This is a genomic window from Mesorhizobium sp. B1-1-8 (genome assembly GCF_006442795.2).
Lineage (GTDB): Bacteria > Pseudomonadota > Alphaproteobacteria > Rhizobiales > Rhizobiaceae > Mesorhizobium.
Genome location: NZ_CP083956.1, coordinates 3841203 through 3952317 on the forward strand (window position 1 = coordinate 3841203; position 111115 = coordinate 3952317).

Below are 111115 nucleotides of genomic sequence, written 5' to 3' on the forward strand. Positions count from 1 at the left end.
GCAGAACATCGGAAAGAACTTGACCGCGATGGTGCCCTTGCGGATCAGCGCGCGGATCTCGTCGTTCGACGGCATCTTGCCTTCGAGGTAATTCTCGAGCGCGGTCTCGTCCATCTCGACGGCGGCCTCGATCATCTTCTCGCGGTATTCGTCGGCGCGGGCCTTGAGGTCGGCCGGGATCTCGACGACGTCCCAGGCGGCGCCCAGCGTCTCGTCGCGCCAGACCAGCGCGTTCATCTCGACGAGGTCGACGACACCCTTGAACTCGGTCTCGGCGCCGATCGGCAGCTGCATGACGACGGCCTGCGCGCCGAGGCGCGAGCCGATCATCTCGACCGAGCGGTAAAAGTCGGCGCCGATCTTGTCCATCTTGTTGCAGAAGATCATGCGCGGCACGTGGTATTTGTCGGCCTGGCGCCACACGGTCTCGGTCTGCGGCTCGACGCCGGCATTGGCATCGAGCAGCGCGATGGCGCCGTCGAGCACGCGCAGCGAACGCTCGACCTCGATGGTGAAGTCGACGTGTCCGGGGGTGTCGATGATGTTGAAGCGGCGCATCTTGCCGTCACGGCCCTTCCAGAAGGTCGTGGTCGCGGCCGACGTGATGGTGATGCCGCGCTCCTGCTCCTGCTCCATCCAGTCCATGGTCGCGGCGCCATCGTGCACTTCGCCGATCTTGTGCGACTTGCCCGTGTAATAGAGGACGCGCTCGGTGGTCGTCGTCTTGCCGGCGTCGATGTGCGCCATGATACCGAAATTGCGGTAGTCTTCGATTTTGTATTCGCGGGCCATGGGAAGGTGCCTCTCAGTCTCGTTCGCGCTTTACCAGCGGTAGTGCGCGAAGGCGCGGTTGGCTTCTGCCATCTTGTGGGTGTCTTCACGCTTCTTGACGGCCGTGCCGCGGTTGTTGGCCGCGTCCATCAGCTCGCCCGAGAGGCGGTCGACCATGGTGGTCTCGTTGCGGTTGCGGGCGGCGGCGATCAGCCAGCGGATGGCCAGCGCCTGGCGGCGCTCGGGGCGCACGTCGACCGGAACCTGGTAGGTGGCGCCGCCGACGCGGCGCGAGCGCACTTCCACATGCGGCGCGACATTGTCGAGCGCCTGATGGAAGACGGTGACCGGCTCCTGCTTGGTCTTGGCCTGGACCTGGTCCAGCGCGCCGTAGACGATCGTCTCGGCAACCGACTTCTTGCCGTCATACATGACGGCGTTCATGAACTTGGTGACGATCAGGTCGCCGAACTTGGGGTCCGGGTTGATCTCACGCTTTTCTGCACTGTGACGACGGGACATGGGAAACCCTTACTTCGGACGCTTGGCGCCGTATTTCGAACGACGCTGCTTGCGGTTCTTCACACCCTGCGTGTCGAGCACGCCGCGGATGATGTGATAGCGGACACCGGGCAGATCCTTGACGCGGCCGCCGCGGATCATGACCACCGAGTGTTCCTGAAGGTTATGGCCTTCGCCGGGGATATAGCCGATGACTTCGAAACCATTGGTCAGGCGGATCTTGGCCACCTTGCGCAGCGCCGAGTTCGGCTTCTTCGGCGTCGTGGTGTAGACGCGCGTGCAGACGCCCCGCTTCTGCGGGTTCTGCTGCATGGCCGGGACCTTGTTGCGCTTCACCGGCGCCAGGCGCGGCTTGCGGATCAGCTGGTTGACGGTAGGCATTAAATCCTCTTGTCTCTCAATTCCGTGTCTGCCCTGTCAGGGCCGCTCAAAGCGTCATTTCCATACGCAAATTCGGGCAACACACCGCGCCTCGCGGTCCTGCCCGAACAAATTGCAGAGGAAGCGGAAGCCGCTTCATGCGCGCCGGAAATGTCTTTTCGCTCGTAAAACGAACCCTGTTTGAGGCAAACTCCAAAGCGTGTCGCTTCGGACAGGAGAGCCTCACATCGGTTCTGACTGGGCGGCTTCTACTCGCAAGCCTCTAGGCCGTCAACCCCGGAACGCCAAATATTACGCCCGTTCCGAGGCTTGGCAGCCATGCGAAAAGCGCATGTAATTTTCTTGCGTCTTTTTTCAAGAGCGAAGAAGAAAGTGACCGGCTTTCGGCTGTCATGCGCGCGTCCTTCATGCCAAAAGGCAGCATGAACCGGAGAAATCCGCCCGCACGCCCTAATCTGAGCAGAAAAGGGAATCAGCCCGTGAACGACAATGAAGAACGCCCGGTCACCATCATCACCGGCCGGGTGTGGAAGAGGAAGGGCGGCAAGGCGGAAGGCGTGCATGTGATGCTGGTTGCACCCGATGATGATTCCGCCGTGCGCCGCGCCCTCGAATCGCTTGCCGCCGAAGGCTTTGCCGAAGCCGAGCTCGACCAGATCGGCGACATGGACGGCGTCCCTGACGAGGAGCCGCATCTGTCGGCCTATCAGGGCGCGCTCGAAGGCGAGGTCTCGATCGTCACCTTCGACGAACCGGCCTGACCGCTGCGGGCGACGCGCCGTCCTGCTTCGCCCGCATAGAAACGTCCCTCTTTCATTCCGGAGCTTCCATGACCAGCAACCCCATCAGGCTCGGCATCGTCGGCGTGGGCAAGATCGTGCGCGACCAGCATCTGCCGGCTGTCGCGAAGGACGGCAACTACCAGCTTGCCGCCGCCGCCAGCCGTCACGGCAAGGTCGACGGCATTGCGAACTATCCGACCATCGAGGCAATGCTGGGCGCCGAGCCAGGCCTGGAAGCGGTCTCGCTGTGCATGCCGCCGCAATTCCGCTACGATGCCGCCCGCGTCGCACTCGAAGCCAAGAAGCATGTTTTCCTGGAGAAGCCTCCGGGCGCCACCGTCAGCGAGGTCGAGGACCTGAAAACGATTGCGGCGAGAAACGGCGTTTCGCTCTTCGCCAGCTGGCATTCGCGCTATGCCCCGGCGGTCGAGGCCACGCGCGCCTTCCTGGCATCGGCCAAAATCACCTCGGCCGCGATCAACTGGAAAGAGGACGTGCGCCGCTGGCATCCGAACCAGGAATGGATCTGGGCGCCCGGCGGCTTCGGCGTGTTCGATCCCGGCATCAATGCGCTGTCGATCGCCACCCACATCCTGCCGCCGATGTTCATCATCTCGGCCGTGCTCGATTTTCCGGAGAACCGGGCGGCACCTGTCGCGGCTCAAATTGCCTTCCGCACCTCGAACGGGCTGCCGGTGACGATGGAACTCGACTGGCTGCAGACCGGTCCGCAAAGCTGGGACATCCTGGCCGAGACCGACAAGGGCCGGATGGAGCTTTCGGGCGGCGGCGCCAAGCTCGCCGTCGACGGCAAGGTCGTCCATGAAGAGCCGGAAGCGGAATATCCGATGCTTTACAAGCGCTTCGCCGAGATCGTGCGGGCCGGCGTCTCCGACGTCGACCTGGCACCTCTCCAGCACGTCGCCGATGCCTTCATGCTCGGCAAGCGCAATGTGGTGGAAGCCTTCTTCGATTAACGGGTCCGGCGAAAGCCTCAGTCGACGATCGCAATGGCAAAGCCGTCGTAGCCCTTGGCGCCGACGGTCTGGATGGCTGTGCCGTTGAGCCGCTTGTCTCTGCCAATGAAGGAAAACGCCGCACGCGCGCCTTCGACATTGGCGTCGCTGCCGTCTTCATTGAGGACGGCACCGTCGCGGATGACGTTGTCGCAGACGATGACCGTTCCCGGCCGTGACAGCCGCATCGCCCAGGACAGATAGTTCGGGTTGTTGGGCTTGTCGGCGTCGATGAAAATCAGGTCGAACGGACCGGCATTTTCGCTCTCCAGCGCCGCGAGCGACTGAAGCGCGGGGCCGAGACGCAGATCGATTTTGCCCGAGACCCCTGCCCGCTCGAAATTCGAGCGCGCGACTTTCGCATGATGCGGCTCGAGCTCCAGGGTGACGATCTTGCCGTCGGCGGGCAATCCCCGCGCCATCCAGATGGTCGAATAGCCGCCGAGCGTGCCGATCTCGAGCACCTTCTTCGCACCGCTGATGCGCACCAGCAGCGACAGCAGCTTGCCTTGCGCGGCGGAGACGTCGATTGCCGGCAGGCCCTGGTCGCGGTTGGCCACAAGCGCCGCGTCGAGCACGGGATCTGCAGCGAAGAGCGAGGAAACGATGTAGTCGTCGACAGCTGTCCAGGTCTTCTTGCTCATGCTTCTTCCTCGCGCGCGTTTCGCTGAAACAGCGAAACGCTCTGCCTCTTTGTCTTGACGCAATTCCGGACGGAAAACCGCTTCACACTTTTCCTGGAATTGCTCAGTGGGACCTAATGCGAAAAGGGGCCGCGCAGGCCCCTTTCCTTCTTTCCTTCCCGTCCCGCGCTTACTGCGCGGCGTTGACCATGTCGGTCAGCATCGGCTCGGCGACCTCGGCACCGGAGGCCTTGCGGCGCTCGTCGATGATCAGCTCGTCGCGCGAGGTGGCGATGCGCCGGATCTGGCTCATCGTGCCGCCGGTGCCGGCCGGGATCAGCCGGCCGACGATGACGTTTTCCTTCAGGCCCTGCAGCATGTCGGTCTTGCCGGCAACCGCGGCTTCCGTCAGTACCCTAGTCGTCTCCTGGAAGGAGGCGGCCGAGATGAAGGACGGCGTTTGCAGCGAAGCCTTGGTGATGCCGAGCAGCACCGGCTGGCCTTCGGCCGGCTTCTTGCCGTCCTCGATCAGGCGGTCGTTGACCTCTTCCAGCTCGATCACGTCGACGTGGTCGCCCGGAATGTAGGTCGAGTCGCCCTGCGTGGTGATCTCGACCTTCTGCAGCATCTGGCGAACGATCACCTCGATGTGCTTGTCGTTGATCGACACGCCCTGCAGGCGGTAGACCTCCTGGATCTCGTTGACGAGGTAGGACGCAAGCGCCTCCACGCCCTTGATCGCCAGGATGTCATGCGGCGCCGGGTTGCCGTCGAGGATGTAGTCGCCCTTCTCGATGACGTCGCCGTCCTGGAGATGGAACGGCTTGCCCTTCGGGATCAGGTACTCGACCGGCTCCAGCGTCGAGTCATGCGGCTCGATGATGATGCGGCGCTTGTTCTTGTAGTCGCGGCCGAAGCGGATCGTGCCATCGATCTCGGCGATGATGGCGTGGTCCTTCGGACGGCGAGCCTCGAACAGTTCGGCAACACGCGGCAGACCGCCGGTGATGTCCTTGGTCTTGGCGCTTTCCATCGGGATACGCGCCAGCACGTCGCCCGGACGGACATGCGCACCCGGCTCGACCGAGAGGATGGCCTCGACCGAGAGCAGGAAGCGCGCATCGCCGCCCTTCGACAGCTTGCCCACCTTGCCCTTGACATCCTGCACGACGATCGCCGGCTTCAGGTCGCTGCCGCGCGGCGTCGAACGCCAGTCGATGACCTCACGCTTGGTGATGCCGGTCGACTCGTCGGCCGTTTCCTGAACGGAAATGCCGTCGACCAGGTCCTCGAACGCCACCTTACCCTCGATTTCGGTGAGGATCGGGCGGGTGTAAGGATCCCACTCGGCGATGCGCTGGCCGCGCTTCACCTTGTCGCCATCGTCCACGAAGATGCGCGAGCCATAGGCGACGCGGTGCGTGGCGCGTTCCTTGCCGGCCTCATCGAGGATCAGCACCGCCATGTTGCGGCCCATGACCATCTGCTGGCCGTCGGAGTTGCGCACCACGTTGCGGTTGCGGATCTCGACCTTGCCCTCATAGGAGGCTTCGAGGAACGAGGAATCCACCACCTGCGCCGTGCCGCCCATGTGGAAGGTACGCATGGTGAGCTGGGTGCCCGGCTCGCCGATCGACTGCGCCGCGATAACGCCGACGGCCTCGCCCTGATTGACGGGCGTGCCGCGGGCCAGATCGCGTCCGTAGCAGACCGCGCAGACACCGGTCCTGACCTCGCAGGTCAGCGCCGAGCGGATGCGCACCGACTGCACGCCGGCCTTCTCGATCTGCTCCACGTCGCGCTCGTCCATCAGCGTGCCGGCCTTGATCAGCAGCTCGCCGGTCACCGGATGGTTGATGTCGTCGAGCGAGGTGCGGCCCAGCACGCGCTGACCGACCGAGGCGACGACCTGACCGGCATCGACGATCGGCTGCATGGTGAGGCCCTTGTCGGTGCCGCAATCCAGCGAATTGACGATGCAGTCCTGCGCCACGTCGACAAGGCGGCGGGTGAGGTAGCCCGAGTTCGCCGTCTTCAAGGCGGTGTCGGCCAGACCCTTGCGGGCGCCGTGGGTCGAGTTGAAGTACTCGAGCACAGTGAGGCCTTCCTTGAAGTTCGAGATGATCGGCGTCTCGATGATCTCGCCCGAAGGCTTGGCCATCAGGCCGCGCATGCCGGCGAGCTGGCGCATCTGGGTGGGCGAACCGCGCGCACCCGAATGCGACATCATGTAGATCGAGTTCATCGGCTTCTGACGGCCGTTGTCCTCGAATTCCACCGCCTTGATGCGGGCCATCATCTCGTCGGCGACCTTTTCCGAGCACTTGGCCCAGGCGTCGACGACCTTGTTGTACTTCTCGCCCTGGGTGATCAGGCCGTCATTGTACTGCTGCTCGTATTCCTTGGCCAAAGCCTCGGTGTCGGAGACCAGCTTGGACTTGGTGTCCGGGATCAGCATGTCGTCCTTGCCGAACGAAATGCCGGCGCGGCAGGCATGCGCGAAGCCAAGCGCCATGATGCGATCGCAGAAGATGACCGTCTCCTTCTGACCGCAATGGCGGTAGACGGTGTCGATCATCTTGGAGATGTTCTTCTTGGTCATCTCCTGGTTGGCGGTCTCATACGGCACGTTGACGTTCTTCGGCAGCAGCTCGCCGATGATCATGCGGCCAGGCGTAGTGTCGTAGATCTTCGACACCATCTTGCCTTCGGCATCGACGGTGCGGAAACGGCCCTTGATCTTGGCGTGCAGCGTGACGGCCTTGGTCTCCAGCGCGTGCTGGAGCTCGCCCATGTCGGCAAACACCATGCCCTCGCCCGGCTCGTTCTGGTTGACGATCGAGAGATAGTAGAGACCGAGAACCATATCCTGCGACGGCACGATGATCGGCGCGCCGGAAGCCGGGTGCAGGATGTTGTTGGTCGACATCATCAGCACGCGGGCTTCGAGCTGCGCTTCGAGCGACAGCGGCACGTGGACCGCCATCTGGTCGCCGTCGAAGTCTGCATTGAAGGCCGTGCAGACCAGCGGATGCAGCTGGATCGCCTTGCCTTCGATCAGGATCGGCTCGAACGCCTGGATGCCCAAACGGTGCAGCGTCGGCGCGCGGTTCAAGAGCACCGGATGCTCGCGGATGACCTCGTCGAGGATATCCCAGACCTCCGGACGCTCCTTCTCGACCAGCTTCTTGGCCTGCTTGACGGTCGAGGAGAACCCCTTGGCGTCGAGGCGGGCGTAGATGAACGGCTTGAAGAGTTCCAGCGCCATCTTCTTCGGCAGGCCGCACTGGTGCAGCTTGAGCTCCGGGCCGGTCACGATGACCGAGCGGCCGGAATAGTCGACGCGCTTGCCGAGCAGGTTCTGGCGGAACCGGCCCTGCTTGCCCTTCAGCATATCGGACAGCGACTTCAGCGGACGCTTGTTGGCGCCGGTGATGACACGGCCGCGGCGGCCGTTGTCGAACAGAGCGTCGACGGCCTCCTGCAGCATGCGCTTTTCATTGCGCACGATGATGCCCGGCGCCCGCAGCTCGATCAGCCGCTTCAGACGGTTGTTGCGGTTGATGACGCGGCGATAGAGGTCGTTGAGATCGGACGTGGCGAAGCGTCCACCATCAAGGGGAACCAGCGGGCGCAGGTCCGGCGGGATCACTGGGACCACCTTCATGATCATCCATTCCGGACGGTTGCCGGACTCCATGAAGTTCTCGACGACCTTGAGCCGCTTCAACAGCTTCTTCTGCTTGAGCTCGGAGGTGGTCGAAGCCAGCTCCGAACGCAGGTCGCCGGCGATCTTCTCCAGGTCCATGCCGGCCAGAAGGTCATGAATGGCCTCGGCGCCGATCATGGCGGTGAAGGAGTCCTCGCCATACTCATCGACGGCGATCATGTACTCTTCCTCGCTGAGCAGCTGGTGCTCCTTCAGCGCGGTGAGGCCGGGCTCGGTCACGATGTAGTTCTCGAAGTAAAGCACCCGCTCGATGTCCTTCAAGGTCATGTCGAGCAGCGTGCCGATGCGCGAGGGCAGCGACTTCAGGAACCAGATATGGGCGACGGGCGCGGCGAGCTCGATATGGCCCATGCGCTCGCGCCGGACGCGCGACAGCGTGACTTCGACACCGCATTTCTCGCAGATGACGCCCTTGTACTTCATGCGCTTGTACTTGCCGCACAGGCACTCATAGTCCTTGATCGGACCAAAAATGCGCGCGCAGAACAGACCGTCACGCTCCGGCTTGAAGGTGCGGTAGTTGATGGTCTCCGGCTTCTTGATCTCGCCGAACGACCAGGACAGAATCTTCTCAGGGCTGGCAAGCGAGATCCGGATGGAATCGAACACCTGCGCAGGCGCCTGCGGGTTGAAGAGATTCATGACCTCTTGGTTCATGCCGTTCTCCTTTTCGGGGTCCTCGAAAACCCCTTGCATCGAACGCGGGCCGAATGCCCGCAGACTGGCCTGACGGCCGAAAACTGCTGCATCCGGTCGCGAAAGCCTTCTTCCGCGACCGGATGTCTTGATTACTCGGCCGCGCCCCTATTCAGCAGCATCTGGCAGCCGGACAGGGGTTTCGTCGAGCTTGGTGTTCTCCAATTCGACATTGAGGCCGAGAGACCGCATTTCCTTGACGAGAACGTTGAAGCTCTCGGGGATGCCGGCCTCGAAGGTGTCGTCGCCTCTGACGATCGCTTCGTAGACCTTGGTGCGGCCGGCGACGTCGTCCGACTTCACCGTCAGCATCTCCTGCAGCGTGTAGGCGGCGCCGTAGGCTTCCAGCGCCCAGACCTCCATCTCGCCGAAGCGCTGGCCACCGAACTGCGCCTTGCCGCCCAGCGGCTGCTGGGTGACGAGCGAGTACGGACCGATCGAACGCGCGTGGATCTTGTCGTCCACCAGGTGATGGAGCTTCAGCATATATATGTAGCCCATCGTCACTTTGCGATCGAACGGCTCGCCGGTGCGGCCGTCATAGAGCTGCGACTGACCGCTGGTGTGCAAGCCGGCCTGCTGCAGCATGGTGTTGATGTCGGCCTCGTGCGCGCCGTCGAACACCGGGGTCGCGATCGAGACGCCGCGGCGCATCTGCTCGCTGAGGCGAACGATGCTCTCGTCGTCATACTCGCGGACCGGCTCGTTGCGGTCGTTGGCCGGCATGAAGCTTTCCAGCGTCTTGCGCAGCGGCTTGATGTCGCCGCCCGCTTTGTACGCGTCGATCAACTCGCCGACCTTCCTGCCCATCCCGGCGCAGGCCCAGCCCAGATGCGTTTCCAGGATCTGGCCGACATTCATGCGGCTCGGCACACCCAGCGGGTTGAGCACGATATCGGCATGCGTGCCGTCCTCGAGGAAAGGCATGTCCTCGACCGGAACGATGCGCGACACGACACCCTTGTTGCCGTGCCGGCCGGCCATCTTGTCGCCCGGCTGCATCTTGCGCTTCACCGCCACGAAGACCTTGACCATCTTCATGACGCCCGGAGGCATCTCGTCGCCGCGCTGCACCTTCTCGACCTTGTCCATGAAGCGCTGCTCGAGCGCCTTCTTGGAATCGTCGTACTGGCCGCGCAGGGCTTCCAGCTCGCTCTGGAGCTTTTCGTTCTCCACCGCGAACTGCCACCACTGCGAGCGCGGATACTCGTCGAGCGTGTCCTTCGACAGCTTCGAGCCCTTCTTGAAGCCCTTCGGTCCGGCGATCGCCTCCTTGCCGACGAGCACGTCGGAAAGGCGGGCGTAGACGTTGCGGTCGAGGATCGCCTGCTCGTCGTCACGGTCCTTGGCCAAGCGCTCGATTTCCTCGCGCTCGATCGCCATGGCGCGCTCGTCCTTCTCGACGCCGTGGCGGTTGAAGACGCGCACTTCGACGACCGTGCCGAAGGTGCCCGGAGGCATTCGCATGGAGGTGTCGCGGACGTCGGAGGCCTTCTCGCCGAAGATGGCGCGGAGCAACTTCTCCTCCGGCGTCATCGGGCTTTCGCCCTTCGGCGTGATCTTGCCGACCAGGATGTCGCCTGGCTGCACTTCCGCACCGATATAGACGATGCCGGCCTCGTCGAGGTTCTTCAGCGCTTCTTCCGAGACGTTGGGAATGTCGCGCGTGATTTCCTCCGGTCCGAGCTTGGTGTCACGGGCCATGACCTCGAACTCCTCGATGTGGATCGAGGTGAAGACGTCGTCGGCCACGATGCGCTCGGAGAGCAGGATCGAGTCCTCGTAGTTGTAGCCGTTCCACGGCATGAACGCGACCAGCACGTTGCGGCCGAGCGCCAGATCGCCGAGCTCGGTCGACGGACCGTCGGCGATAATGTCGCCCTTGTTCAGCCGGTCGCCCACGCGCACCAGCGGACGCTGGTTGATGCAGGTGTTCTGGTTCGAACGCTGGAACTTCATCAGCCGGTAGATGTCGACGCCGGACTTGCCCGGATCGAGATCCTCGGTGGCGCGGATGACGATACGGGTGGCGTCCACCTGGTCGACCACGCCGCCGCGGCGGGCGCCGATGGCGGCGCCTGAGTCACGGGCGACGATCGGCTCCATGCCGGTGCCGACGAACGGCGCCTCGGCGCGCACCAGCGGCACGGCCTGACGCTGCATGTTCGAGCCCATCAGCGCGCGGTTGGCGTCGTCGTTCTCGAGGAACGGGATCAACGCTGCCGCCACCGACACCATCTGCTTGGGCGAGACGTCCATCAGGTCGACGTTCTCACGCGGCGCCATCATCACCTCGCCGGCATTGCGGCAGATGACGAATTCGTCGACGAAGCCGCCATTCTTGTCGAGCTCGGCATTGGCCTGCGCGACATGGTGCTTGGCCTCTTCCATCGCCGACAGATAGACGACCTCGTTGGTCAGCTTGCCGTTGACGATCTTGCGGTACGGGCTCTCGATGAAGCCGTATTTGTTGACGCGCGCGAACGTGGCGAGCGAGTTGATCAGGCCGATATTCGGGCCTTCCGGCGTCTCGATCGGGCAGATGCGGCCGTAATGCGTCGGGTGCACGTCGCGCACCTCGAAACCAGCGCGCTCGCGGGTCAGACCGCCCGGTCCAAGCGCCGACAGGCGGCGCTTGTGGGTGATCTCCGACAGCGGGTTGGTCTGGTCCATGAACTGCGACAGCTGCGAGGAACCGAAGAACTCGCGCACGGCGGCGGCCGCCGGCTTGGCGTTGATCAGGTCCTGCGGCATGACCGTGTCGATCTCGATCGAGGACATGCGTTCCTTGATCGCGCGCTCCATGCGCAGCAGGCCGACGCGGTACTGGTTCTCCATCAGCTCGCCGACCGAGCGCACGCGGCGGTTGCCGAGATTGTCGATGTCGTCGATCTCGCCCTTGCCGTCGCGGAGTTCAACCAGCGTCTTGACCACGGCCAGGATGTCCTCCTTGCGCAGCACGCGCACGGTGTCCTCGGCCTTGAGCTCGAGGCGCATGTTCATCTTGACGCGGCCGACGGCCGACAGATCATAGCGCTCGCTGTCGAAGAACAGCGAGTTGAACATGGCTTCGGCGGTCTCGAGCGTCGGCGGCTCACCCGGACGCATGACGCGGTAGATGTCGAACAGCGCGTCCTGGCGGCTCTCGTTCTTGTCGACGGCGAGCGTGTTGCGGATGTAGGCGCCGACATTGACGTGGTCGATGTCGAGGATCTGGATCTCGTCCTCGCCGGTGCCGAGCAGCACCTTCAAGGTCTTGTCGTCGATCTCGTCGCCGGCCTCGAGGAAGATCTCGCCGGTGGCGTAGTTGACGATGTCCTCGGCCAGATAATTGCCGAGCAGATCCTCGTCGGTCGCCTTGATGGCCTTCAGACCCTTTTCGCCGAGCTGGCGGGCCTGGCGGGCGGTGATCTTCTTGCCGGCCTCGACAACGACCTCGCCGGTGTCGGCATCGACGAGGTCGCCGACGGCCTTCAGGCCGCGGAAACGCTCGACGTTGAACGGAATGCGCCAGTGGTCGCCGGCGCGCTTGTAGGTGATCTTGTTGTAGAAGGTCGACAGGATCTCCTCGCCGTCCATGCCGAGCGCCATCAACAGCGACGTCACCGGAATCTTGCGGCGGCGGTCGATGCGGGCGTGCACGACGTCCTTGGAATCGAACTCGATGTCGAGCCACGAGCCGCGATAGGGGATGACGCGCGCGGCGAACAAAAGCTTGCCCGACGAGTGCGACTTGCCCTTGTCATGGTCGAAGAAGACGCCCGGCGACCGGTGCATCTGCGAGACGATGACGCGCTCGGTGCCGTTGACGATGAAGGTGCCGTTCGACGTCATGAGCGGCATGTCGCCCATGTAGACGTCCTGCTCCTTGATGTCCTTGATCGACTTGGCGCCGGTATCCTCGTCGATATCGAACACGATCAGGCGCAGCGTCACCTTGAGCGGCGCGGCATAGGTCAGGTCGCGCTGACGGCATTCGTCAACGTCGAATTTCGGTCCTTCGAACTCGTACTTCACGAATTCCAGCATCGAGGAGCCGGAAAAATCGGAGATCGGGAAGACCGACTTGAAAACGGCCTGCAGTCCTTCGTCGGGACGGCCGCCCTTGGGCTCGTCCACCATCAGGAACTGGTCATAGGATGCCTTTTGAACCTCGATCAGGTTCGGCATCTCCGCAACTTCCGGGATCTTTCCGAAGAACTTGCGTACGCGTCTGCGGCCATTGAAGGTCTGGGTATGGGCCATCGTCGCTCCTTAGCTCTAAACTCGGGACGAACCTCGCCGCGGTTCGTCTTGCACACAAATGGGCGCCTCGGCGGCTGCCCTTGTCGGTTTTTCCAACCGGCCTTTCCAATTGCTTGGCGGCGGCCGGTTAAAACGGGAGAAAACCCGTTTCCTGAAGGCCGCTGGCGGCCCTCAGGAAAGAGGTTTTCAAACATCTCGCGTGACGCAGCCTCCCCGGGTCGCCCAAGGGAGTGGCGGACGGCGCGAGGCCGCCCGCCGCTTCTTACGTTTACTTCAGGTCGACCTTGGCGCCGGCTGCTTCCAGCTGGGCCTTGAACTTGTCGGCGTCGGCCTTGGAAACGCCTTCCTTGACCGGCTTCGGAGCCGCTTCGACCAGATCCTTGGCTTCCTTGAGGCCAAGACCGGTGATGGCGCGGACTTCCTTGATGACGTTGATCTTCTGAGCGCCAGCCTCGGTGAGGACGACGTCGAATTCCGTCTTTTCCTCGACCGGAGCAGCGGCAGCGGCAGCGCCACCGCCAGCAGCGGCAACCGCCACCGGAGCAGCAGCCGAAACGCCCCACTTTTCTTCCAGAAGCTTCGACAGCTCGGCCGCCTCGAGGACGGTCAGCTTCGAAAGGTCGTCTACGATCTTTGCGAGATCAGCCATTGTTGTATTCCTTCATAAGGTTCGAACGTGTGTTTGTGATAGCGAGGAACGGCCTCATGCCGCCTCGTCCTTCCGGGCGTAAGCGCCGATGACACGCGCGACCGAAGCCGCGGGCGCATTGACGATCTGGGCGATCCGGGTTGCCGGCGTGGCGATCATGCCAACCAGCCTGGCGCGCAGCTCGTCGAGCGACGGCATCGTGGCGAGTGCCTTGACACCGTCGGCGTTGAGCGAGGTCGAGCCCATTGCGCCGCCGAGAATGATCAGCTTGTCATTCCCCTTGGCGAATTCGGACGCGATCTTCGGCGCCGCAATCGGATCCTCCGAATAAGCGACCAGCGTCTGTCCCTTGAACAGATCGATGATCGATGCGGAGTCCGTGCCCTGAAGAGCGATTTTGGCGAGACGGTTCTTCGCGACTTTGACGGTGCCACCGGCAGCGCGCATTTTCGACCGAAGGTCGTTCATTTGCGCGACGGTGATACCGGCGTAGTGGGCCACGACCACTGAACCCGCGTTCGAGAACGCATCGTTCAGGCCCGTGACGAGTTCGCGTTTTTCCGCTCTGTCCACTGCCTATCTCCAGTTGACCCCTGCCCCATTCACGGAACAGGCGTCGGGTTGCCTTTTGCCGGCCGGGCCATCCAATACGGATCTCCCGAACGACGCTCGAGGATCCTGCCCCCTTTCGCCACACCGACGGCCAAGCCGGCGATGCGCTGACAAAAGGCAAACACGGTTCGAACCTTTCATTGGAGCACTTGCTCCTTTGTCGGGTCTTCACCCGTCTCATGCAGGCCCACATGAATTAAGGCCCCCCTCTTGAACCAAGAATCGGGCCGCCTGCAATCTCGGACAGGATGTCCGGAAGCCTTCCGGCCTCCGGGTTACCGGGCCGCCGACGGATCGGCGGCCCGGAATTCATTTCACGACGCGGCGAGCGTCGCGATATCAAGCTTTAGGCCGGGGCCCATCGTCGAGGTGACCGACACCTTCTTGACGTAGTTGCCCTTGGCGCCGGCGGGCTTGGCCCTGTTCACCGCATCGGTGAAGGCCCGCACATTTTCTTCCAGCGCCTTGACGTCGAACGAGACCTTGCCGACGCCGGCCTGGACGATGCCGGCCTTCTCGACGCGGAACTCGACGGCGCCGCCCTTCGAAGCCTTGACGGCGGCCGCGACATCGGTGGTCACGGTGCCGACCTTCGGGTTCGGCATCATGCCGCGCGGGCCGAGCACCTTACCGAGACGACCGACCAGCGGCATCATGTCCGGCGTGGCGATGCAGCGGTCGAAGTCGATCGTGCCCTTCTGGACGATCTCGACCAGATCCTCGGCGCCGACGATGTCGGCGCCGGCGGCCCTGGCTTCATCGGCCTTGTCGCCGCGTGCGAACACGGCAACGCGCACCGAGCGGCCGGTACCGTTCGGCAGATTGACGACGCCGCGGACCATCTGGTCGGCGTGGCGCGGGTCGACGCCGAGATTCATCGCGATCTCGACCGTCTCGTCGAACTTCACCGAAGACCGCTCCTTGAGCAGCTTCAGGGCTTCACCAAGGGCATAGGCTTTGTTCGGGTCGATGCCCTCGCGGGTCTTTACCACGCGCTTTGCAATCTTTGCCATGATCTTAGCCCACCACTTCCAGGCCCATCGAGCGGGCGGAACCCTCGACCATGCGCATGGCCGCTTCGACATCGTTTGCGTTCAGGTCCTTCATCTTCTGCTCGGCGATCGCGCGCACCTTGTCGCGACTGATCGTGCCGGCCTTGACCTTGCCCGGCTCCTTGGAGCCCGACTTCAGGTTGGCGGCCTTCTTCAGGAAATAGCTCACCGGCGGCGTCTTCATGACGAAGGTGAACGACTTGTCCTGGTAGTAGGTGATGACGACCGGGATCGGCGACCCCTTCTCCATTTCCTGGGTCTGCGCGTTGAACGCCTTGCAGAACTCCATGATGTTAATGCCGCGCTGACCAAGCGCCGGGCCGATCGGGGGCGACGGCGTAGCCGAGCCCGCGGCAACCTGGAGCTTAAGCTGGCCTGCAACTTTCTTAGCCATCTCTATTCCTGCCTTTTCTCATGCCGGCCCCAAAGGGAATACCGGCGGTTGCAGTCTGGTGGTGCGGTTCCGGCGGCCGGCTAAGCCGCTTTCGCCTCCCACCCGTTCATGGCCGCACGACTTTTCGCGCCGCCTTCCCTGCCGCCGAACCGGAACAGGGATTTCGGATCAGCCCTTTTCGACCTGTCCGAATTCCAGATCGACGGGCACCGCGCGCCCGAAGATCGAAACTTCCACCTTGAGGCGGGCCCGCTCCTCGTCCACTTCCTGGACGAAGCCGTTGAAGGATGCGAACGGACCGTCCGAAACGCGGATCGCCTCGCCGATCTCGAAGGTGACCGAGGGCTTCGGCCGCTCGACGCCTTCCTGGACCTGGTTCAGGATGCGCTGCGCCTCCGCCTCGGTGATCGGCACCGGCTTGGAGTCGCCCAGGAACCCCGTGACCTTCGGCGTGTTCTTGACCAGCGAGAACACGGCATCCGTCAGATTGGCCTTCAACAGCACATAGCCCGGGAAGAACTTGCGCTCGGCATCGACCTTGCGGCCGCGGCGGATCTCGACGACCTTCTCGGTCGGCACGACGATCTGCTCGATATCGGCGGACAGGCCCTTCTGCTTGGCCTTGTTCTCGATGTCCTCGGCGACCTTCTTCTCGAAGTTCGAATAGGCGTGGACGATGTACCACCGCGCAGTCATTTCAAGCCGTCTCCGTAATCGCCGAACTTAGCGGCCGAGGTCCAAAATCCACTCGATCGCATAGCCCATGGCTATGTCGGCAGTGAAGAAGAAGATCATCGCGATAACCGCGAATACCAGGACCATCACCGTCGAGATCATAGTTTCGCGCCGCGATGGCCATGTCACCTTGGCCGTCTCCGCGCGGACCTGCTGGAGAAAGGTGAAAGGATTTGTGGTTTTCGAAGCCATTTGCCGCTCTGTCTTCAAGACCCGTTGGCCGGGTCTCCTGGATGATCCCGCTGGCCGGGACGTGCCGCCTGGGTTTGCTGCCGGCGCCGAATCGGCGCTAATCATTTCGCCCATGCAAATCAGACGCGTAAAGCCGGCTTCCCAGCTCCACGCGTCGCGTGTCTGTTCAGACTACATAAAACCGATTCTTGATCCACGCAAGTGGCAAGTGTCCGCTTTATGGCCAAGCGCCGCATCGGAACCATCCAGTCGTTCCGTCCCGGCTATGAGGGCCTTATGCCCCATGTCGGCTCATATGGCAAGCCACCCCGCGGATTTCAATGCCGGCACCGCAGTCAAGAAAATCGCCATTTTTGAGAAATGGCACGGGCAGCAGGGCTCGAACCTACGACCTGCGGTTTTGGAGACCGCCGCTCTACCAACTGAGCTATGCCCGTGCATGCGCGTTTCGGCGCAAGGCGCTTCCTAAAAGCTTCCGGGCGCTCTGTAAAGAGCGGTCTGAAGCCGTTTCATAGCCTTTTGCCGGAATTCCTCATTGTAACGCCAGGCGTCTGCGGCCCGCCCGAAACGGCTTACGGCTTCACTTGCCGGCGGGCGGCTTGTACGGGCCTCCCGGCAAGCCCCAGCCCCAGGCCGGCATCGGTTCGGTCTCAGGATCGCAGGTCTCGCCAAGCGTGGAATTCATCTTCGCCAGCCGCGATCCCCATTCGACATAGCCCATGAAGGCGGAGCGGAACTCGGGGTCGTCCGGCAGGCCGACCTCGTCGGCCGCGTCGGCGAGAAGATTGATCCAGCGCCGGCGCTGCTCCTCGGTCAGGTGCTTGCCGAGATGATGCATCACCATCTCGCGGTGGCCGCCAAATTTTTCGCTGTAAGTCTTCGGCCCGCCAAAGACCTCGCCGATGAAGGCCGCGACATGGGCCGGGTGGTCCGGCGACATATGCCTGAACACCGGGCCGACGACCGGATCCAGGGCCACCTTGTCGTAGAAGGTCTGCGTCAGCCGGTTGAGCCGCTCGATGCCGCCGACCCATTCGAACAAAGTCGGGATATGCTCGCTCATCGCCGATCCTCGCCTCTCGATGGTCGCCAAGATAAAGGCAAGCCCCTGCCCGGCTCAACCTGCCCCCATGGCCAGTGCGGACACGGGACTCTGATCTAAGTATCCGAAACCGCTGCACACTTTCGGCAGACATGCTTTATAGCTTGGCTGGCGCTTCGGCCTGGGCGTTGGCGGCCGGCAGAACCCGGCAATTGTCCGGCCTCGGTGTCGACTTGCAGATGGTAGCGCCGGTCAGCGCATCCACCGATTGCGGCCCCGTCGTCAGACCGAACTTCAGCAATTCGTTCTGACTGAGTTCCCTGTGCTTCGCATACTGCGCCGACTGCATCGCCACGAGCAGTCCCGAGCTGATCGCCATTTCGTCGAGATACGCTCTGACCTTTTCTTCCATACCCATGGCGTGCACGAGGAAATGCGAATTGGCACCGACGAAGCGCCTGGCGCCGCCGGCGATCATAACCGCGCAGGCCGCATCGCACTCGGCGCCGGCATCGACGGTAAGGCCGGCATGAAGCCCGTCCTTTGCAGCGCACCCCGCGGTGTCGGGATCGCAGTCGAGAAAGTCCGTTCGGCCGACCGCGACATCCAGCTTACGCTCACGGATCAGGCGGCCCGCGGCGAGCGCGCCGAGCACGTCGCCTCCCGGCGAGCTGATCACCACCGGCAGCTTGCGCTCACCGATGCCGTCGAGCAACTGACGCAGACTGTCGGGCGTGCCACCGGTAATTGTGCCCTCGGCCGAAATCCATTCCGGACAGTCGGGATTGCAAAGCGGGTTGCTGCCGCGAACGAGCACGAAGCGCATCTCCGGCTCACCCTTCGGCCATGCCGGCACCGCCGAGGCCTCGGGAAGAACAGGCTTGGCCTCGGCTATCGGCACCCCGGCCGGCCTGGCATTCTTTTCTGCCGGAATTTCACGGCAATTCACCGGCACGGGATTCAGCCGGCAAATTTTCCCCTCGGCCATGAGATCGAGGGAATCGAGGCTGGTGACCAGCTTTGTCTCCAGCATATCGTCGGGCTCGATCTGCCGGATATCGCTGGCGGGCGTTGCCTTCATCATTTCCAGCACGCCCTGCTCGATGCCCATCTCCCTGAGATAGGCCGAGAGCCGCTTCTCGACCGCCTTGCTCATCTCATAGGTCTTGTAGCTGCCGGCATCCTTGCGGCTGACGATCCTGGTGCTGACGACCTTCTTCTTGCCGTTCACAATTCTGTAGAGAGTCCGGTAGAGCAGTCTTTCGCGCCGATAGGTGGTGGTTATCTGGTGGACGCCGAGAAAGGCCCACTCGCCGACGACGCGATGGACGCCGCCGGCGAACATCAATGGGCAAGCCGAATTGCACATGGCGCCGCTGTCATAGGCGACGCCCAAATACGGCGCGGTCTTGCTGTCATTGTTCCGGCAGTTCTTCATCTCCGGCGAGCAGCCTGAAAACTCGGTTATGCCGACGGCGATATCGAGCTTGGCCTTGCGGATCATGCGGCCGAGCTGAAGTGCGGCGTCGACATTGCCGCCCGGAGAATTGACGACGATCGGCAATTGCCGGCCGCCGAGTGTCTTCAGCATGCGCTTGAGCAGCGCCGGCGTACCCGCCTCGATCGTGCCTTCCGCCGATATCCATTCCGGGCAGTTGGGCTCGCAGCCCGGCGCGCTGCTGCGCACCATAACGAAGCGCATCGTCGGGCCGTAGTCCGGCGCAGTTTCCCTGGCCATGGCAGCGAAGGCCGCCAGTCCCATGGCAAGGGTCAGCGCCAGGCGAACCAACCCGCGCCACCACCGAATGCTGTCTGAACGGCGTTCCGGAACCACTCTGCCAAACCCCACGGTGCAACCCATACTAATTGCCGCAATGGTGCTTGCAACAGCTTTGAAACCGACCGCGCAATACTTTTCCCGCCGGGCGCCAGAAACAAAAAAGGGCGGCCCGAAGACCGCCCTTTCTTTTCGAACCGGCTGCAGCCGGATCAATTATTCCTTGATGGTGACGACGATGCCGGCACCGACGGTGCGGCCGCCTTCACGGATGGCGAAGCGCAGCTTCTCTTCCATGGCGATCGGCACGATCAATTCGACATCGACGGTGATGTTGTCGCCGGGCATCACCATCTCGGTGCCGGCCGGCAGCGTCACGATGCCGGTCACGTCCGTGGTGCGGAAGTAGAACTGCGGACGGTAGTTGGTGAAGAACGGCGTGTGACGGCCGCCCTCGTCCTTGGTCAGGATGTAGGCTTCGGCCACGAACTTCTTGTGCGGCTTGACCGTGCCCGGCTTGGCCAGAACCTGGCCGCGCTCGACGCCCTCGCGGTCGATCGATGCGCGCAAGAGCGCGCCGATGTTGTCGCCGGCCTGGCCCTGGTCGAGCAGCTTGCGGAACATTTCCACGCCCGTGCAGGTCGTCTTGGCCGTCGGACGGATGCCGACGATCTCCAGCTCCTCGCCGACCTTGACCACGCCGCGCTCGACGCGGCCGGTCACCACCGTGCCGCGGCCCGAAATCGAGAACACGTCCTCGATCGGCATCAGGAACGGCTTGTCCAGCGGACGAACCGGCGTCGGGATATAGGCGTCGACCTGCGCCATCAGCTCGCGGATGGCGTCCTCGCCGATGGTCTTGTTGGAATCTTCCAGCGCAGCCAGCGCCGAGCCCTTGACGATCGGAATGTCGTCGCCGGGGAACTCGTTCTTGGTCAGAAGCTCGCGAACCTCGAGCTCGACCAGCTCGAGCAGCTCGGCATCGTCGACCTGGTCGACCTTGTTCAGGAACACCACGATCGACGGCACGCCGACCTGGCGGGCCAACAGGATGTGCTCGCGCGTCTGCGGCATCGGGCCGTCGGCGGCCGACACCACCAGGATGGCGCCGTCCATCTGCGCGGCACCGGTGATCATGTTCTTGACATAGTCGGCATGGCCGGGGCAGTCGACATGGGCATAGTGGCGGTTGGTCGTCTCATACTCGACGTGCGCCGTCGAAATGGTGATGCCGCGCGCCTTCTCTTCGGGCGCCGCGTCGATCTGGTCATAGCGCTTGTATTCGCCAAAATACTTCGTGATCGCCGCCGTCAGCGACGTCTTGCCATGATCGACATGCCCGATCGTGCCAATGTTCACATGCGGCTTGGTGCGCTCGAATTTACCTTTTGCCATAGTCTCTTTCCTTGGGCGGCCTTGACCTTCAGTTCAGTCGAATGCGGGGCGATTAGCGACAACGGCTGGAAAACACAAGTGCCTTGTGGCTGAGCGTTCTCTCAGTCGACCCGAACCAATGATCCGATTTCAGGAGATATGGACCGGATATAGGATTTGTCGACATGGATTCAAATGGGCGCGGCCCGCACACGGCGGCGGCCTGCAGTCGACTCATCAACAGCTTCGTGGGGATGTGAACTCCATGGCCATGGCTGGCCCATTGCCGCCGGAACACGGCTCTGATTTGTTCGGCAAATGCAGTTCATTCCGGCAAATATCCGTGGCCCGCTGTTCATGATCGTCTCGACGGGCTCCTATCTCGTCAACGACACCATGATGAAGCTCGCGACCAGCGGGCTGCCGCCCTACGAGGTGCTGTTCCTGCGCGGCGCGGCCGCGACGCTGTGGGGCATGCCGCTGCTGTTCATGCTGGGCTATGGCAGGCAGATCCCGCTGCTGTTGGAACGCAAGGTGCTGCGCCGCAATCTGCTCGAGCTGGCGGCGATCCTCTGCTACGTCGTGGCTTTAGCCAACATGCAGATCGCCGATTCGACCGCGCTAGGGCAAATCACGCCGCTGCTCATGCTGGTCGGTTCCTCGATCCTGTTCGGCGAGCGCATCGGGGCGGCCCGCATGGCGCTGATCGGCCTCGGCTTCATCGGCGCGGTCATGGTGGCACAGCCGACGATGCAGGGCATCTCGGTCTATGCCCTGCTGGCGCTCGGCAATGCGGCGCTTGCTGCGGGGCGCGATCTCGCCGGGCGCAAGGTCGGCGCCGACGTGCCGGGAATGATCGTCGCCATCTCCGCCGTCCTGGTGGTGCTGGTCGGCGCCGGCATCGCGCATCTCATCTCCGAACACTGGGTGATGCCGGGAGGCTACCACCTTTTGCTGCTCGCCGGCGCCGGCCTGTTCCTGATCTTCGGCCACTTCTTCATCTTCATGGCCTACCGCGTCGGCCCGACGAGCGCGGTAGCGCCGTTCTATTACTGCTTCACCGTCTGGGCGGTCATTTCCGGCCTGCTGGTGTTCGGGCAATTCCCCAATGCGCTTGCCGTCTGCGGCATCCTGCTGGTGGTCGGCAGCGGCCTCGCCGTCGTCTCGCTCGATGAAAGAAGGCGCCGGCTGACCGTGGTGGCCTGAGGCCATCAGCTTAGCAGCTGAGGCCTAATACCCTACCCGCTTTTCCAGCGGGCGTCTGGCCAGGAAATGCATGATGTTGCGAAACGTCCGTGGATAGAGGACGCGACCGTCACGGCGTGCGGTCGGATCGCCGTAGATGTGCAGCGAGGACGTTTCGGCGGGGTCGCCGTCGGGAATGCCACCCCATTTCGCCGGGACGTAATAGTCGATCAGGAAACCATAGTCGTAGCGGCAGAAGCGCATCGCTTTCGCCAGCGCGGCCGGCGACAGATCCGACGGGCTGACCTTCGATCTGGCGGCCTGCAGCCGGGGCACGGTGACTTTCCGGCCGCTGACGGAGGACAGGAATGCCTCAACCCCGTCCAGCTCTTCGAACTTGAAGACGTGCTCGAACAGGAAGAGGCTGGAACCGACAAAACAGCGCGGTGACGAGACGTGGAACTGAATGTCGCCTGAGCATGCGCAGTATTTTTCGATGTTGAGGATAAAGGTATCGAGATCCGGATTGGTCGGCAAACCGAAGCTCTTGAGCATTTCGGTGTTTGGAAATCGTGTCGTCAGCACGTCTGTGTCCAATATCCGGCTCGAATAAGCCGAGAGAAGCCGCTCCAGCGGGTCGCGAACGATCGTGAACTTGCCGCCGCGTCCGTCGTAGACAGGTGCGAATGGGTCGACCCAGTTCGTGGCCAGATGGCTGTGGACCTCATTTTCCGGATTGGCGAGAGGAGGTTGCCTGCCGCTTAGCGCCATCAGCACGTATTTGACGCTGCTGCTGCCGCTTTTCGGGATCGGGTAATAGGTGATTGGGACGCCTTGCGCCTGGATTGCCATTGCCGATCCGACCTTCGTGCCGGCCCAACGCCATTACGTCCGGCGGTCGCGCGGGCGACCGGCCCAGAGCTTGATATTCCGCAGCCGAAGAGCTGCGAGTTTAGTCTGATGCCTCTACAGCGTCCGCTTGCCGCTGATCTGGTGATAGGCCCAGAGCACGACGACCGACCCGATGACGGCGACGATCAGGCTCCAGATGTTGAGGCCGGTCACGCCCGCTGCGCCGAAAGCGCTGAAGATCAGTCCGCCGACGATGGCGCCGACGATGCCGAGCACGATATCCATGATCATGCCCTGGCCGGTCTTGTTGACGATCTTGCTGCCGATGAAGCCGGCGATCACGCCGAGAATGATCCAGCTGATGATACCCATTTTTTCCTCTCCATTCCCCTGCCGCTCCAATCATTTTCACATGATTGTCAAAAGCTCAAGACAGCTTGAATTTCCGCCCGATTGCGCCATTGTGGCGCGCGGGGACGGACTTGGTTGACATGGAGATCCACAATGGGACTGTTTGACAACGCCGTTCCTGGCGGCAACATCACCAAACCGCTGATGATCGCGCTCGGCGCGCTGCTGGTCGGCAAGATGCTGAGCGGCAGGGGCGATGACCAGCCGGCCGAAGCGCAGGCACCGGTTCCGACCCCGGCGGGAACCGAAACTTCCGCCGATGGCGGCCTGCTCGGCGGACTGGGCGGCCTGCTCAACAAGCTCAGAGACGCCGGCCACGGCAATGTCGCCGATTCCTGGGTCGGCACCGGCCAGAACCAGCCGATCAACGCCAACGACCTTGGCTCGGCAATCGGCCCGCAGGTCATCCGTGAGATCGCGCAGCGGACGGGCATGGACGAACAGGAACTGCTGAAGCAGCTCTCCACGGCGCTGCCCGGCATCGTCGACAAGCTGACGCCGAACGGCCAAATCCCACAGCACCACCAGGTCGCCTCGGCTTTCAACAGCTAAGCGTTAGCAGCGCGGTCAGACTTCGACAGATTTGCTGCGCGCAATATCGCGCAGCAAATCTGCGTGAACAGCTTGTATGGATGGAAATCTGGAGCGGGTAGCGGGAATCGAACCCGCATATTCAGCTTGGAAGGCTGCTGCTCTACCACTGAGCTATACCCGCGCCTTTCAGTTGCGTATCGGATTCACCCGAAAACTGCCAGGCACTTTTCATTCCGAAGCTTTGCGTTTCAGGGCTTCCGGGCCGGCAGTGGTGGAGAGGGTTGGATTCGAACCAACGTAGGCTAAGCCAACGGATTTACAGTCCGTCCCCTTTAACCACTCGGGCACCTCTCCAGTCTGCCGCCGGAGCCATGCAACGAGGCATTTCTGCCGATCCGGACCCGAGTTTGTCATCTCCGAAATCAGCGAAGCGCCTTATGGCGGCAAGGCCGGTGGGTGTCAACCGGCGCAGCCAGGGTTTTTCGGCGATGTGCGGCATTCGTCGCCACGGCCCATATCCTTAGCCGAGCGACACCGCTATAGAAGCCGGCCATGAGCGACAAGAAAAGCGACAAGCCGGGCACACCCAAAGACACCCATTACGCCAAGCTGCGGCGTGCGCATCGCGACCAGAAGGCCGGCGGCGCGCCGGCATTCCGGCCGCGCCAGCCGGTGCCGGCAGGCGATGCCGCCGCCGACGGGCTGGTGCGGCTTTACGGCCTGCATACGGTGCGGGCGGCACTCGACAATCCGCGCCGTAAGATCAGAAAAATGCTGGTGACCCGCAACGCCGCGGAACGGCTTTCGATCGGCGATCTTGCCGCCTTGCCTTTCAAGGCGGAACTGGTCGAGCCGAAGGACATCGATAAGGTCACGGGATCGGACGCCGTGCATCAGGGCGTGCTGATCGAGGCCGAGCCGCTGAAGCCCAAGCGCCTCGACGCGCTTGGCGACACCAGCCTGGTGCTGGTGCTCGACCAGGTCACCGATCCCCACAATGTCGGCGCCATCCTGCGCTCGGCGGTCGCCTTCGGCGCCGGCGCGCTGATCACCACCGCTCGCCACAGCCCGCAGGAATCCGGCGTGCTGGCGAAATCGGCTTCCGGCGCGCTGGAGCATATCGACCAGATCGAGGTGAAGAATCTTGCCGACGCGCTCAGCCAGCTGCATGAGGCCGGCTTCCAGACCATCGGGCTCGACTCGGACGGGCCGGCGGAACTGGAGAAGAGTTTTGCCGGCGACAAGATCGCGCTGGTGCTCGGGGCCGAAGGCAAGGGCCTGCGCCAGAAGACGCGCGAGACGGTGACGACGCTGGCACGGCTCGACATGCCCGGCGCGATCCGCTCGCTCAACGTGTCGAACGCGGCGGCGGTGAGCCTTTATGCGGCGAGGAAATTCCTAGTGAGTAGTGAGTAGTGAGTAGTGAGTAGTGAGTAGTGAGTAGACTCGAGCACGAATTCCCTACTAACTACTCACTAATTTCTACTCGCTTCTAGCCCACTTCGTGGGCTGCCATCCGCTCCAGCGCCCTGACCAGCGCCGAGTGATCCTCCTTGGCGCCGCCATTGGCTGCGCAGGAATTGAACAGCTGTTGCGTGGTCGAGGTGTTGGGCAGTGCGACACCAAGCGACTTCGCTCCCTCCAGCGCCAGGTTGAGGTCCTTCTGGTGCAGTTCGATGCGGAAGCCCGGCGTGAAGGTGCGCTTGACCATGCGCTCGCCATGCACTTCGAGGATGCGCGAGGCTGCGAGCCCGCCCATCAGGGCCTGGCGCACCTTGGCCGGATCGGCCCCGGCTTTGGAAGCAAAGACAAGCGCCTCGGCGACGGCCTCGATGGTCAGCGCGACGACGATCTGGTTGGCGACCTTGGTGGTCTGGCCGACGCCGTTCGGGCCAACCAGCGTGATGTTCTTGCCCATCTTCTCGAACACCGGCCTGGCGCGCTCGAATGGCTTGTCCTCGCCGCCGACCATGATGGTCAGCGACGCCGCCTTGGCACCGACCTCGCCGCCCGACACCGGCGCATCGAGATAGTCGCAGCCGAGCTCGTTGATTTTTTTGGCGAAATCCCTGGTGGCGATCGGCGAGATCGAGCTCATGTCGATGACGAGCTTGCCCTTCGACAAGCCTGAGGCGACGCCGTTGTCGCCGAAGAGAACGTCGGCCACTTGCGGCGTATCGGGAACCATCAGGATGACGATGTCGGCGGCTTTCGCCACGGCGCTGTGGCCGGAAACGGTTTTCAGCCCCTTGCCGACGAGCTCGGCCGGCGGCTTCGAGCGGTGGTCGCTGGCGATGACCGTATAGCCGGCGTCGAGCAGATGCCCCGTCATCGGCGCGCCCATGATGCCGAGGCCGATGAAGCCGATGGTTTCCATTTAAATCTCCATCTTGTTGTTAAGCCGCGATCCTTCGCGCCCCCCTCTGGCCTGCCGGCCATCTCCCCCACAAGTGGGGAGATCAGCAGCTTCAGCGCGTCGCTTGCTCCTGCAAACGCTGCAGATTGGCGAAAGCAGGGGCGACGTCCGATCTCCCCCCTTGTGGGGGAGATGGCCGGCAGGCCAGAGGGGGGCGCGAAGGATCGCGAGTTCTGCAATATTCCTGCTGCTAAGCCGCTGCACTTCCCTTACCAGCCAACTCCCTGAACCACCCCAGCCCTGCCTCCGTACCCGCCTTCGGCTTGTATTCGGCGCCGATCCAGCCGGAATAACCGATCCGGTCGATATGCTCGTAGAGGAAGGGATAGTTGATCTCGCCCGTCCCCGGCTCGTGACGGCCGGGATTGTCCGCAAGCTGGATATGCGCGATGCGGCCGAGGTTAGTCTCGATGGTGCGGGCGAGATCCCCCTCCATGATCTGCATGTGGTAGATATCGTATTGCAGGAACAGGTTCTTCGAGCCGATGCGGTCGATCAGCGCCAGCGCCTGGTCCGTGTAATTGAGGAAGAAGCCCGGAATGTCGCGAGTGTTGATCGGCTCGATCAACAGTTTTATGCCGGCCTGCTCCAGCTTCTCGGCGGCGAAGGCGAGGTTCTCGGCAAAGACGTTTTCCAGGACGGCGCGATCGGCGCCCTGCGGCGCGATGCCGGCCAAGCAATTGACCTGCTCGCAGCCCAGCGCATGGGCGTAAGTGATCGCCTTGGCGATGCCTTGCCGGAATTCCGGCACGCGATCGGGCAGTATGGCAATGCCGCGCTCGCCCTTGCCCCAGTCGCCGGCCGGCAGGTTGAACAGCACCTGGCTGAGTCCGTTCTTTTTGAGCCGCGCGGCCACGACATCCGGCGCATGGTCGTAAGGGCCGATATATTCGACGCCCTTGAAGCCGGCGCGGCCCGCCGCATCGAAGCGGTCGAGAAACTCGTGCTCGCCGAAGAGCATCGAAAGATTGGCTGAAAAGCGCGGCATTCTTTTTCTCCTAATCGAGCATCACAATCGCTGTCGGCGCGTCCTCATGGCTTTCGGCAAGCTCCTCGAATTCGGTGACCTTGTCGATTTCCGTGCCCATGGAAATGTTGGTGACGCGCTCCAGGATGAATTCGAGCACCACCGGAACCTGGTACTCCTTCATCAGGCGCTCAGCCTCCTTGAAGGCACCTGCGAACTCTTCGGGCTTGCGCACGCGGACCGCCTTGCAGCCCATCGCCTCGGCGACCGCGACGTGGTCGACGCCGTAGCCGGCCTCGGGATCGTTCGCCCGATTGACGTTTTCGAAGGCGAGGCTGACTTCGTAATCCATCGAAAAACCGCGCTGCGCCTGGCGGATCAGGCCGAGATAAGCGTTGTTCACGACGACATGGATGTAGGGCAGCCTGTATTGCGCGCCGACCGCCAGCTCCTCGATCATGAACTGGAAATCGTAGTCGCCGGAAAGCGCGACGATGCTGCGCTCGGGGTCGGCGGCGCGCACGCCAAGCGCTGCCGGCAGCGTCCAGCCAAGCGGGCCGGCCTGGCCGCAATTGATCCAGTTGCGCGGCTTGTAGACATGCAGGAACTGTGCGCCGGCGATCTGCGACAGGCCGATCGTGGTGACATAGGTGGTGTCGCGGCCGAACGCCCTGTTCATCTCCTCATAGACGCGCTGCGGCTTCAGCGGCACCTGCTCGAAATGCGTCTTGCGCTTCATGGTCTTCTTGCGGCTCTGGCATTCCTTCGCCCAGCCCGACCAGTCACGCAGCCTGCCGGCCGTGCGCCATTCGGTGGCGACGTCGAGCAGCATCTTCAGCGCTGCGCCCGCATCCGAGACGACGCCGAGGTCCGGCGCGAAGACGCGGCCGATCTGGGTGGGCTCGATATCGACATGGATGAATTTCTTGCCCCTGGTGTAGACGTCGACCGAACCGGTGTGACGGTTGGCCCAGCGGTTGCCGATGCCGAAGACGAAATCGGCCGCCAGCATCGTCGCATTGCCGTAGCGATGCGAGGTCTGCAGCCCGCACATGCCGGCCATCAGCCGGTGGTCGTCGGGGATCGCGCCCCAGCCCATCAGCGTCGGGATAACAGGCACGCCGGTGATCTCGGCGAACTCGATCAGCAGATCGGAGGCATCGGAATTGATGATGCCGCCGCCGGCGACGATCAGCGGTTTTTCCGCTTCGTTCAGCATCGCCAGCGCCTTCTCGGCCTGGGCGCGCGTCATCGCCGGCTTGAAGGGAAGAAGCGGCTCATAGGCGTCGATATCGAACTCGATCTCGGCCAGCTGCACGTCGACCGGCAGGTCGACCAGCACCGGACCGGGCCGCGACGAGCGCATCAGATGAAACGCCTTCTGCAGCGCCATCGGCACCAGGTAAGGCTCCATGACGGTGACCGCCCATTTGGCGACGGGCGCTGCGATCGCGGCGATGTCGACGGCCTGGAAGTCCTCCTTGTTGAGCCGCGCCCGCGGCGCCTGGCCGGTGATGCAGAGGATCGGAATGGAATCGGCCGCCGCCGAATAGAGACCGGTGACCATGTCGGTGCCGGCCGGGCCGGAGGTGCCGATGCAGAGCCCGATATTGCCTGCCCTGGCCCGCGTGTAACCTTCGGCCATATGCGAGGCGCCCTCGACATGGCGGGCCAGCACATGGCGGATGGTTCCCCTCGCCTTCAGCGCCGAATAAAGCGGGTTGATCGCCGCGCCCGGCACGCCGAAGGCGCACGAAATGCCTTCCTTTTCGAGAACGAGAACCGCAGCATCGACAGCACGCATCCTGGCCATGTCCAGCCTCCACTTCATTGGTTGGCTTGGACAATGCCAGCACTCCAGCCATTTTTCAATTTTTTCAGAATATTTTTCCATTTCCAAGAAACGCGTTTTGTGAATTGATTTTAAATAGCTTTTCGTTTTTCAGAAATCTACCTGGCAAAATCGATGGAAAACTTTTTCATTGCGCGTCGGGCGAAATCCGCCAGAATGCGGCCATGGAAACCAGCGAAAAACGCCAGCGCGGCCGGCCGCGCTCCTTCAACGGCCCATCGGAAACTGCTTCGGTGCAGTCGCTCGACCGGGCGCTGCGCATCCTGGCGATCGTCGCCGAGGCCAGCGGCCTGTCGCTGAGCGAAGTAGCGGAGCGCAGCGGCCTTGCCGCATCCACCGCCTACCGCATGCTGACGACGCTGGAAAACCACGGCATGGTCGAATTCGATACGACCGACCAGTTGTGGTCGATCGGCGTGGAGACCTATCGCATGGGTTCCGCCTTCCTGCGCCGCCGCAAGCTGGTCGACCGCGCCCGCATCGTCATGCAGGAACTGATGGAAAAGACCGGCGAGACGGCCAATCTGGGTGTCGCCGAGGACGACTGCATCGTCTTCGTCAACCAGGTCGAGACGCATCAGGCGATCCGCGCCTTCTTCCGGCCGGGCACGCGCAGCTCCTTCCACGCTTCCGGCATCGGCAAGGCGGTGCTGGCCCATCTCGAACCGGAACGGGTCGCGGCGATCCTGCGCAAGGCGGGCCTGCAGCGCTACACCGACAAGACGCTCTCCGACATCTCGGCGCTCGCCCATGACCTGGCGACGATCAAGCATCGCGGCTGGTCGGTCGACGACGAGGAGCGGCATCCCGGCATGCGCTGCGTGGCCGCCGCCATCTTCAATGAGTTCGGCGAGCCTATCGGCGGCGTTTCGGTGTCGGGACCGACGGTTCGCGTCACGCCGGAGCGCCTGGCCGAGATCGGACCGCTGGTGCGCGACGCGGCGGCGGAAGTGACCAAGATGATCGGCGGCGCGAAAGCCTACTAATTAAGACGCGCCTGGCAATGCGCTCTTTGCCGATATGTCGAAGAAATCGAGCAGGATGGCCAGACCGACGCCACAGGCCGCCAAGATGAGGCCGGCGATGAATATCCGACAGGCGCGGTCATGAATGCTTCGCTTCAGGGATTTGACGTCGAGCAGAATGGCAAGCGCCCGCATCTGCAGCGCGATACCGACCAGGATCGGCAGGACGGCAATCAGATGATAGGTCTGCCATGGGATCGGGTTGGCAGCCCAATGGGTGATGAATCCTAGCGAGAACGCCAGCAGGATGCCGACGATGGTGATGGTGCCGTTGCGGAAAACCGGTTCGACCCGTTCTTCCTTAGGATCCTGATTGTCCAAGCGACCCTCCCCTCGATTGCCGTCGAGGTCAGATTAAACGCTCCGAAAATCCCTGTATACCGCTGGTCGCCTTGCGAGGACCGGCTACCGAAGCAGCGTTTGAGTTCACCGTGCAGACAGCAAAAAAGGAGCCCTCGCGAGCCCCTCTTTTTGCTGGCACGACCTGCTCTCAGAGGCGGCAATAGTGAGGATAGCCGTCGTAGCCGATATAGGTGTCCGAGCTCGGTTCATAGCTGGGGTACCGGGCGAGGCAGCGGCGGACGTGCCAGGAACCGCCGTACTCATCCACGTAGACCGGCTCTGGCTGCGGTTGGGAGAGCAGGCTGCCGAGAACGAAGCCGCCGACGCCGGCAGCGATGCCGATACCGATTTCGCGGTTGTGGTGATGGCTGTGGGCGGCCGAAGGCTGGACGGTGCCGGCCAGGGTGCTGGCGGCGACGGTGGTGGCGATGAGGCCGGAAACGAGTGTGCGCTTGAACATGACGATCTCCTTGGTTGGTTGACCGAGGCGATCCATCCGCCTCTTGATCGTCTGTCGTCGCGGCGAGGAAAAAGGTTCGAGGATTTTTTTAGTGAATTAGCGAGTAGTGAGTGGTGAGTGGTGAAATCCGGGACTGAAGCCCTACTCGCTACCGACTATTCACTACTCACTCTCTTCACCCCATCCCCGTGATATGGCGCAGCCAGAACGCAAGCGCGATGAAGCCGATGATGGTGGCGACGCCGGTCCAGTCGATATTGGCCTTCTTCAGATCGCTGACGAGCTTCACCAGCAGAAGCCAACTCACCACAACAATCGGCAGGATGATGACGAATCTGATCATGCGACACCCGTTCGATGCGATTGCACCTGGACAGAATGTAGGAAGCCGATTGACGGTTTTCAGCATGCCGGTCCCGGCACGGGTCCATTAGCAACGGAGTTTTGTCTTTACTGACGCACCAAATATGCTACCGGAGCGCCGTGCCCTTGTAGCTCAGCTGGTAGAGCAGCGGTTTTGTAAACCGAAGGTCGCGGGTTCGATCCCTGCCGGGGGCACCACCCTTCGCTCTTTGAGCTTCGGGTGGCAGGCCACCCGGAGCTTGTTGGACGAGGGAGCGTCCTCCGAAGCCTTGGCGAAGGACGACACCAGAATTGAACCGACATGCGAAGAGTTGAACCCGGCTGATGCCGCTAAGGGGAAGTCGCGATCTGCGCGGCGGCTACAGCTTCGCCGAAGGTGTTTTTCACCCTGATCGACTTGTGGATGTAGGCGACCCAAATCCCGGTCAGAACAAACGACACAATGGGTGCGACCAGCGCATCTCCCGCAACAACTTGGCTGATTGGAGCACCTAGAATCGTAGAGGTCCAAACAGCGTCGAGTACGAATACAAGGGGGATCGCGATCCATTGGTACAGGAACAGCTGCTTGAACCGGGGGCTCCGCCTCAGCATTGCAACAAGAACAACCACCTGCAGCGCTGTAAACGCCAATAACAATCCTATTTCACCGTAGACTGCCAATGGGCCGTTCGGCAGCGGCATGAGCTGCTTGTAACCGTCGCTCGACGAGACCAGGTCTGCCAACGTACGGAACAGCGACAAGGTCTGACCGATTGCCAGCAACAACAACCAGCCACCAAATCCCACGAGCTCCCCTGGGTTCTGTGACGGCCTGGCAGCTGATCGAACGGCAAAGAAAGCAGGCACGCCAATCAGCAGCAGCAGAATTGCCCAATGCCAGACAGGAAACTGCATCAACCCTTCCCCCTTTATGCGCTCTTAGGTTGTATCTGATTTCCAGTTTCGACTCAAGGGGGAAACGGCAGGTGCTGTCACCTGCCGCGGAGCGGTTTAGAGTCAGGCGTGAATTGGCCTCAAAGCGCCCTTTGCGGGCAAGGCATTGCGGTGGCATCGCCGCAGCGGGAGGCGGCCGGCTGGGGGCGCTGGCTCATCTCCTCCGAATGGCGCACCAGTTCGGCGAACATGAGGGCGAAACTGCCCATCATCACAACGACTATGATCAGACGCGTTACCGGCAATAGACAGGTCTCTCGACTGGCCAGCCCCCGCCAACCCATCCACTGCGGGCTAACATGACCGATGCGGCTTTACGAGTGTTTAAGCTCCGCCTTAACCATTCCCGCCATCACATTCATTGCGCGCCTGTCACGAAGCGCGAGCGGCTGGCAAACTGCTGCCGCGCCTCGCCACCCTTTGCAGAGGCGGGCGGCGCATGCTACGCCGTCGCGGGCGCGGCCCATGCCAGGCGGCCGCGATTGCCGTCCGGGATCCATGAGCAAAACCGCCAGCCGTTTCGCCTTCGTCTCTTCCGACACCGACGACGCCCGCGCGGCGCTGGAAAGCCTGTCGTCGCGCTATGGGCAGACGCCGATCGCCGACGCCGAGATCGTCATCGCGCTCGGCGGCGACGGCTTTCTGCTGCAGACCCTGCGCGACACGATGAGCACGGGAAAGCGTGTCTACGGCATGAACCGCGGCACCATCGGTTTCCTGATGAATGAATATCGCGCAGGCGGCCTCGAGGAGCGCATTTCGAGGGCCGTGTCCGAGACGATCCGCCCACTGGAAATGCAGGCGGTGACCTACGAAGGCGAAACGGTTTGCGCGCTGGCGATCAATGAAGTGGCGCTTTGGCGCCAGTCCTACCAGACGGCGAAAATCCGCATTACCGTCGACGAGCAGGTGCGGCTGGAGGAGTTGAACTGCGACGGCGTCATGATCGCGACGCCTGCCGGCTCCACCGCCTACAATCTGTCGGCGCACGGGCCGATCCTGCCGCTCGACGCACCGCTTCTGGCGCTGACCCCGGTCAGCCCATTCCGGCCGCGCCGCTGGCGCGGCGCGCTGCTTTCCAACAAGGCGACCGTGCGCTTCGACATACTGGAAGCGGAAAAGCGCCCGGTCAACGCGGCCGCCGACCACACCGAGGTCAAGGCGGTGGCTTCTGTCATCGTGCGGGAATCGCCGACCGCGACAGCGACGCTGCTGTTCGACCCCAACCATTCGTGGAACGAACGCATTCTCGCAGAACAATTCCGCTATTGAGCCGGCGCAAAGACACCGGTTCGATTAAACAACCCGGTTAAGGTTACGTCTTCACAATCGTCGCATTTCCGGCCGTTTCTGTTGACAAATCGCGGACTTGCCCCTAACTGCAGGACTGATCTTGCAGGCGCGCGGCGCTTGCCGCGCCGGATGCCGTCGCGCTTTCCCAAACCAGCCAAAGACATCAAACACTTGTCCTCAGACACCACGACCGCTCACGAAGCGTTGACATTCACGGACCTCGGCCTGTCGCCAAAGGTCCTCTCCGCAGTCACCGACGCCGGCTACACCAAGCCGACCCCGATCCAGGCCGGCGCCATTCCGCACGCGCTGCTCGGCAAGGACGTGCTGGGCATCGCCCAGACCGGAACCGGCAAGACCGCCTCCTTCGTTCTGCCGATGCTGACGCGATTGGAAAAGGGGCGAGCCCGGGCGCGCATGCCGCGCACGCTGATCCTCGAGCCGACGCGCGAGCTCGCCGCGCAGGTCGAGGAGAACTTCATCAAATACGGCAAGAACCACAAGCTCAACATCGCGCTCCTGATCGGCGGCGTTTCGTTCGAGGAACAGGACAAGAAGCTGGAGCGCGGCGCCGACGTGCTGATCGCGACGCCAGGCCGCCTGCTCGACCACCGCGAGCGGGGCAAGCTGCTCCTCAACGGCGTCGAGATCCTCGTCATAGACGAAGCCGACCGCATGCTCGACATGGGTTTCATCCCCGACATCGAGCGCATCTGCGAGATGATCCCGTTCACCAGACAGACGCTGTTCTTCTCGGCGACCATGCCGCCGGAGATCACCAAGCTCACCGAAAAATTCCTGCACGCGCCGGTGCGGGTCGAGGTTTCGAAGGCGGCGTCGGCGGCCACCAACATCATCCAGAGGCTGGTGAAGTCCGGTTCCAAGCCTTGGGACAAGCGCGAAACGCTGCGCAACCTGATCAAGGCCGAGGATGCGGAGCTGAAGAACGCCATCATCTTCTGCAACCGCAAGATCGAGGTGTCGGAACTGTTCCGCTCGCTGCTGAAATATGATTTCGACGCCGGCGCGCTGCATGGCGACATGGACCAGCGGGCGCGCATGCAGATGCTAGCCAATTTCCGCGATGGCAAGCTGCGTTATCTGGTGGCATCCGATGTCGCGGCGCGCGGCCTCGACATCCCCGATGTCAGCCACGTCTTCAACTATGACGTGCCGATCCATGCCGAGGATTACGTTCACCGCATCGGCCGCACCGGCCGCGCCGGGCGTTCCGGTAAATCCTTCACCATCGCGACCCGTTCGGACACCAAATACATCGATGCGATCGAAAGGCTGATCGGCACCAAGATCGAGTGGCATGACGGCGACCTGTCGACGGTGACCGAAAGCGCCGGCGAGGAAGCGCCGCGCCGTGGCCGCGGCGCCCCGCGCCGCGCCGGCCGCAAGGACGAGGACCGCAAGGTCAAGAAGGACCGTCGCGCCAAGCCTGTCGAGGACGAGGCAGCCGAGCACGACGAGCAGCCGATCGCCGAGATTGCCGACATTGCCGAGCGCCGCGCGCGCAAGGATGCGATCCGCTCCGAAAACGATCGCAAGGGTTCCGCCGACCGCAACGAGCAGCGTGGCGAGGCGCGTGCGCCGCGCGACCAGAATCGCCCGGCCCGCCACCGCCGTGAGGAAGATGACGGCACCGTCGGCTTCGGCGACGACGTGCCGGCCTTCATGCGGATAGTCGCCAAGGTCTGAGCTGTTTCGCGGGCAAGCCGACTTACCGGCTTGCCCTCTCGATAAGCCAGCTTTCCGTTACATCGGCCCCGGCATCATCTTGGTCGGTTTCTCCAGCATGGGAAACTCGGCCTTGCTGCATTTCACGTTCGAGTTCGTCGGGCTGAACATGCCGTTGGGGTTGTCTTTGAACAGCCATGCATGAAGGTCATAGTGGACGAACTCCCTCGGAATGAGCGGATAGTGCCCCTCCATGGGCCCCATGAATTTCTGGCCAAAGAGCACGGGAACTTCCTTGGTGTCCGGCGTCAGCGGCACCAGCCATTCCGCGGCTACCAGCTTCAAGCCTTTCTTGGTCGGCTCATAGATCAAGACGTTGGGTTTCATCGGGTCGAGCTTCTGGCCGACGCTGGGCACGTTGACGAAATGGATGCCCATGGCGCCCTTCGGATAGTTCATCGTGCCCGGTAATTTTTCACCGCTGTAGTAGACGCAGCCGACGGTCGACAGATAGAGGTCGCGGACGGCGGCGGTGTAGTCCTCGTATTTGGCGAGCGACTTTTTCAAGGCATCGATGTCGGCCTTGTTGGCGTCCTCGGCCTGGGCCGCGGCGGCGCTTAACCAAGCGCCAATGAGACCTGCCAAAACGAAGACGCCGCAGCGCCCAAGGCGAGCTGTTCCTGTCATGCATTCCTCCCAGATTTTATGATCTGGCCGTGCAAGACCGAGGCGAGATGCTGATTGCGCGGCCGTTTATTGCGCCCCATCCCCTCTGGAACAGCATCGATGCTAGTCCTTTCCGCGGTTGCGGAAAAGCAGTTCGTTAGGACGAGCTAATTCTTCCGGCTGGCGGCATGGAGTTGAGAAACGCCGGCATCCGCTCAATCGGGATAGGGGGAAGCCTCGCGGCTCCTCCCCTCCCACACCACCCTGCGTACGGGTCCGTACAGGGCGGTTCGATTGGTTATGCGGTCTTGGCGGGTTCGATGGAAGCGAGGCCGATGCTTGCGAGGAAAGCATTTGGCAGGGCAATGGCGAGCGCGGGACTGTTGCTGATGCGCCAGGGACCGTGCGCACTGCCGGCGGTTTGTGCCGCCAGCTCGCGCCCGACACCCCGGCGCCGCAGCTCCGCGAAGCGGGTGCGCCCGCGCGTCCACTGTTTCCATGCGATGGATCGCAGCCTTCGCCTGATCCACCGGTCGAGGTCGCGCAGCACCGACGGGGTTTCGCAAAAGCCGAAGTAGCCGCGCCATCCTTTCAGATAGGTCGACAGCTCCTTGGCTATCAGCACGAGGCTTGCGCCCCGCGTCCGCATCGTCAGCACCCGCACGCGCTCCTTGAACCGGGCGACCGCCTCAGGCGCGATCCGACGCCTTGGCGTCTTCTCGTCCGTGAAGCTGAAGCCGAGGAACTTGCGCCGGTGCGACGGGGCGACCGCGCTCTTGTGCGTGTTGACCTTCAGCTTCAGACGCCTGTCGAGGAAGCGTTCGACGCTGGCCATCACCCGTTCACCCGCCCGCACACTGCGCACATAGATGTTGCAGTCGTCGGCGTAGCGCACGAAGCAATGCTTGCGTCGCTCCAGTTCCTTGTCGAGTTCGTCCAGCATCAGATTCGACAGCAGCGGCGAGAGCGGGCCGCCTTGCGGCGTTCCCTCATCGATTGGGCCGACCAGCCCGCCTTCGAGCACTCCCGAGGTCAGAAAGCCCCGGATCAGACGAAGGAGGCGCGGATCGGATACCCGCTTGGCCACCAGCCCCATCAGGATGTCGTGGTTGACCCGGTCGAAGAACTTCTCCAGGTCGATGTCCACCACGATGCGGTGGCCCGACGCGATGAACGCTTGCGCCGCGGCAACCGCCTGATGTGCCGAGCGTGCGGGTCGGAACCCGTAGCTCGACGCGCTGAACCCGTCATCCCATGCGTCCTGCAGCTCCTGCATCACCGCCTGCTGGATAAAGCGGTCGAGCACTGTCGGGATGCCGAGCGGACGGGTGCCGCCGGACGCCTTCGGGATTTCGACGCGCCGCACCGGTTGCGGCTTGTAGGAGCCTTCGAGCAATTGGGCACGAAGTTCGGGCCAGTGGTCTTTCAGATGCAGCGCCAGCCTCGACACTCATGCCGTCGATCCCCGGCGCTCCCTTGTTGCGCCGGACCTGCGCCAGCGCCTTCCTCAGATTGTCGCGCTCGACAATCGCTTCCATGCACGGTCCGGCCATCGCCGCCGGGCTTTCGGAGGCGGCGTTCGCCGCACGGGCTTCGGTCCCTGCCCCAGAGCGGTCGCGGGCTTCACCCGCTCCCATCTCGGAGAAGGCCAGCTCAAGCTGGGTTTTCCGCCGCATGGCCAATGCGAGAACTCCGTCCTACTCGTCCTTCCAACCGTTCGAGCCTTCGCCTCCGGGCAAGCCCGGCGGCTACTATGCCCTCTGCTGACTTCTGCGCCGCGATCGGCACGCCTCACGGCGGGCTCAGTCCGGAATTCCGGACACGGCGCAGATCTCCCGAGGTAAGATCGACCGCCTTCCCCGCACACCCGCCGGATTTACCACCCCGGTCCTTGATGACCATGGACTTCGCGGTCACGTGCCCGCTCGTCCGGCCGGGTAGGCCTCATATCCGGTTCTTGTCCATCGGGTCGCGGGTTTGCTCCACGCTTCCTTCAGACCCCGCCTCACGACGACGCCCTTGCGCTTCGCTAACCCTTCGCCGTCATCAGGCTGGGTAGAGGACTCACACCTCCGAGCTGTCGATCATGCTCGGCACACACGAAAACGGCCCCTTGCCGGGGCCGTTTCGCATTCGGTGGCTGACAGATCAGGTGAGCGGCGAGAGCTGGATCTCGACGCGGCGGTTCTGCTCGCGGCCAGCGGCGGTCGCATTGGATGCGATCGGGCGCGTCTTGCCGAAGCCGGTAACGGCGAAGCGGCGGGAATCGACGCCCTGACCGGAGAGGTAATTGGCGACTGCCAGAGCGCGGCGCTGCGACAGGTCGAAATTGTGCTCGTCGCCGCCGGTCGAGTCGGTGTGGCCGAAGACGTCGACCGTGGTCTGGCGGAACTTCTTCAGCACCAGCGCCACCGAGTTCAGCACCGGATAAAAGCCCGGCTTCACCGCATCCTGGTCGACATTGAAGGTGATGTCGGACGGCATGTTGAGGATGATCTGATCGCCGCTGCGGGTGACGCTGACGCCGGTGCCTTGCAACTGGCGGCGCAGTTCGGCCTCGTTCTGGTCCATGGTCGCGCCGATGGCGCCGCCGGCAAGCGCGCCGATGCCGGCGCCGATCAGCGCGTTGCGGCGGTCGTTGCCGCCGGCGAGCAGGCCGAGGCTGGCGCCTGCCAGGGCGCCCAACCCGGCGCCGGCCGCCGTGTTGGAGATCTTCTGGTCACCGGTATACGGATCGGTGGTGGTGCAGGCGCTCACGAGCACAGCCGTCGCCATGACGACGAGCACGGTTTTCTTCATAAGATTGTCCCTCTCCAAATCACGGCCCTTGCGACCGCGCCAAATCAGCCCTTCCGCATGCCTTGTAGCATGAAATGCGGCGAAAAACGGAACGGCGAAGCCGCCCGCAAAACTTCAGCCGGCTGCCCTTCGCCCCGGCTATCGTGCCGCCGCCTTTCTACCAGAGATTCTTGCCGTCGATGACCACCACCTCGACCTTGTCGAGGTCGAAATCGTCGAACAGCCGCGAGTTCACGCTGACCCTCGGATTGTCGAAGTCCGGTTGGCCGCTCGACCAGTCCGGCGTTTCGGTAAAGGTGCCGCAGCCGCAAATGGCGCAGAACCCGTGTTTGACGGTTTTGGAGCCCCAGCGGTAGAAGGAAACGTTTTCAGCCGGGCTGGTCAGCTTGAATTGCGAAGGAACGTGATAGGCCCATAGCGACCCGCGCTTGGAGCAGAAAGAACACGTGCACTGCGTGACCGTCCGCGGCGCTTCCGAAACCTCGAATGTGGTCGCCTTGCAGTGGCAGCTTCCCTTGATGGTCATGACGTCACCTCTCTCCGTTGTCCGCCGCCCTGGCTGGCGACGGCAGCATAAAGAAGCGGTCCTGACAACCCGTCTGTCAGCAGGCTTGGCAGCCACGCGCTGCCGTGATCAAGGCCTCACACGCCTTGGAGCATCGGCCTGGCCGCGTCAGCTCAAAGGTCTAGTAAGAGGGCGGCGGCACGAACAGGCAGATGGTCTTGCCGGCATCAAGCCCGGCCTGATGCGCGCACCAGTGGTACTCGCCATCGGGTGAATTCTTGACCCGCTTGTCGCTATACGCAACCACCTCGCCCGTGCCTTTTATGACGTAGCCTTCGGGCCGCTCGCCGACCGATGATTGCGGGACTTCCTTGCAATCGTAGTTGGCGCAGCAGGCGAAGGGATAACTCCACCCCTGCGGCTTAGCCGCCGTGGGTAGTGCATCGTGGGCGAAGGCGGGCATGGACAGCAGCGCCCCGGCCGCGAGCAGAGAGAACAGGAGTCGGCCGGCCGGTCGAACGGCTTGAGCCGACCTTAGGGTGGCAGCAGACATCGAAACATTCCTTTCGAGCATCAAGCGGTTTCGCTTGCCCGTTCCCGGAACGTGTCTTCCCAGTGGCCGGATCGTCAGTCGCAGACAAGCCGCGTCCGGCCATAAATGCTTGTTCCCACAACCCGAAGGCTGGGCTGATTCCTTGGCCGGCGCAAGAAGCGATCGTTTGATCGGAATCGCATCCACGCGCCGGCGACTGCGGCAAAAAATCGTGCGCCGGCTTGGTTAACCCACGGATCAAGGCAGGCCGGCGACCGGGGCGCTTAACAACGAAGTTCCGGTCGCAGAGGTTCCGGCCTGTCAGCCGGTGGCATGCTCAACAAATTGTGGCAGATCGTCGGCGATCGTGAACCATGGCGCCTTGGATCCGACAAAAATGTGCGCACTCGGGCGGATGCTCGGGTCGTCTGTCAGCGACCCCATGGCGATATGGACGTAAGCGCCCTGGCGCACCACCGAATAAAGCAGTGAACCGCACTGCCCGCAATGCGCATCATGGCCGCTTGCATCGCCGAAGATCAGCAACTTGCCATCGCCGGCAGTCAGGCGGAACTTGTCGCGCTCGATGCCGGCGAAAGGCTTGAAGGCCGAACCTGTCGTGCGCCGGCAGTTCGAGCAATGGCAGTTCGCGGCATAGGCGAATTCGTCCGCCACCTCGTAGCGAGCGGCGCCGCAAAAACATTTTCCGGAAAGCGTGCGCGTCATCACTCCTCCTCCCGCCACGGCGCTCAGGATATGTCGCGATTCAGGTCAGGCCGGCCTCACCCGAATATCGGGATATCCTAGTCGAGGTCCGCCACCATCTCGCCTGCACCACCTTCAATGCGGTGCGATAGTGAGGCTTCCATGAACTCGTCGAGATCGCCGTCGAGCACGCTCGACGGGCTGGTGCTTTCGACGCCGGTGCGCAGATCCTTCACCAGTTGGTAGGGCTGCAGCACGTAGGAGCGGATCTGGTGCCCCCAGCCGATATCACTCTTCGAGGCCTCGGTGGCATTCGCCACCGCCTCACGCTTCTTCAGCTCTTCCTCGTAAAGGCGCGAGCGCAGCATTTCCCAGGCCTTGGCGCGGTTCTTGTGCTGCGAACGTTCCGCCTGGCAGGCGACCGCGATGCCGGTCGCGAGATGGGTGATGCGGACCGCCGAATCGGTGGTGTTGACATGCTGGCCGCCCGAACCGGAAGAGCGGTAGGTATCGATGCGGACGTCGGATTCCGAAACGTCGATATCGATCGTGTCGTCGATGACCGGATAGACCCAGACGCTGGCAAAGGAAGTGTGGCGGCGCGCATTGCTGTCGTAAGGCGAGATGCGCACCAGGCGGTGGACGCCGGATTCGGTCTTCAGCCAGCCATAGGCGTTGTGGCCCTTGATCAGCAAGGTGGCCGACTTGATGCCGGCCTCCTCGCCGTCGTGGACCTCCAGCACCTCGACCTTGAAGCGTCGGCGCTCGGCCCAGCGCGTATACATGCGCAACAGCATCGAGGCCCAGTCCTGGCTCTCGGTGCCGCCGGCGCCGGCATGGATTTCGAGATAAGTGTCATTGGCGTCGGCCTCGCCCGACAGCAGCGTCTCGACTTGGCGGGCCTTGGCTTCACCCTGCATGGAGCGAAGTGCTGCTTCGGCTTCAGCGACGACGCCTTCGTCGCCCTCTTCCTCGCCAAGCTCGATCAGGCCGATATTATCTTCCAGCGCCTGGGTCAGGCCCTTCACCGCGGCGATGCCTTCCTCGAGGCCCTGGCGTTCCCGCATCAGCTTCTGCGCTTCCAGAGGATCGTTCCACAGACTGGAATCCTCGGCGCGGACGTTCAGGTATTCAAGCCGCTTGATGGCCTGATCCCAGTCAAAGATGCCTCCTCAGCAGGGTTATCGCCTGCCTGATCTCGTCGACAATGTTGAGCGTTTCCGCGCGCATGGCTTCTGGTTCTGTCCTGTTGTTCTTGGTTATTGTTCGGGATAGGCGCGATACATAGGCACGGCACCGCCGCCTGTAAAGCGAAATGGCCGGCTCCATCCAGCCGGCGCATTCGATATCGGGAGATGTCAGTAGAGGCCGCCGCCGCCGTCCTGAATGGCCTGATTGGCCTGCGGGGACAGCCCGCCGCCGGAGCCGTTGGAGCCGTCCGCGCCCATGCCGATCACCCAGTAGCTATCGGCCGGGCCGGTGCCGGGCTTGAAGGCCTCGATGATGGTGTTGGGATCGCCTTCGGCCGCGCGCATGCCGGTCTTGCGGTTGATGGGGATCAGCTTCATGCCGTCGGGAACCTGGAAGTCGACATTGGGCGTGCCGTCCAGCGCCACGCGCGCGAAATCCTTGAAGATCGGCGCCGCCAGGCCGCCGCCCGTGGCGCCATGGCCAAGGCCGCGCGGAGTGTCGTAGCCCATGTAGAGGCCGACGACGAGGTTCGGGGTGAAGCCGATGAACCAGGCATCCTTCTCGTCATTGGTCGTGCCGGTCTTGCCGGCGATGTGGCGGCCGAGCTCGCCGATGGTGGCGCCGGTGCCGCGCTGCACGACGCCTTCCATCATCGAGGTGATCTGATAGGCGGTCATAGGGTCGAGCACCTGCTCGGAATTGTCGACCAGCTCCGGCTCCGGCTGGTTCTTCCATTCGCTGGCGTTGCAGCCTTCGCAACCGCGCTCGTCCTGCTTGAACACGGTCTTGCCGTAACGATCCTGGATGCGGTCGATCAGCGACGGTTTGATCGACTTGCCGCCGTTGGCCATGATCGAATAGGCCGACACCATGCGCATGACCGTCGTCTCGCCGGAGCCCAGCGCCATCGGCAGATAGGGCGCCAGGTGGTCGTAGACGCCGAAGCGTTCGGCATATTCCACGACCAGCTTCATGCCCATGTCGTTGGCGAGCCGCACCGTCATCAGGTTGCGCGATTTTTCGATGCCGGAGCGCAAGGTCGCCGGGCCGGCGACGGTTCCGTCATAGTTCTTCGGCGTCCATGTCGTGTTGCCGCTCTGGATGGTGATGGGGCCGTCCATGATCACCGACGCCGGCGTGTAACCGTTGTCGAGCGCCGCCGAATAGACGATCGGCTTGAACGAGGAGCCGGGCTGGCGCATCGCCTGCGTCGCGCGGTTGAACTCCGACTGCGCGTAGGAGAAGCCGCCGACCATGGCCAGCACGCGGCCGGTATGCGGGTCCATGGCGACCAGGCCGCCTTCGACCTCCGGCACCTGGCGCAGGCTGTAGGCATTGTCGGAGCCGTCGTTCTTCTGCACGAAGACGACGTCGCCGGGCTCCAGCACATCAGCCGGCGACTTTGCCTTGACGGTCTTGCCATTGACCACATGGCGCATGGCAAAGCCCATGTCGTCCTTGCTGACGGTGCCTTCGACGCGTTCCTTGACAATGTCGCCGGAAGCCTGCCGCGCCGGCTGGATACCGATGGTCAGACCATTGGCGGAACTGTCGAGCACGACGGCGAGCGTCCATTCCGGCACGTCCTCCAGCCCCTTGACGTTGCCGAGCGGCACGCCCCAGTCGCCGGAAACGTCGATATGGGTCACCGGCCCGCGATAGCCGCGCAGCGTGTCGTATTTCAGCAAGCCGTTCTGCATCGCCCTGCGGGCAATAAGCTGGATCTTCGGGTCGAGCGTGGTGCGCACCGACAGGCCGCCTTCCAGGAGCGCGCTCTCGCCGTAGCGGGCGATGATCTGGCGACGCACCTCCTCGGTGAAATATTCGCCTGCGAACAGATAGGAGCCGGTGCGGCGCGGCGTCACGCCGAGCGGTTCAGCCTTCGCCTTGGCGCCCTCTTCTGGGGTTACGTAACCGTTCTCGACCATCTGGCCGATGACCCAGTTGCGCCGCTCGATCGCGCGATCGGCGTGCTTGAAGGGATTGTAGTTGGCCGGACCTTTCGGCAGCGATGCCAGATAGGCAGCCTCGGCCACGGTCAATTCGTTCACCGATTTGTCGAAATAAGTAAGTGCGGCGCCGGCAACGCCATAGGCGTTGAAGCCAAAGAAAATCTCGTTGAGATAGAGTTCGAGGATACGATCCTTGGAGTAGGCCTGCTCAATGCGGAACGACAGGATGGCTTCCTTGACCTTGCGTTCCATGGAACGCTCGTTGCTCAGAAGGAAGTTCTTGGCGACCTGCTGGGTGATCGTCGAACCGCCCTGCGTCGGTCCGCCCGAGACATAGGCAATCACGGCCCGGCCGAGGCCCGTTATGTCCACGCCAGGATGGTTGTAGAAATTCTTGTCCTCGGCCGACATGAAGGCTGCCTTGACGCGGTCCGGAATCGCCTGGATCGGCAAGTAAAGACGCCGCTCGCGCGCATATTCGGCCATCAGGGAGCCGTCCGAAGCGTGGATGCGCGTCGTCACCGGCGGTTCGTATTTGGCCAGCACCTCGTAGTCGGGCAGGTCCTTCGCCAGATGGCCGACATAGATCGCCACGCCCGCAGCGACCAGCAGCGCCAGCATCGTGCCGATGCCGAAGAAATAGCCGATGAGACGAATCATGCCCGCTCCAGTCCGAGGTTCGGGATTTTCCTAAACGAAGCCGACTGTCGTGCAAGCTTCCCCGGGGCGGTCCCAATCCGCATCGGAAAACCCATGTCGCGACCATGTGGACAAAATGCGGCAGCGCGATGTTTCAGGAACTCGACGGCAGAATAATAGCGCCGGGTGTTGTCGTCGTGCAACGCCGCTTGTGGTTGTGAGGCCGCTTGCGGTTGTGCGCAGGAGCGGCGCGGTCAGCCGCCTGCCCGGGCCGCAGTCTTTGCCGTGGCAAACAGGGCAACGGCATTGGTTATGCTCTGCGCCGCCTTGCCGCGCCAGTCGGCGTTGAGCAGCTGCGCCTCGTCCTTGGCATTCGAAAGATAGCCGAGCTCGACCAGCACCGAGGGGACATCGGGCGCCTTGAGCACCTTGAAGCCGGCCGAGCGCTGCGGATTGTTGATCAGGCCGACGCTCGTCGACAACTGGCCGACCAGCGTGTGGGCAAAGCTCATCGAGAAGCTGTGCGTCTCGCGGCGGATCAGGTCGATGAGGATGTCGGTGACCTCCTTGTTGTCGTCCTTGATCACCATGCCGGCGAACTGGTCGGACAGGTTTTCGCGATCGGCCAACGCCTGGGCTTCGGGGTCCGACGCCTTGTCGGAGAGCGTATAGACGGTCGCGCCGCGAAGGCCTCTGACATTGATGGTGTCGGCGTGGATCGAGATCAGCAGGTCGGCCTCGTGCTGGCGGGCGATACGCACGCGATCATCGAGCCGCAGGTACTCGTCGCTGTCGCGCGTCATGAACACATCGTATTTGCCGACCGCGGCGAGCCTGTCGCGCAATTCGGCGGCGAAGGCGAGCGTGACGTTCTTTTCGACCGTGCCGGCGGCGCTCTCGGCGCCGCCGTCGACGCCGCCATGACCAGGGTCGATGACGACCGTGAAGCGATGGCCGGGGTTGGAGATCGGCCCGGTGCCGACCCGGCCGCCCTTGTCGGTGGAGACGGTCGAGCCGGTCGTCAGCGCCTGGTTGGCAAGCGCCTGGTCGAATTCGCGCTCGGACGCCGCCGACATGTCGATGGCGATGCGGTAGCCGCTGCCGTCGTCATTCTTGAGCACGTCGAGCTTGTCGATGGCGAAGGGGCCCTTGCCGGTAAGGATCAGCCGCGAGCCGTCGCCCTGGTCGCCGTAGCGCACGGCCTGGACAAGGCCGCGCGGCTTCACGTCCTTGGCGCTGATGGCGAATCGCGTGCGCGGCAGGTCGACGACCAGGCGATTTGGGCTGCGCAGCAGGAACCACTTGATGTCGGGCTCGCGGTCGAAGCTCATCACGATGCGCATCCTGGTGGCGTCGCCCGCCATCTTGTAGCCGGTCGCGCCAAGCAGGGAATCGGCGCGTGAGACGGCCGTCAAGCCAAGCAGCATCGCCAGCAGGAAAAGAGCCCACGCCATAGGCCGCATAGCCCCGGCGGCGCCACGCCCCTTGTCTGCGGTGCCTGCCAGTCCCATCTTTCTTCAGTCGCTCCCCGGTTTGGCGCCGCGCGCCGGGTCTTTTCGTAGGAAATGCCTGTCAGGCCGCCAACTCGATTAACGATTGGTATCCAGAGAAGGTTAACCAAGCCTTTTCATATGGTGAATTGGAACGCTGCCTCCCCTTGCGGAAGCGCTTTTTGCCGGCATCCGAAATCGGGGTTGCCTTCCACCCCGCCAAATCATAAAAGCGACATTGGATCACTGCAATCCTGGAACCGCCTATCTCTGCAGTTTCCTGCTAAAGGTCAGATAAGGCGGCTCCTTTCGCATGCTGCGAAAAGGCTCAGGTGATCGCGACGAATTTCGCAGGCGTGCTCCCGTGGCGGGGGAATCGCTTGCGTGAGGAAAACGGCCGGGTCGACCCGTGCCGGCTCCACGTGAGCAAACAAGCTGGTCCGGCTCAAGTCCGGGCTTTGGTTCAAAAGGTTCTGCTGGGTGCCGATGGCTTCAAGCGCAATCATGGAAAGGTCCGCATCGAACCGCGCCATCGTGGCTGCGGGCGGCACCGCCATTGCGCTGAAGCGGCGGCCGGCGGACATTCAATTATCCGGCATCCACACAAATGGCACGCAGCGGCGGGTTTTGCCCCGCCAGCTGTGGCTTACGGCTGCCGGGGGGAAACGAAATAATGCCCAACAAAATGCTGATAGACGCCTCCCACCCGGAGGAAACACGCGTCGTTGTCGTTCGCGGTAACCGCATCGAAGAATTCGACTTTGAATCCCAGGACAAGAAGCAGCTCAAAGGAAACATCTACCTCGCCCGCGTAACCCGCGTCGAACCTTCCCTCCAGGCAGCCTTTGTCGAATATGGCGGCAACCGTCACGGTTTTCTCGCCTTCAGTGAAATTCACCCCGACTATTACCAGATCCCGGTCGCCGACCGTCAGGCTCTGCTGCGCGCCGAAGCGCAGGAGGCCGAGGACGAAGACGCCGAAGAGAGCGACGGCGACGAGCAGCAGGCCCGCGACCGCGGCCGTCGCAGCCGCCGGCGCGGCGGCAAGAGCCGCGACCGCGGCGAGCATAAGCGCGACGCTGAAGCCGCCGGCTCTGAAGAAAGCGGTGAAGGCGCAGAGGAAACAGTCGCCGCAACCGGCGAAACCGGCCTTGAAGCCGGCGAAGCGGGCGGCGATGCAGACAATGCCACAACTGAGACCGCCGAGGTAAATACTGAGGTCGCCGAAGCGGCGCCCGAGGCGGCTAACGACCACGAGAGCGCTGCCGCCAGCAATGACAGTCCCGAGAGCGGCAATGACGAGCCTTCCGAAGGCGGCCCGACCTCGATCGCCGCAAGCATCGAAGCCGATGTGATTTCCGAAGCGGTGCCGCAGGCCGAGACGACCGGCGAAGCCATCTCCAGCGACAATGACCGCGGCATGCTGGAAGAGGTGCAGTCCTCGCATCCGGACGAGCACGAGATCGAATCGGTGGGCGCCGAGGACGCGCTGGAAGAGGTGCGCAACCGCCGCAAGCCGGTGCGCCGCCAGTACAAGATCCAGGAAGTCATCAAGCGCCGCCAGATCCTTTTGGTGCAGGTCGTCAAGGAAGAGCGCGGCAACAAGGGTGCCGCACTCACCACCTATCTCTCGCTCGCCGGCCGCTATTCGGTCTTGATGCCCAATACCGCGCGTGGCGGCGGCATCTCGCGCAAGATCACCAACGCACAGGACCGCAAGCGGCTGAAGGAAGTCGTCGCCGATCTTGAAGTGCCGCAAGGCATGGGCGTCATCCTGCGCACCGCCGGCGAAAGCCGCACCAAGGCGGAGATCAAGCGTGACTACGAATATCTGATGCGGCTTTGGGAGAACGTCCGCAATCTGACGCTGCAATCCTCGGCCCCTGCCCTGGTCTATGAGGAAGGCAGCCTGATCAAGCGCTCGGTGCGCGACCTCTACAACAAGGATATCGACGAGATCCTGGTCTCCGGCGAGGACGGCTATCGCGAGGCCAAGGACTTCATGCGCATGCTGATGCCGAGCCACGCCAAGGTGGTTCAGCCCTTCCGCGACACCACGCCGATCTTCGTGCGCAACGGCATCGAGGCACAACTCGACCGCATGCTGCAGCCGCAGGTGACGCTGAAGAGCGGCGGCTACATCATCATCAACCAGACCGAAGCGCTGGTTTCGATCGACGTCAACTCCGGCCGCTCCACCAAGGAGCATTCGATCGAGGACACCGCGCTCCACACCAACCTGGAAGCCGCCGAGGAAGTCGCCCGGCAATTGAGGCTGCGCGACCTTGCCGGCCTGATCGTCATCGACTTCATCGACATGGAGGAGAACCGCAACAACCGCTCCGTCGAGAAGCGGCTGAAGGATCACCTCAAGAACGACCGCGCGCGCATCCAGGTCGGCCGCATCTCGCATTTCGGCCTGATGGAGATGTCGCGCCAGCGTATCCGCGCCAGCGTGCTGGAATCGACCATGAAGCCCTGCCCGCATTGCGGCGGCACCGGTCATGTGCGTTCCGACTCCTCGGTGGCGCTGATGGTGGTGCGGGCGATCGAGGAATTCCTGCTCAAGGATTCGCGCAGCCACATCACCGTGTGCACGCCGGCGGCGACTGCGCTTTATGTGCTCAACCACAAGCGCTCCACGTTGGTGGAGCTTGAGGCCCGCTTCGGCCTGACCATCACGATCGAGGCGGACGACACGGTCGGCGCGCAGCATTACGCGATCTTCCGCGGTGCGCTGGCCGAAAAGCCGGAAGGCTTTGTCGAGATGCGGAGCCTGCCGGCCTATGTCGAGCCGGAAGAGCCCGAGGACGAGACCGTAGTCGAGGAAGAGGACGAGGTGTCGGTCGAGGCCGAGCAGCCGCGGCATCCGCAGCAGCAGGGGCAGCCGCAGCAAAGGTCGGAGGACGGCGAAGGCCGCCGGCGCCGCAAGCGCCGCAGGCGGCGCGGCGGCAAGGATCGCGACCGCGACCATGAAGCCCACGCCGACGCCATTTCGGCACCCGCCGCGGCGGAAGCGACCGCGCCGGCGGGCGAAGCAAGCGCCGAGGTCAAGGCTGGCGCGCCTGCCGGCGCCGAAGCAGAAGACGGTCAGGGCAAGAAGCGCCGGCGCGGCAAGCGCGGCGGCAAGCGCAATCGCCATGAGGGTGAAGGTTCGGTCGAAGCCGTTGCCGGAGAGACCGCCGACGGCTTTGAAGACGAGGCCGCGGAGGGCGGACCTGCTGAAAGCCAGCCGGCCCCGGTGATCGCGGAGGAGCAGGCCGCCCCGGCGGCCGCCAATGACGATGCTCCCGAGGCAGACAAGCCGAAGAAGCGCCGCGCATCAAGAGCGAAGAAGGCAGTCGCGGAAACGGTCGCCGAGACTGCGGGCGAAGCGGTGTCGGAACCCGTAGCGGAGCCCACTGCAACAGTTGCGGTGCCGGAGCCCGAAGCTGCGGCCGCCGCCGCCGAGCCGGAACAACCCATCCATCCGACGCGGCGCAAGCCTACCCCGATCGACGCGCCCGTCGTTCCGGTGGTCTCGTCGAATGTCTCCGACGAAGCCAAGGCCGAGGAGAAGCCGAAGCGCGCCGGCTGGTGGCAGCGGAAGGGCTTTTTCTAGACTTTTCAGATTATTAGGCTTTATTAGCAATCCCGCGCCTTCCGGAAGGACGGCGCGGGATTCTCGTTTTGCCGCTAAAGCGTGTCGCGTGAAAAACGATTCACGCGACCTGCTTTGGTCTTTAATTTGAGCATGTCTTTATCCCGAAACCGCTGCACACTTTCGGGAGACATGCTTTAAGGCGCGAAGATCGACCAGTTCATCATCCTGGCGAGCTTCTCCAGCGCGATCGAGCCGAGCTTGGAGTTGCCGTTCTCGTTGAGGCCGGGCGACCATACGGCCAGCGAGGCCACGCCGGGCACGACGCCCAATATGCCGCCGCCGACGCCACTTTTGCCGGGAATGCCGACGCGGAAAGCGAAATCGCCGGAACCGTCATAGTGGCCGCAGGTCAGCATCAACGCGCCGATGCGGCGCGCCCGTTCGGCCGAGACGACCGAATGTCCGGTCGCCGGGTTCCTGCCGCCATTGGCGAGAAAGCGGCCGGCCATTGCCAGCTGCCGACAGCTCATGGCGATGGCGCAGTGATGGAAATAGACACCTAGCGCCAGCTCCGGCTCGTGATGGAGATTGCCGAAGGATTTCATGTAGTTGGCCAAAGCGAAATTGCGGTAGCCGGTGGCCCGCTCGGAGGCCGCGACCTCACGGTCGACGATGATCGTATCGTCGTCTGCGAGGAACTGGATGAAACGCAGGATTTCGCCGATCGCCTCGCGCGGCTGATGGCCGGCAAGCAGGATGTCGGAAACGATGATGGCGCCGGCATTGATGAACGGATTGCGTGGAATGCCGTTCTCGTGCTCCAGCTGGACGATCGAGTTGAACGGATTGCCCGACGGCTCGCGGCCGACACGCTTCCACAGCGCGTCGCCGACATGCCCAAGCGCCAGCGTCAGCGTGAACACTTTCGAGACGCTCTGGATCGAAAACGGCTGGTCGGCATCGCCGGCGACGATGACGCGGCCATCTTTGGTGACGGCGGCGATGCCGAACTTCTTCGGATCGACCTTGCTGAGCTGCGGGATGTAGGTGGCGACATCGCCGCGATCGGTCCGCTCCGCCATTTCGGCGGCGACCTCGGCAAGCGCCTGTTCGAGTTCCGGCATGGCGTCTATTTCAGCCAGCGTTCGATGCGCGCGATCGCCTCGACCATGTCGTCATGGCTGCCGGCATAGGAAAAGCGCATGGTGCGATGGCCCTGCAGCGGATCGAAATCGCGGCCGGGCGTTGCCGCCACATGCGCTTCGGCAAGCATTTTTCGCGCGAAGGCCATGCTGTCATTGGTGTGGCGTGTGACATCGCAGAAGGCATAGAAGGCGCCGTCCATCGGCGACGCCAGCGGAAAGCCTAGGTCAGGCAGGCGCTTCATCAGCAGGTCACGGTTCCAGGCATAGCGCGCCTTCACGGCCTCCAGCTCCTGTGTGGCCTTGAACGCCTCGATCGCGGCGAGCTGCGACAGTTCCGGCGGCGAGATGTAGAGGCTCTGGGCAATGCGCTCGACCGGCCGCACCAGCTCTTCCGGCAGCACCATCCAGCCGATGCGCCAGCCGGTCATGCAGTAGTATTTCGAGAAGGAATTGATCACCGTCACGCCAGTGCCATGTGCCAGCGCCGTGACGTCCGGCGCGGCATAGGCCAGCCGGTGATATATTTCGTCCGAGATCGCCGCGATGCCTAACTCCTCCGCTGTTTTGACCAGCGCCGAAAGCTCGTCGGCGGGGATGACAGCGCCGGTCGGGTTGGCGGGGCTGGCGAACAGCACCCCCTTCAGCGGCTTTTCGCGATGCGCATCTTTGAGGTGTTCGGCATGCAGATAAGCATCGCCGCCGAGCTCGATCTCGACGATCTCGATGCCGAGCGCGGCCATGATGTTGCGGTAGGCCGGATAGCCGGGCGCGGCGATGGCGACACGGTCGCCCGGGTCGAACATGGCGAGAAATGCCAGATTGAAGGCGGCGGACGAGCCGGTGGTGACGGCGATGCGGGCCGGCGCGACATCGATCCCGTAATGCTCGCCATAATGCTCGGCGATCGCCTTGCGCAGCTCGGTCAGGCCGAGCGCGTCGGTATAGCCGATGCGTCCATGCTTCAGGGCGGCGGCGGCAGCTTGCCTGACCCCGGCCGGCGCCGGGTCGGACGGCTGGCCGACCGCCATCGACACCACGGGAACGCCGGTGGCCTTCAGCCGGTTGGCTTCGGCCAATATGTCCATGGCGTGGAACGGCTCGACCTCGCCGCGGCGTGAAAGCGAAACGACCATTTGAACTCTCGTCATGCCTGCCTTTTGCCTGCGCCGCACAAATGCCCGATTGATGTGGGGATCACAAGCGCGCACGAAGTTATTGATGCCGACTTTCCATCCTTCGCCGGCTCGTCTACCAGTGGACTGTCATGTTGAGCCGACCCGACCGATGATCGTCAGATCGACCCCAGTGCGAACCGGCCGCGGATTCGCCACGCTGCTACTTGCCGCCGCTATGGCGGTCACAAGTTCGGTCAGCGCCTTCGCGCAAGGCGTGCCGGTGGTGCGCGACGCCGAGATCGAGGCACTGGTGCGCGACTATGCCCGCCCTATCTTCAAGGCGGCGGGGCTCGCCAATGACGGCATCGATATCGTGTTGGTCAACGATCAGAGTTTCAATGCCTTCGTCGCCGGTCGCCGCATGTTCATCAACACCGGCGCCCTGGTGCAGGCGGAAACGCCTAATGAGATCATCGGCGTCATGGCCCATGAGGCTGGCCATATCGCCGGCGGCCACCAGCAGAAGCTGCGCGATCAGCTCGAGCGCGCCAAGACAATGGCCATCATCGCCACGCTGCTTGGCGCCGGCGCAATGGTTGCCGGCGCCACCACCAAAAGCAGCGGCCTTGCCGGCGCCGGCATGGGCGTCGCCGCCGGCGGCGGCGAGATGGCGCAGCGCAGCATCCTCGCTTACCAGCGCACTGAGGAGATCACCGCCGACCGCTCGGCGATCACTTATCTCAACGCCACCGGCCAGTCCGGCATGGGCATGCTAAAGACCTTTGCCCGCTTCCAGAGTGCCTTGTCGCTGTCGGGCACCCAGCTCGACCCATACCGGATCAGCCACCCGATGCCGCAGGAGCGCATCGCCAACCTCGAAGTGCTGGTCAAGCAGAGCCCTTACGTCAACGCGGTCGACCCGCCGGCGCTGCAGCAGCGGCACGACATGATGCGCATCAAGATCGCCGCCTATACCCAGGGCCAGGCGGCGGTGGCGCGACTGATGCGCAAGAACCCGGGCAGCCTTGCCTCGCGCTATGGCGACGCGCAGGTGACCTATCTATACGGCAATCCGGCTGCCGCGCTGGTCAAGACCGCGGCGCTGATCAAGGAGCAGCCGAAAAACCCTTATTTCCAGGAACTGCGCGGCGATATCCTGATGAAGGCCAACAAGCCGAAGGATGCGGCGGAGGCCTATGCCAAGGCGGTCAGCCTCGACCCGGCACGGTCGGGACTGCTGCCGGTCTCGCTCGGCCAGGCGCTGATGGCGATGGGCACGCCGGATTCGCTGAAGAAGGCGGTGGTCCAGCTCAATAACGGAATCGGGCGCGACAAGGAAAATGCCGATGCCTATCGCTATCTGGCGCAGGCCTATGGCGAACTGGGCGACATCCCGGCCGCCGACCTCGCCACGGCTGAAGAACATTATTATTCAGGCGACTACAAGAACGCGAAAATCTTCGCCATGCGGGCTCAACAGAAGTTGAAGCGCGGCGAACCTGACTGGCTTCGCGCGCAGGATATCATAAACTACACGCCATCGAACAAGCTCAAATGAACCTCCCGGCCGCACGCGGCGACTAGAGCGGACCGGGACAGGCAGAAGGATCGGATCTATGAACAAGGCAATCCTGCTCGGCAGCGCGGGCGTGGCGGTGGCGCTCGGCATGCTGGCTTTCGGCTTCGTGGCGGGAAGTCCACAGGCGGCGAAGGCCGATACGGCGCAAGTCGTCCAGGTCGCCTCGGCGGACACCAAGATCGACCGCAAGGAAGTCGAAGGCATCATCCGCGACTATCTGCTGAAGAACCCCGAGGTTCTGCTCGAGGTCCAGGATGCGCTCGAGGCCAAGCAGAAGGAAGAGCAGCGGCTCGCCAATCTCGGCGTCATCAAGAAAGCCAAGGACGAGATTTTCAATTCCACCTTCGATGGCGTCGTCGGCAATCCGAACGGCAAGGTAACCATCGTCGAGTTCTACGACTACAATTGCGGCTTCTGCAAACGCGCCATCGAAGACATGAAGGCGCTGACCAAGGCCGATCCGGACCTGCGCTTCGTGCTCAAGGAATTCCCGATCCTCAGCCCGGAATCCCAAAAGGCCAGCATCGTCTCGATGGCGTTCCATCTGATGATGCCGCAGAAGTATGGCGAATTCCACACCGCGCTGCTCGGCGGCCAGGGCCGCGCCAACGAAGCGACCGCCATGAAGGTCGCGCTGTCGCTTGGCGCCGACGAGGCGAAGCTGCGCGAGAAGATGAAGGACCCCAGCATCAACGAGGCCCTTTCCCGGACCTACGACCTTGCCACCAAGCTGTCGATCACCGGCACGCCGTCTTATGTGGTCGGCAACGAGGTTATCTTCGGCGCGCTCGGACAGCAGGTTCTCGCCGAAAAGATCGAGCAGGCCAAGGCCGCCGCGCTCTAAGCGCAGGCAGGTAGCGCCAACAGGCGGTTTTCCGCCTGTTGTGGACAGCAAAAGAACGCACTTGCGCTCTTTTCGCAGGCGACTATGCCCATTATAGAGGCCCAGTGCGCTGGCTTGGGGCCGGCGCCAGACAAGGTCGGCATTCTTGAAAACGGTTTTCGTCCTCAACGGTCCCAATCTCAATGCGCTCGGCAAGCGCGAGCCGGGGATTTATGGCGGCAAGACGCTGGCCGCGATCGCCGAGGATTGCAAGGCGGCGGGCGCCGCGCTCGGACTGGAGATCGATTTCCGCCAGTCCAATCATGAGGGCGACCTCGTCGACTGGATCCAGGAAGCCGGCGACAAGGCCGCAGGCATCGTCATCAATCCCGGCGCCTACAGCCACACCTCGATTGCCATTCACGACGCCATCCGCGCCATCGCGCCGCTGCCCGTCCTAGAAGTCCATCTTTCCAACATCCACGCGCGGGAGCCTTTCCGCCACGTCTCCATGGTTGCGCCGGTCGCTGTCGGCATGATCTGCGGGTTCGGGCCGCTTGGCTACACGCTCGCGCTGCAGGCACTGGCGGCACGACTGTGACCGGCTCCCAAACAGAAGGCTCGAAAATGGCGATAAAGAAGAACGGTGTTGACCAGCAGTTGATCCGCGATCTGGCGGGCATACTGAACGACACCAATCTCACCGAGATCGAGGTCGAGCTCGGCGACCTGAAGGTTAGGGTGTCGCGCCAGTCGCAGGCCATCCATGCGGTTGCCGCGCCGCTGCCTGCAATCTCAGCGGCGGCAGCGCCGGCCCAGCCGGCCGGAGCGGTAACCGCGCCTGCGGATCCGGCCAAGAACGCAGTCCCCTCGCCGATGGTCGGCACCGCCTATCTGGCGCCTTCGCCCGACGCCAAGGCTTTCATCGAGGTCGGGCAGAAGGTCAAGGAAGGCCAGACGCTGCTCATCATCGAAGCGATGAAGACGATGAACCAGATCCCCTCGCCGCGCGCCGGCACGGTGACGGCGATCCTGATCGAGGACGCCCAGCCGGTCGAATACGGCATGCCGCTCGTGGTCATCGAGTAGAGCAGCGGGCAGATGTTCCAAAAGATCCTCATCGCCAATCGCGGCGAAATCGCCCTCAGGGTGCTGCGCGCCTGTAAGGAGCTCGGCATCCAGACAGTGGTGGTGCATTCGACGGCGGATGCCGACGCCATGCATGTGCGGCTGGCCGACGAGAGCGTCTGCATCGGCCCGCCGCCGTCGCGCGACAGTTACCTCAACATCCACCAGATCGTCGCCGCCTGCGAGATCACCGGCGCCGACGCGGTGCATCCGGGCTATGGCTTCCTGTCGGAAAACGCGAAATTCGCCGACATCCTCGCCGCCCACAACATCACCTTTATCGGCCCGTCGGGCGACCACATCCGTGTCATGGGCGACAAGATCGAGGCCAAGCGCACGGCAAAGCGCCTCGGCATCCCGGTCGTGCCGGGTTCCGACGGGGCGATCAACGACGACAGGGAAGCGAAGCGCGTCGCCGCCGAAATCGGCTACCCCGTGATCATCAAGGCTTCCGCCGGCGGCGGCGGCCGCGGCATGAAGGTGGCGCGCACCGAAGCCGACCTCGAAGTGGCGCTGCAGACGGCCAAGTCGGAAGCGGGCGCTGCATTCGGCGACGACGCCGTCTATATCGAGAAATACCTGGAAAAGCCGCGCCATATCGAGGTGCAGGTGTTCGGCGACGGCGCCGGTCGCGGCGTGCATTTCGGCGAGCGCGACTGTTCGCTGCAGCGCCGCCACCAGAAGGTCTGGGAAGAAGCCAATTCTCCCGCACTCAATGCGGAGGAGCGGGCGCGCATCGGCGGCATCTGCGCCAGCGCCATTGCCGATCTCGGCTACTCCGGCGCCGGCACGATCGAATTCCTCTATGAGAACGGCGAGTTCTACTTCATCGAGATGAACACCCGCCTGCAGGTCGAGCATCCGGTGACCGAGGCGATCACCGGCATCGACCTCGTGCACGAGCAGATCCGCGTCGCCTCGGGCGGCGGGCTTTCGGTCAGGCAGGAAGACATCAAGTTCACCGGCCACGCCATCGAGTGCCGCATCAACGCCGAGGACCCGCGCACCTTCACGCCGTCGCCCGGCACGATCACGCATTTCCATACGCCGGGCGGCCTCGGCATCCGCGTCGATTCCGGCGTCTATTCCGGCTACAAGATCCCGCCTTACTATGACAGTCTGATCGGCAAGCTGATCGTGCATGGTCGCAACCGTGTCGAATGCATGATGCGGCTGCGTCGCGCGCTTGACGAGTTCGTCGTCGACGGCATCAAGACGACGCTGCCGCTGTTTCGCGACCTCGTCGGCAATCCGGACATCGCCAATGGCGACTACGACATCCACTGGCTGGAAAAATATCTGGCCGAGGAGGATCACGCCTGAACTTGCAGCTATAATGCCGCGATGACACGCCCCTATGCGCCCGGCTATCGCATCCCGACCGACCTGCTGCTGAAAGCCTACGCGTCGGGCGTCTTCCCGATGGCCGAGAGCGCGACCGATCCGGAAGTGTTCTGGGTGCGGCCGGAAACGCGCGGGATTATCCCGCTCGGCGGATTTCACACGCCGCGCAGCCTCAAGAAGACGATCCGCAAACACCCGTTCGACATCCGCTTCGATTTCGACTTCGAAGCGACGATCGACGGCTGCGCCGAAAAGCGCGAGGAGCGCCGCTCGACCTGGATCAACGCGCCGATCCGCGAAGCCTATGTCGAGCTCTACCGGCTCGGCCACTGCCATTCGGTGGAGGCGTGGCGCGAAGAGCGGCTGGTCGGTGGTCTTTACGGGGTTTCGCTCGGCCGTGTGTTCTTCGGCGAAAGCATGTTCGCGCGCGAAACCGATGCCTCGAAAACCTGTCTCTATTATCTGGTCGAGCGGTTGAAGGCGCGCGGCTTCGCGCTGCTTGACACGCAGTTCACCACCGAGCACCTGAAGCGCTTCGGAGCCGTCGACGTGCCGCGTGGCCAATACGAGAAGATGCTGGCCGCAGCGCTGAAGGGCGAGGCCAGTTTTTATCCCTGACGGATCAGGTCTCAGCCGCCAGCCGACGTTTCGATCGGCGTCTGCGCATGAAACATCATCTTCCAGCCGTTGACGCGGTGGACGTAGCCGGTGCTGACCAGAGCGGCGTAGGGCTCGCCGTTTTCGCGGGTCGCGTGGGCCTCGTAGGTCAGCATGACGATGTCGCTGCCCGGCTCGACCATGCCTTTCAGCCTGATGTCGAGATCGCGCCAGCGATTGGGCTTGCTGGCGGTCTGGGCCAATTCGGCATTGGTCATAGCCTGCGCCATCTGTGGAAAGGCGACGAGGCATTCCGTATCGGCATTGGCCTCGTAGAAGGCGGAGTCTCCAGTCCAGAAGCCTTTCTCGAGATCGAGAAGCTCCTCCTTGTTGGCGGTAATCGGCTTGGTTTTGGCCATGGCGGAATCCTCCTTGGCTCTGGCTGCCTACCAAACGGGTAGCGCGAAGCAGGGGTTCCTAAAGCAAGTCTCCCGAAGTGTGCAGCGGTTCGGACAAGACATGCTTAAAATCAAAGAACTAAACCATGTCGCGTGAATCCTTTTTCACGCGACATGGTTTAGTTCAGTTTGCGGTGGTGTCCGCGTCATCGGGCGCGGCGGCGTTCGGCTCGGGCGCAGCCTCGGCCGGCTGGGGCGTCGTAGCTCTGGGCTTGGCGGTGTTCGACTTGCCCGTATCGGCCTTGGCGGCGGTCGGCGGCGGCACGTCCGACTTCTGCTTGCAGCCCTTCAGCCAGACGTCATAGACGGCGTGCTCGACGGCGTTGAGGCCGGGGCTTTCGGCAAACATCCAGCCGGTGAAGATGCGGCGTATCTTGCGGTCGAGCGTGATCTCGTCGACCTCGACGAAGGAATCGGTCTTAGGCCGCTCGGTTTCGGGGCGCGAATAACAGACGCGTGGCGTCACCTGCAGAGCGCCGAACTGCACCGTCTCGTCGATATAGACATCGAAGGTGATGATACGGCCGGTGATCTTGTCGATGCCGGCGAATTCAGCCACCGGATTGGTGATGCGATCCGAAACCGCCGGCGCCGCCGGCGCTTGCGCGGCGGCGAATGCCGCGCCGCACGCGCCCAGGATAGAACCCGCCGCGATCAGTCCTGTCGAAAGTCGGCCGAAGAGCCTCATATGAAGATACCGGTGGTTGCGCCCGGGTGATTCTCAGTCGCCCAAGGCTAATCAGCGCTGCGATGTCAGCAAGCAGCTAAACGTCAATTGTGGCGACAAAGGACCGAACGGCCGTCCTGACGGCAGTTTAGGAACCGGGCGTCCAGGCGTCGTAGTCGCCGGTCACCTGCGGGCGGTGCTGGTTGGTCAGGATCGAGCCCTGCGGGCGATAAGCACCCGGCGTTCCGGTCATATTCGCCAAATGCGGCTTCTGCCATTCACGCGGCTTGTAGCTCTCGCTGGAGGGAGCGGTATCTACGCGGTGATGGATCCAGCCATGCCAGCCCGGCGGAATCTTCGAGGCTTCGGAATAGTCGCGGTAGATGACCCAGCGGCGCGTGCGGCCTTCCGAATCGACGCCGCCCTCGTAATAGACGTTGCCGGCCTCGTCCTCGCCGACCTTCTTGCCGAAACGCCAGGTGTGGAAGCGCGTGCCCAGCGTCTGGCTGTTCCACCAGGTGAAAAACTGCAGCAGGAAAGTTTTCATCCAAATCCTCGCGGGCGCTACGCTCCCTGCTTATGGCTTCAGGCCACCGCGAAGGCAAGGGTTTTGCCGCGCCGCGGCGTAAATGCCGCGTGCATTAAATCGATACACGCATAAGGGTGCCGCCAGCCTGACTTGCCAAGCTCGGCTTCGCTTTCTAAAGCTCGCTCACCCGACAACGGGAGTCCGGCCTTTGCCGGTCGAGGAGGTGACGATTGACGCCGTCCGCCGATAACCGGATCAGCGCTGAAGACATTCGCCGCCGCAAGGGCGGGATGCCGATCGTTTGCCTCACCGCCTATACCTACCCGATAGCCCGCATGCTCGATCCGCATGTCGACCTTCTGCTGGTCGGCGACAGCGTCGCCATGGTGCTGCATGGCCACGAGACCACCCTCGGCGCCTCGCTGGACATGATGATCGCGCATGGACAAGCGGTCACGCGCGGCTCGGCCAGGGCCTGTGTGGTGATCGACATGCCGGCGGGCAGCTATGAGACCTCCGCCGAACAAGCTGTGGCCGCGGCGCGGCGGATCGTCGGCGAAACCGGCTGCCAGGCGGTTAAACTCGAAGGCGGCGTCGACATGGCCGCACAGGTGGCTGCGATTGTCGCCGAGGGCATTCCGGTCATGGGCCATATCGGCCTGCAGCCGCAATCGGTGGAGAAGGACGGCGGCTACAAGATCAAGGGCCGGACCAAGGAAAACATCGCGGCGCTGTTTCGGGACGCCGAGGCGGTCGAGAAGGCCGGCGCCTTTTCGGTCGTCATCGAGGGCACGGTCGAGGCGATCGCGTCGGAGCTTACCCGCCATGTCGCCATCCCGACCATCGGCATCGGCGCCAGCGGCGATTGCGACGGTCAGATCCTGGTCATCGACGACATGATCGGCATGACCGTCGACAGGGTGCCGAAATTCGTCAAGCAATACGCTGACTTGCGCGGCGTCATCGCGGATGCAGCCGCCCGTTACGCCGCCGAGGTGCGCAGCCGCGCATTTCCCGGCCCTGACCATGTCTTTCCGGCAACACGCAAGGACAAGGCATGACCGAACCGATCGTCGTCGACAGCGTCGCGGCGCTTCGCGCTCAGGTCCGGGATTGGCGGCAAGCTGGGTTCAGGATCGGCATGGTGCCGACCATGGGCGCCCTGCATGATGGCCACATCTCCCTGGTCAGGGCCGCGCTCGAACGGGCCGAGCGCTGCATCGTCTCGATCTTCGTCAATCCGAAGCAGTTCGCGCCGACCGAGGATCTGGACAAATATCCGCGCCAGCTGGCCAGCGATCTCGACCGGCTGAGGGAAGCCGGCGCGCATCTCGCTTACACGCCGGGTGTGGGACAAATGTACTCCGCCGGCTTCGCCACCAAAATCTCGGTCGGTGGCCCCGCCTCCGGCCTCGAAACGGATTTTCGGCCGAGCTTCTTCGACGGCGTCGCCACGGTGGTGGCCAAGCTTTTCCTGCAGGCAGTACCTGACTGTGCGGTGTTCGGCGAGAAGGACTATCAGCAACTCTGCGTCGTCCGGCAGCTGTGCCGCGATCTCGACCTGCCTGTCGAGATCGTCGGCGCGCCGACAGTCCGCGACCCGCACGGTCTCGCCATGTCATCGCGCAACGCCTATCTCGGCGAGGCCGAGCTGGCCATTGCGCGCAAGCTCAACGTCATCTTGCGCCGGACCGCGTCGGCGATGGCGACCGGCGCGGATGAAGCCGGCGCCACCGGTGAGGCCGCACGAGCGCTCGTCTCAGCGGGCTTTGAAAAGGTCGACTACGTCGCTGCGCGGGAGAGCGTGAACCTCGGTCCCTGGCGGCGCGACCGCGACGGCCGCCTGCTCGCGGCCGCATGGCTCGGCACGACCAGGCTGATCGACAATGTGGAGATATCCTCTACCTGACGCTTACGCTCCGGCCTATTCCTCCGACGGCATGTGCAGATACATCGACTGGATGCCGACACGGCCCGGACCGGTGAAACGGTTGACGACGAAGTTCATGTTGGCGCCGAAGAAACCGCTGGAGAGGCGGTCGACCCTGGTCTCCATCCTGACCGACGCATCCTTGAACAGCCAACCGCCCGGCTCGATGTCGATAGTCTCGCCGGCGGCAAGCACTTTCTCGAAGACGTTGCCGTAGCCATGCAGCCAAACGATGCCGTCGCCGGTTTCGCCGCGGAAGCGGTCGATGAAGAAGCCGCTCTGGCCGAACAGCATCGTCGCCAGGCCGCGCACCCGCTCGAAAGTGTAGTCGACGCTGGCGGTCGCGGCCAGGAACTGGTGCTCGCGCACCTGGATCTCCTCGCCGCGTCGCAGGTGGATCGGCACGATATGGCCGGGCCCGTCGCGGCTGAAGGCAATGATGCCCGGCCCCGATGCTTCGGTGACGAAGATCTGCATGCCGGCGATCATCCGCTTCAGCGCACCCTTCAGCGATTTCAGGCCGATGGTGATCGTGGTGTTCTTCCAGAGCAGGATGTGGTGCTCGAAATAGACCGGCATCCCGGTCACGTCGACCGACAGCACCGGCACCAGTTCGCCGGCGACGTGATAGGTCACGCCACCAAAAGTCTCATCCGACACCTCGGTCGGCATCAGTTCCGGCAAGCTCGGCATGGCAATCCCCCCAAACGAGCGGCGCACCCTGCCCCATTGCGGGTGCGGACGCTGGTGGGAGCAGCCTTGATCGCGCGGCTGGACGCGATCAAGTCAAAACCGCGCGATAACGCAGTCGTTACGCGCCGGCTTGTGCGTCGGCCCTATTGATCGGCGATGCCGAGCTTGGCCTTGACGAGGTCGTTGACGGCTTGCGGGTTGGCCTTGCCGCCGGTCGCCTTCATCACCTGGCCGACGAACCAGCCGGCCATGGTCGGCTTGGCGCGCGCCTGCTCGACCTTGTCCGGATTGGCGGCGATAACCTCGTCGACGGCCTTCTCGATGGCGCCGGTGTCGGTGACCTGCTTCAGGCCGCGGCTTTCGACCAGCTGGCGCGGATCGCCGCCTTCGTTCCAGACGATCTCGAACAGGTCCTTGGCGATCTTGCCGGAGATGGTGCCCTCCTTGATCAGGTCGATGACGGCGCCGAGTTGATCGGGCGAAACCGGAGCACTTTCAATGTCCTTGCCGGCCTTGTTGAGGTGCCCGAGCAAATCGTTGATGACCCAATTGGCGGCAAGCTTGCCGTCGCGGCCCGCCGCCACTTTCTCGAAATAATCGGCGATCGGCTTTTCCGACACCAGCACCGAGGCGTCGTAGGTCGAAAGACCGAGCGAAGCGATCAGCCGCGCCTTCTTGTCGTCGGGCAGCTCCGGCAGATCCTGTGCCAAGGCCTCGACGTAAGCCTGGTCGAATTCCAGCGGCAGCAGGTCGGGGTCGGGGAAATAACGGTAATCGTGCGCCTCTTCCTTGGAGCGCATCGAGCGCGTCTCGCCCTTGTTGGGGTCGAACAGGCGTGTCTCCTGGGTGATGGTGCCGCCGTCCTCCAGGATGGCGATCTGGCGGCGCGCCTCGTAATCGATGGCCTGGCCGATGAAGCGGATTGAGTTCATGTTCTTGATCTCGCAGCGCGTGCCGAATTCGCCGCCGGGACGGCGCACCGAGACGTTGACGTCGGCGCGCAGCGACCCTTCGTCCATGTTGCCGTCGCAGGTGCCGAGATAGCGCATGATGGAGCGCAACTTGGTCACATAAGCCTTGGCCTCGTCGCCGGAGCGCAGATCGGGCTTGGAGACGATCTCCATCAGCGCCACGCCTGAGCGATTGAGGTCGACATAGGACATGGTCGCATGCTGGTCGTGCATCGACTTGCCGGCATCCTGCTCCAGATGCAGGCGCTCGATACCGACCTCGATGTCCTCGAACTCGCCCTGCCGGTCGGGACCGACCGAGACGATCACCTTGCCCTCGCCGATGATCGGCTGCTTGAACTGCGAGATCTGGTAGCCCTGCGGCAGATCGGGATAAAAATAGTTCTTCCGGTCGAAGACCGACTTGTGGTTGATCGCGGCCTTCAGCCCGAGCCCGGTGCGGATCGCCTGCCTGACGCATTCCTCGTTGATGACTGGCAGCATGCCGGGCATCGCCGCATCGACCAGGCTGACATTGGCGTTGGGCGCGGCGCCGAAAGACGTCGAGGCGCCGGAGAACAGCTTCGCCTCCGATATCACCTGCGCATGTACTTCGAGCCCTATGATGACCTCCCAGTCGCCGGTGGCGCCGGGGATCAGGCGTTTTGCGTCGGGCGTGCGGGTATCGATGATGCTCATGACGGCCTACAGGTTCGCGAAACGTGAATTTCACGTCGAAAGTGAAAGTCACTCGCTAGTGCAAACCGTCCTGCGAGACAAGCGCAAAGCCGCGCGCCGGCCCCACTCCTGCCGCCTCAGGCGGTGGCGATATAGGCCCTGATCTCCTCGGCCTCGCGCTCGACATCCTCGATGCGGCGCTTGACCACGTCGCCGATCGAGACGATGCCGTCGAGCAGCCCGTCCTTTTCCACCGGCAGATGGCGGAAGCGGCCCTTGGTCATGATCTCCATCACCTCGTTGACGGTGTGGTTCTCGTTGCAGATCTTGACCTTCGGCGTCATCGCCGAACGCACCGCGATATCGAGCGCGGCCGCACCTTCCCTGGCGAGCACCCGGACAATGTCGCGCTCCGAAAGGATGCCGACGATCTTGCGGTCGCCATTGGTGATGACAAGCGCGCCGATCCTGTGCTCGGCCAGCATTCGGATGGCTTCGCTCAGCTTTTCATTGGGCCCGAGCGTGAACACGTCATGGCCCTTACTTTCGAGAATTGCCTTAACTGTCATGGCGTCCTCCTCCTCAGCCTTGCTTGCCGGCTCAGCCCTGACCGGCTTTCCAGCCCCAGCGCCCTTCGGAAGACGCTGGGTGCCTAGCCAACATCGTGCGCCGCGATTGGTTGCATTTCAAGTGTAGCCGAAGGCTAGAGTGGTTCATCGTCTCACGGAGACGACGGCCCACCCTACCGGTTAGTTTTGACGCAATTCCGGACGGAAAACCGCTGCGCACCTTTCCTGGAATTGCTTTAGGCGGCCGGCAGCGGACTGTCGAAAAAGCGCAGGCCGAAAAAGCCGGCGATCAAGCCGCCGATATGGGCCTCCCAGGCGATCTGGCCATTGATCCCCGGCGCGAAGCCGATGAGGCCGGTGGCGAGATTGGCCACCATCACAAAGCCAAGAAAGACCATGACGCCGCGCGAGCGCAGCACAACCGCGATCGGCAAGAGGTCGCCGGCGAAAGCCGCCTTGCCTGGCGAACGATCGATGCGAAATCCATAGCGCGCCGCCGCGCCCATCATGCCCGAGATCGCGCCCGAGGCGCCGACCAGCGGCATCTCGCCGAATGGGTGCAGCACCCAAAACAGCATGACGGCCGCCAACCCGGTCGCAGCGAAAAACAGCGCGAAGCCGAGCGCGCCGAGACGATTGGCGAGCGGCGAGCCGAAGGCGGCAAGCCAGACCATGTTGATGGCAATGTGGGCAAAGCCGCCATGCATGAATGCGTAGGTGAAAGGACGCGTGAACAGGAACCAGTCGAAGCCGTATTGCCCGGTGTAGAGCACCGGAATGAAGGCTCCATCGTAGAGCAGCGTCGTCTGTTGCGTTTCGTTCAGCACATATTGCTGCAGCAAATAGACGATCACGCAAATGCCGATCATCGCCAGCACCACGGGCGGCAGGTTGAACACCGGTTCGCGACGCGGCTCCGGCGCCTCTTCATCTGGCTGCGGTTCGGGTTCGGACTGACTTACAGGTTCACTCATGCGCCCTTGGTTCGCTGGAAATTCGAATTCGGCGAGCATGTAGATCACGGCCCAATCGAATCACAACGGCGAATCGCTGCAGTCCCGAATCGGCAGGAGGCGAATCAAAAGGGGGCGAATCAAAAAGAAAGCCGTCCAGGGTTTCCCCTGAACGGCTGGTCGAGCCCCACGCTCCCCATAAAACTCTTGACCGAAATGCTGCCGATCGTCGCGAAAACGACCGTTTTGGAGTGGCTTTGGTGTGCCACGAGCCTCACCGACACGCAACGTAAACCACTTGTTAACCTTAACGGCCCCGACCCGTGAACAAACGTTAACGATGCTGGCACGCATCCTGCTCCGCACCGCATGAAGGTCATCGGAGGGCGCCCTGTCTGTTCGCCGATGGGACAGAAAAAAGACAGATTGCGCGGAGCGGAATGCAAATGAATCAGAACGGATCGATCACGCTGTTCCAATATTGGAACCGGCTGCGTGATGGCCGCCCTGCTCCGAAACGTTCGGACGTGGAGCCGGCGGACATCAAAACACTTCTGGCCGACACGTTCATCCTGGAGCGTGACACGCGCGGCGAAGCGGTGTTCCGGCTCGCCGGCACCAGGCTCTGCGCCTATTACGGCCGTGAGCTCAAAGGGTTCTCCTTTTCCTCGCTCTGGCGCGAGAAGGACCAGCGGCTGATGTCGCGGCTCGTTCATGGCGTTTTCGAGCAGAAATCGCTGCTGCTCCTGACCTTTGAAGGATTCAGCCGCAATGGCCGCTCCAACAAGTTCGAACTGCTCGCGCTGCCGCTCGACGGCGGCGTCGAGAACCCGCGCTGTCTCGGCATCGTCAGCGCCGCCGAGAGGCCTTTCTGGCTCGGCGCGGACCCGCTCGCCGACGCGCTGATCGATTCGATCCGGGTCATCGACCCCGACCAGGAGCCGGCGTCTTTGAAAAATCGGCCCGCGATCGACGTGCCTTCGCTCGTTCCGACGGAATTCGGTCCTCCCGAGACCATCGCGGCGCTCGGCCGCGTGCGCCGCATTCGCCATCTCGTCGTCTTCGATGGCGGGCGCGAAAAATAAGCCGATCACAAAGGCTTAAACTCGATTTTTGAGCCTTCGCCAGGGCTGCGGCCGCAGCCGCTCGCGGCCGGCTTTTCCCCTTTGTTAACCTGCTTTGCTGTAGTTTTCCGTTGAAGTTCCTCGCATCGTCGCGTGGAATGCCAACGGGGTGTAGGCAGTCATGAGGTCAGCGGCGGTAGAACATGCGCCGTCCCGTGCCGAGCGGCGCAATTTTCAGCGCGTCCGGGTGAAGATCTACGGGCGCTTCATGCTGGAGGACCGTACCGAGCATCCGTGCCAGGTGATCGACATGTCGCCGGGCAATGTTGCCCTGCGCACCGACCGCGTCGGCATGCCGGGCGAAAAAGTCATTGCCTATATCGATCATATCGGTCGTGTCGAAGGCATCGTGACGCGCACCTCGCCGGACGGTTTCGCCATGACCGTGATTGCGTCGGACCGCAAGAAGGACAAGCTCGCCGCGCAGCTGACCTGGCTTGCCAACAAGCATGAGCTGGATCTGCCGGAAGACCGCCGCCATGAGCGCGTGGCGCCGCGCAATCCGATGAGCGTCCTGCATCTCACCGACGGACGCCAGTATCAGTGCCGCATCATCGACCTGTCGCTCTCTGGCGCCGCGGTCGAGATCGACGTGAAGCCGGCGATCGGCATCCAGGTGATGCTGGGAACGATGCGCGGCCAGGTGGTGCGTCATTTCGAGGACGGCGTCGCCATCGAGTTCGCCGTCATCCAGCGGCCGGAAACGCTGGATTCGGAATTCAACGCGCCGCGATCATGACGCGGCATTTCCGGCGCGAACCGAACCGGCCACCAGCGGCCGGTTTTTTGTTGCCTGGTGGAGCTTCGCATCCAGACACCAGGATGCCCGACACCCCGCGGTGCGGACGTTAATAAGTCTTAACAAACACAAATCGAAATAATTCGATTTTTACGTTTATTCTATTGGCGTTTTACTCAATATCTACTTCGGGTTTTTGCGTCAAATAAATCCCATCGTGGCACAGTCTTCTCAAACGGGGAGACTAACCACAATGAAATTGACGAGGGGCAAGCTGTTGCTCATGGCAATGGCGATGCAGCTTTCCGCCTGGGGCACGGCAAGCGCGGGGCCGGTATTCATGCACACCGGCGGACGCACCACCCAGCCGGTCGGCCATTATGAGTTCTGCCAGCGTATTCCAGTCGAATGCAACGAACGCACGCCGAAGGGCGCGCCGGTCGATCTGACCCGCAAGCTGTGGGCGTCGATCGTCAGCATCAACAATTCGGTCAACACCCGCGTCAAACCGCGCACCGACATGGAAATCTATGGTGTCGAGGAATACTGGGCCTATCCCGACAAGGGCGTTGGCGACTGCGAGGACTACGCGCTGGAGAAGCGCCGCGAGCTGATGGCTGCGGGCGTACCCGCCGGCGACCTTTTGATGACGGTGGTGCGCCAGCCGAACGGCGATGGTCACGCGGTGCTGACGGTGCGCACCAGCCTCGGCGAATTCATCCTCGACAATCTCGAAACGAAGGTGCTGGCCTGGAACGACACGGTCTACACCTACCTCAAGCGTCAATCGACCGAGAATTCGGGCGTCTGGGTTTCGATCAACGACGGCCGCGAAGACGCCGTCGCCAGCGTCCACTAGGACGCCAATGCGTGTCGCCCAAAAATGCGCAGCGGTTTTGGGATAACGACATGCATAGAGCGGTCAAGCACGTCGCATTGAAGCGGCGTGCCTAGAGAGAAAGCCCGGTCGAGTCCCCACCCTCCCCGTCCCCAACGACCGGGTTTTAGGAGCCGGCCCCGTCCCCGGGCCGGCTCCGCCTTTTCACCAGGCTGCTGACCCACCACGGCCCTTTATGCGAATGCCCGATGGGAGCAATATGGCGCGATATCCGCTTTTCGGATCGGCGCCATGCTGTTGGAAATCCCTGAAGACCGCTGCGAGCGGCACAGGCTGTTCAAGGCGATCGACGACGCCTTCAAGGCCGGTGACTTCGAGGCGCTGGGCGCGGCTCTGGGCGGCTCGGCGCGCTGGTTCGACGAGAAGATGCCGTTCGAGCTCGGCCTTGGGCATCCGCTGGAATATGCCGTCTACTGGAGCCCTGCAGCCTTCATCGTCGCCTTGCTCGATGCCGGCTCGAACCCGAATTACGAAGATCACGCCGGTTTTCCGTCGCTCATCGCGGCGCTGTCCACCGAACGGCCCGACCGGCTGGAAATTATCCGGCTCCTGCTCGAGCATGGCGCGGACCCGAACATGCGAGGCGTGAACGACTGGACGCCTCTGCACTATTCCGTATCCCTGCGCGACGCCGAGGCGATCCGCCTTCTATTGGCATCAGGTGCGGATCCATCGCTCAAGACCCGCATCGACGACTACGAGACGGCACTGGAGGGTGCGGACGAGGCTGGCTTCGAAGCCGGTGCCTCGCTTCTGCGCGATGCCGTATCCAGGCGCGGCTCAAATTGACGGCAGGCGCGAACCCATGGACGTGAACCTGGCCGCCGACCTCAAGCCTTCTTCAGCCCGGCCTTGAAGCGCTTGCCGTTGGCGACGTAGTGCGCGGCCGAGGCGCGCAGTCTCTCGATCGCCGCCTCGTCCAGCGCCCGGATGACCTTGGCCGGCGAGCCGACGATCAGCGAATTGTCCGGAAAGGTCTTGTTCTCCGTCACCAAAGCGCCGGCGCCGACCAGCGAATTGCTGCCGATCCTGGCGCCGTTGAGCACGATCGCGCCCATGCCGATCAGGCTGTTATCGCCGATCGTGCAACCATGCAGCAACGCGCGGTGGCCGATCGTGCAGCCTTGCCCGATGGTGAGTGGAAAGCCGGGATCGGTGTGCATGACCGTATGTTCCTGCACATTGGAGTCGGCGCCGATGACGACCGGCTCGGTGTCGCCCCTGACGACGACGCCGAACCAGAAGCCGGCGTTGCGGCCAATCGTGATGTTGCCGATCAGCGCGGCGTCCGGCGCGATCCAGTTCGTATCGGCATCATCGAACTCAGGCGCCTTCCCATCGATCGCATAGATCGGCATTTTTCGTCTCCGATTCGTCTCACCCGGCGAATTCGAAAGACCCTAAGTTCTCGGTCGCCCAAGATGCAATGGCGATCAGCACGACACCGAGCGCCAGCGCCCAGGCGACAGCCGTGCAGCCGCACGACAAAAGCGCCATCGTGCCGATGCGGCCCTCTCGGCGGGCGGCCAAGGCCTCGTTGGTGAGCATAAACGGCCCGGCGCAGGCCGTTGCCGCAAGCGAACGCAGGATATGGACTGGCGACACATAGGGTTCGGCAAAGGCCAGGCGCCGGCCGGACAAAAGTTCCATGGCCGATCCTGCCAATCCACAAGCCGTGAGACCAACCGCGAAAGCGTAAAGAACAAGCACAACGGGATCCATGTTTACCAACCGTTTACCATGAAAACGCACAGTCGTGCCAATGCGCTGCAAGAGCCATACCGCGCGGGGCTGTGCCGCCGAAGGACAGGTGGGCGGATGGGGGAAGAGCGAATGAGAGACGCAACGGCTGCCGAGAGCCCGGACTTCGAGCTCGTCGATTCGACCCTGATGAAGCGGGTCTTCTACATCTTCGCGGCGCTCGCCTTGCTTTCGGTGGCGATCAGCGTCGGCGGCAAATGGCTTGGCCGGTCGATCGCCATGGCCGGCTATACAGATGACGAGAAGCTGCACGAAGTGGTCATCGGCAACAACGTCATCACCGTGCCGGCCAACTTCATCCGCTTCGACCAGGCCCGGCGCGATGGCACCGCCTCACGCCTCGATCTCTACCTGCGCTATCCCGAAATGGACGGCTACAGCGCGGCCGCGCGCGACGACTTCAATCACGCCACAACAAAGAAGATCATCTTCCTGTCGTTCGAGCCGCGGATGATGTCGCGCGACATGAGCGGCCGTTTCGCGCCGATCTACAGCGCCCTGATCGCCAAGCCGGGGACGTCCGGCCCGGCGGGCACGACGCTCTACGGTTTCGCCGAGAAATCAGGCTATCTCAACGAGGTGCTGGCGGTCGCCGAGCGGCCGGGCAAGGACCCCTTCGTCGCCCGCTGCCTGAGCGGGCCGAGCGCGGAGGAATCGCTGGCGCCCTGCGAGCGCGACATCCAGGTCGGCGACGATCTCAGCCTCACCTACCGTTTTCCGCGAGAGCTGCTGGGGAATTGGCAGGCGCTTGATGCCGCGATCGCTACGAAGGTGGCGGGCATTCTAAAGGCCGGACATTAAGGCGCCAACGAACCAACTTGCCGGCAAGCTACCTAGGCGACTTCCGCCCGCAGCCAGCGCTTCAAGCCATCGATATCGCCATCGCCCATGGCTTTGGCAACGCGCCGCCCGACAGCCGCGCCGAATTTATAGCCATGGCCCGAGCAGGCCGAGACGACCAGGCACTTGCCTTTCTCATAGGCCAGGAATTTTTCATCCGCGGTGAAGGTGTAGGCGCAGGTGACGACCTCGGTCACCTTATACTCGGTGATGCGGGCGATCGGCGGCGAGAACAGATTGCGGATCACCTCGCCCTCGCCCGGCACCGGCTTGCGGTTCCAGTCGGCGTCGCTGGTCGGCACCTTGTGCAGGCCGGAGCCGAACTTCATGCCGGCGCCGCGGGTGAGCGGGATCATGTAGCCGTCGGTCGTACCACCGACATCGAGAATGACGGGCGCTGCCTCCCAGGCGGCTTTGAGATCCGCCGGCGGCTCGACATAGGCGAGCGCGGTGCGAAAGGTTTTCAGCTCGCCACCGAGTTCCGGAAACAGTTTCAGCACCCAGGCACCGGCAGCGACGATGATGCGGTCGGCCTGCATGGTCTCGCCGCTTTCGAGTACGATGCGGCCGGCTTCCGCGTCGATTTCGACGACCTTGCTGTTCTCGTAAACATTAGCTCCGTGTTCGCGCAGCCATTTTGCCAGGCCGGCAGCGATTTTTCGGCAATGCAGCGCGCCGCCTTCGGTCGAGAAATAAGCGTAGCGGAACGTGCCGGCTTCGAGGAACGGCCAGCGTTCCACCGCAGCCTCGGGTTCATAAAGGTCGAACGGATAATTCCCCTCTTCCAGCCCTTCGCGGTATTCCTCGGCCTCGTCTCCGGGCTCGCGCGAAATGCAGAGGAAACCGCGCGGATCGAGATGATTTTCACCGAGATCGGCCCATAGCTCGTCCCAGGCCTCGTACGCTTCGCTGATCAGCCGGCCGTAGCCGGTGCCGGCGCGGTAGGCGCGGCGGATGATGCGGTGATGGTCGCCGGACGCTGCGAGCGGATTGGGGATCGGTCCCTGTTCGACGATCGAGACGCTATGCCCGGCCTTGACCAGCGACCAGGCGGTCGAAAGCCCGGCAATGCCCGCCCCAACCACGATCACATTCATGACGAATACCTTTCCCAGCCGTCCTACTGGCTCAATTGTTCGACGCAGGCGGCCAACATACGGTCTGGCAGCGGGCAGGCAAGGCGCGCTAATCATCTGGCATGACCGATTTGATGCCTGCGTATCTCGCCTTTGATCCAGTGGGCCGCCGCCTGCGGCTCGACCCGCATGAGCCGGCCTTCGTGCAGAATCCGTACGAGGTCTATGCCTTCATGCATGGCGCGGCGAACGCCTTCTTCTGGGAGGATTACGGTTTTTGGTGTTTTGGCGGCTTCGACGACGTCAACCGCCTGCTGCGCGACCGCCGTTTCGGCCGCCAGAATCCGGCCGGCATTCCCGACAGCCGCGGCCTCAGTGACGACCGCTCGCACCTTGCCGCCTTCGATGCAATTGAAGCCAATTCCATGCTGGAGCTGGAGCCGCCGGTGCACACGAGACTGCGGACGCTGGTCAACCGCGCCTTCGTCTCGCGCCAGGTCGAGCGCCTCAGACCGCGCGTCGAGGCGCTCGCCAACGAGCTGATCGACCGCTTCGAGCCGGGCGGCGTCGACCTTCTGCCTGCCTTCGCCTCGCCCTTGCCGATCACCATCATCGCCGAGATGCTGGGCGTGCCGATCGAGATGGGACCGCAGCTGCTCGACTGGTCGCACCGAATGGTCGCCATGTACATGCATGGCCGCACGCGCGAGACCGAGGAAACCGCCAACCGCGCCGCGCGCGACTTTTCCGATTTCCTGCGCGGCTACGTCGCCGAGCGGCGCAAGCAGCCCGGCGACGATCTCCTGTCGCTGCTCATCGAGGCCCGGGATAACGGACAAAAGCTCTCCGAGGACGAGCTGGTGTCCTCGGCCATCCTGCTGCTCAACGCCGGCCATGAGGCGACGGTGCACCAGACCGGCAATGCGGTGCGTTCGATCCTGGCGCAAGGCGGCGATCCACGCCGCTTCTTCGAAACACCGGAAGCGAATATCGCGACGGTCGAGGAATGCCTGCGCTACGACGCGCCGCTGCATATGTTCCTGCGCTATGCCTATGAGGACATCGAAGTGGTGCCGGGGATCGTGCTCAAGTCAGGCGAGGTGATCGCGCTGCTGCTTGGCATGGCCAATCACGACCCGCTGACATTCGCCGCGCCGAAGACATTCAACCCGGCGCGCACGGACCAGAAGAACGTCTCCTTCGGCGCCGGCATCCATTTCTGCATCGGCGCGCCGCTGGCCAGGCTTGAACTGCAGGTGTCGCTGAAGACGCTGTTCGACCGGTTGCCGAAGTTGCGCCTCGCCGAGGAGCCGCGCTTTCGCGATGCGTATCATTTCCATGGACTGGAAGCACTGACGGTTGCGTTTTGAGCGAGGCCTCCCAACTTCGTCATTCTTGGGCGTAGCGACGCGAAGCGGAGCGAAGACCCGAGGATCCATTCCGTGACCTTGACCGAAGGATGCAACGGCGCAGAAATTCTGGACCGTTGCAACGCCTCAAGGTCACGGCATGGATCCTCGGGTCTGCGCTGCGTCGCTCCGCTCTTGCTCCGCCCGTGGATGACGACGCGATGGGCGTTTAGGCCAATCTCCAAGGCGACAGTGCGCGGCAGAAGCGAGGCTCTATTCACAGCCGGATCACATATTCCTTCCGCGTCGTCTCCAGCACTTCCCAGCTGCCCTTGAAACCGGGCCTGAGCACGAAGCTGTCGCCGGTGCGCACAATGCGCGTCTCGCCGCCGTCCTCGGTGATCACCGAAACACCGGACAGGATGCGGCAGAACTCCCATTCGTCATAGACGATGCGCCATTTGCCGGGCGTCGCTTCCCAGATGCCGGCATAGAGGCCGCCGTCGCGCTCCTCGATATTCCAAGTGCGGAATTTCGGATCGCCGGAAATCAGCCGATCCGGGGCCGGCGCGCCGGCCTCCGGTTTGACGCCTTCGACATCGATGGCGAGAAAAGCGGACATCAGGAATCAGACCTTCTCGAGCGCCTGTTCGAGATCGGCGACGATGTCGTTGACGTCCTCGATGCCGATCGACAGCCGCACCGTGTCCGGCCCGGCGCCGGCCTTGATCTTCTGCTCGTCGGAAAGCTGGCGATGCGTGGTCGAGGCCGGATGGATGACCAGCGACTTGGTGTCGCCGACATTGGCGAGATGCGAGAACAGTTCCAGCGCCTCGACGAACTTGATGCCGGCCTCGTAGCCACCCTTGAGGCCGAAGGTGAACACAGCGCCCGCTCCTTGCGGCGAGTATTTCTTCTGCAAGGCATTGTTCTTGTCGGAGGGCAGGCCGGGATAGTTCACCCAGGCGACCTTGGGATGATTGGAGAGCCAGCCGGCGACGGTCACCGCGTTGTCGCAATGGCGCTGCATGCGCAGCGGCAGGGTTTCGAGGCCGGTCAGGATCAGGAAGGCGTTGAAGGGCGAAATCGCCGGGCCGATATCGCGCAGGCCGAGCACGCGCGCGGCGATGGCGAAGGCGAAATTGCCGAAGGTCTCGTGCAAAATGATGCCGCCATATTCCGGGCGCGGTTCCGACAGCATCGGGTATTTGCCCGACTTCGACCAGTCGAAAGTGCCGCCGTCGACGATGGCGCCGCCGATCGAATTGCCGTGGCCGCCGATGAACTTGGTCAGCGAATGCACCACGATGTCGGCGCCGTGCTCGATCGGCCGCACCAGATAGGGCGAGGCCAGCGTGTTGTCGACGACCAGCGGCAGGCCGTGCCTGCGGGCGATGTCGCCGATCTTCTCGATATCGACGAAGATGCCGCCGGGATTGGCCAGGCTCTCGATGAAAATCGCCTTGGTCCTGTCGTCGATCTGGCTCTCGAAGGTCGAGGGGTCATTGGTATCGGCCCAGCGAACCTCCCAGCCGAAGTTCTTGAAAGCATGGCCGAACTGGTTGATCGAACCGCCATAGAGCTTGGTGGCGGATACGAAATTGTCGCCCGGCTGCATCAGGTTGTGGAAGACGAGCACCTGCGCGGCGTGGCCGGAGGCGACGGCAAGGGCAGCGGTGCCGCCCTCGAGCGCGGCCAGACGCTCCTCGAGCACCGCCTGGGTCGGGTTCATGATGCGGGTGTATATGTTGCCGAAGGCTTTCAGCCCGAACAGGGAGGCGGCATGGTCGGCGTCATCGAAGACATAGGAGGTGGTCTGGTAGATCGGCGTAGCGCGCGCGCCGGTCGCCGGATCGGGCTTGGCGCCGGCATGAACGGCGAGCGTGTTGAAACCGGGTGCGCGGGTCATCGAAACCTCCCTCTCCTGAACCTGTTGAAAATCGCCGGGCATTCTTGGCGAAGCGCGGTCGTGAATGCAAAGAAGAAAATACCTTTCGACGGGCGATCTGCGATGAACGCGCGGGAAATGCGGTTGCGTCCCGGAATAACTTTGCGCCTTGGCGCCTCGTCTATTTCTGCCGCACGCCGAAGCTCTGGAAGCCTTGCCGCATCAGTGGCTTCTTCGACGACAGAACGCCGGAATTGACGCCGGTCCAGCCGATCTCGCCCGAGAGCTTGCCGTATTCGATTTTAGGGCAGCGGTTCATCACCACCTTGACGCCGGCGGCCTCGGCGCGGCCAGCGGCCTCGTCATGCCGCACACCAAGCTGCATCCAGACGACCTTCGGCAGCGGATCAAGCTTCAGCACCTGGTCGATAATGCCCGACACCGCCGAGGAACCACGAAAAATATCGACCATGTCGACCGGCTGCGGCAGGTCGGCAAGGCTGGCATAGACCGTGCGGCCGAGGATCTGCTTGCCGGCGTGGCCCGGGTTGATCGGAAACACCGAAAAGCCTTTCGACAACAGATATTTCAGCACGAAGTAGCTCGGCCGGACGTCGTTGGGCGACGCGCCGACCATGGCCACGGTCTTCACCGAATTGAGGATGCCGGCGATGTAGGCGTTGTCGTAGGTGTCGTGATTCATGGTTCGTCCTCATACAGCGCTTGGGCGAGAAAGGCAGCCGGGTCGCTGCAGAAGTCGCGCATCATGCGAAAATGATCGGTATCCTGAAAATCGACCTGATCGAGACCGAAGCGGCTGATACGGAAGAGCCGCGCATTCGGGCAGGCCATCAGCAGGGGTGAATGCGTGGCCATGATCACTTGTGCCATGCCAGACTGGTCCATCCGCCCGAGCAGCTTGAGCAGTTCGATCTGGCGCGTCGGCGAAAGCGCGCTTTCGGGCTCGTCGAGGATGTAGATGCCTTGCCGGCGGCAGCGTTCTTCGAAGAAGCGGATGAATCCTTCGCCGTGCGACCAGGATAGGAAATCGGTCGGCGCCGCACCCGCATCCAGGGCAGACCGGTCAAGATAGCGGGCGACGGAGTAGAAGGATTCCGCGCGAAAGAACCAGCCGGCGGTGACCTTCGGCAGCCAGTGGGCGCGGAGCGTGACGCCCAGTGAGGCACCACTCTTGTCGATGGCGCGCGAGTGGTCGACCGGCATGTAGCCTTTGCCGCCGCCAGCCTCGTCATAGCCGGCCAGCGCGCCGATCGCCTCCAGCAGCGTCGATTTGCCGGTGCCGTTCTCGCCGACGATGATGGTGATCGGCGTGGTGAATTCGAGCTGAAATTCCTGGTGGCGGAAGATCGGCAGGCTCCAGGGATATTTTTCCCAGTCGGCCACCCGCGACGGCTCAAGCAGAATGCGCTTGAGATAGGGCGCCTTCAGCCGCGGCAGTTGCTTGCGGGCTGCCACGTCGAACCTTCAACAATGGAAAACTGCGGCTCCATTGCGGGACAGCTATTCGTCAAACCATTGCGGCTTGCGCTTGCCGACGAAGGCGCCGATGCCTTCCTCGGCGTCGCGCGCCAGCATGTTTTCCACCATCGCGCGGCCGGTATAGGCGTAGGCATCTGTGAGCCCCATCTCGGCCTGCGCGTAAAAGGCTTCCTTGCCGGTCTTGACGACCAAAGATGATTTCGATGCAATGGTTTGCGCGTATTTGTTGACAACCTGATTCAAATATTCGCGCGGCACGATGCGGTTGACCAGGCCGAACTCCTTGGCGGTCGCCGCGTCGATGGTCTCGCCGGTCAAAAGCATTTCCATCGCATGCTTGCGCGAGACGTTGCGCGACAGCGCCACCATCGGCGTCGAGCAGAACAGGCCGATATTGACGCCCGGCGTGCAGAACGTCGCCTCATGCGAGGCGATGGCGAGGTCGCAGCTTGCCACCAGCTGCAGGCCGGCAGCCGTTGCCAGACCGTCGACCTCGGCGATCACCGGCTTCGGATGCCGGACGATCGCCTGCATCAGCCGGGCACAAGCGGCAAAGGTCTCCTCGAAGAAAGCGCGGCCGCGGTCGGCATCGGCACGGCGCGCCGTCATTTCCTTAAGATCGTGGCCGGCGCAAAACACCTTTCCGGACGCCGCCAGGATGATGACGCGCACGGATCTGTCGGATTTCGCACGGTCGAATTCGGCCTGCAGCGCCGCCATCGTCGCCAGTGAGAGCGCGTTGGCCGGCGGGCTGGAGAGCGTCAGGCGAAGCACGCTTTTGTCCTGACTGGCAAGGACGGGGCCGTCGGCAATGGTCGGCTTGATGGCGACGATTTCAGCCATTTTTTCAACCTTTCGATCAATCTCGCGGCCCATAGAGCAAAAGAACTAGCATGCTCAATTGAAGAACAGCCGCGAGACGTGTTTTCTCCATCGCAACTTTTGGTCCAGGCGCCCTGCCTTTCGCCTCATATAGGAAACCGCGTATGCCAGCCCAAAGCAATCTGAAGCCGGTGTTGACCGCGGCGGAAGTCAACGCGCTGATGGAAAGCGTCTATCCGCAGCTCAACGACCAGTTCACCTTCTACGAGGCGCTGGAGGTGTTTCCGGGCGGCTGCACGGTGAGGCTCAACGCGGAGCAACGACATCTGCGGCCGGGCGGCACGGTCTCGGGCCCTTCGCTGTTCACGCTGGCCGATATCGGCGGCTATGCCTGCGTGCTCTCGCATGCCGGTCCCGATGCGCTTTCGGTGACCACCAATCTCACCATCAACTTCATGCGCAAGGCCGGGGCGGGGCCGATCGACGGCCATTGCCGCATCCTGAAGCTGGGAAAGAGCCTGATGGTGTTCGATATCGACATCGTCGCCGGTGCCGATCATCAGACTGTGGCGCATGCCACCGGCACCTATTCGATCCCACCGAAGCGAGTCGATACGCTGCGCTAGATTTTCTGGTTAGATGTGTATATATATGCGCATAGGTGGCATATGCTAGAGCGTGACAGTCGAAAGATCGTGAAGCGCTTGAAGGATGACGGCTTCGAGCTGGTTTCGGTGCGCGGTTCACATCACAAGTTCCGCAAAGGCGAAATCACATTGATCGTCCCGCATCCGGAAAAGGATCTGCCGACCGGCACAGCTCGTGCGATCGCCAAGCAAGCAGGCTGGATAAGGGCAGGATGAAACGTTCCGGAGGCTGAGATGAAGAATTATTTTGCATTGGTCGACAAGGACGCCGATAGCGCGTTCGGCATCCGCTTTCCCGATATTCCCGGCTGTTTTTCGGCTGCCGACGACGCGAAGGACATCGTGCCGAACGCGACCGAGGCACTGCAACTGTGGGCAGAGGACATGCCTCTTCCCGAACCGTCCAGCCACGAAGCGGTTATTGCGCTTCCCGACATACGCCGTGCGCTGGCTGACGGCAGCTATCTGGTCTCCGTGCCACTCATCGACAATGACAGCGCCGTCGTCCGGGCGAACGTGACGTTCGAGCGCGGCGTTCTGCGTGCGATCGATGCCGCCGCGCGCGAACGCGGCATTACCAGATCGGCGTTCCTTTCCAGCGCGGCCCGCAAGGAGATCGAAGCAAAGCACTAAGCGTGGCACCGCCGAGATGCAAATCCGTCGCAGCAATGCGGTAAAATAATACCGTCTGTTCAAGTCATTGTTTTTGCGTTGTTTTTCTAGCCAACCGAGTTTTCCGTCGCCTTGACGCGTCGGGCACCCTCACCTATAAGACCTCTCGAAGCAGCGGCCCGCAAAGGCCGCCGTTTTGTTATTGGCGGCGGGCAACGCGCCCATCACCAATCCAAGCAACAAAAAACGCCTTCTTCTGTCTTCGTGGATGGGGAAGGTCAACCGAGAGCAGGAAACCATGTCAACCTTTTCGCAGAAGCCTGCGGATGTGGTGAAGAGGTGGGTGCTGATCGACGCCGAAGGTCTCGTCGTCGGCCGTCTCGCCACTGTCATCGCCAACCATCTGCGCGGCAAGCACAAGCCCACCTTCACCCCGCACGTCGACGACGGCGACAACGTCATCGTCATCAACGCCGACAAGGTGGTGTTCACCGGCAAGAAATTCACCGACAAGGTCTACTACTGGCACACCGGCCATCCCGGCGGCGTCAAGGAGCGCACCGCGCGCCAGCTGCTCGAGGGCCGCTTTCCCGAGCGCGTCGTCGAGAAGGCCGTCGAGCGTATGATCCCGCGTGGCCCGCTCGGCCGCCGCCAGATGAAGAATCTCCGCGTCTACGCAGGCGCCGAGCATCCGCACACAGCCCAGCAGCCCGTCGCGCTCGACGTCGCCAAGCTGAACGCCAAGAACAAGAGGGCTTCGTAATGGCTGAGCTTTCCTCGCTCGCAGAACTCGGGACTGTCACCGCCGCCGCGCAGCCGGCCGCGCCTGTCCACGTCCAGAAGCTCGACAAGTCGGGCCGCGCCTATGCCACCGGCAAGCGCAAGAACGCCATCGCGCGCGTCTGGGTGAAGCCGGGCTCCGGCAAGATCGTCGTCAACGACAAGGAATTCGCGAGCTATTTCGCGCGTCCGGTGCTGCAGATGATCCTCAACCAGCCGATCGTCGCGGCTAACCGCGCCGGCCAGTACGACATCGTCGCCACCGTCATCGGCGGCGGCCTGTCGGGCCAGGCGGGCGCGGTGCGTCACGGCATCTCCAAGGCGCTGACCTACTACGAGCCGGGCCTGCGCTCGGTGCTCAAGAAGGGCGGCTTCCTGACCCGCGACAGCCGCGTCGTCGAGCGCAAGAAGTACGGCAAGGCGAAGGCCCGCCGGTCTTTCCAGTTTTCCAAGCGCTAAAGGCTGCGAAGTCCAAGCTTTCGGAAGGCCGCCTCCGGGCGGCCTTTCTTGTTTCAGTCACCAGTGCCCGGCCGGCGTTTTTATGTAGTCGATGAAGGCGCGCAGCGGCGCCGGCACCAGCCGCCGGCCGGGATAATAGAGAAACGGCCCCGAGAAGCTTTGCCACCACGGCTCGAGCACAGGTTCCAGGACGCCTTTGTCGAAATACGGGCGTACCCAGTCCTCGAAGAGCCAAAGAATGCCGACGCCGGCGATCGCCGCATCGACAGCGAGATCGACGCCGCCGCCGATGCTGACGACCAATGGCCCCGTGGGATCGACCCGCACAACCTCGCCGTCGCGCTCGAACTCCCAAGGCGTCATAACCCCGCTCGGAAAGCGACCGCGCACGCAGGCATGGCCAAGCAGGTCGCGCGGGTGCTGCGGCCGACCGTGCCGATCGAGATAGGCTGGCGCGGCCGAGGTGGTGAAGCGCTGCGTGCGCGGCCCGATCGGCACCGCGATCATGTCCTGCTCCAGCCGCTCGTCATACCGGATTCCAGCGTCGCAGCCAGCCACCAGCAGATCGATAAAGTTCTCCTCGGCAATCACCTCCAGGCGAATGGCGGGATAGGCCGCGAGAAATCCAGGAACGATTTTGGGCAGCACCAGACGCGAGGCGCTTATCGGCACGTTGAGACGCAAGGTTCCGGCGGGCCGGTCGCGAAAGCCGTTCACCACATCGAGCGCGGCTTCGACTTCACCCAGCGCGGGGCCAAGACGCGCCAGCAGGCTGGCGCCTGCCTCGGTCAGGGCGACACTGCGCGTGGTACGATTGAAGAGCCGCACACCGAGTCGCGTTTCCAGACGGCGGACGGCTTCGCTGAGCACTGAGGCGCTGCCGGCCGTGGCGCGGGCCGCTTCGCGAAAGCCGCCAGCGCGCGCCACGGCCATGAACGCCTGGAGATCGTTGAGGTCAGCCGCCATTGTTCTTAGTTCCGCACAGGTCGTGCTGATTATGCCTGATTATCAGGACAGCAGCCATCCCCTATCTCCGTCGCCGACAGCGAAGGAGAGCAACAATGTCCAGCGTCAACAAATTCGGCACTTTCAAACTCGGCGATCGCCAGGTGCGGCGGCTTGGTTATGGCGCCATGCAACTTGCGGGGCCCGGCGTGTTCGGCCCGCCGAAGGACCATGATGCGGCGATCGCTGTGCTGCGCGAAGCGGTCGCCAACGGCATCAACCACATCGACACCAGCGACTATTATGGCCCGCATGTCACCAACCGGCTGATCCGCGAGGCACTGGCGCCCTATTCGGACGACCTCGTCATCGTCACCAAGATCGGCGCCCGCCGCGGCAGCGACGCGTCCTGGCTGCCGGCCCATTCCCCTGAAGAACTCACGCAAGCCGTGCACGACAATCTCCGCAATCTCGGGCTCGACGTCATGGAGGTGGTCAACCTGCGCATCATGTTCGACACCCACGGTCCTGCTGAAGGCTCGATCGAAGCACCGCTGACCGCGCTCGCCGAACTGCAGCGCCAAGGCCTGGTGCGCCATATCGGGCTGAGCAACGTCACCGCCAAGCAGATCGCCGAAGGCCGCAGCATTTGCGAGATCGTTTGTGTGCAGAACCAGTACAATCTGGCCCACAGGGGCGACGATGCGCTGATCGATGAGTTGGGCCGTGAAGGCATCGCCTATGTGCCGTTCTTCCCGCTCGGCGGCTTCAGCCCGTTGCAGTCCTCGACGTTGTCGGGTGTTGCCTCGCAGCTGGGTGCGACGCCGATGCAGGTGGCGCTGGCCTGGCTGCTGCAACGTTCGCCCAATATCCTGCTCATCCCGGGGACTTCATCGGTCGAGCATTTGCGGGAGAATCTGGCGGCCGCCGACCTGGAGCTGTCGGCTGAGGTGTTGAGCGAGTTGGATGGCATCGCGAAGGCGGCGTGAGCGCCGGCTAATCTCCCCCCTCGAGGGGGAGATGGCCGCAAAGCGGCCAGAGGGGGTCAGTTCGACCGGGCTCGACCTGCTGCTAAGATGAGGTTGGCGCTCCACGCGCGGCGACCCCTCTGTCGCCTTTGGCGACATCTCCCCCTCAAGGGGGGAGATGTCCAGCCGCGCTTCAATTAATACTCGCCGTGTGCGCCGGCTCGGCCGGGCGCGGCTCGCTGGTATAAGGCACCCGAAACCCGTTCGCCGCCAGCCAGTCGATCGCCGCCTTCGGCTCGTCGGTCTGGATGATGGTGGCGCCGCGGTCGGCCCAGAAGCCCCAGGCCTCGCGCGGCAGGCTGGCTGCCACCGCCAACTCGTCGCCGCGGCCGCCGGCGAGGAAGCCTCCAGGCTTGTTGACGATGGCGTAGGTGTCGGCCCACAGGTGCCAGTCGCCGCGCACGGCAGAGGCCCGCATGCGGGTGCTGAACAGCGGCCCGCCGGTGGTGGTCAAAGTCTCTGCGCCGTTGCGCCAGTTGATCAGCTCGATGGCATGAGGCGCAAATGCCTTGTCGACCTCGCCGGCAAAGGCGGCGTCATGCACGGCATCGTCGGCGAGGATCGGCATGAACTGGAAGCCGCCGCCGGCCTGCGCGAGGGCCGCCTTCGCGGCCTCGATTCGTTGCTGGTTCCAGAGGTTTTCCTTGACGATCACCTGATCAACCATGCCGAGCTCGCGGGCAACCGCGATCATGCCGGGCAGGTCCGTAACCTCCAGCTTGTTGTCGAGATTGATCAGGATCCGGTCCTTGGTCGCCGTCAGCATCTCGCGCAGTGTCGACACGGTCTCATTGGTGACGGCACCGGTGCCTTCGACGACCAGCCGGCATTGCTTGAGCTCGGCCAGCGTGTAGTGATCCACCTCGCCCTTGCAGGTGGTGGTGCGGTCGAGCCAGCTGTCATGCATGACGACAAAGACGCCGTCCTTCGAGCGCCTGATGTCGACCTCGACGATCTCGGCGCCGATCGCGATCGAGCCTTCGACGGCGGCAAGCGAATTTTCGGCATAGAGCGTCTTGCCGGCCTGCATGCTGCCGGCGCGGTGCGCGGCGACCATGACATGATCGCGCCACTGGTTAGCGTGTTCGAAACGGTCGAGGATTTGGCCGGCATGTGTTTTGCCGGCTAAGGTCTGGCCGGTACTGGCCGTCAAAGCAGCGGTGAACAGAAGGCTCGGCCAGATCGTTCGCATCAGGGAATCGCTCCGTTCCGGGTTGCAACCGGTTAGGCGATGCCCATGACAGGCCGGTGAACGAAGCCGGCTAGCTGTTTTGGCGGCTTGACGCCTCAGATGCGCTTTGAAAGGTGACGGAACCAGGCCAGCGCCGGCATTTCGACGAAGCGCCAGGTGAACCAGGAGGCGATGACGACGGCGACGAGCATCGCAACCAGAGCCGCAAAGCCGATCCATGCCGAGCCGGCGCCGAAGCCGGTTGCCGGCTCACCGCGCAGCACAAGATCGCCGATGATGCCTAGACCGAGCTTGCGCTCGAGAATGCCGCCGACATTGATCATGCGGCCCTGGACGAAGATGTGGACCATGTAGATCGAATAGGAAAGCGATCCCAGCATCAGCATCGGGCGGCTGCGCAGCAGCGCGCTGACCAAGCCGCCCTCATGGGCGAACAGATAGAGCGCCAGCGCGAAGACGACAGGCGCGGCGATGCCGGTATCGTTCGTTCCGGCGACTGAGACGAAGAGGACAATCACGAGGATCATGGCGAGCTCGGCCAGTGTCCAGGCAACACGCCCTGCCCCGCCGCTAAGCGCCTGTCGCGCCGTTGCAATGGAATCGTGCTGAAACCAGGCAAGCAGTGCGCCTAGCGAGAAGCCGTAAAGGCAGCGGATGAAGCCGAAATCGAAGGACACGTCCATATGACGGGTCGAGAAGGCAAGCAGGAAGAAAGGCGCCGTGGCGGCGCCAGCGGCAAACCATATCCAGGCCTGCCGGCCGGTCGCAAAGACAACGCCGGCAAACAGCAGATAGGCGAAGAACTCGGCCGAAATGCTCCAGCTAGGCGCGTTCCAGCTCAGATGATCCTCGACTCCCATGCCTTGCAGCAGCAAGAGGTTAGCCACCAGGCTTTTCAGATCGAAGCCGGCGGTGAAGGGCGCAGCACCGGTCCCGTGCAGCTGCGGCACCACCTGCCGCAGTGCCTCGAAAGCGGCGAAGGCGGCAAGCATCAGCACATGCAGCGGGTAAATGCGGCCGAAGCGGACCAGCGCGAAGCGGGCGAGGTCGTCGGGCTCGCTGAGCCGGCTGCCGTAGGAGCTGGCAATGACGAAGCCGGACAGGACGAAGAAGAAGTCGACGAAGAGATACGAGCCGCCGACAAAGGCGCTCTGCGAAATCATCGACGTGGTCGGGAAATGAAACAGCGCCACCAGCAGCGCGCAGATGCCGCGCCAGGAATCGAGCACCAGGAAGCGCTCGCCCGCCATCGTGCCGGCACGGGTCGCCGCAGGCGCAGGCGCGAGGTTGAGCAAGGCTGCTTCAGTCATAATGATACAGATCCTGTGTTGCCATGGCACCGCCCAGGCGCCATTGCGTCTCGGCAAGCTGCGACTCGCATGTTGTGTGCCGGTTCTGTAGTTGTGGCTGCCCGATGAAAACCGAGGATCCGTAATGGCGAACAAAGAGATCGACCACGCCTTCACCGCCCGCGCCAAGACGGGCGCGTCGTTCGAGCCGACCTATGCCGGCGCGCTGTCGTTCATGCGGCGCAAATACACCAAGGACGTCAAGGGTGCGGACGCAGTGGTGTGGGGCATTCCCTTCGACGCCGCCGTCACCAACCGGCCCGGCGCCCGCTTCGGGCCGCAGGCGATCCGCCGCGCCTCGGCGATCCTCGACAACGACCCGCAATACCCGTTCTCGCGCGATCTGTTCGACCAGCTTTCGGTGGTCGACTACGGCGATTGCCTGCTCGACAGCGGCAACCACCAGAAGACGCCCGGCACGATTGAGCGCGAGGCGGCCAAGATCCTGAGATCAGGCGCTTTCCTTTTGTCGCTCGGTGGCGACCATTTCGTCACGTGGCCGCTGCTCAAGGCGCATGCGGCGATCCATGGACCGCTGGCGCTGGTGCAGTTCGATGCGCATCAGGATACCTGGCCGGATGACGGCAAGCGCATCGACCATGGCTCCTTCGTCGCCCGCGCGGTGAATGAAGGGATCATCGATCCCGACCGCTCGATCCAGATCGGCATCCGTACGCACGCGCCCGACACCTTCGGCATCAAGATCCTCTACGGCCACGAGGTCGAGGAAATGCGCGCCTCCGACATCGCCTATGCCGTCGTCGAGCGCACTGCCGGCAGGAAGACCTATCTCACCTTCGACATCGACTGCCTGGACCCGGCCTTCGCGCCCGGCACCGGCACGCCGGTGGCCGGCGGCCCCTCCTCCGCCAAGATCCTGTCGACGCTGCGCCAACTCGGCCAGGTCGACATTGTCGGCGCCGATATCGTCGAGGTTGCGCCGGCCTATGATCATGCCGATATAACGGCGATCGCCGGATCGATCATCGCCATGCACTATCTCGGCCTGCTGGCCGAACGAAAGGCAAGGCTCGAGGAACTGAACAACAGCAATCATGTCGTGCTCAATCATGCTCACGGCATGTAGTGTTGGAATCGCAAGGAATTTGACCAGGCCATGAAACCGAAAATCTTCATCGACGGCGAGCACGGCACGACCGGCCTGCAGATCAGGGCGCTGCTGGCGGAACGCGGCGATCTGGAGATCATCTCGATCCCGAGCGAACGCCGCAAGGAGACCGCCGCCAGAGCCGAGTTTTTGAACGCCGCCGATGTCGCGATCCTCTGCCTGCCGGACGCCGCCGCCAAGGAAAGCGTCTCGCTGATCGAGAACGACACGACCAAGGTGATCGATGCCTCGACCGCGCATCGCGTGGCCGAGGGCTGGGAGTATGGCTTCGCCGAGATGGACAAGGCGCAGGCGAAGAAGATCGCCGGCGCGAAACGCGTCGCCAATCCCGGCTGCTGGCCACAGGGGCCGATTGCCACGCTGAGGCCGCTGGTCGCCGCCGGCCTGCTGCCCGCCGATTTCCCGGTCACCGTCAATGGCATTTCCGGCTATTCCGGCGGCGGGCGGCCGATGATCGAGGACTATGTCGCCAAAGGCGAGGATGCGTCCGAATTCCTGCCCTATGGGCTGACGCTGCAACACAAGCATGTGCCGGAGCTCAGGACCTATGCGAAGCTGTCGCACGATCCGATCATGCAGCCGGCGGTCGGCAATTTCGCGCAAGGCATGATCACCGTGGTGCCGCTGCAACTCGGCGGCCTCGACCGCGTGCCGACGGGCGAGGAGCTGCATGCCGCGATAGCCGATCATTTCGCGTCGATAGACGGCGGCGTGGTCGAGGTCGCGCCATACACGCATATGGAGCGCATGCCGGAGATCGATCCGGAAGTTTATAACGGCACCAACCGGATGAAGCTCTATGTGTTCGCCAATGACGACAGGGCGCAGGCGCTGCTCTTGGCCGTCTACGACAATCTCGGCAAGGGCGCTTCGGGCGCTGCGGTGCAGAACATGGACCTGATGCTCGGCCTCAAGCCCTGATTATTCCAGGCTCAACTTCCGAGCTTGACCTCGGTCGGCAGCGGATAGGCGCCCTTGGTGCCGCGCCAGTGCGCAGCGGCGAAACCCAGCACGACCAGCGCAAAACCCTGGTGCGTCAGCGCCATGTGCAGCGGCACCTGCATCAGCAGCGTGCCGATGCCGATCGAGGCCTGCACCACGACCAGCAGGAATAACAACGTCGCGCGGCGGGCATGCGTGGTGCCCGGCTGGCGCCGCCAGGTGGCGACCATGTGCCAGAGCGCCGCGGCAAAGACCGTGTAGGCGCCGAGGCGATGGACGAACTGCACGGTCTTCGGATTCTCGAAGAAATTGCGCCAGGCGGGTTCCAGCAGCAGCAAATCACCGGGGATGATCTTGCCGTCCATCAACGGCCAGGTGTTGTAGCTGAGGCCCGCATCGAGCCCGGCGACCAGTCCGCCAAGATAAATCTGGATCAGCGCCAAAAGCACGATGAAGCCGGCGAGCCGCTGCGTCGAGCGATCAGCGGCGGGCTCAGAGTGCGGCGCAAGACCCCGCGCGACCACCATGGTAGCGGTGAAGATCAGCGCGGCCAGCGTCAGGTGCGTCGCCAGCCGGTACTGGCTGACCGAGACACGGTCGACAAGGCCGGAAGCCACCATCCACCAGCCGATGGCGCCCTGCAGCCCGCCGAGAAGGAGGATACCGACGAGCTTTGGCCCGAGGCCGTGTTCGATGCGGCGCGTCGCCCAAAAAAACAGCAGCGGCAAGGCGAAGACGACGCCGACGCTGCGCGCCAGGAGACGGTGCGCCCACTCCCACCAAAAGATCGACTTGAACGCCTCGACGCTCATGCCCTTGTTGAGCTCGGCATATTGCGGGATCTGCTGGTAGCGCTGGAACTCTTCCTGCCATTCGGCTTCGTTGAGCGGCGGGATGACGCCATGGATCGGCTGCCATTCGGTGATCGACAGGCCGGACTCGGTGAGTCTTGTGGCGCCGCCGACCAGCACCAGCGCAAACAGCACGAGCAACACGACATAGAGCCAGCCGCGCACCAGCGCGCGATTGTTGAGGTCACGGTCCCGGGCGGCGTAAGGGGCCGCGGCGGTGATGGCAGCCATGGGCATGTCCCGGCGGTTGAAAATCGCCGGATTGGTGGACCATGACCGCCCGGCTGGCAAGACCGGACAGCGCGGCACGCCGTCGCGCCGTGCTGCGCCGGTTGCGTGTTTCTTCTGTTCGGCCTAAGCGATAGCCATCAACGGAACCGCGACATGCCCATTCGCCTGAAAAAGCTGATCGGGACCATCCTGCTGGTGGCGCTGGTGATCATCTATGCGCTGATCGCCTCTGCCATCGCAGTCACAAGGCTTGCCGAATACGGTCCCACGGTGCATCTCCTGTTCTTCCTGTTCAGCGGCCTGCTCTGGGTGCTGCCGGCGATGGGCATCATCAAATGGCTGATCCTGGAGCCGCGCCCGAAGGCCTGATGCGCTTCAGATCGTAACCACCATCTTGCCGGCATTGGCGAGCGGCGTGGTGACACCCGACAGCATCGTGCGGATGTGAGCGACCCTCTGGTAGCGGCCGTTGACGGAGATGCGCGGCAACGCGTGCAGGAAGCCGGCATGCTCGGCTCTCAGCACGCCATGCCTTGTCGTCACCGCCGATATATAGCCGGCATCGCGGGCAAACCCCACCTCGCGGCAGCCGACGGCGCTGGCGTAGCCATAGGGATAGGCGAGATGACGCGGCTCCCCGCCGAGCTTATCCTTGAGGATACGCCGGACGTCGCCGATCTCGCGGCGTGCATCGGATTCCGACAGCCGCTTCAGATTGCGGTGATTGACGGTATGCCCGCCGATGGTCACCAGCGGATGGGCGGCCATTGTGCGGAGCTCATCCCAGTTCATCAACGTGCTCGTGCGGCCTGAGCCGAACTTGTAGCCGTTCATGCGCGCCAGTTCGCGCAACGCGGCGCCCTGCTCATCCTCCGGCACTTCCAATGTCAGCCAGGCATTCAACCTTGCAATGGCCTGGATCTTTCGGCCAGGCGTTGAGCAATCGATGACCGCCGATCCACTCGCCGTCTTCAGCGTCACATGCGAGCCGGTGTCGACGATATCCTCGACCACGTCCCACCAGAGGTCTGCTGCCCCGTCGATCAGGCCAGGCGCGACATAGATGGTGATCGGCGCACCATGCTTCTCCAACACCGGCAGCGCTTCCGTCATGTTGTCGCGATAGGCGTCGTCGGCAGTGATCGTCGCAAACTGGCCGCCCTTGCCGCTGAGCTTGATGCGCTCGATCGCTTCATCAAGGGAAACAAAGGTATAGCCTCTTCCCTTCATGTCGGCGATCAACCTGTCGAGAAAAGCGGGGGCGATGTTCAGGTGGCGGTTGACGCTGTTGGGTTTCTCAGGCGTCGCGGTCACGCGATGCAGCATCAAAATGGCGCCGATGCCGCCGACAAACGGCTTCGCCAGCGGAGCAAGACCGGTGTAACGGGCAAGGTTCAGCGCCAGTTTCCGGATTGCCTCGCCCCCGTCGATCATTCCTTCACCTTTTGCGCCTAGGCTTATTCAAGCACGACATTCGCCTATGCGAACCCCAGGTTGCAACCAATACGTCTTAAGGATTGAGGGATGGTTGACGCCATCGCGTCATTTGACGGCAATCGCGTCGCGGCCAACGAAGCTCCACCCCGCGCGCCCGTCTCAAAACAAGGCGGCCTGACGGCGGCGGTGAGCGGCAGCGCAGGCCTTGCCGACTACGCGCAATTCTGCGCTTCGGCGTTGTTTGCTCCGGCGCAGAGCGCGATCTGGGTGCGCAGCTGGTCGACCGAGACCAGCGCCGACATTGTCGTCGCCACGCTAAGCGCCGAAGGTGTCCCGATGCTTTCGCTGGCCCTGGAAGTCACCAGCCTCGGCCCATTCCGCGTTGCCCATTTCGCCGGCGGGCGCCACGCCAACGGCAATTTCGCGGCCGCCAGCCCGCACTTGCTGCCAAACATCGATGGCCCGGCGATCCGCTCGCTGTTCACGGCCATCCGCAAGGCGCGGCCGGACATCGACCTCGTGGCGCTGGAACGGCTGCTGCCCGATCTCGACGGTATTGCCAACCCGCTCGCCGCGCTCGCTAATTTTCCGAGCCCCAACCTTGCGCTCGCGGTCGGTCTCAGCGGCGGCTTCGACGCGCTGCTGGCCCGCGCCAGCGGCAAACGCAAGCGCAAGAAGCACCGCTCGCAGACGCGCAAGTTCGAGGCGGTCGGTAGCTTCCGCCGTGTCGAGGCTCGCTCGCGCGAAGAAGTCGACAGGCTGCTCGACGCCTTCTTCGACATGAAGGAAGCGCGGTTCCGCAAGATGGGCATCGCCAATGTGTTCGGCGACGCCCAAGTGCGCGCTTTCTTCCGGGCCTTGTTTGCGGATGCTCTTGCCGAGGAAAAGCCGTCCTTCCTGCTGCATGGACTGGAGGTGGCGGGGAAGCTGCGCGCCATCACAGGCTCCAGCCGCTCGGGCAAGCGGCTGATTTGCGAGTTCGGGGCGATCGCCGAGGACGATCTGGCCTTCACCAGTCCCGGCGACTTCCTGTTCTTCGACAACATCCAGGAAGCCTGCGAGAAGGGCTTCGACATTTATGATTTCTCGGTTGGCGACGAACCTTACAAACGGCTGTGGTGCGACATCGAAACCCGGCATTTCGAGGTGCTGGCGCCGCTGACGCTGAAAGGCCGCGCGTTGGCGATGGCGCTGAGACAGGGCGCGCGGGCCAAGGCGTTCATCAAGAACAACCCGACGGTGTGGCAGCTGACAAAGATGCTGCGCCGCAAGGCCGCCGGACAGGCAGCGCCAACTGCTGCCGAGGATGACAGTTAGCCTGGAAAGGCTGGTCGGCATATCGCACAATCGCCGTTGAGCTCCAAGTTGATACGGGCAAGCGGGTCGAGGTTGAGACCTTTGAAGGGTCTTGGACGGAACCTATCGCCGGCCACGCGGTTTTCGCACTCAGAAGGAGGAACCGGCCATGGCTAAGTGCGACCAGTGCGGCAATGACTACGACAAGGCATTCCAAGTGAGCCTGGACGGGCAAACCTACACGTTTGACAGCTTCGAGTGTGCGGTCCAGAAGCTTGCGCCGACGTGCCCTCATTGCAGTGTACGGATCATGGGGCATGGCGTCGAGCAGGGCGATATCATCTATTGCTGCGCGCATTGCGCCGGGCAGGAAGGGGCCAACGCGCTGACTGACCGCGCACCTTGACATCCGCGGTCCTCTTTGCCCCTCCTCTGGAGGCCATGCGGGAGCGCTTTCCAGCCTTATGCAGCCGAGCGGCGTCCGGGCAGCGGCGTTCCCGGCGGTTCGTGGCCGACAGGGGTCACCAGCGTCAGATCCGGGTAGCCGTTCTCGATCAGCTTGACCGCGGCCTGCGTCACCTCGTCATCGGCTTCCAGCATTGACAGGAAGACCTCGGTGCCCTCGCCGACCAGGCGGCTGATGCCTTGCGCGTCGGCGGGGCCGCATTCGACCACGACCAGATCATAGGCGGTGGTCAGCGACTGCATGATGATCGGCAGCCGGTCGGCGGCGCGCATTGCCCGGACAGGATCGGCGGTGCCAACTGGAACGACGTGGGCATCCGAATAAAGATCGGGATGGATGACATCGCTGAACTGCGCTTCGGAGGCCAGCAGATTGGTGATGCCGGGGAAAAGCCCGCTGTCCAGCATCGGCCGCGAGGCGGCGCCCGAGGCGGTGAGATCGAGCAGCAGGACGCGCAGGCCGGCGTCGGAGACCTCGCGCGCCACCAGCACGGCGGTAGCGGCAGCCTCGTCGCCTTCCGGCGACACGAAGATGGCGCGCGCCGCTCCCGAAGCGATCAGCTTCTCCGCCGCCTTGTCGACATCGATCTCACCGAGTTTGGACTGCACCGGTTTTGGCGGTTCCGCCACCGCTTCCGCCTCCGTGGTGACGACCTCGTCATCACCGACGTCGGAAGGAACCGTGTCATCCGCGGGTTCGACCGCCACCGGTTCGGCGCGCGCCACCGGTTCGGTGCGAACTACCGGCTCGGTGCGTGCCACCGGCATCGCCACCTGTTCGATATGGTCGAAGCGCGCGCCTGTTGCGGGGCGCATGGCGCGGCCGGAGAACAATTCCCCCAGCAACGTAGCGATCGCCATCAATAGCAACGACGCGACCGCCGCTGCACCTGTGATTGGTCCGATCTTCGGGAAATAAGGCTCCGTCGGCGCTCGGGCCTCAGACATGATCCGGGCGTCGACCGGCAAATATTGGCGAATGTTGCGCGAAGAGGCCTCACGGTAGTTCGCCATATAGGTTTCAAGCTGCTGGCGCTGAACGGCCGCGTCGCGCTGCAGCGCATCGAGCTGGACCTGCTGTTCGCCGGCGCGCGATGATGCGGCCTTCAACTGGTTGACGTCGGAAACCAGCTGAGCTTCACGCGCCTTTGCCGAATCGGCCTGCGCCGTCAGCCCTCTGATGATCTTCTGGGCTTCGTTGCGAATCTGACCATCGAGATCGGCAAGCTGCGACTTCAGCGCCCGGATGCGCGGATGGTTGTCGAGCAAGGTCGTCGAAAGATCGGCAATGTTGGTCTTGAGCTCGACCTGGCGTTCGCGCAGGCGCTGGATCAATTCGGAGGACAGCACCTCCGGCACGCTGTCGAGCGAGCCGCCATTCTGCAGCGCCTTGCGCACGCTCTCCGCACTTCCCTCGGCTGCAGCGCGACTGGCGCGCACCCGCGACAATTCAGTCGACAGTTCGGAGAGCTGCTGGGTAGCCAGCACCGCATTGTTGCCGCCCATCAAAAGGTCTGACTGGGCGCGGTATGCAGCAACCTTGGCTTCGGCCTGCTTCACCCGATCCTGCAATTCGGCGATTTCCGGCCCAAGGAACTCCGTGGCGGCGGAATTCGATAGCTTTTTGGCGTTGCCCTTGGAGGCCATGTAGGCCTTCGCAATTTCGTTCGAGATCGCCGCCGCCAGGTTGGGGTCCTCCGAAGAGAATTCGATTGCGATGGCGCGAGACTTTTCGACACCGTACACGTTGAGCTTGTCGTGCATTGCTTTCAGGACACGATCTTCCAGGGGAATATCGATCGGATCGCTCTTCAGCCCGACAAGAATGAGGACTCGACTCAGAGGCGACGCCTTCAGCGTTTCGTCGAATTCCGGCTTTTCTTCGAGATTGAGCGTCTTTGCTACCTGCTTGAGGATGTCAGGCGACGAAATGATCTGGACCTCGGTGGCTACCGCTTCCTCGCCCGGTATCGACTTGTCGTCATTGGTCGAGCCCGCCGGCCGCGTGAAAACCGATTCGCCTGGCCCGATCTCAAGCTTGGCCACGGCCTTATACTGCGGCGTCGCGAACCAGGCGAAGGCAAAGGCAAGGCCGGTGACGACAAGCGTGACGAAGAGAATGCGCAGCCAGTTCCTCGCCAGACTGGCAAAGAGCTGTCTCAGATCGACATCGACATCTGCGGCCGCGGCCTGAACGGACATTCTCATCCTGCTCCGGAACTATGAGTCGAGGATGGACCGTAAACAACTATGGTAACTCAGCCGTTAAGATCAGCGCTGACGCCTATTAGAAGTTACTCAGAGAATATCCGGCGAACATAATAAAAGGATTATGCTTTTGCCGGTCGCCGCCGTTTCGCTCGGCCGTCCTTTACCGGCCATTAACCCTAACAGGATGATAACAGGCGCACTTTCCTGGGGTTGACCGCGACAGCCGCGGCAAGAGCGATGAAGGTACGTGACCGGACATGAAAAGCACTGCTTCTCTCTTTCGCGCTTTGCTGGCCGTCTCGCTGCTCACCGGCTGCTCCAGCTACCGCCCGGCACCCGCCGCCTTCCATGAAGTGCTCGACCAGCCCTACCGGCTCGGCGCCGGCGACCGCGTCCGCGTCACCGTGTTCGAGCAGGACGGGCTGACCAACACTTACAGCGTCGACCAGTCCGGCTACCTGTCCTTCCCGCTTGTCGGCACCGTGCCGGCGCGCGGCCACACCGCCCAGCAGCTGGAGAAGGAAATCGCCGACAAACTGCGCCAGGGTTATCTGCGCGATCCGGACGTTTCGGTCGAGATCGACCGCTACCGGCCGATCTTCGTCATGGGCGAAGTGGGTGCGGCCGGCCAGTATTCCTATGTGCCGGGCCTCACCGTGCAGAAGGCGGTGGCGATCGCCGGCGGCTTCACACCGCGCGCCAATCAGGAAAGCGTCGACATCACCCGCGACATCAACGGCAAGGTGATGACCGGCAGGGTGCAGACGTCGGACCCACTCCTGCCCGGCGACACCGTCTACGTCCGCGAACGCCTGTTCTGAAAACCAGCGTGGCGGCTCACCTCCGCATCGTCCACTGCTTCCGCTCACCGGTCGGAGGAATCTTCCGGCACGTGCGCGACCTGACCGAGGCGCAGCTTGCTGCCGGCCATTCGGTCGGCATCGTCTGCGATTCGACCACCGGCGGCGACTATGAGGAGCGCCTGTTCGAGGCAATGAAAGGCAGCCTCGCGCTCGGCATCCATCGCACGCCTATGCAGCGTCATATCGGCCCGGGCGACCTCGCAGCCGCCTGGCGCACCTACCGAATCATCAAGGAATTGCGGCCGGACGTGCTGCACGGGCACGGCGCCAAGGGTGGCGCCTATGCCCGTCTGTTCGGCTCGATGTTGCGGGTATCAAGGTCTCGCGTAGCCCGCCTTTATTCGCCGCATGGCGGCTCCCTCCATTATGACGAAACGACGGCAACCGGGAAGCTGTTCTTCGCGCTGGAGCGCTTCATGGCGCGCTTCACCGATTGCCTGCTGTTTGTCTCCGACTATGAGCGGCGGACCTATCGCCGGAAGGTCGGCGAGCCGCCTATCCCCAACACGCTGGTCTATAACGGCCTGCGCGCCGCCGAATTCGAACCGGTGGCAAGCGCGCCCGACGCGGCCGACTTTCTCTACATCGGCATGATGCGCGATCTCAAAGGTCCGGACATCTTCATCGACGCGCTGGCGCTGGCCGGCACGGAGATCGGCCGTCCGTTGAGCGCGGTGATGGTCGGCGACGGCGACGACCTGCCCCGCTATCATGCGCAGGTGGAACGGCTCGGGCTTGCCGGCCGTGTCCGTTTCCAGCCGCCGATGCCCGCAAGGCAGGCTTTTGCGCTTTCCCAATTGGTCGTGGTTCCGTCCCGCGCCGAGGCGATGCCCTACATCGTGCTGGAGACGCTGGCCGCCGGCCGACCGATGATCGCCACCGCGGTCGGCGGTATCCCCGAGATCTTCGGCGAAGCCTCCCCTGCCCTGATCCGGCCGGATGCCGGCCTGCTGGCGGACAAGATGCAGATAGCGCTCAACGATCTCGACGCCTACCGCGGACTGATGCCGCAGCTTGGCGAACTCAAGGCCCGATTCGGCGCCGACGTCATGGCGGCCGACATCGAGAAGGCCTATTTCGCGGCGCTGAGCAAATAGCCCCGAACTGCAACGGCTTCAAAACCACTGGTTGTTTCAAGGCTTTCTTAGCTCTCTTTTGCTATTGGATGGCGCGAAGCTCGCGGACAATCCCATGAACGAGATCGATCCCGTGCGCCGCTTTTCCATGGATGCGGTGCGCAAATTCGACACACCCGCCGAAAGCGAAAAGCCCGGCGGCATCAACGACGTCGCCCGCCAGGTCGCCTCGCAATACCGGCGCGATACGATGTCGCCGATCATGGTCAGCGGCGTGCTGCGCATGGTCGAGTTCGCCGTGCTGTTCCTGTCTGGGCTATGCCTCTATTTCTACTATCTCGGCTTCTTCAACTATCTTGCCTGGCAATATCCGCTGACGATCGCCGCCGCCTCGTTCCTGACGGTGGTGCTGCTCGATGTCACCGACAGCTACCAGGTCTCCACCTTGATGCGGCCGATCGCCAATTTCGGCCGCGTGCTGCTGGTCTGGGCGGGCACCTTCGCGTTGATGGCGCTCACCGCCTTTGCCATGAAGATGTCGCAAGACTATTCGCGCCTTTTGTTCGGCACATGGTTCGTGGTCGGGTTCGTGCTGATCTTCGGCCTCAGGCTGGTGATGTCGAGGCTCATCCGGCGCTGGGCGCGCGACGGCCGCATGGAGCGCCGCGCCGTCATCGTCGGCGGCGGCAAGTCGGCGGAGGGGCTGATCCGCTCGGTCGAGAAGCAGCCCTACAACGACATCCGCATCTGCGGCATCTTCGACGACCGCGGCGACAAGCGCTCGCCGCCGATCGTCGCCGGCTACCCGAAGCTCGGCACCATCTCCGAACTGATCGAATTCGCCCGCATCGCGCGCATCGACATGCTGATCGTGTCGCTGCCGCTGACCGCCGAATCGCGCGTGCTGCAACTGTTGAAGAAACTCTGGGTGCTGCCGGTCGACATCCGTCTTTCGGCGCATTCGAATGCGCTGCAGTTCCGGCCCCGCGCCTATTCCTACATCGGCTCGGTGCCGATGCTCGATATTTTCGACAAGCCGATCAACGACTGGGATTCGGTCGCCAAGCGCGCCTTCGACATCCTCTTCTCGCTCGTTGGCATCGTCCTCTTCTCCCCGGTGATGCTCGCCACCGCTCTTGCCATCAAGCTCGACAGCAAAGGTCCGGTGCTGTTCAAGCAGAAGCGCCACGGCTTCAACAACGAGGTGATCGAGGTCTACAAGTTCCGCTCGATGTACACCGACAGGTCCGACCCCACCGCCAAGCAGACGGTGACCAAGAACGATCCGCGCGTCACCCGCGTCGGCCGCTTCATCCGCAAGACCTCGATCGACGAGCTGCCGCAGTTCTTCAATTCGCTGTTCGGGTCGCTGTCGCTGGTCGGGCCGCGCCCGCATGCGATCGCCGCCCAGTCGCACAATCTGCTCTACAACGAGGTGGTCGACGGCTATTTCGCCCGCCACAAGGTCAAGCCCGGCGTCACCGGCTGGGCGCAGATCAACGGCTGGCGCGGCGAGATGGACACCAATGAAAAGATCCGCATGCGCACCGAATACGACCTCTATTACATCGAGAACTGGTCGATGCTGTTCGACCTGCGCATCCTGTTCCTGACGCCGGTCCGCCTGCTCAACACGGAAAATGCCTATTGAGCGCCGTCACCCATGACCTGCCGGCTTCCGCGATCAACGAGTTGCCGCCTTCGGCGGTCAACCAGTTGCCGCCTTCGGCGGTCAACGCCAAGCTGATCGCGCTGATTTCATCCGCCGCAATCGCCGTCGGCATCCTGCTTTCCGGCTTCGTCATCAGCGAACCCGCGCCTTACGAGCTCTACATGGCAGGGCTGATTGCCGTCTGGTCGCTGTTCGGCCTGAGAATCTCGCGCGCGATCGTGCCGCTGCTGGTGCTTTTGGTGGCGATGAATATCGGCGGCATGATCGCGATGACACAGATGGCCGATCTCGCCAACACGCCGCTTTATCTCGCGGTGTCGCTGTTTCTCGCCTTCAGCGCGATCTTCTTCGCCTCGGTGACGTCGGTCCAGCCTGGCCTCTACCGGCTGATCTTCATCGCCTATGTGGTGTCGGCGGTCGCCACCTCGCTGCTCGGCATCGCCGGTTATTTCCATGCCTTTCCCGGCGCCGAGATGTTCACCAAATACGACCGCGCCGCCGGCGCGTTCCAGGATCCGAACGTGTTCGGGCCGTTCCTGGTGCTGCCCGGAACCTATCTGCTCTATCTGCTCCTCACCGGCCCGGTGTCGCGCATGCCGCTGCTTGCCGTGCCGCTGCTCGTCATCGCCGCCGGCATCTTCTTCTCCTTCTCGCGCGGCGCCTGGGGCATGTTCGCGGTGTCGGCGGTACTGCTCACCGCCTGTCTGTTCCTGCAGAGCGCCAGCGGCATGTTCCGGCTGCGGCTGGTGGTGATGACGATCGCGGCGGTGGCGCTGCTGGTCATCGCCATTCTCGTCATCCTGCAACTGCCCGGCGTGTCGGACATGTTCACCCAGCGCGCCCATCTCGAGCAGAGTTACGACACCGCGCGGCTCGGCCGCTTCGCCCGCTACACGATCGGCTTCCAGCTGGCGCTGGAGCATCCGTTCGGCATCGGCCCGCTGGTGTTCGGCACGATCTATGGCGAGGACACGCACGATATCTGGCTGAAGGCGCTGATGGATTACGGCTGGCTGGGCTTCGTCTCGTTCCTGACGCTGACGCTGTGGACGATTTGCGCCGGCTTCCGTATCCTTTTGCGCAACCGCCCCTGGCAGCCTTATCTGCTTTGCGCCTATGTCGCCTATCTCGGCAATATCGGGCTTGGCACCTTCATCGACATCGACCACTGGCGCCATCTCTATCTGCTGCTCGGGCTGATCTGGGGCGCCATCGCGCTGGAATATGCCCATCAGCGGCAATTGCGGCTGGCGCGGCGACCTATGCCGCTAGCGGCTATTTCATCAGCAGGCTAGCCGCCGAATTCGGTTGACCGGCACGGGGTTATCACGATACATCGCGACCCGGTCCGGAGTGTAGCGCAGCCCGGTAGCGCACTTGACTGGGGGTCAAGGGGTCGTCGGTTCGAATCCGGCCACTCCGACCAACAAAAACAAATGGTTAGCCGCATCCCCCAAGCCGGCTGTCTGGTGAAACGCTCCGAAGCATCATCTTCCCGACACATGCTGCGCGCGTCCATGCTGCGATTCGGACAGATCCATGTAGAGCCTTAACAAGTTTGTTAATGGAGCTCAGAGTATAGCGTTTGTCCTTGGGCGGCGCCGTGGCTCTGCAGACGGCGGGCCGATACGTCCATGGCCGGGGGCACTCTCTATGGAACCGAAGCCTTCTCCCGCTGCGTCAAACCTGGCGCCATTGACCAGCTTGCGTTTTTTCGCCGCCGTCTATGTGCTTGCCTATCACTCCGTGGACAAGACCGGGGCGTCGCTTCTGGTCATCAATTTCCTGGAGAATGGCTATCTGGGTGTATCGTTTTTCTTCATCCTGTCCGGGTTTATCCTCACCCACTCCTACTTCGGCAAAATGTCTGGCCGGGATGACGTCCAGCGCTTTGCCATTGCGAGATTTGCGAGAATCTACCCAGTCTACCTGCTCGCTCTTCTTGTGGTTCTGCCACGGGTAACCCTGCCATTCGACTACCCGCTGATGGCGCTGGCGACGCTTGGCCTCATTCAGTCCTGGGGCTCACCATCGCTGGCGAACGGGTTTTTCTGGAATCCTCCAGGCTGGACACTTTCGGTCGAATTCTTTTTTTATCTTGTATTCCCGCTGCTGCTGCCGCTTTTTTCAAAGCTGACGATCGCCACCCTGTGGTTCGGCCTGGCCGTTGCGGTGCTGATCTTCGCCGTCATGTGCCTGCCGGGTCTTGGACCGACGGGTTATCTTGCGTTTGACTGGATGCAGGTAATTCCTCTCCCACTTCTGCGGCTGCCTGAATTTGTGACCGGCATTATCTGCGCTCTGCTGTTTCGGGCCGGCTCGCTCAACCGCTTTCGCGGCGACTTGGCTGCCGTTCTGGCGGGCGGGTTTACGATGGCCGCTCTGGTCACAACAAGCACCGAGACAACAGGGTCGCTGGCGGGGATAGGCTTTGTGGCGATGATAGCAACGTGTGCCGTGAACGACGGCATGGTTCGGCGGGTGCTTTCGTTCAAGCCGCTCGTCCTGCTGGGCAGTGCAAGCTATGCCCTGTACATTCTCCAGATTCCGGTCCGAAGATGGATTCCGGTGATTTTTTCCGGGGATTGGGATTGGATCGGACGCCTAATGTATCAGCCTCTGCTGATTATTATTTCGATTGTCGTCTTCATGCTGGTGGAGGAGCCCGCCCGCAAGCTTCTCCGCGGCGCAACACTGAGGCAGGCAGCGCCTTCGGTCGCCTAACGCCGGGACCGGATCGGCGGCGGACGATACGCTTCGCGCGCACGCGCGGCGCTACCGCACCACAGCGCGACATGCATCTTGACTCGCGAGAATGACGATAGGATTGTCCGGTCTGCTCCGTTCCGATGGTGTCTGCATGTCCGCTTCGAGACGTGTCATTTCGGTTCTAACACTGGCGCTTACCTTACCGATGTTTGCAGAGCGCGCCTGTGCAGAAATCAAGATATGCAATAACTTTTCGCAAACGGTCTACTTTTCGATCGGTTATACTCAACCTGGATATGACTCGTTCATGTCTCGGGGATGGCTTATATTACCACCAAATGGTGGGTGCGACGAGTTCGACAGCGCACTCCACTTGTCTGTGTTTTGGTACTATGCGGAAACCAACGCCTATTACGTCCGCAAGCACGTGACAAATACCAATACATGGGGGTCGGTGCATCCCGACAAGCAGCTATGGGTCGCCCGAAACTCTTTCAATATCATCGACAACCCGAGCATGGGTCGCCCTTCCGACCCAGGCGCCAGATTGGTTGGTTTTGCCAAGTCACTCGAAGCGACCGATTCAGAATTGAATGAGACGCTGACGATCGAGGCGGATGGCATCAACGTCACGCAGACCATCAGCTCTTCCACAAGCCCGTAGCCTTCTACGGACCAGCAGGGCAAATCATGGCGCAGGAGGGAGCGGCGAAGCCGCTTCAAATCGCCGCCATTTGTCTGATCTCGCGCTGGCGACAGCCTGAGACTCACTCCGATTTATCCTGTCAGTCGCGATCGTTGTGCCGCGAGCGGGCAGCAACAATTACTGGCACACATCGATCCATTCGGCGCCGACCAGTTCGGCCATGTGTTGCGGCGCGATGCGCACCGCGGCGTTGGTGGCGCCGGCGGCGGGAACGACCTCGCCGAAGGCGCGTAGCGATTGATCGCAATAGACCGGCAACGGCGCCGGCAGGCCGAACGGGCAGACGCCGCCCGGCGGATGGCTGGTTGCCGCCAGCACCTGCTCGGCGTCGAGCATGCGCGGCTTGCCGCCCAATGTGTCCTTGAACTTGCGGTTGTCCAACCTGGCAGTGCCGCTGGTCACGACCAGCATGGTCTCATCGCCGACGCGCAGGCAGATGGTCTTGGCGATCTGCGCCGGCAGCACGCCATGCGCTTCCGCTGCCAGCGCCACCGTCGCCGAACTTGCTTCGGTGACGATAACCTCGACATCCGGCGCATACTCGGCAAAGAAGGCGCGAACCGATTCCAAGCTCATGGCAAAAACCTCGTCAGTGGCCAAGCCGGCGCCTGGCGAATCGCGTGGCCGGGATTGGCACATGGCACGGCAGCTGTTGGCAAGAGCTGGTGGCAGCGCCTCCGGAGGCGCAAAAAAGCCCGCCGGGCGATGCCATGGCGGGCTTTTCATGCGGAGGCGCTGGCAGTCTTATTGCTGCGTTGGCCGATTCTCGGCGGGCACCCTGATCAATTCCTCTTCCGGCACCTGCAGTGCGGAAGCGATGCGCCGGAGCTTTGCCGGATCGGCATCCTTGCCGTCCTCGATATCGACGATTTCGCCGACGGCGAGGCCGCAGGTCAATGAAAGCTCTTCGATTGTATATCCCCTCGTTTCGCGCAGGGCCTTGAGGGCGCTGTAGCCGGGCGCGGCAATGATGTCGTTTGAAACCCGGTTTGCGGTGTTGGGCATGGCAACTCCTTGAGATGAAACAAGTCTGAGATGAAATGTGGCGTTGCCTGAGACGGGCGGGAGAATGCTCGTTAACAGGTGATTTGCCAAGAGTGCCGAAGCGGCCGTCACGCCATCGTGAACCGGTGTTCCCGACAGGAGGCCGAGGCCGCAGAGCCACCGAAATGTAAGGTGGCGCGACGCGCAATCAAGTTCTTTTGAAGCGCCGAGGGCCGGACCCGCCGGCATTTTGCCTGCTCCAATTCGTTAAGTCTCTGTCACTGGTCGACGGCGGGCGGCGTCAAACCCTTTTGGAAGGATCGGATGCCATGAACCTGAAGCTATTCGCGATCGTGCTCGGCACGATTTCAAGTCTTGCGAGCGCCGCGCAAGCGGACATTGTGCAATTGCGCGGCACGGTGGTCGACCGCGCCGGAACGTCGCTGACGGTGAAAGCCCGCGACGGCAAGACCGATACGGTCACTCTTGCTCCCGACTGGATGATCTCCGGCGTCGCCAAAGCATCGGCCGCCGATATCAAGCAGGGCGATTTCCTCGGCATCGCATCGGTATCCAAGGGCGACGGCGGCAGCGGTGCGCTGGAAGTCGTGATCTTCCCCGCGGCCTTGAAGGGAACGGGAGAAGGCGACCGTGCCTGGGATCTGCAACCGAACAGCCGAATGACGAACGGCACCGTTGCCGACGTGACCGAGGTCAGCGGCCGGACGGTGACGCTCACCTACAGCAACGGCCAGAAGAAAGAGATCGCCATCCCGCAGTCGACGCCGATCGTGAAATTCGCGACCGCCAAGCCGGCGGATCTCAAGCCGGGCACGGCGGTCTTCGTCAGCGCCGAGCGCGGCAGCGGCGGCAAGCTCGTTTCGCGCCGGGTGGTGGTCGGCAATCATGGCGTCGCTCCGCCGATGTGAGGCGAAGAGGGCGGCCGTCGACGGATTGGCCGCCATTTCCATTTCACATGTCGGTATTAATCAGCGCCGGCTGAGCAGAAGGCCGGCAAGCAGCCCGACCACGACCAGTCCGACGGCGGCTGCAGTAGCGGGATGGTCGCGCGCCGTCCGCTCGAGCGCCCTGCCCCTGCGCCTTATCTCAGGCAGCGCCTCGTGGAGGCGCTCGCTAAACTGGGAATAGTAGTCGGAGGCCGCCTCGCGGCCGTCCTCGTAGGCGTCGCCCCGCTTCGCCATGGCTTTCCTGAGGTCGTTCAGCTGCCGCGAGAGCACGGCGACCTGCTTTTCCAGATCGAGGTCCGAGAGGGTCGAAAACGAGGCCATGCCGAGCATCCTTCTCTTGCAGAGAATGCCTAACGCATGGACCCGGACGCAGTTCCGGCGTCCAGGGGTGGCTGTTCAATTCCGCGTGGCGACGGACAGCCGGGGATTTAACGCACCTGGTCGAGCAGCCGCTTGCACTCCAGGAGGTCAAAGAGCGCTTCCTGCAGCAAAGCCCGGTTATCGCGCGACAATTTCGAGGAGTCCGGCTGTACGGGACCCTCATCGTCGCTCTTGCCGAGGCCGAAGAAGCGGCGGCTGGGCTTCACCCTGGGCTGGCCGACAAGCGCATCGTCGTCGCCGCGCGGCTGGGCTGCCGCGGTGAGCGGCACTTCGTCGGCCTGTCGGCGCTGGGCGATCGCCTCGACCGCCGCCATGTCGCCATTGCCGATAGCGACCAGGAAATGGTTGCCGTTCTCGCGCAGCAGCTTCTGCACGCCCTTGATCGTGTAGCCTTGGTCGTAGAGCATGTGCCGGATGCCCTTGATCAGCTCGACATCCTGCGGCCGGTAATAACGGCGGCCGCCGCCGCGCTTCATCGGCTTGATCTGGTTGAAGCGCGTTTCCCAGAAACGCAGCACATGCTGCGGCAGATCGAGATCTTCCGCGACTTCGCTGATGGTGCGGAAAGCATCGGGGCTCTTGTCCATGGGCGGATCCTCACGCTGGACGGCAATGCGGCGTCTATGCCGAATCGCACCTTATTTCAGCGATTTATGAAACGATATTCAAGCCCGGCGTCAAAGCGGGCGGGCTGTTTTCAACCGCATTCACGCCCAGACTACTTGCCGCCCTTGGCCTTGCTGTTCTGGTGCGAACGCAGGATGCGGTTCTTCAGCACATTCGACGATTTGAAGGTCATCACCCGGCGCGGCAGGATCGGCACTTCCTCGCCGGTCTTGGGATTGCGGCCGATGCGCTCATTCTTGGAACGGACATGGAAGGTGGCAAAAGAAGACAGCTTCACCGTCTCGCCGCGAACGATGGCTTCGCAAATTTCGTCCAGAACGGCTTCGACGAGCTCGGCCGATTCAGTTCGCGACAAGCCAACCTTGCGGTAAACGGCTTCGGCAAGGTCGGCACGCGTCAGTGTCTTTCCCCCCATGCGACCGTCCCATCAGCTCAAAAAACGTAAATCGATACAGGTAAAGGCGGAGCGTAAGTAATTGATCCGGCAAGGTCAAGGACCGAACCCGTCCGTTCGGAACTTACCAGCGGACCAGCACCGCGCCCCAGGTGAAACCCCCACCCATCGCCTCGAGCAGCACAAGGTCGCCCTTCTTGATGCGGCCATCGTTGACGGCCACCGAGAGGGCGAGCGGCACGGAGGCAGCCGAGGTGTTACCGTGTAAATCGACGGTGACCACTACCTTATGTTCGGCAATCCCGAGCTTCTTGGCCGAAGCGTCAATAATTCGTTTATTGGCCTGATGCGGCACGAACCAGTCGAGGTCCGCGGCGGTGATGCCGGCGGCGGAGAAGGTCGCCTCGATGACATCGGTGATCATGCCGACGGCATGCTTGAACACTTCGCGGCCTTCCATCCTGAGATGTCCGACGGTTCCGGTGGTCGAGGGGCCGCCATCGACAAAGAGCTTGTCCTTGTGGACGCCGTCGGAGCGCAGGCTTGCCGCCAGCACGCCGCGATCGGCAATGGTGCCTATCCCCTCTTGGGCTTCCAGAACGACCGCGCCGGCGCCGTCGCCGAAGAGCACGCAGGTCGAGCGATCGCTCCAATCGAGGATGCGCGAGAAGGTCTCCGAGCCGATCACCAGCACCCGCCTGGCCAGCCCGCCGCGGATATAGAGGTCGGCGGTGGCAACCGCATAGACGAAGCCGGAGCAAACCGCCTGCATGTCGAAGGCGAAGCCGTGATGCATGCCGAGCCGGTTCTGGATCTCGACGGCAGTCGCCGGGAAGGTGTTGTTGGGCGTCGACGTCGCCAGCACGATCAGGTCGATGTCGGCGGGCGTCAGGCCGGCGCTGTCGAGCGCGGCGCGCGCCGCGGCTTCGCCCAGCGATGCCGTCGTCTCGTCATCGGCCGCGACATGGCGCTGGCGGATGCCGGTGCGCTGGACGATCCACTCGTCGGAGGTCTCGACCATGCCTTCGAAGTCGGCATTCTTCATGATGCGGCGGGGCAGCGCGGCACCGTTGCCGCGCACGACTGATCTGATCAAGGTTCGTTCCTATTCCTCGGCGTCGACAGCGACGCCGGATTTCCTGTTTGCCTGGGCATTCGGATTGCGCGCATGGAACAGATCGAGATCGGCCTCGATGCGGTCAAGCAGATTGTTGCGCACCATGTCGTAGCCGAGCTCGATCGCTGCCGCGAAGCCGTCTGAATCGGCGCCGCCGTGGCTCTTCACGACGATGCCGTTCAGGCCCAGGAAGACGCCGCCATTGGAGCGGCCGACATCCATCTTCTCGCGCAGCCGGTCGAAAGCGCCCTTGGCGAAGACATAACCGATCCTGGCCATCAGCGTGCGGCTCATGGCGGCACGCAGGTAGCCGGCGATCTGCCTTGCCGTGCCCTCGGCGGTCTTGAGCGCGATGTTGCCGGCAAAGCCCTCGGTGACGACCACGTCGACCGTGCCCTTGCCGATGTCGTCCCCCTCGACGAAACCGCGATAGTTCATCGAGGCCATGTTGGCCTCGCGCAGCATGCGGCCGGCTTCCTTTACCTCTTCCTGGCCCTTGATCTCTTCGACGCCGACATTGAGCAGGCCGACGCTCGGCCGCTCGATGCCGAACACCGAGCGCGCCATGCCGGTCCCCAGGATAGCGAAATCGATGAGCTGATGGGCGTCCGCGCCAATGGTGGCGCCGACATCGAGCACCACGCTTTCGCCGCGCGACGTCGGCCACAGGGCCGCGATCGCCGGGCGGTCGATGGTGGCCATGGTGCGCAGGCAGAATTTCGACATCGCCATCAGCGCACCGGTGTTACCGGCCGAGATGCAGGCCTGCGCGGCGCCGGACTTGACCGCCTCGACCGCCTTCCACATCGACGACTTCCAGCGGCCGTGGCGCAGCGCCTGGCTCGGCTTGTCGTCCATCCTGACCGCGATCTCGCAATGGATGAATTCGCTCACTTCGGCGAGCTTCGGGAATTTGGCGAGCTCGGGACGCACGGCGTCCTCGCGGCCATAGATGACGAAGCGGATGTCAGGGCGGCGGATGGCGACAGTCATCAGCGCCGGGATGACCACGCTCGGTCCGTGATCGCCGCCCATGGCATCGATGGAAATCCTGATCACTCGGTGTTTTTCTCACGGTTTATCGGGCTGCGATGGACGCTTGCCGGGGGCACGGGGGCTCGCAAAGGTTCGGCGAAAATAGCGGTTTTGGGCTGGCGCACAACCAACTTTTCCAAAATCCAGGCGGCCTTCAGGATTTTCCAAGCAGCGAACGCAGCTTTTTCTGGAATTCGCTTTCCTCCGGCTGGTCGTCATCGGCGACATCGACGGAGGCTCCGGGCTTGCGCGGATAGGGGTCGATCGCCAGGCCGAAAAACTGCTCGGCCAGCGCCCCGATATCGATGGTGTCGCCGGAAAAGGTTTCGGGGCTGTCCGGCCCGTCCGCTTCGAGGATGATCTCGCCACCGCCCTCGAAACCTTCGCGCCCAAGCTTCGACTGTTCCGGCAGAAACAGCGCCTCCACCGGCTCGTCGATATGGGCTTCGACCGGGTCGAGTGTAACGATGCAGGCCTGCGTGATGTCGGCTTCGACGCGGCCGCTGACCTTGACGCCGTTGCGCTTCCAGGGCGCTACCATGAGTTCGGCGCGGTAGCTCTCGACCGAGAGCAGATCGTGCTCTGCGGCAAGGGCGGCGCGCTGCCGCTCGTCAGCCTCGACCACAATCGGCAAACCCTTCTGCGGCAGGCGGGCGACATTGGCGACGAATGACACCGGGCTCCGCGGTTCGGCGTGTTGCATGCTCGCCTCCTTCATCCTGCTCCGGCGGCAGGAAACGCCACCGTGCCGGCCACGATCGATTCGGTCGGTTGCGCGGCAAGCTGCCGGGACGCCCCGGAAACGTAGCCGGCAAGCGACGCCGCCTCGGACCAGGCGGCGGAATCGGGCCTGATATTGCGGGCAAGGGCCGCGGCAAGGGCGGCGCGGTCATCCGCTCTCAAGGCGTCGTCATAGGCGGCGGTACGGCCATAGAACATCTTTGCCAGCTTCTTCATGCGTTTCGGCACGCCGACATCGCTGATGCCCAGCTCTCGCAGCGAATGGTCGACATCGAGGAAGAACTCGTCGATCAGCACCTGCGCCACCTCGGCCGCCGCATCGTCTTCGTCGCGTAGCCGATGCTGGAACAGGAACATGTGCAGCGACAGCATCTCGAAGCGGCCAAGCGGCGTATCCGGAACATTCCAGTCGGAATAAAACACAGTTTGCCGCGCCGCCGCCACGATTTGTGCGTAGAGCGCCTCGGTAATAGCGCGGTTGGCATGGCGTTCGCGGCCAAAAAAGCGCTGGAACATTGAGGGCGGTCTCCCGGGGACCTTGTGTTTGAATTGGCCTTGTTGCATCGGCATGCAAGCTGGTTTACCGGTTTTGCGGGCCAGCGCAAGTTGCGGGGATGTGATGGAGAATTGTTGTTGGGTGCGCTGAAATTCAAGTCGGTTTTTGCGCCGGTGCCCATGGGCATGGCGTCGCTGCTGCTGGCGGTATCAGCGCTTTCGGCCTGCAATTCGTCCAAGATGCTGGGTGATCTCAGCCCAAGCGAGACGCTGACGCAGGGCTATGTCATCGACCAGCAGGCGGTCGATTCGGTGCCAGTCGGCTCCAGCCGCGAACAGGTGCTGCTGGCACTGGGCACGCCGTCGACGACGGCGACCTTCGACAACGAGGCCTTCTATTACATTTCGCAGACGCGCAAGCGCTATGTCGCCTTCGACAAGCCGCACCTGGTCGACCAGAAGGTGCTGGCGGTCTATTTCGGCGCCGACGGGCGCGTCACCCAGATCGCCAATTACGGCCTGAAGGACGGCAAGGTCTTCGACTTCATCTCGAGGACGACTCCGACCGGCGGCAAGGACCAGAACTTCCTCAGCCAGATCATCAACGGCGCCTCCAAGCTGGCGCCAGGCATCCCGGGCGGCGGCGGCACGCCTTGAGGCTGCCTCCCCGCCCGGCCCTTTTTATCCTTTTGCTTCGCTGAAGCAGCAACGCCTCAGGCAGCCAAGGCCCGCCGGATCGCTCCGGCGGGTCTTTTGTTTCGATACACATCCCCGTCATCCACGTAACTGCTCGAAGGCAGTGGGTCAGCTATCCATTGTCAGTGACCGAAAAGCCTAGCCCGAATATCTCACCAAAAGAAGTGCATCGGCCCCGAGAATCTGAGAAACTGCTTTTGCAACAAAGAGTTATCAGATTCAGGAACGGGGTCCGATGCAGACACACTGTACTTCCGAGCAGCTTGAATTTGAAGGCTTCGACGGCCACAAAGTTGTGGCTGGTTTCGACGGCGGAGCCATTACCTCAGACGCGGGCGCCTTGCTTCTGCGTCACGTTGATCGGGCCATCGGGCTGTTCGACCGGGTGGCCTCGTGCTTCGTCGATTACCGCGATCCGGATCTCACGGTTCACAGCGTCCGCACGTTGGTCGGGCAACGCATCGCAGCGATCGCGCTGGGATACGAGGACATCGACGACCACGACACGCTTCGCCACGACCCGGTGCTCGCACTTGTGTCGGAACGCTTGACGCCGAAGCGAGACGATTGTGCGGTGCTTGCTGGCAAGTCGACGCTCAACCGGCTGGAGCATGGCCGGGTCGGGGAGCCGACGCGCTATCACAAGATCAGCTACGACAGGCTAGCGTTGGAGGCCTTGTTCGTGGACCTGTTCCTAAAAGCCCACGACAAGCCGCCGGCCGAGATCGTGCTCGATCTCGACGCCACCGATGATCCGCTGCACGGCCGGCAGGAAGGCAGGTTCTTTCACGGCTACTACAACTGCTACTGCTACCTGCCGCTCTACATCTTCTGCGGCCGGCACCTTTTGGCGGCAAAGCTCAGGCGTTCCAACATCGATGCCAGCAAAGGAGCGGTCGAGGAGGTTGAGCGGATCGTGACCCAGATCCGCAAAACCTGGCCCAGGGTCCACATCATCCTGCGCGCTGATTCCGGCTTTGCGCGCGAGGAACTGATGGCCTGGTGCGAGATCAATCGCGTCGACTACGTCTTCGGCCTCGCCCGCAATGAACGGCTGGAAACCAAGATCGCCCCGACCTTGAAGGAAGCCTGCCTGGCATCTCGGGCAAGCGGGCAGGCCGCCCGGGTCTTCCGCGACTTCAGGTGGTCGACAAAAGACAGCTGGTCGCGCCGCAGGCGGGTCGTGGCCAAGGCCGAATGGACGACGCAGGGCGCCAATCCGCGCTTCATCGTGACGTCACTCAAGCCGGGGCGCTGGGCGGCACGGGTGCTTTACGAGGAGCTCTACTGCGCCCGCGGCGACATGGAGAACCGGATCAAGGAGTGCCAGCTCGACCTCTACGCTGATCGCACCAGTGCCAACACCATGCGCGCCAATCAGCTGCGGCTGTGGTTCGCCTCGTTTGCGTATGTCCTGATCTGCGCCTTGCGTCGCCTCGGTCTTGCCCATACCCGGCTCGCCAACGCCAGTTGCGGCACGATCAGATTGAAACTGCTGAAGATCGGCGCGCAGGTGCGCGTCTCGGTTCGTCGCATCAAGGTGGCGATGGCCTCAGCGTGTCCCTATGCCGAGGAGTTCGCCCTGGCTCACGCCCGAATACGTGCCGCGGCTCTGTAATGCCGCCGGACCTGAACCCTTCTCACAAACAATAGAGGACACATTGCTGAAGACCTGACCGTCGCCACACCGCGGCGCTGATCGCCGCCGTCCTCGAACTCCACAGCCATGCCAATGGCCGCGCCGCCTCAAAGCGCAGCCCGGCGATAGATTCGGTGAGAGAAGCGGGCTAGCCGCCGCCGCTTTTGCAGGAGTTCCCAATGCGGATGACCGGGCACGGGTCCGCGCGCTCTGCCGCACGTCCGAAGGGGTCGCGCCAAAATGTCTGCGGAATGCATGATTGAAGGTCGACAGATCGCCAAAGCCGGCGTCGAAGGCAATCGAACCGATGGTGAGATGGTCGCAGCGAGGATCGAGCAGCCGCCGGTGGGCCAGCGAAAGCCGGCGGCCGAGCACGAATTGCGACAGCGACGTGCCCTCGCCTTCGAACAGCTTGCGGATATAGCGCGGGCTGACTTGGTGCCTTTTGGCCAAAGCCTCCGAGCCGACATCGTCGTTGGCCAGGTTTTTCTCAATGTCGGCTTTGACCGCTTTCAGACGTCCCGCACGCGGGCCACGTCCGGCGACAGTTTCTTCCGCATCGCGCGCCGCACCCATGGCAATGGCGACCAGATCATGAACATAGGTGAGGTCCGCTTCAGACAAGCTCGTGTCACCTGCCACCAGATCCAGGCAGGTCCTCAGCAAATGGAACGTATCGCGCGCCTGCTGCCCAACAGCTTCATCGAGGCGGCATCTATCCCTGCCATGGACAATCGCAGGGCGGAGGATTGAACAGACGAATCATCGCCCAGCACCTCAAGCTGCGCGACCATGCGACGGAGCAGGTCGATATAGGTCGACCGGTCGCCGCCCAGGCGTGAGAGCTCAGTGGCAAATCGGACAGGTCCGAATTTGGCAGCACGGTTTCTCATGATGCTGTCCCGCTGCGATTGTCGTCTATTCATTTTCGATCTTGCAGAGGCGCGTTTGCGTAAACGGCGTCTCATTCCGACCGGCGGCAATCGGGGGCAGTTGATGAATACATTTCTTGTCGTTTGCAGACAAAAGACAAATTGTCGGGCTATGGATGAGGTCTGCTCAGCTATCTGACCCGCCTGCACGTTTGAGGACCGCCTGAATGAGACGTCTGCCACAACTGGAATCGCTTCGCGTCTTCGAAGCCATCGCCCGGCTGGGCAGCTTCAAACGCGCCGGCGAGGAGTTGAACGTCACTGCCAGCGCCATCAGCCATCGCATCGCCGATCTCGAGGCCGATCTCGGCATATCCCTGTTCATCAGGCATGTGCGCCGCGTGGAACTGACCATGGAAGGCGAGAGACTGGCGGCTGGCGTTCGGCGCGCGCTGTTGGAGATCGAGGCCACAGTGGCCGGCGTCACCCGGCATGAACGCACGCGCCTCCGGGTCGCGGCGACACCGTCGCATGCTGTCCGCTGGCTGGCGCCGCGGCTCGGTCGCTTTCGCGAGAAAAATCCGAAGACCGAAATCGATATCGTTGCCGACCTGGCGCTCGTCGACCTGTCGCAGCGGACGATCGACGTCGCCCTGCGGTTCGGCGGCGGCCTCTATTCGGGGGTGGAGACGGAATGGCTGATGGCAGACACGATCTTTCCCGTGGCCAGCCCCGGCTATCTTGCCGCCCATCCTCCGGTCACCGATCCGCACGACGTGCTGAGGCTGTCCCGCATTCTCGACATAACGGCTGAAAACGATGGCAGCGGCGCCAATTGGCGGCAATGGTTCGAGGCGAACAAGCTGCCGCTGGACACGATCGGCGACGGCATGAACCTGAACGGCGCCTTGCTGTCGCTCGAGGCCGCGGCAAGCGGACTTGGTGTTGCCATCGCGCGGAAATCGCTGGTCGAAAACGAATTGCGAACCGGCCGTCTCGTGCGGCTGCTGACGATGGACGTGCCTACCAACTGGGATCACTATGCGCTGGTGTTGCCGACGCTGTCTGCGTGGGGGCCTGCCAGGTCGTTCATCGATTGGTTGAAGACGGAATCAAGCGCAAGCAGCGGGGTCTGACCTCTGAGCGCCCTCAAATAAAACCCGCAGGGATAGCTCCCCGCGGGTTGTTGTTTTCGGAACAAACGCTGCGCTGCCTCAGCCGTGCGCGAGCACGGCAAGCAGCAGCAACGCGACGATGTTGGTAATCTTGATTGCCGGGTTGACGGCCGGACCGGCGGTGTCCTTGTAGGGATCGCCGACAGTGTCGCCGGTGACCGAGGCCTTATGCGCCTCGGAGCCCTTCATGTGCTTGACGCCGCCCTTGTCGGTAAAACCGTCCTCGAACGACTTCTTGGCGTTGTCCCAGGCGCCGCCGCCAGAGGTCATCGAGATGGCGACGAACAGGCCGTTGACGATGACGCCGAGCAACGAGGCGCCAAGCGCGGCAAAGGCGGAAGCCCTGGAGCCGGAGATTAGCATGACGCCGAAATAGACGACGAGCGGCGCCAGCACCGGCAGCAGCGAGGGGATGATCATTTCCCGGATCGCCGCCCTGGTCAGAATGTCGACAGCGCGCGCATAGTTCGGCTTCGAGGTGCCGGCCATGATGCCCGGATTCTCGCGGAACTGCTTGCGCACTTCCTCGACGATGGAACCGGCCGCACGGCCGACGGCGGTCATGGCAATGCCGCCGAACAGATACGGGATCAGGCCGCCGAAGATCAGGCCGGCGACGACGTAAGGGTTGGAGAGGTCGAAGGAGACATCGCCCATGCCCTGGAAGTAGGGGTATTTGTCGCCGTTGGCGGCGAAGAACTTCAGATCGTTCGAATAGGCGGCGAACAGCACCAGCGCGCCGAGGCCGGCCGAGCCGATGGCATAGCCCTTGGTCACCGCCTTGGTGGTGTTGCCGACGGCGTCGAGCGCGTCAGTCGAGTGGCGCACTTCCTTGGGCAGGCCGGCCATCTCGGCAATGCCGCCGGCGTTGTCGGTGACCGGACCGAAGGCGTCGAGCGCGACAATCATGCCGGCGAGGCCGAGCATGGTGGTGACGGCGATCGCCGTGCCGAAGAGGCCGCCAAGCTGATACGTGGCAATGATGCCGCCGACGATGACGAGAGCTGGCAGCGCCGTCGATTCCAGCGACACGGCAAGGCCCTGGATGACATTGGTGCCGTGGCCGGTGACCGAGGCCTGGGCGATCGAATTGACCGGACGCTTGTTGGTGCCAGTGTAGTATTCGGTGATCACCACGATGAGACCGGTCACAGCCAAGCCGATCAGGCCGCAGATGAACAGGTTCTTGCCGGTAATGGTCATGCCGGCGACGGTGCCGACTTCGCCCCAGCCGAGGCATACCGAGGTGGCGATGGCGA

General features: G+C 63.0%; 112 protein-coding genes and 5 tRNA genes (2 of these 117 only partly in view). 46 read left to right on the forward strand and 71 right to left on the reverse strand.

Annotated features, from left to right (window positions below):
- The 3 genes in view from fusA to rpsL are tightly spaced (at most 30 nt apart) and all read right to left on the reverse strand, a layout consistent with a single transcriptional unit that may run on beyond the window.
- On the reverse strand, positions 1 to 792 hold the beginning of the coding sequence (fusA, locus tag FJ974_RS18665; RefSeq protein WP_140538673.1) for an elongation factor G. The gene continues 1299 nt to the left of window position 1, outside the view; the window shows 792 of its 2091 coding nt (coding positions 1-792); it begins with the start codon at positions 790 to 792; the stop codon falls past the left edge of the window.
- A gap of 30 nt (positions 793 to 822) precedes the next feature.
- A complete protein-coding gene (rpsG, locus tag FJ974_RS18670) occupies positions 823 to 1293 on the reverse strand; it encodes a 30S ribosomal protein S7 (RefSeq protein WP_027170372.1) in 471 nt (156 codons plus the stop codon).
- A gap of 9 nt (positions 1294 to 1302) precedes the next feature.
- Positions 1303 to 1674 (reverse strand): 30S ribosomal protein S12, encoded by a 372-nt coding sequence (gene rpsL / locus FJ974_RS18675; protein WP_006202128.1) that lies wholly within the window; start codon positions 1672 to 1674, stop codon positions 1303 to 1305.
- A 479-nt stretch (positions 1675 to 2153) separates the two neighbouring features.
- Between rpsL and FJ974_RS18680 the strand changes: the two genes are divergently transcribed.
- Together FJ974_RS18680 and FJ974_RS18685 are read left to right on the forward strand one after the other, a co-directional pair.
- Positions 2154 to 2435, forward strand: a complete 282-nt coding sequence (locus FJ974_RS18680; protein ID WP_140538674.1) for a transcriptional regulator — start codon at positions 2154 to 2156, stop codon at positions 2433 to 2435.
- A 68-nt stretch (positions 2436 to 2503) separates the two neighbouring features.
- A complete protein-coding gene (locus FJ974_RS18685) occupies positions 2504 to 3433 on the forward strand; it encodes a Gfo/Idh/MocA family protein (RefSeq protein WP_140538675.1) in 930 nt (309 codons plus the stop codon).
- Positions 3434 to 3450: 17 nt separating this feature from the next.
- Here FJ974_RS18685 and FJ974_RS18690 read toward each other — a convergent pair whose 3' ends face one another.
- The 13 genes from FJ974_RS18690 to tuf form a co-directional block, all read right to left on the reverse strand.
- Positions 3451 to 4116, reverse strand: a complete 666-nt coding sequence (locus tag FJ974_RS18690; RefSeq protein WP_140538676.1) for an O-methyltransferase — start codon at positions 4114 to 4116, stop codon at positions 3451 to 3453.
- A gap of 169 nt (positions 4117 to 4285) precedes the next feature.
- A complete protein-coding gene (gene rpoC, locus FJ974_RS18695) occupies positions 4286 to 8482 on the reverse strand; it encodes a DNA-directed RNA polymerase subunit beta' (RefSeq protein WP_140538677.1) in 4197 nt (1398 codons plus the stop codon).
- A gap of 147 nt (positions 8483 to 8629) precedes the next feature.
- On the reverse strand, positions 8630 to 12766 hold the full coding sequence (rpoB, locus tag FJ974_RS18700; protein ID WP_140538678.1) for a DNA-directed RNA polymerase subunit beta: 4137 nt from the start codon (positions 12764 to 12766) through the stop codon (positions 8630 to 8632).
- Positions 12767 to 13034: 268 nt separating this feature from the next.
- Entirely contained in the window at positions 13035 to 13415 is a 381-nt protein-coding gene (rplL, locus tag FJ974_RS18705) for a 50S ribosomal protein L7/L12 (protein WP_140538679.1), read from the reverse strand.
- 54 nt (positions 13416 to 13469) lie between these two features.
- Positions 13470 to 13988 carry a 50S ribosomal protein L10 gene (gene rplJ, locus FJ974_RS18710; protein ID WP_140538680.1) on the reverse strand — a complete coding sequence of 173 codons (519 nt, stop codon included), beginning with the start codon at positions 13986 to 13988 and terminating at the stop codon, positions 13470 to 13472.
- Between the two features lie 353 nt (positions 13989 to 14341).
- Positions 14342 to 15040 (reverse strand): 50S ribosomal protein L1, encoded by a 699-nt coding sequence (gene rplA, locus FJ974_RS18715; protein WP_140538681.1) that lies wholly within the window; start codon positions 15038 to 15040, stop codon positions 14342 to 14344.
- A gap of 4 nt (positions 15041 to 15044) precedes the next feature.
- The gene (gene rplK / locus FJ974_RS18720) at positions 15045 to 15473 is read right to left on the reverse strand and encodes a 50S ribosomal protein L11 (protein WP_140538682.1); all 429 of its coding nucleotides are present in this window, start codon (positions 15471 to 15473) and stop codon (positions 15045 to 15047) included.
- 168 nt (positions 15474 to 15641) lie between these two features.
- Positions 15642 to 16169 (reverse strand): transcription termination/antitermination protein NusG, encoded by a 528-nt coding sequence (gene nusG, locus FJ974_RS18725; RefSeq protein ID WP_006333333.1) that lies wholly within the window; start codon positions 16167 to 16169, stop codon positions 15642 to 15644.
- Positions 16170 to 16196: 27 nt separating this feature from the next.
- Positions 16197 to 16400, reverse strand: coding sequence for a preprotein translocase subunit SecE (gene secE, locus FJ974_RS18730; protein WP_140538683.1), 204 nt, complete (start codon positions 16398 to 16400; stop codon positions 16197 to 16199).
- Between the two features lie 361 nt (positions 16401 to 16761).
- Positions 16762 to 16837, reverse strand: a tRNA-Trp gene (locus tag FJ974_RS18735).
- 143 nt (positions 16838 to 16980) lie between these two features.
- Positions 16981 to 17463 carry a group II truncated hemoglobin gene (locus tag FJ974_RS18740; protein ID WP_140538684.1) on the reverse strand — a complete coding sequence of 161 codons (483 nt, stop codon included), beginning with the start codon at positions 17461 to 17463 and terminating at the stop codon, positions 16981 to 16983.
- A gap of 136 nt (positions 17464 to 17599) precedes the next feature.
- Positions 17600 to 19276: a hypothetical protein gene (locus FJ974_RS18745; protein WP_140538685.1), complete on the reverse strand. Its 1677-nt coding sequence runs from the start codon at positions 19274 to 19276 to the stop codon at positions 17600 to 17602.
- 159 nt (positions 19277 to 19435) lie between these two features.
- Positions 19436 to 20614, reverse strand: a complete 1179-nt coding sequence (tuf, locus tag FJ974_RS18750) for an elongation factor Tu (protein ID WP_226891294.1) — start codon at positions 20612 to 20614, stop codon at positions 19436 to 19438.
- A gap of 297 nt (positions 20615 to 20911) precedes the next feature.
- Here tuf and FJ974_RS18755 point away from each other — a divergent pair, with 297 nt between their 5' ends.
- A complete protein-coding gene (locus FJ974_RS18755; protein ID WP_140539311.1) occupies positions 20912 to 21799 on the forward strand; it encodes a DMT family transporter in 888 nt (295 codons plus the stop codon).
- A gap of 24 nt (positions 21800 to 21823) precedes the next feature.
- On the opposite strand, the gene FJ974_RS18760 is transcribed toward FJ974_RS18755, so the two are convergent.
- Together FJ974_RS18760 and FJ974_RS18765 are read right to left on the reverse strand one after the other, a co-directional pair.
- Positions 21824 to 22630, reverse strand: a complete 807-nt coding sequence (locus FJ974_RS18760; protein ID WP_140539310.1) for a sulfotransferase family 2 domain-containing protein — start codon at positions 22628 to 22630, stop codon at positions 21824 to 21826.
- Positions 22631 to 22744: 114 nt separating this feature from the next.
- On the reverse strand, positions 22745 to 23002 hold the full coding sequence (locus FJ974_RS18765; protein ID WP_140539309.1) for a GlsB/YeaQ/YmgE family stress response membrane protein: 258 nt from the start codon (positions 23000 to 23002) through the stop codon (positions 22745 to 22747).
- Between the two features lie 132 nt (positions 23003 to 23134).
- On the opposite strand from FJ974_RS18765, the gene FJ974_RS18770 reads away from it, so the two are divergent.
- On the forward strand, positions 23135 to 23593 hold the full coding sequence (locus FJ974_RS18770) for a YidB family protein (protein WP_140539308.1): 459 nt from the start codon (positions 23135 to 23137) through the stop codon (positions 23591 to 23593).
- Between the two features lie 89 nt (positions 23594 to 23682).
- Here FJ974_RS18770 and FJ974_RS18775 read toward each other — a convergent pair.
- Together FJ974_RS18775 and FJ974_RS18780 are read right to left on the reverse strand one after the other, a co-directional pair.
- Positions 23683 to 23756 (reverse strand) — tRNA-Gly (locus tag FJ974_RS18775).
- 88 nt (positions 23757 to 23844) lie between these two features.
- Positions 23845 to 23929: transfer RNA gene (locus tag FJ974_RS18780), tRNA-Tyr, on the reverse strand.
- A gap of 198 nt (positions 23930 to 24127) precedes the next feature.
- On the opposite strand from FJ974_RS18780, the gene FJ974_RS18785 reads away from it, so the two are divergent.
- Entirely contained in the window at positions 24128 to 24991 is an 864-nt protein-coding gene (locus tag FJ974_RS18785) for a TrmH family RNA methyltransferase (protein ID WP_140539307.1), read from the forward strand.
- A gap of 76 nt (positions 24992 to 25067) precedes the next feature.
- Here the strand turns inward: FJ974_RS18785 and FJ974_RS18790 are convergent, their stop codons facing one another.
- From FJ974_RS18790 to gcl, 3 genes are all read right to left on the reverse strand, one after another.
- A complete protein-coding gene (locus FJ974_RS18790) occupies positions 25068 to 25952 on the reverse strand; it encodes a 2-hydroxy-3-oxopropionate reductase (RefSeq protein ID WP_140539306.1) in 885 nt (294 codons plus the stop codon).
- A 229-nt stretch (positions 25953 to 26181) separates the two neighbouring features.
- Complete coding sequence (gene hyi / locus FJ974_RS18795) at positions 26182 to 26979, reverse strand: hydroxypyruvate isomerase (RefSeq protein ID WP_140539304.1); 798 nt, start codon at positions 26977 to 26979, stop codon at positions 26182 to 26184.
- A gap of 10 nt (positions 26980 to 26989) precedes the next feature.
- The gene (gcl, locus tag FJ974_RS18800) at positions 26990 to 28771 is read right to left on the reverse strand and encodes a glyoxylate carboligase (protein ID WP_140539303.1); all 1782 of its coding nucleotides are present in this window, start codon (positions 28769 to 28771) and stop codon (positions 26990 to 26992) included.
- Between the two features lie 203 nt (positions 28772 to 28974).
- Between gcl and bhcR the strand changes: the two genes are divergently transcribed.
- Positions 28975 to 29796 carry an HTH-type transcriptional regulator BhcR gene (gene bhcR, locus FJ974_RS18805; RefSeq protein ID WP_140539302.1) on the forward strand — a complete coding sequence of 274 codons (822 nt, stop codon included), beginning with the start codon at positions 28975 to 28977 and terminating at the stop codon, positions 29794 to 29796.
- On the opposite strand, the gene FJ974_RS18810 is transcribed toward bhcR, so the two are convergent.
- From FJ974_RS18810 to FJ974_RS18820, 3 genes are all read right to left on the reverse strand, one after another.
- Positions 29797 to 30156, reverse strand: a complete 360-nt coding sequence (locus tag FJ974_RS18810) for a hypothetical protein (protein ID WP_140539301.1) — start codon at positions 30154 to 30156, stop codon at positions 29797 to 29799. It abuts the gene before it with no gap.
- A 169-nt stretch (positions 30157 to 30325) separates the two neighbouring features.
- Positions 30326 to 30637, reverse strand: a complete 312-nt coding sequence (locus tag FJ974_RS18815; protein ID WP_140539300.1) for a BA14K family protein — start codon at positions 30635 to 30637, stop codon at positions 30326 to 30328.
- Positions 30638 to 30812: 175 nt separating this feature from the next.
- Positions 30813 to 30980, reverse strand: a complete 168-nt coding sequence (locus FJ974_RS18820; RefSeq protein WP_140539299.1) for a hypothetical protein — start codon at positions 30978 to 30980, stop codon at positions 30813 to 30815.
- A 142-nt stretch (positions 30981 to 31122) separates the two neighbouring features.
- On the opposite strand from FJ974_RS18820, the gene FJ974_RS18825 reads away from it, so the two are divergent.
- A tRNA-Thr gene (locus FJ974_RS18825) sits at positions 31123 to 31198 on the forward strand.
- Between the two features lie 132 nt (positions 31199 to 31330).
- Here FJ974_RS18825 and FJ974_RS18830 read toward each other — a convergent pair.
- Positions 31331 to 31897, reverse strand: coding sequence for a DUF2569 family protein (locus FJ974_RS18830; RefSeq protein WP_226891295.1), 567 nt, complete (start codon positions 31895 to 31897; stop codon positions 31331 to 31333).
- A 537-nt stretch (positions 31898 to 32434) separates the two neighbouring features.
- On the opposite strand from FJ974_RS18830, the gene FJ974_RS18835 reads away from it, so the two are divergent.
- Together FJ974_RS18835 and FJ974_RS18840 are read left to right on the forward strand one after the other, a co-directional pair.
- Positions 32435 to 33208, forward strand: coding sequence for an NAD kinase (locus FJ974_RS18835; RefSeq protein WP_140539296.1), 774 nt, complete (start codon positions 32435 to 32437; stop codon positions 33206 to 33208).
- A gap of 192 nt (positions 33209 to 33400) precedes the next feature.
- Positions 33401 to 34936, forward strand: coding sequence for a DEAD/DEAH box helicase (locus tag FJ974_RS18840; protein WP_181177351.1), 1536 nt, complete (start codon positions 33401 to 33403; stop codon positions 34934 to 34936).
- Between the two features lie 57 nt (positions 34937 to 34993).
- Here FJ974_RS18840 and FJ974_RS18845 read toward each other — a convergent pair whose 3' ends face one another.
- The 10 genes from FJ974_RS18845 to FJ974_RS18890 all read right to left on the reverse strand — a co-directional run bounded on the left by FJ974_RS18845 (position 34994) and on the right by FJ974_RS18890 (position 45978).
- Entirely contained in the window at positions 34994 to 35602 is a 609-nt protein-coding gene (locus FJ974_RS18845) for a hypothetical protein (RefSeq protein ID WP_140539294.1), read from the reverse strand.
- 277 nt (positions 35603 to 35879) lie between these two features.
- Positions 35880 to 37031, reverse strand: a complete 1152-nt coding sequence (gene ltrA / locus FJ974_RS18850) for a group II intron reverse transcriptase/maturase (RefSeq protein ID WP_226891296.1) — start codon at positions 37029 to 37031, stop codon at positions 35880 to 35882.
- 698 nt (positions 37032 to 37729) lie between these two features.
- On the reverse strand, positions 37730 to 38380 hold the full coding sequence (locus FJ974_RS18855) for an OmpA family protein (RefSeq protein WP_140538322.1): 651 nt from the start codon (positions 38378 to 38380) through the stop codon (positions 37730 to 37732).
- Positions 38381 to 38537: 157 nt separating this feature from the next.
- A complete protein-coding gene (locus FJ974_RS18860; RefSeq protein ID WP_140538323.1) occupies positions 38538 to 38906 on the reverse strand; it encodes a GFA family protein in 369 nt (122 codons plus the stop codon).
- Between the two features lie 160 nt (positions 38907 to 39066).
- A complete protein-coding gene (locus FJ974_RS18865; protein WP_140538324.1) occupies positions 39067 to 39438 on the reverse strand; it encodes a hypothetical protein in 372 nt (123 codons plus the stop codon).
- Between the two features lie 300 nt (positions 39439 to 39738).
- A complete protein-coding gene (locus FJ974_RS18870; protein WP_140538325.1) occupies positions 39739 to 40143 on the reverse strand; it encodes a GFA family protein in 405 nt (134 codons plus the stop codon).
- A gap of 77 nt (positions 40144 to 40220) precedes the next feature.
- Positions 40221 to 41352, reverse strand: a protein-coding gene (prfB, locus tag FJ974_RS18875; protein ID WP_140538326.1) for a peptide chain release factor 2 whose coding sequence is annotated in 2 segments (ribosomal slippage) — positions 40221 to 41285 and positions 41287 to 41352 — 1131 coding nt in all. Because the reading frame shifts where the segments join, the coding sequence is not laid out codon by codon here.
- Positions 41353 to 41480: 128 nt separating this feature from the next.
- On the reverse strand, positions 41481 to 43925 hold the full coding sequence (locus tag FJ974_RS18880) for a penicillin-binding protein 1A (RefSeq protein ID WP_140538327.1): 2445 nt from the start codon (positions 43923 to 43925) through the stop codon (positions 41481 to 41483).
- A 233-nt stretch (positions 43926 to 44158) separates the two neighbouring features.
- Positions 44159 to 45358 carry an N-acetylmuramoyl-L-alanine amidase gene (locus FJ974_RS18885; RefSeq protein WP_226891297.1) on the reverse strand — a complete coding sequence of 400 codons (1200 nt, stop codon included), beginning with the start codon at positions 45356 to 45358 and terminating at the stop codon, positions 44159 to 44161.
- 326 nt (positions 45359 to 45684) lie between these two features.
- Complete coding sequence (locus tag FJ974_RS18890; protein WP_140538328.1) at positions 45685 to 45978, reverse strand: hypothetical protein; 294 nt, start codon at positions 45976 to 45978, stop codon at positions 45685 to 45687.
- An 89-nt stretch (positions 45979 to 46067) separates the two neighbouring features.
- Here FJ974_RS18890 and FJ974_RS18895 point away from each other — a divergent pair, with 89 nt between their 5' ends.
- Entirely contained in the window at positions 46068 to 48995 is a 2928-nt protein-coding gene (locus FJ974_RS18895) for an Rne/Rng family ribonuclease (protein WP_140538329.1), read from the forward strand.
- A 176-nt stretch (positions 48996 to 49171) separates the two neighbouring features.
- Here the strand turns inward: FJ974_RS18895 and FJ974_RS18900 are convergent, their stop codons facing one another.
- Both FJ974_RS18900 and FJ974_RS18905 read right to left on the reverse strand, forming a co-directional pair.
- Complete coding sequence (locus FJ974_RS18900; RefSeq protein ID WP_181177292.1) at positions 49172 to 50101, reverse strand: glutaminase; 930 nt, start codon at positions 50099 to 50101, stop codon at positions 49172 to 49174.
- A gap of 5 nt (positions 50102 to 50106) precedes the next feature.
- A complete protein-coding gene (locus tag FJ974_RS18905) occupies positions 50107 to 51255 on the reverse strand; it encodes a pyridoxal phosphate-dependent aminotransferase (protein ID WP_140538331.1) in 1149 nt (382 codons plus the stop codon).
- Positions 51256 to 51406: 151 nt separating this feature from the next.
- On the opposite strand from FJ974_RS18905, the gene FJ974_RS18910 reads away from it, so the two are divergent.
- The 6 genes from FJ974_RS18910 to aat all read left to right on the forward strand — a co-directional run bounded on the left by FJ974_RS18910 (position 51407) and on the right by aat (position 56729).
- The gene (locus FJ974_RS18910) at positions 51407 to 52795 is read left to right on the forward strand and encodes a M48 family metalloprotease (protein WP_181177293.1); all 1389 of its coding nucleotides are present in this window, start codon (positions 51407 to 51409) and stop codon (positions 52793 to 52795) included.
- Positions 52796 to 52853: 58 nt separating this feature from the next.
- Entirely contained in the window at positions 52854 to 53660 is an 807-nt protein-coding gene (locus FJ974_RS18915) for a DsbA family protein (RefSeq protein WP_140538333.1), read from the forward strand.
- Between the two features lie 145 nt (positions 53661 to 53805).
- Complete coding sequence (gene aroQ / locus FJ974_RS18920) at positions 53806 to 54240, forward strand: type II 3-dehydroquinate dehydratase (RefSeq protein ID WP_140538334.1); 435 nt, start codon at positions 53806 to 53808, stop codon at positions 54238 to 54240.
- A gap of 26 nt (positions 54241 to 54266) precedes the next feature.
- Positions 54267 to 54728, forward strand: coding sequence for an acetyl-CoA carboxylase biotin carboxyl carrier protein (gene accB / locus FJ974_RS18925; protein ID WP_140538335.1), 462 nt, complete (start codon positions 54267 to 54269; stop codon positions 54726 to 54728).
- A gap of 12 nt (positions 54729 to 54740) precedes the next feature.
- A complete protein-coding gene (gene accC / locus FJ974_RS18930; protein ID WP_140538336.1) occupies positions 54741 to 56090 on the forward strand; it encodes an acetyl-CoA carboxylase biotin carboxylase subunit in 1350 nt (449 codons plus the stop codon).
- Positions 56091 to 56111: 21 nt separating this feature from the next.
- Positions 56112 to 56729, forward strand: a complete 618-nt coding sequence (aat, locus tag FJ974_RS18935) for a leucyl/phenylalanyl-tRNA--protein transferase (protein WP_140538337.1) — start codon at positions 56112 to 56114, stop codon at positions 56727 to 56729.
- Between the two features lie 11 nt (positions 56730 to 56740).
- Here aat and FJ974_RS18940 read toward each other — a convergent pair whose 3' ends face one another.
- The 3 genes from FJ974_RS18940 to FJ974_RS18950 form a co-directional block, all read right to left on the reverse strand.
- The gene (locus FJ974_RS18940) at positions 56741 to 57127 is read right to left on the reverse strand and encodes a hypothetical protein (protein ID WP_140538338.1); all 387 of its coding nucleotides are present in this window, start codon (positions 57125 to 57127) and stop codon (positions 56741 to 56743) included.
- 163 nt (positions 57128 to 57290) lie between these two features.
- Positions 57291 to 57854 (reverse strand): DUF2155 domain-containing protein, encoded by a 564-nt coding sequence (locus FJ974_RS18945; RefSeq protein ID WP_140538339.1) that lies wholly within the window; start codon positions 57852 to 57854, stop codon positions 57291 to 57293.
- Positions 57855 to 57981: 127 nt separating this feature from the next.
- Positions 57982 to 58380 (reverse strand): NADH:ubiquinone oxidoreductase subunit NDUFA12, encoded by a 399-nt coding sequence (locus FJ974_RS18950; RefSeq protein WP_140538340.1) that lies wholly within the window; start codon positions 58378 to 58380, stop codon positions 57982 to 57984.
- Positions 58381 to 58652: 272 nt separating this feature from the next.
- On the opposite strand from FJ974_RS18950, the gene panB reads away from it, so the two are divergent.
- Both panB and panC read left to right on the forward strand, forming a co-directional pair.
- A complete protein-coding gene (panB, locus tag FJ974_RS18955) occupies positions 58653 to 59423 on the forward strand; it encodes a 3-methyl-2-oxobutanoate hydroxymethyltransferase (protein WP_140538392.1) in 771 nt (256 codons plus the stop codon).
- On the forward strand, positions 59420 to 60271 hold the full coding sequence (panC, locus tag FJ974_RS18960) for a pantoate--beta-alanine ligase (RefSeq protein WP_140538341.1): 852 nt from the start codon (positions 59420 to 59422) through the stop codon (positions 60269 to 60271). The genes panB and panC overlap by 4 nt, the downstream gene beginning before the upstream one ends.
- A 15-nt stretch (positions 60272 to 60286) precedes the next feature.
- Here the strand turns inward: panC and FJ974_RS18965 are convergent, their stop codons facing one another.
- From FJ974_RS18965 to FJ974_RS18980, 4 genes are all read right to left on the reverse strand, one after another.
- Complete coding sequence (locus FJ974_RS18965; protein WP_140538342.1) at positions 60287 to 60985, reverse strand: AIM24 family protein; 699 nt, start codon at positions 60983 to 60985, stop codon at positions 60287 to 60289.
- A 143-nt stretch (positions 60986 to 61128) separates the two neighbouring features.
- A complete protein-coding gene (gene gatB / locus FJ974_RS18970) occupies positions 61129 to 62634 on the reverse strand; it encodes an Asp-tRNA(Asn)/Glu-tRNA(Gln) amidotransferase subunit GatB (protein ID WP_140538343.1) in 1506 nt (501 codons plus the stop codon).
- A 116-nt stretch (positions 62635 to 62750) separates the two neighbouring features.
- Positions 62751 to 63182 (reverse strand): CBS domain-containing protein, encoded by a 432-nt coding sequence (locus tag FJ974_RS18975; RefSeq protein ID WP_140538344.1) that lies wholly within the window; start codon positions 63180 to 63182, stop codon positions 62751 to 62753.
- Positions 63183 to 63418: 236 nt separating this feature from the next.
- Complete coding sequence (locus tag FJ974_RS18980) at positions 63419 to 64156, reverse strand: rhomboid family intramembrane serine protease (protein WP_140538345.1); 738 nt, start codon at positions 64154 to 64156, stop codon at positions 63419 to 63421.
- 425 nt (positions 64157 to 64581) lie between these two features.
- Between FJ974_RS18980 and FJ974_RS18985 the strand changes: the two genes are divergently transcribed.
- The 4 genes from FJ974_RS18985 (at position 64582) to FJ974_RS19000 (ending at position 67685) form a co-directional block, all read left to right on the forward strand.
- The gene (locus FJ974_RS18985) at positions 64582 to 65220 is read left to right on the forward strand and encodes a PAS domain-containing protein (RefSeq protein ID WP_140538346.1); all 639 of its coding nucleotides are present in this window, start codon (positions 64582 to 64584) and stop codon (positions 65218 to 65220) included.
- A gap of 160 nt (positions 65221 to 65380) precedes the next feature.
- On the forward strand, positions 65381 to 65998 hold the full coding sequence (locus FJ974_RS18990; protein WP_140538347.1) for a PilZ domain-containing protein: 618 nt from the start codon (positions 65381 to 65383) through the stop codon (positions 65996 to 65998).
- Positions 65999 to 66251: 253 nt separating this feature from the next.
- A complete protein-coding gene (locus FJ974_RS18995; protein WP_140538348.1) occupies positions 66252 to 66857 on the forward strand; it encodes a transglutaminase-like cysteine peptidase in 606 nt (201 codons plus the stop codon).
- A 273-nt stretch (positions 66858 to 67130) separates the two neighbouring features.
- Positions 67131 to 67685, forward strand: a complete 555-nt coding sequence (locus FJ974_RS19000; RefSeq protein WP_181177295.1) for an ankyrin repeat domain-containing protein — start codon at positions 67131 to 67133, stop codon at positions 67683 to 67685.
- A 41-nt stretch (positions 67686 to 67726) separates the two neighbouring features.
- Here the strand turns inward: FJ974_RS19000 and FJ974_RS19005 are convergent, their stop codons facing one another.
- Together FJ974_RS19005 and FJ974_RS19010 are read right to left on the reverse strand one after the other, a co-directional pair.
- Positions 67727 to 68254 (reverse strand): gamma carbonic anhydrase family protein, encoded by a 528-nt coding sequence (locus FJ974_RS19005; RefSeq protein ID WP_140538350.1) that lies wholly within the window; start codon positions 68252 to 68254, stop codon positions 67727 to 67729.
- A gap of 19 nt (positions 68255 to 68273) precedes the next feature.
- Positions 68274 to 68546, reverse strand: coding sequence for a DUF6949 family protein (locus tag FJ974_RS19010; RefSeq protein ID WP_413468313.1), 273 nt, complete (start codon positions 68544 to 68546; stop codon positions 68274 to 68276).
- A gap of 183 nt (positions 68547 to 68729) precedes the next feature.
- Here FJ974_RS19010 and FJ974_RS19015 point away from each other — a divergent pair, with 183 nt between their 5' ends.
- Entirely contained in the window at positions 68730 to 69458 is a 729-nt protein-coding gene (locus FJ974_RS19015) for a hypothetical protein (RefSeq protein ID WP_140538352.1), read from the forward strand.
- Positions 69459 to 69490: 32 nt separating this feature from the next.
- On the opposite strand, the gene FJ974_RS19020 is transcribed toward FJ974_RS19015, so the two are convergent.
- Positions 69491 to 70594: an NAD(P)/FAD-dependent oxidoreductase gene (locus tag FJ974_RS19020; RefSeq protein ID WP_140538353.1), complete on the reverse strand. Its 1104-nt coding sequence runs from the start codon at positions 70592 to 70594 to the stop codon at positions 69491 to 69493.
- Between the two features lie 113 nt (positions 70595 to 70707).
- Between FJ974_RS19020 and FJ974_RS19025 the strand changes: the two genes are divergently transcribed.
- The gene (locus FJ974_RS19025; RefSeq protein ID WP_413468314.1) at positions 70708 to 71943 is read left to right on the forward strand and encodes a cytochrome P450; all 1236 of its coding nucleotides are present in this window, start codon (positions 70708 to 70710) and stop codon (positions 71941 to 71943) included.
- 256 nt (positions 71944 to 72199) lie between these two features.
- Here FJ974_RS19025 and FJ974_RS19030 read toward each other — a convergent pair whose 3' ends face one another.
- The 5 genes from FJ974_RS19030 to FJ974_RS19050 form a co-directional block, all read right to left on the reverse strand.
- On the reverse strand, positions 72200 to 72544 hold the full coding sequence (locus FJ974_RS19030) for a cupin domain-containing protein (RefSeq protein WP_140538355.1): 345 nt from the start codon (positions 72542 to 72544) through the stop codon (positions 72200 to 72202).
- Between the two features lie 6 nt (positions 72545 to 72550).
- Positions 72551 to 73831 carry an O-acetylhomoserine aminocarboxypropyltransferase gene (locus FJ974_RS19035; protein ID WP_140538356.1) on the reverse strand — a complete coding sequence of 427 codons (1281 nt, stop codon included), beginning with the start codon at positions 73829 to 73831 and terminating at the stop codon, positions 72551 to 72553.
- A 160-nt stretch (positions 73832 to 73991) separates the two neighbouring features.
- A complete protein-coding gene (locus tag FJ974_RS19040; RefSeq protein ID WP_140538357.1) occupies positions 73992 to 74513 on the reverse strand; it encodes a CoA-binding protein in 522 nt (173 codons plus the stop codon).
- Positions 74510 to 75286, reverse strand: a complete 777-nt coding sequence (locus FJ974_RS19045; protein ID WP_140538358.1) for an AAA family ATPase — start codon at positions 75284 to 75286, stop codon at positions 74510 to 74512. The genes FJ974_RS19040 and FJ974_RS19045 overlap by 4 nt, the downstream gene beginning before the upstream one ends.
- Positions 75287 to 75331: 45 nt before the next feature.
- Positions 75332 to 76153 (reverse strand): enoyl-CoA hydratase, encoded by an 822-nt coding sequence (locus FJ974_RS19050; protein ID WP_140538359.1) that lies wholly within the window; start codon positions 76151 to 76153, stop codon positions 75332 to 75334.
- Positions 76154 to 76296: 143 nt separating this feature from the next.
- On the opposite strand from FJ974_RS19050, the gene FJ974_RS19055 reads away from it, so the two are divergent.
- From FJ974_RS19055 to rpsI, 5 genes are all read left to right on the forward strand, one after another.
- Complete coding sequence (locus FJ974_RS19055) at positions 76297 to 76758, forward strand: PaaI family thioesterase (protein ID WP_140538360.1); 462 nt, start codon at positions 76297 to 76299, stop codon at positions 76756 to 76758.
- Positions 76759 to 76800: 42 nt separating this feature from the next.
- Positions 76801 to 76995 (forward strand): type II toxin-antitoxin system HicA family toxin, encoded by a 195-nt coding sequence (locus FJ974_RS19060; protein WP_140538361.1) that lies wholly within the window; start codon positions 76801 to 76803, stop codon positions 76993 to 76995.
- An 18-nt stretch (positions 76996 to 77013) separates the two neighbouring features.
- A complete protein-coding gene (locus FJ974_RS19065; protein ID WP_140538362.1) occupies positions 77014 to 77412 on the forward strand; it encodes a type II toxin-antitoxin system HicB family antitoxin in 399 nt (132 codons plus the stop codon).
- A gap of 277 nt (positions 77413 to 77689) precedes the next feature.
- On the forward strand, positions 77690 to 78154 hold the full coding sequence (gene rplM / locus FJ974_RS19070; protein WP_140538363.1) for a 50S ribosomal protein L13: 465 nt from the start codon (positions 77690 to 77692) through the stop codon (positions 78152 to 78154).
- Positions 78154 to 78630, forward strand: coding sequence for a 30S ribosomal protein S9 (gene rpsI / locus FJ974_RS19075; protein ID WP_140538364.1), 477 nt, complete (start codon positions 78154 to 78156; stop codon positions 78628 to 78630). The genes rplM and rpsI overlap by 1 nt, the downstream gene beginning before the upstream one ends.
- A 57-nt stretch (positions 78631 to 78687) precedes the next feature.
- On the opposite strand, the gene FJ974_RS19080 is transcribed toward rpsI, so the two are convergent.
- The gene (locus FJ974_RS19080) at positions 78688 to 79596 is read right to left on the reverse strand and encodes a LysR family transcriptional regulator (RefSeq protein ID WP_140538365.1); all 909 of its coding nucleotides are present in this window, start codon (positions 79594 to 79596) and stop codon (positions 78688 to 78690) included.
- Between the two features lie 95 nt (positions 79597 to 79691).
- Between FJ974_RS19080 and FJ974_RS19085 the strand changes: the two genes are divergently transcribed.
- Positions 79692 to 80564, forward strand: a complete 873-nt coding sequence (locus tag FJ974_RS19085; RefSeq protein WP_140538366.1) for an aldo/keto reductase family oxidoreductase — start codon at positions 79692 to 79694, stop codon at positions 80562 to 80564.
- 172 nt (positions 80565 to 80736) lie between these two features.
- Here the strand turns inward: FJ974_RS19085 and FJ974_RS19090 are convergent, their stop codons facing one another.
- Together FJ974_RS19090 and FJ974_RS19095 are read right to left on the reverse strand one after the other, a co-directional pair.
- Positions 80737 to 81795, reverse strand: coding sequence for a glycerophosphodiester phosphodiesterase family protein (locus FJ974_RS19090; RefSeq protein ID WP_140538367.1), 1059 nt, complete (start codon positions 81793 to 81795; stop codon positions 80737 to 80739).
- 95 nt (positions 81796 to 81890) lie between these two features.
- A complete protein-coding gene (locus FJ974_RS19095; protein WP_140538368.1) occupies positions 81891 to 83105 on the reverse strand; it encodes an acyltransferase family protein in 1215 nt (404 codons plus the stop codon).
- Positions 83106 to 83229: 124 nt separating this feature from the next.
- Between FJ974_RS19095 and speB the strand changes: the two genes are divergently transcribed.
- Positions 83230 to 84231: an agmatinase gene (gene speB / locus FJ974_RS19100; RefSeq protein WP_140538369.1), complete on the forward strand. Its 1002-nt coding sequence runs from the start codon at positions 83230 to 83232 to the stop codon at positions 84229 to 84231.
- A 30-nt stretch (positions 84232 to 84261) separates the two neighbouring features.
- The gene (gene argC / locus FJ974_RS19105) at positions 84262 to 85194 is read left to right on the forward strand and encodes an N-acetyl-gamma-glutamyl-phosphate reductase (RefSeq protein ID WP_140538370.1); all 933 of its coding nucleotides are present in this window, start codon (positions 84262 to 84264) and stop codon (positions 85192 to 85194) included.
- A gap of 11 nt (positions 85195 to 85205) precedes the next feature.
- On the opposite strand, the gene FJ974_RS19110 is transcribed toward argC, so the two are convergent.
- Positions 85206 to 86297, reverse strand: a complete 1092-nt coding sequence (locus tag FJ974_RS19110; protein ID WP_140538371.1) for a COX15/CtaA family protein — start codon at positions 86295 to 86297, stop codon at positions 85206 to 85208.
- 153 nt (positions 86298 to 86450) lie between these two features.
- Between FJ974_RS19110 and FJ974_RS19115 the strand changes: the two genes are divergently transcribed.
- Positions 86451 to 86666: a DUF2842 domain-containing protein gene (locus FJ974_RS19115; RefSeq protein WP_140538372.1), complete on the forward strand. Its 216-nt coding sequence runs from the start codon at positions 86451 to 86453 to the stop codon at positions 86664 to 86666.
- 6 nt (positions 86667 to 86672) lie between these two features.
- On the opposite strand, the gene FJ974_RS19120 is transcribed toward FJ974_RS19115, so the two are convergent.
- Positions 86673 to 87731 (reverse strand): polysaccharide deacetylase family protein, encoded by a 1059-nt coding sequence (locus FJ974_RS19120; RefSeq protein WP_140538373.1) that lies wholly within the window; start codon positions 87729 to 87731, stop codon positions 86673 to 86675.
- A 90-nt stretch (positions 87732 to 87821) separates the two neighbouring features.
- On the opposite strand from FJ974_RS19120, the gene FJ974_RS19125 reads away from it, so the two are divergent.
- Positions 87822 to 89051, forward strand: coding sequence for a GNAT family N-acetyltransferase (locus FJ974_RS19125; protein ID WP_140538374.1), 1230 nt, complete (start codon positions 87822 to 87824; stop codon positions 89049 to 89051).
- Between the two features lie 148 nt (positions 89052 to 89199).
- Positions 89200 to 89436 carry a hypothetical protein gene (locus FJ974_RS19130; protein ID WP_140538375.1) on the forward strand — a complete coding sequence of 79 codons (237 nt, stop codon included), beginning with the start codon at positions 89200 to 89202 and terminating at the stop codon, positions 89434 to 89436.
- 56 nt (positions 89437 to 89492) lie between these two features.
- Here FJ974_RS19130 and FJ974_RS19135 read toward each other — a convergent pair whose 3' ends face one another.
- Positions 89493 to 91697: a GumC family protein gene (locus FJ974_RS19135; RefSeq protein WP_140538376.1), complete on the reverse strand. Its 2205-nt coding sequence runs from the start codon at positions 91695 to 91697 to the stop codon at positions 89493 to 89495.
- 266 nt (positions 91698 to 91963) lie between these two features.
- Between FJ974_RS19135 and FJ974_RS19140 the strand changes: the two genes are divergently transcribed.
- The 7 genes from FJ974_RS19140 to FJ974_RS19170 all read left to right on the forward strand — a co-directional run bounded on the left by FJ974_RS19140 (position 91964) and on the right by FJ974_RS19170 (position 98690).
- A complete protein-coding gene (locus tag FJ974_RS19140) occupies positions 91964 to 92527 on the forward strand; it encodes a polysaccharide biosynthesis/export family protein (protein WP_140538377.1) in 564 nt (187 codons plus the stop codon).
- Between the two features lie 8 nt (positions 92528 to 92535).
- Positions 92536 to 93666, forward strand: coding sequence for a glycosyltransferase (locus FJ974_RS19145; RefSeq protein WP_140538378.1), 1131 nt, complete (start codon positions 92536 to 92538; stop codon positions 93664 to 93666).
- Positions 93667 to 93760: 94 nt separating this feature from the next.
- Entirely contained in the window at positions 93761 to 95296 is a 1536-nt protein-coding gene (locus FJ974_RS19150; protein ID WP_140538379.1) for an undecaprenyl-phosphate glucose phosphotransferase, read from the forward strand.
- A 41-nt stretch (positions 95297 to 95337) separates the two neighbouring features.
- A complete protein-coding gene (locus FJ974_RS19155) occupies positions 95338 to 96612 on the forward strand; it encodes an O-antigen ligase family protein (protein WP_181177296.1) in 1275 nt (424 codons plus the stop codon).
- A 54-nt stretch (positions 96613 to 96666) separates the two neighbouring features.
- Positions 96667 to 96743 (forward strand) — tRNA-Pro (locus FJ974_RS19160).
- A 227-nt stretch (positions 96744 to 96970) separates the two neighbouring features.
- On the forward strand, positions 96971 to 98041 hold the full coding sequence (locus FJ974_RS19165) for an acyltransferase family protein (protein ID WP_140538380.1): 1071 nt from the start codon (positions 96971 to 96973) through the stop codon (positions 98039 to 98041).
- A gap of 136 nt (positions 98042 to 98177) precedes the next feature.
- Positions 98178 to 98690, forward strand: coding sequence for a DUF1036 domain-containing protein (locus FJ974_RS19170; protein WP_181177294.1), 513 nt, complete (start codon positions 98178 to 98180; stop codon positions 98688 to 98690).
- Between the two features lie 159 nt (positions 98691 to 98849).
- Here FJ974_RS19170 and FJ974_RS19175 read toward each other — a convergent pair whose 3' ends face one another.
- Together FJ974_RS19175 and FJ974_RS19180 are read right to left on the reverse strand one after the other, a co-directional pair.
- Positions 98850 to 99308, reverse strand: coding sequence for a YbaK/EbsC family protein (locus FJ974_RS19175; protein ID WP_140538382.1), 459 nt, complete (start codon positions 99306 to 99308; stop codon positions 98850 to 98852).
- A gap of 168 nt (positions 99309 to 99476) precedes the next feature.
- The gene (locus tag FJ974_RS19180) at positions 99477 to 99737 is read right to left on the reverse strand and encodes a helix-turn-helix domain-containing protein (RefSeq protein ID WP_140538394.1); all 261 of its coding nucleotides are present in this window, start codon (positions 99735 to 99737) and stop codon (positions 99477 to 99479) included.
- A gap of 308 nt (positions 99738 to 100045) precedes the next feature.
- On the opposite strand from FJ974_RS19180, the gene FJ974_RS19185 reads away from it, so the two are divergent.
- Positions 100046 to 100645: a hypothetical protein gene (locus tag FJ974_RS19185; RefSeq protein ID WP_140538383.1), complete on the forward strand. Its 600-nt coding sequence runs from the start codon at positions 100046 to 100048 to the stop codon at positions 100643 to 100645.
- A 60-nt stretch (positions 100646 to 100705) separates the two neighbouring features.
- Here the strand turns inward: FJ974_RS19185 and FJ974_RS19190 are convergent, their stop codons facing one another.
- The 7 genes from FJ974_RS19190 to FJ974_RS19220 form a co-directional block, all read right to left on the reverse strand.
- Entirely contained in the window at positions 100706 to 101005 is a 300-nt protein-coding gene (locus FJ974_RS19190) for a glycine zipper domain-containing protein (RefSeq protein ID WP_140538384.1), read from the reverse strand.
- Positions 101006 to 101112: 107 nt separating this feature from the next.
- Entirely contained in the window at positions 101113 to 101652 is a 540-nt protein-coding gene (locus FJ974_RS19195; RefSeq protein ID WP_140538385.1) for a MerR family transcriptional regulator, read from the reverse strand.
- Between the two features lie 131 nt (positions 101653 to 101783).
- Positions 101784 to 102107, reverse strand: a complete 324-nt coding sequence (locus FJ974_RS19200; RefSeq protein WP_010915609.1) for an integration host factor subunit alpha — start codon at positions 102105 to 102107, stop codon at positions 101784 to 101786.
- Positions 102108 to 102210: 103 nt separating this feature from the next.
- Positions 102211 to 103182: a beta-ketoacyl-ACP synthase III gene (locus FJ974_RS19205; protein WP_140538386.1), complete on the reverse strand. Its 972-nt coding sequence runs from the start codon at positions 103180 to 103182 to the stop codon at positions 102211 to 102213.
- A gap of 9 nt (positions 103183 to 103191) precedes the next feature.
- Positions 103192 to 104262 (reverse strand): phosphate acyltransferase PlsX, encoded by a 1071-nt coding sequence (gene plsX / locus FJ974_RS19210; RefSeq protein WP_140538387.1) that lies wholly within the window; start codon positions 104260 to 104262, stop codon positions 103192 to 103194.
- A gap of 130 nt (positions 104263 to 104392) precedes the next feature.
- Complete coding sequence (locus FJ974_RS19215; RefSeq protein WP_140538388.1) at positions 104393 to 104941, reverse strand: YceD family protein; 549 nt, start codon at positions 104939 to 104941, stop codon at positions 104393 to 104395.
- An 11-nt stretch (positions 104942 to 104952) separates the two neighbouring features.
- Positions 104953 to 105495, reverse strand: a complete 543-nt coding sequence (locus FJ974_RS19220; protein ID WP_140538389.1) for a ubiquinol-cytochrome C chaperone family protein — start codon at positions 105493 to 105495, stop codon at positions 104953 to 104955.
- A 117-nt stretch (positions 105496 to 105612) separates the two neighbouring features.
- On the opposite strand from FJ974_RS19220, the gene FJ974_RS19225 reads away from it, so the two are divergent.
- Positions 105613 to 106131, forward strand: a complete 519-nt coding sequence (locus FJ974_RS19225; protein WP_140538390.1) for an outer membrane protein assembly factor BamE — start codon at positions 105613 to 105615, stop codon at positions 106129 to 106131.
- Positions 106132 to 106405: 274 nt separating this feature from the next.
- Complete coding sequence (locus FJ974_RS19230; protein ID WP_140539328.1) at positions 106406 to 107788, forward strand: IS1380 family transposase; 1383 nt, start codon at positions 106406 to 106408, stop codon at positions 107786 to 107788.
- On the opposite strand, the gene FJ974_RS19235 is transcribed toward FJ974_RS19230, so the two are convergent.
- Positions 107723 to 108433, reverse strand: a complete 711-nt coding sequence (locus FJ974_RS19235; RefSeq protein WP_226891299.1) for a helix-turn-helix transcriptional regulator — start codon at positions 108431 to 108433, stop codon at positions 107723 to 107725. The genes FJ974_RS19230 and FJ974_RS19235 overlap by 66 nt on opposite strands.
- A 475-nt stretch (positions 108434 to 108908) precedes the next feature.
- Here FJ974_RS19235 and FJ974_RS19240 point away from each other — a divergent pair, with 475 nt between their 5' ends.
- Positions 108909 to 109817: a LysR substrate-binding domain-containing protein gene (locus FJ974_RS19240; protein WP_140538456.1), complete on the forward strand. Its 909-nt coding sequence runs from the start codon at positions 108909 to 108911 to the stop codon at positions 109815 to 109817.
- 78 nt (positions 109818 to 109895) lie between these two features.
- Here FJ974_RS19240 and FJ974_RS19245 read toward each other — a convergent pair whose 3' ends face one another.
- A protein-coding gene (locus FJ974_RS19245) for a sodium-translocating pyrophosphatase (RefSeq protein WP_140538457.1) crosses the window boundary here: on the reverse strand, positions 109896 to 111115 show its 3' portion. The gene runs 922 nt beyond the window's last position; 1220 of the gene's 2142 nt are visible here — the last part of the coding sequence; the start codon falls outside the window, past its right edge — the gene reads right to left on this strand; it ends in the stop codon at positions 109896 to 109898.

Excerpts from the sequence above, each read along its gene's own strand:
- rpsG (WP_027170372.1), bottom strand. The coding sequence starts at position 1,293 with ATGTCCCGTCGTCACAGTGCAGAAAAGCGTGAGATCAACCCGGACCCC.
- rpsL (WP_006202128.1), bottom strand. The coding sequence starts at position 1,674 with ATGCCTACCGTCAACCAGCTGATCCGCAAGCCGCGCCTGGCGCCGGTG.
- FJ974_RS18685 (WP_140538675.1), top strand. The coding sequence starts at position 2,504 with ATGACCAGCAACCCCATCAGGCTCGGCATCGTCGGCGTGGGCAAGATC.
- FJ974_RS18690 (WP_140538676.1), bottom strand. The coding sequence starts at position 4,116 with ATGAGCAAGAAGACCTGGACAGCTGTCGACGACTACATCGTTTCCTCG.
- rpoC (WP_140538677.1), bottom strand. The coding sequence starts at position 8,482 with ATGAACCAAGAGGTCATGAATCTCTTCAACCCGCAGGCGCCTGCGCAG.
- rpoB (WP_140538678.1), bottom strand. The coding sequence starts at position 12,766 with ATGGCCCATACCCAGACCTTCAATGGCCGCAGACGCGTACGCAAGTTC.
- rplL (WP_140538679.1), bottom strand. The coding sequence starts at position 13,415 with ATGGCTGATCTCGCAAAGATCGTAGACGACCTTTCGAAGCTGACCGTC.
- rplA (WP_140538681.1), bottom strand. The coding sequence starts at position 15,040 with ATGGCAAAGATTGCAAAGCGCGTGGTAAAGACCCGCGAGGGCATCGAC.
- rplK (WP_140538682.1), bottom strand. The coding sequence starts at position 15,473 with ATGGCTAAGAAAGTTGCAGGCCAGCTTAAGCTCCAGGTTGCCGCGGGC.
- nusG (WP_006333333.1), bottom strand. The coding sequence starts at position 16,169 with ATGACTGCGCGGTGGTACATCGTCCACGCCTATTCGAACTTCGAGAAG.
- secE (WP_140538683.1), bottom strand. The coding sequence starts at position 16,400 with ATGGCTTCGAAAACCACAAATCCTTTCACCTTTCTCCAGCAGGTCCGC.
- FJ974_RS18740 (WP_140538684.1), bottom strand. The coding sequence starts at position 17,463 with ATGAGCGAGCATATCCCGACTTTGTTCGAATGGGTCGGCGGCATCGAG.
- tuf (WP_226891294.1), bottom strand. The coding sequence starts at position 20,614 with ATGGCAAAAGGTAAATTCGAGCGCACCAAGCCGCATGTGAACATTGGC.
- FJ974_RS18755 (WP_140539311.1), top strand. The coding sequence starts at position 20,912 with ATGCAGTTCATTCCGGCAAATATCCGTGGCCCGCTGTTCATGATCGTC.
- FJ974_RS18760 (WP_140539310.1), bottom strand. The coding sequence starts at position 22,630 with ATGGCAATCCAGGCGCAAGGCGTCCCAATCACCTATTACCCGATCCCG.
- FJ974_RS18765 (WP_140539309.1), bottom strand. The coding sequence starts at position 23,002 with ATGGGTATCATCAGCTGGATCATTCTCGGCGTGATCGCCGGCTTCATC.
- FJ974_RS18770 (WP_140539308.1), top strand. The coding sequence starts at position 23,135 with ATGGGACTGTTTGACAACGCCGTTCCTGGCGGCAACATCACCAAACCG.
- FJ974_RS18785 (WP_140539307.1), top strand. The coding sequence starts at position 24,128 with ATGAGCGACAAGAAAAGCGACAAGCCGGGCACACCCAAAGACACCCAT.
- FJ974_RS18790 (WP_140539306.1), bottom strand. The coding sequence starts at position 25,952 with ATGGAAACCATCGGCTTCATCGGCCTCGGCATCATGGGCGCGCCGATG.
- hyi (WP_140539304.1), bottom strand. The coding sequence starts at position 26,979 with ATGCCGCGCTTTTCAGCCAATCTTTCGATGCTCTTCGGCGAGCACGAG.
- gcl (WP_140539303.1), bottom strand. The coding sequence starts at position 28,771 with ATGGCCAGGATGCGTGCTGTCGATGCTGCGGTTCTCGTTCTCGAAAAG.
- bhcR (WP_140539302.1), top strand. The coding sequence starts at position 28,975 with ATGGAAACCAGCGAAAAACGCCAGCGCGGCCGGCCGCGCTCCTTCAAC.
- FJ974_RS18815 (WP_140539300.1), bottom strand. The coding sequence starts at position 30,637 with ATGTTCAAGCGCACACTCGTTTCCGGCCTCATCGCCACCACCGTCGCC.
- FJ974_RS18820 (WP_140539299.1), bottom strand. The coding sequence starts at position 30,980 with ATGATCAGATTCGTCATCATCCTGCCGATTGTTGTGGTGAGTTGGCTT.
- FJ974_RS18830 (WP_226891295.1), bottom strand. The coding sequence starts at position 31,897 with ATGCAGTTTCCTGTCTGGCATTGGGCAATTCTGCTGCTGCTGATTGGC.
- FJ974_RS18835 (WP_140539296.1), top strand. The coding sequence starts at position 32,435 with ATGAGCAAAACCGCCAGCCGTTTCGCCTTCGTCTCTTCCGACACCGAC.
- FJ974_RS18845 (WP_140539294.1), bottom strand. The coding sequence starts at position 35,602 with ATGACAGGAACAGCTCGCCTTGGGCGCTGCGGCGTCTTCGTTTTGGCA.
- FJ974_RS18855 (WP_140538322.1), bottom strand. The coding sequence starts at position 38,380 with ATGAAGAAAACCGTGCTCGTCGTCATGGCGACGGCTGTGCTCGTGAGC.
- FJ974_RS18860 (WP_140538323.1), bottom strand. The coding sequence starts at position 38,906 with ATGACCATCAAGGGAAGCTGCCACTGCAAGGCGACCACATTCGAGGTT.
- FJ974_RS18865 (WP_140538324.1), bottom strand. The coding sequence starts at position 39,438 with ATGTCTGCTGCCACCCTAAGGTCGGCTCAAGCCGTTCGACCGGCCGGC.
- FJ974_RS18870 (WP_140538325.1), bottom strand. The coding sequence starts at position 40,143 with ATGACGCGCACGCTTTCCGGAAAATGTTTTTGCGGCGCCGCTCGCTAC.
- FJ974_RS18880 (WP_140538327.1), bottom strand. The coding sequence starts at position 43,925 with ATGATTCGTCTCATCGGCTATTTCTTCGGCATCGGCACGATGCTGGCG.
- FJ974_RS18885 (WP_226891297.1), bottom strand. The coding sequence starts at position 45,358 with ATGGCGTGGGCTCTTTTCCTGCTGGCGATGCTGCTTGGCTTGACGGCC.
- FJ974_RS18890 (WP_140538328.1), bottom strand. The coding sequence starts at position 45,978 with ATGTCCGCCGGCCGCCGCTTCAGCGCAATGGCGGTGCCGCCCGCAGCC.
- FJ974_RS18895 (WP_140538329.1), top strand. The coding sequence starts at position 46,068 with ATGCCCAACAAAATGCTGATAGACGCCTCCCACCCGGAGGAAACACGC.
- FJ974_RS18900 (WP_181177292.1), bottom strand. The coding sequence starts at position 50,101 with ATGCCGGAACTCGAACAGGCGCTTGCCGAGGTCGCCGCCGAAATGGCG.
- FJ974_RS18905 (WP_140538331.1), bottom strand. The coding sequence starts at position 51,255 with ATGGTCGTTTCGCTTTCACGCCGCGGCGAGGTCGAGCCGTTCCACGCC.
- FJ974_RS18910 (WP_181177293.1), top strand. The coding sequence starts at position 51,407 with ATGATCGTCAGATCGACCCCAGTGCGAACCGGCCGCGGATTCGCCACG.
- FJ974_RS18915 (WP_140538333.1), top strand. The coding sequence starts at position 52,854 with ATGAACAAGGCAATCCTGCTCGGCAGCGCGGGCGTGGCGGTGGCGCTC.
- accB (WP_140538335.1), top strand. The coding sequence starts at position 54,267 with ATGGCGATAAAGAAGAACGGTGTTGACCAGCAGTTGATCCGCGATCTG.
- accC (WP_140538336.1), top strand. The coding sequence starts at position 54,741 with ATGTTCCAAAAGATCCTCATCGCCAATCGCGGCGAAATCGCCCTCAGG.
- aat (WP_140538337.1), top strand. The coding sequence starts at position 56,112 with ATGACACGCCCCTATGCGCCCGGCTATCGCATCCCGACCGACCTGCTG.
- FJ974_RS18940 (WP_140538338.1), bottom strand. The coding sequence starts at position 57,127 with ATGGCCAAAACCAAGCCGATTACCGCCAACAAGGAGGAGCTTCTCGAT.
- FJ974_RS18945 (WP_140538339.1), bottom strand. The coding sequence starts at position 57,854 with ATGAGGCTCTTCGGCCGACTTTCGACAGGACTGATCGCGGCGGGTTCT.
- FJ974_RS18950 (WP_140538340.1), bottom strand. The coding sequence starts at position 58,380 with ATGAAAACTTTCCTGCTGCAGTTTTTCACCTGGTGGAACAGCCAGACG.
- panB (WP_140538392.1), top strand. The coding sequence starts at position 58,653 with ATGCCGATCGTTTGCCTCACCGCCTATACCTACCCGATAGCCCGCATG.
- panC (WP_140538341.1), top strand. The coding sequence starts at position 59,420 with ATGACCGAACCGATCGTCGTCGACAGCGTCGCGGCGCTTCGCGCTCAG.
- FJ974_RS18965 (WP_140538342.1), bottom strand. The coding sequence starts at position 60,985 with ATGCCGAGCTTGCCGGAACTGATGCCGACCGAGGTGTCGGATGAGACT.
- gatB (WP_140538343.1), bottom strand. The coding sequence starts at position 62,634 with ATGAGCATCATCGATACCCGCACGCCCGACGCAAAACGCCTGATCCCC.
- FJ974_RS18975 (WP_140538344.1), bottom strand. The coding sequence starts at position 63,182 with ATGACAGTTAAGGCAATTCTCGAAAGTAAGGGCCATGACGTGTTCACG.
- FJ974_RS18980 (WP_140538345.1), bottom strand. The coding sequence starts at position 64,156 with ATGAGTGAACCTGTAAGTCAGTCCGAACCCGAACCGCAGCCAGATGAA.
- FJ974_RS18985 (WP_140538346.1), top strand. The coding sequence starts at position 64,582 with ATGAATCAGAACGGATCGATCACGCTGTTCCAATATTGGAACCGGCTG.
- FJ974_RS18990 (WP_140538347.1), top strand. The coding sequence starts at position 65,381 with ATGAGGTCAGCGGCGGTAGAACATGCGCCGTCCCGTGCCGAGCGGCGC.
- FJ974_RS18995 (WP_140538348.1), top strand. The coding sequence starts at position 66,252 with ATGAAATTGACGAGGGGCAAGCTGTTGCTCATGGCAATGGCGATGCAG.
- FJ974_RS19005 (WP_140538350.1), bottom strand. The coding sequence starts at position 68,254 with ATGCCGATCTATGCGATCGATGGGAAGGCGCCTGAGTTCGATGATGCC.
- FJ974_RS19010 (WP_413468313.1), bottom strand. The coding sequence starts at position 68,546 with ATGGAACTTTTGTCCGGCCGGCGCCTGGCCTTTGCCGAACCCTATGTG.
- FJ974_RS19015 (WP_140538352.1), top strand. The coding sequence starts at position 68,730 with ATGAGAGACGCAACGGCTGCCGAGAGCCCGGACTTCGAGCTCGTCGAT.
- FJ974_RS19020 (WP_140538353.1), bottom strand. The coding sequence starts at position 70,594 with ATGAATGTGATCGTGGTTGGGGCGGGCATTGCCGGGCTTTCGACCGCC.
- FJ974_RS19025 (WP_413468314.1), top strand. The coding sequence starts at position 70,708 with ATGCCTGCGTATCTCGCCTTTGATCCAGTGGGCCGCCGCCTGCGGCTC.
- FJ974_RS19030 (WP_140538355.1), bottom strand. The coding sequence starts at position 72,544 with ATGTCCGCTTTTCTCGCCATCGATGTCGAAGGCGTCAAACCGGAGGCC.
- FJ974_RS19035 (WP_140538356.1), bottom strand. The coding sequence starts at position 73,831 with ATGACCCGCGCACCCGGTTTCAACACGCTCGCCGTTCATGCCGGCGCC.
- FJ974_RS19040 (WP_140538357.1), bottom strand. The coding sequence starts at position 74,513 with ATGAATCACGACACCTACGACAACGCCTACATCGCCGGCATCCTCAAT.
- FJ974_RS19050 (WP_140538359.1), bottom strand. The coding sequence starts at position 76,153 with ATGGCTGAAATCGTCGCCATCAAGCCGACCATTGCCGACGGCCCCGTC.
- FJ974_RS19055 (WP_140538360.1), top strand. The coding sequence starts at position 76,297 with ATGCCAGCCCAAAGCAATCTGAAGCCGGTGTTGACCGCGGCGGAAGTC.
- FJ974_RS19060 (WP_140538361.1), top strand. The coding sequence starts at position 76,801 with ATGCTAGAGCGTGACAGTCGAAAGATCGTGAAGCGCTTGAAGGATGAC.
- FJ974_RS19065 (WP_140538362.1), top strand. The coding sequence starts at position 77,014 with ATGAAGAATTATTTTGCATTGGTCGACAAGGACGCCGATAGCGCGTTC.
- rplM (WP_140538363.1), top strand. The coding sequence starts at position 77,690 with ATGTCAACCTTTTCGCAGAAGCCTGCGGATGTGGTGAAGAGGTGGGTG.
- rpsI (WP_140538364.1), top strand. The coding sequence starts at position 78,154 with ATGGCTGAGCTTTCCTCGCTCGCAGAACTCGGGACTGTCACCGCCGCC.
- FJ974_RS19080 (WP_140538365.1), bottom strand. The coding sequence starts at position 79,596 with ATGGCGGCTGACCTCAACGATCTCCAGGCGTTCATGGCCGTGGCGCGC.
- FJ974_RS19085 (WP_140538366.1), top strand. The coding sequence starts at position 79,692 with ATGTCCAGCGTCAACAAATTCGGCACTTTCAAACTCGGCGATCGCCAG.
- FJ974_RS19090 (WP_140538367.1), bottom strand. The coding sequence starts at position 81,795 with ATGCGAACGATCTGGCCGAGCCTTCTGTTCACCGCTGCTTTGACGGCC.
- FJ974_RS19095 (WP_140538368.1), bottom strand. The coding sequence starts at position 83,105 with ATGACTGAAGCAGCCTTGCTCAACCTCGCGCCTGCGCCTGCGGCGACC.
- speB (WP_140538369.1), top strand. The coding sequence starts at position 83,230 with ATGGCGAACAAAGAGATCGACCACGCCTTCACCGCCCGCGCCAAGACG.
- argC (WP_140538370.1), top strand. The coding sequence starts at position 84,262 with ATGAAACCGAAAATCTTCATCGACGGCGAGCACGGCACGACCGGCCTG.
- FJ974_RS19110 (WP_140538371.1), bottom strand. The coding sequence starts at position 86,297 with ATGGCTGCCATCACCGCCGCGGCCCCTTACGCCGCCCGGGACCGTGAC.
- FJ974_RS19115 (WP_140538372.1), top strand. The coding sequence starts at position 86,451 with ATGCCCATTCGCCTGAAAAAGCTGATCGGGACCATCCTGCTGGTGGCG.
- FJ974_RS19120 (WP_140538373.1), bottom strand. The coding sequence starts at position 87,731 with ATGATCGACGGGGGCGAGGCAATCCGGAAACTGGCGCTGAACCTTGCC.
- FJ974_RS19125 (WP_140538374.1), top strand. The coding sequence starts at position 87,822 with ATGGTTGACGCCATCGCGTCATTTGACGGCAATCGCGTCGCGGCCAAC.
- FJ974_RS19130 (WP_140538375.1), top strand. The coding sequence starts at position 89,200 with ATGGCTAAGTGCGACCAGTGCGGCAATGACTACGACAAGGCATTCCAA.
- FJ974_RS19135 (WP_140538376.1), bottom strand. The coding sequence starts at position 91,697 with ATGTCCGTTCAGGCCGCGGCCGCAGATGTCGATGTCGATCTGAGACAG.
- FJ974_RS19140 (WP_140538377.1), top strand. The coding sequence starts at position 91,964 with ATGAAAAGCACTGCTTCTCTCTTTCGCGCTTTGCTGGCCGTCTCGCTG.
- FJ974_RS19150 (WP_140538379.1), top strand. The coding sequence starts at position 93,761 with ATGAACGAGATCGATCCCGTGCGCCGCTTTTCCATGGATGCGGTGCGC.
- FJ974_RS19165 (WP_140538380.1), top strand. The coding sequence starts at position 96,971 with ATGGAACCGAAGCCTTCTCCCGCTGCGTCAAACCTGGCGCCATTGACC.
- FJ974_RS19170 (WP_181177294.1), top strand. The coding sequence starts at position 98,178 with ATGTCCGCTTCGAGACGTGTCATTTCGGTTCTAACACTGGCGCTTACC.
- FJ974_RS19175 (WP_140538382.1), bottom strand. The coding sequence starts at position 99,308 with ATGAGCTTGGAATCGGTTCGCGCCTTCTTTGCCGAGTATGCGCCGGAT.
- FJ974_RS19180 (WP_140538394.1), bottom strand. The coding sequence starts at position 99,737 with ATGCCCAACACCGCAAACCGGGTTTCAAACGACATCATTGCCGCGCCC.
- FJ974_RS19185 (WP_140538383.1), top strand. The coding sequence starts at position 100,046 with ATGAACCTGAAGCTATTCGCGATCGTGCTCGGCACGATTTCAAGTCTT.
- FJ974_RS19190 (WP_140538384.1), bottom strand. The coding sequence starts at position 101,005 with ATGGCCTCGTTTTCGACCCTCTCGGACCTCGATCTGGAAAAGCAGGTC.
- FJ974_RS19195 (WP_140538385.1), bottom strand. The coding sequence starts at position 101,652 with ATGGACAAGAGCCCCGATGCTTTCCGCACCATCAGCGAAGTCGCGGAA.
- FJ974_RS19200 (WP_010915609.1), bottom strand. The coding sequence starts at position 102,107 with ATGGGGGGAAAGACACTGACGCGTGCCGACCTTGCCGAAGCCGTTTAC.
- FJ974_RS19215 (WP_140538388.1), bottom strand. The coding sequence starts at position 104,941 with ATGCAACACGCCGAACCGCGGAGCCCGGTGTCATTCGTCGCCAATGTC.
- FJ974_RS19220 (WP_140538389.1), bottom strand. The coding sequence starts at position 105,495 with ATGTTCCAGCGCTTTTTTGGCCGCGAACGCCATGCCAACCGCGCTATT.
- FJ974_RS19230 (WP_140539328.1), top strand. The coding sequence starts at position 106,406 with ATGCAGACACACTGTACTTCCGAGCAGCTTGAATTTGAAGGCTTCGAC.
- FJ974_RS19240 (WP_140538456.1), top strand. The coding sequence starts at position 108,909 with ATGAGACGTCTGCCACAACTGGAATCGCTTCGCGTCTTCGAAGCCATC.